Origin of the sequence: Sulfitobacter sp. G21635-S1 (assembly GCF_027213915.1) — a bacterium.
Taxonomy (GTDB): Bacteria; Pseudomonadota; Alphaproteobacteria; order Rhodobacterales; family Rhodobacteraceae; genus Sulfitobacter.
In genome coordinates this window covers 113,489-212,139 of sequence record NZ_JAPWGV010000005.1, presented here as the reverse complement: position 1 = coordinate 212,139, position 98,651 = coordinate 113,489, and the positions used below count along the sequence as shown (strand labels likewise).

92 protein-coding genes, 2 tRNA genes and 2 riboswitches (1 of these 96 cut by a window edge) are annotated in these 98,651 nt (G+C 61.9%); of the genes, 48 read left to right on the top strand and 46 right to left on the bottom strand.

The annotated features are described in order from the left end of the window. Positions 1 to 82: 82 nt before the first annotated feature. A complete protein-coding gene (locus O4H53_RS07865) occupies positions 83 to 649 on the bottom strand; it encodes a hypothetical protein (protein ID WP_269362715.1) in 567 nt (188 codons plus the stop codon). A gap of 227 nt (positions 650 to 876) precedes the next feature. Here O4H53_RS07865 and O4H53_RS07860 point away from each other — a divergent pair, with 227 nt between their 5' ends. The 3 genes from O4H53_RS07860 to O4H53_RS07850 all read left to right on the top strand — a co-directional run bounded on the left by O4H53_RS07860 (position 877) and on the right by O4H53_RS07850 (position 2,196). After that, positions 877 to 1,158, top strand: a complete 282-nt coding sequence (locus O4H53_RS07860; protein WP_269362713.1) for a type II toxin-antitoxin system RelE/ParE family toxin — start codon at positions 877 to 879, stop codon at positions 1,156 to 1,158. Between the two features lie 12 nt (positions 1,159 to 1,170). Beyond that, the gene (locus O4H53_RS07855) at positions 1,171 to 1,461 is read left to right on the top strand and encodes a HigA family addiction module antitoxin (RefSeq protein WP_269362711.1); all 291 of its coding nucleotides are present in this window, start codon (positions 1,171 to 1,173) and stop codon (positions 1,459 to 1,461) included. Between the two features lie 93 nt (positions 1,462 to 1,554). Next, positions 1,555 to 2,196 carry a hypothetical protein gene (locus O4H53_RS07850; RefSeq protein WP_269362710.1) on the top strand — a complete coding sequence of 214 codons (642 nt, stop codon included), beginning with the start codon at positions 1,555 to 1,557 and terminating at the stop codon, positions 2,194 to 2,196. 34 nt (positions 2,197 to 2,230) lie between these two features. Here O4H53_RS07850 and O4H53_RS07845 read toward each other — a convergent pair whose 3' ends face one another. The 4 genes from O4H53_RS07845 to O4H53_RS07830 all read right to left on the bottom strand — a co-directional run bounded on the left by O4H53_RS07845 (position 2,231) and on the right by O4H53_RS07830 (position 5,301). Beyond that, entirely contained in the window at positions 2,231 to 3,751 is a 1,521-nt protein-coding gene (locus tag O4H53_RS07845) for a relaxase/mobilization nuclease domain-containing protein (RefSeq protein WP_269362709.1), read from the bottom strand. Next, positions 3,745 to 4,173 carry a plasmid mobilization protein gene (locus O4H53_RS07840; RefSeq protein ID WP_269362707.1) on the bottom strand — a complete coding sequence of 143 codons (429 nt, stop codon included), beginning with the start codon at positions 4,171 to 4,173 and terminating at the stop codon, positions 3,745 to 3,747. The genes O4H53_RS07845 and O4H53_RS07840 overlap by 7 nt, the downstream gene beginning before the upstream one ends. 41 nt (positions 4,174 to 4,214) lie before the next feature. Next, positions 4,215 to 5,069 (bottom strand): hypothetical protein, encoded by an 855-nt coding sequence (locus O4H53_RS07835; protein ID WP_269362706.1) that lies wholly within the window; start codon positions 5,067 to 5,069, stop codon positions 4,215 to 4,217. Positions 5,070 to 5,224: 155 nt separating this feature from the next. Then, positions 5,225 to 5,301, bottom strand: a tRNA-Arg gene (locus O4H53_RS07830). 122 nt (positions 5,302 to 5,423) lie between these two features. Here O4H53_RS07830 and O4H53_RS07825 point away from each other — a divergent pair. Both O4H53_RS07825 and O4H53_RS07820 read left to right on the top strand, forming a co-directional pair. Continuing rightward, complete coding sequence (locus O4H53_RS07825) at positions 5,424 to 6,458, top strand: LacI family DNA-binding transcriptional regulator (RefSeq protein ID WP_114273807.1); 1,035 nt, start codon at positions 5,424 to 5,426, stop codon at positions 6,456 to 6,458. Next, a complete protein-coding gene (locus O4H53_RS07820) occupies positions 6,455 to 7,681 on the top strand; it encodes a winged helix-turn-helix domain-containing protein (protein ID WP_269362726.1) in 1,227 nt (408 codons plus the stop codon). Before O4H53_RS07825 ends, O4H53_RS07820 begins: the two co-directional genes overlap by 4 nt. Here the strand turns inward: O4H53_RS07820 and O4H53_RS07815 are convergent. The 4 genes from O4H53_RS07815 to O4H53_RS07800 form a co-directional block, all read right to left on the bottom strand. Continuing rightward, positions 7,661 to 8,434, bottom strand: coding sequence for an IclR family transcriptional regulator (locus O4H53_RS07815; RefSeq protein WP_269362703.1), 774 nt, complete (start codon positions 8,432 to 8,434; stop codon positions 7,661 to 7,663). The two genes, O4H53_RS07820 and O4H53_RS07815, sit on opposite strands and share 21 nt — an antisense overlap. Before the next feature lie 35 nt (positions 8,435 to 8,469). Beyond that, positions 8,470 to 9,879 carry a TRAP transporter large permease gene (locus O4H53_RS07810; protein ID WP_269362701.1) on the bottom strand — a complete coding sequence of 470 codons (1,410 nt, stop codon included), beginning with the start codon at positions 9,877 to 9,879 and terminating at the stop codon, positions 8,470 to 8,472. Continuing rightward, a complete protein-coding gene (locus O4H53_RS07805) occupies positions 9,879 to 10,577 on the bottom strand; it encodes a TRAP transporter small permease (protein ID WP_269362699.1) in 699 nt (232 codons plus the stop codon). The genes O4H53_RS07810 and O4H53_RS07805 overlap by 1 nt, the downstream gene beginning before the upstream one ends. A gap of 104 nt (positions 10,578 to 10,681) precedes the next feature. Beyond that, positions 10,682 to 11,914 (bottom strand): TRAP transporter substrate-binding protein, encoded by a 1,233-nt coding sequence (locus tag O4H53_RS07800; protein ID WP_269362697.1) that lies wholly within the window; start codon positions 11,912 to 11,914, stop codon positions 10,682 to 10,684. Between the two features lie 118 nt (positions 11,915 to 12,032). On the opposite strand from O4H53_RS07800, the gene O4H53_RS07795 reads away from it, so the two are divergent. From O4H53_RS07795 to O4H53_RS07755, 9 genes are all read left to right on the top strand, one after another. Continuing rightward, a complete protein-coding gene (locus tag O4H53_RS07795) occupies positions 12,033 to 13,634 on the top strand; it encodes a GMC family oxidoreductase (protein ID WP_269362695.1) in 1,602 nt (533 codons plus the stop codon). Between the two features lie 172 nt (positions 13,635 to 13,806). Beyond that, positions 13,807 to 15,045 (top strand): NAD(P)/FAD-dependent oxidoreductase, encoded by a 1,239-nt coding sequence (locus tag O4H53_RS07790; RefSeq protein ID WP_269362693.1) that lies wholly within the window; start codon positions 13,807 to 13,809, stop codon positions 15,043 to 15,045. A gap of 31 nt (positions 15,046 to 15,076) precedes the next feature. Then, positions 15,077 to 16,066, top strand: coding sequence for a TRAP transporter substrate-binding protein (locus O4H53_RS07785; protein ID WP_269362692.1), 990 nt, complete (start codon positions 15,077 to 15,079; stop codon positions 16,064 to 16,066). A gap of 64 nt (positions 16,067 to 16,130) precedes the next feature. Then, the gene (locus O4H53_RS07780) at positions 16,131 to 16,655 is read left to right on the top strand and encodes a TRAP transporter small permease (protein ID WP_269362691.1); all 525 of its coding nucleotides are present in this window, start codon (positions 16,131 to 16,133) and stop codon (positions 16,653 to 16,655) included. A gap of 4 nt (positions 16,656 to 16,659) precedes the next feature. After that, complete coding sequence (locus tag O4H53_RS07775) at positions 16,660 to 17,970, top strand: TRAP transporter large permease (protein WP_269362689.1); 1,311 nt, start codon at positions 16,660 to 16,662, stop codon at positions 17,968 to 17,970. 9 nt (positions 17,971 to 17,979) lie between these two features. Next, the gene (locus O4H53_RS07770) at positions 17,980 to 18,915 is read left to right on the top strand and encodes a hypothetical protein (RefSeq protein WP_269362688.1); all 936 of its coding nucleotides are present in this window, start codon (positions 17,980 to 17,982) and stop codon (positions 18,913 to 18,915) included. Continuing rightward, a complete protein-coding gene (locus tag O4H53_RS07765) occupies positions 18,908 to 19,645 on the top strand; it encodes a 5-oxoprolinase subunit B family protein (RefSeq protein WP_269362686.1) in 738 nt (245 codons plus the stop codon). Before O4H53_RS07770 ends, O4H53_RS07765 begins: the two co-directional genes overlap by 8 nt. After that, positions 19,642 to 20,667: a biotin-dependent carboxyltransferase family protein gene (locus O4H53_RS07760; protein ID WP_269362684.1), complete on the top strand. Its 1,026-nt coding sequence runs from the start codon at positions 19,642 to 19,644 to the stop codon at positions 20,665 to 20,667. Before O4H53_RS07765 ends, O4H53_RS07760 begins: the two co-directional genes overlap by 4 nt. 1 nt (position 20,668) lies before the next feature. After that, a complete protein-coding gene (locus O4H53_RS07755; protein ID WP_269362683.1) occupies positions 20,669 to 21,439 on the top strand; it encodes a LamB/YcsF family protein in 771 nt (256 codons plus the stop codon). Here O4H53_RS07755 and O4H53_RS07750 read toward each other — a convergent pair. From O4H53_RS07750 to O4H53_RS07720, 7 genes are all read right to left on the bottom strand, one after another. Beyond that, positions 21,436 to 24,534 carry an FG-GAP-like repeat-containing protein gene (locus O4H53_RS07750; RefSeq protein ID WP_269362682.1) on the bottom strand — a complete coding sequence of 1,033 codons (3,099 nt, stop codon included), beginning with the start codon at positions 24,532 to 24,534 and terminating at the stop codon, positions 21,436 to 21,438. The genes O4H53_RS07755 and O4H53_RS07750 overlap by 4 nt on opposite strands. 43 nt (positions 24,535 to 24,577) lie before the next feature. Further along, positions 24,578 to 25,447, bottom strand: a complete 870-nt coding sequence (locus O4H53_RS07745) for a sulfotransferase (RefSeq protein WP_269362680.1) — start codon at positions 25,445 to 25,447, stop codon at positions 24,578 to 24,580. Next, the gene (locus tag O4H53_RS07740) at positions 25,444 to 26,334 is read right to left on the bottom strand and encodes a glycosyltransferase family A protein (RefSeq protein ID WP_269362678.1); all 891 of its coding nucleotides are present in this window, start codon (positions 26,332 to 26,334) and stop codon (positions 25,444 to 25,446) included. Before O4H53_RS07740 ends, O4H53_RS07745 begins: the two co-directional genes overlap by 4 nt. A 193-nt stretch (positions 26,335 to 26,527) precedes the next feature. Beyond that, a complete protein-coding gene (locus O4H53_RS07735; protein WP_269362676.1) occupies positions 26,528 to 27,718 on the bottom strand; it encodes a hypothetical protein in 1,191 nt (396 codons plus the stop codon). A gap of 306 nt (positions 27,719 to 28,024) precedes the next feature. Beyond that, the gene (locus O4H53_RS07730) at positions 28,025 to 29,134 is read right to left on the bottom strand and encodes an SEL1-like repeat protein (RefSeq protein WP_269362675.1); all 1,110 of its coding nucleotides are present in this window, start codon (positions 29,132 to 29,134) and stop codon (positions 28,025 to 28,027) included. Between the two features lie 77 nt (positions 29,135 to 29,211). Beyond that, positions 29,212 to 30,804 (bottom strand): SEL1-like repeat protein, encoded by a 1,593-nt coding sequence (locus tag O4H53_RS07725; RefSeq protein ID WP_269362673.1) that lies wholly within the window; start codon positions 30,802 to 30,804, stop codon positions 29,212 to 29,214. Between the two features lie 138 nt (positions 30,805 to 30,942). Further along, positions 30,943 to 31,713 carry a prepilin peptidase gene (locus tag O4H53_RS07720; protein WP_269362672.1) on the bottom strand — a complete coding sequence of 257 codons (771 nt, stop codon included), beginning with the start codon at positions 31,711 to 31,713 and terminating at the stop codon, positions 30,943 to 30,945. A 92-nt stretch (positions 31,714 to 31,805) separates the two neighbouring features. Here O4H53_RS07720 and gspG point away from each other — a divergent pair, with 92 nt between their 5' ends. From gspG to gspM, 7 genes are all read left to right on the top strand, one after another. Continuing rightward, complete coding sequence (gspG, locus tag O4H53_RS07715; protein WP_269362670.1) at positions 31,806 to 32,279, top strand: type II secretion system major pseudopilin GspG; 474 nt, start codon at positions 31,806 to 31,808, stop codon at positions 32,277 to 32,279. Next, complete coding sequence (locus O4H53_RS07710; RefSeq protein WP_269362668.1) at positions 32,264 to 32,737, top strand: type II secretion system protein; 474 nt, start codon at positions 32,264 to 32,266, stop codon at positions 32,735 to 32,737. The genes gspG and O4H53_RS07710 overlap by 16 nt, the downstream gene beginning before the upstream one ends. Continuing rightward, positions 32,722 to 33,093, top strand: a complete 372-nt coding sequence (locus O4H53_RS07705) for a type IV pilus modification PilV family protein (protein ID WP_269362666.1) — start codon at positions 32,722 to 32,724, stop codon at positions 33,091 to 33,093. Before O4H53_RS07710 ends, O4H53_RS07705 begins: the two co-directional genes overlap by 16 nt. Continuing rightward, on the top strand, positions 33,090 to 33,761 hold the full coding sequence (locus tag O4H53_RS07700; protein WP_269362664.1) for a type II secretion system protein GspJ: 672 nt from the start codon (positions 33,090 to 33,092) through the stop codon (positions 33,759 to 33,761). Before O4H53_RS07705 ends, O4H53_RS07700 begins: the two co-directional genes overlap by 4 nt. After that, the gene (gspK, locus tag O4H53_RS07695) at positions 33,758 to 34,672 is read left to right on the top strand and encodes a type II secretion system minor pseudopilin GspK (protein ID WP_269362662.1); all 915 of its coding nucleotides are present in this window, start codon (positions 33,758 to 33,760) and stop codon (positions 34,670 to 34,672) included. The genes O4H53_RS07700 and gspK overlap by 4 nt, the downstream gene beginning before the upstream one ends. Before the next feature lie 84 nt (positions 34,673 to 34,756). Continuing rightward, positions 34,757 to 35,938 (top strand): type II secretion system protein GspL, encoded by a 1,182-nt coding sequence (gspL, locus tag O4H53_RS07690; RefSeq protein ID WP_269362661.1) that lies wholly within the window; start codon positions 34,757 to 34,759, stop codon positions 35,936 to 35,938. Then, the gene (gspM, locus tag O4H53_RS07685; RefSeq protein WP_269362658.1) at positions 35,935 to 36,426 is read left to right on the top strand and encodes a type II secretion system protein GspM; all 492 of its coding nucleotides are present in this window, start codon (positions 35,935 to 35,937) and stop codon (positions 36,424 to 36,426) included. Before gspL ends, gspM begins: the two co-directional genes overlap by 4 nt. 3 nt (positions 36,427 to 36,429) lie before the next feature. Here gspM and O4H53_RS07680 read toward each other — a convergent pair whose 3' ends face one another. Continuing rightward, the gene (locus O4H53_RS07680; RefSeq protein ID WP_269362656.1) at positions 36,430 to 36,948 is read right to left on the bottom strand and encodes a hypothetical protein; all 519 of its coding nucleotides are present in this window, start codon (positions 36,946 to 36,948) and stop codon (positions 36,430 to 36,432) included. A 121-nt stretch (positions 36,949 to 37,069) separates the two neighbouring features. On the opposite strand from O4H53_RS07680, the gene O4H53_RS07675 reads away from it, so the two are divergent. From O4H53_RS07675 to O4H53_RS07650, 6 genes are all read left to right on the top strand, one after another. Beyond that, positions 37,070 to 37,546: a type II secretion system protein N gene (locus tag O4H53_RS07675; protein ID WP_269362654.1), complete on the top strand. Its 477-nt coding sequence runs from the start codon at positions 37,070 to 37,072 to the stop codon at positions 37,544 to 37,546. Positions 37,547 to 37,699: 153 nt separating this feature from the next. Further along, positions 37,700 to 39,679: a secretin N-terminal domain-containing protein gene (locus O4H53_RS07670; protein ID WP_269362652.1), complete on the top strand. Its 1,980-nt coding sequence runs from the start codon at positions 37,700 to 37,702 to the stop codon at positions 39,677 to 39,679. Beyond that, a complete protein-coding gene (locus O4H53_RS07665) occupies positions 39,672 to 41,156 on the top strand; it encodes a GspE/PulE family protein (protein WP_269362650.1) in 1,485 nt (494 codons plus the stop codon). Before O4H53_RS07670 ends, O4H53_RS07665 begins: the two co-directional genes overlap by 8 nt. Beyond that, positions 41,153 to 42,367 (top strand): type II secretion system F family protein, encoded by a 1,215-nt coding sequence (locus O4H53_RS07660; RefSeq protein ID WP_269362648.1) that lies wholly within the window; start codon positions 41,153 to 41,155, stop codon positions 42,365 to 42,367. The genes O4H53_RS07665 and O4H53_RS07660 overlap by 4 nt, the downstream gene beginning before the upstream one ends. A gap of 163 nt (positions 42,368 to 42,530) precedes the next feature. Further along, positions 42,531 to 43,241, top strand: coding sequence for a hypothetical protein (locus tag O4H53_RS07655; RefSeq protein WP_269362646.1), 711 nt, complete (start codon positions 42,531 to 42,533; stop codon positions 43,239 to 43,241). Then, entirely contained in the window at positions 43,238 to 44,485 is a 1,248-nt protein-coding gene (locus O4H53_RS07650; protein WP_269362644.1) for a glycosyltransferase family 4 protein, read from the top strand. Before O4H53_RS07655 ends, O4H53_RS07650 begins: the two co-directional genes overlap by 4 nt. 177 nt (positions 44,486 to 44,662) lie before the next feature. On the opposite strand, the gene O4H53_RS07645 is transcribed toward O4H53_RS07650, so the two are convergent. From O4H53_RS07645 to O4H53_RS07620, 6 genes are all read right to left on the bottom strand, one after another. Then, a complete protein-coding gene (locus O4H53_RS07645) occupies positions 44,663 to 45,580 on the bottom strand; it encodes a LysR family transcriptional regulator (RefSeq protein WP_269362642.1) in 918 nt (305 codons plus the stop codon). Between the two features lie 191 nt (positions 45,581 to 45,771). Further along, the gene (locus tag O4H53_RS07640; protein WP_269362641.1) at positions 45,772 to 48,237 is read right to left on the bottom strand and encodes a beta-glucosidase; all 2,466 of its coding nucleotides are present in this window, start codon (positions 48,235 to 48,237) and stop codon (positions 45,772 to 45,774) included. 29 nt (positions 48,238 to 48,266) lie between these two features. Continuing rightward, positions 48,267 to 49,358 (bottom strand): ABC transporter ATP-binding protein, encoded by a 1,092-nt coding sequence (locus tag O4H53_RS07635; protein ID WP_269362640.1) that lies wholly within the window; start codon positions 49,356 to 49,358, stop codon positions 48,267 to 48,269. A gap of 3 nt (positions 49,359 to 49,361) precedes the next feature. Then, entirely contained in the window at positions 49,362 to 50,225 is an 864-nt protein-coding gene (locus O4H53_RS07630) for a carbohydrate ABC transporter permease (RefSeq protein WP_269362638.1), read from the bottom strand. Between the two features lie 2 nt (positions 50,226 to 50,227). Next, on the bottom strand, positions 50,228 to 51,112 hold the full coding sequence (locus tag O4H53_RS07625; RefSeq protein WP_269362636.1) for a carbohydrate ABC transporter permease: 885 nt from the start codon (positions 51,110 to 51,112) through the stop codon (positions 50,228 to 50,230). 78 nt (positions 51,113 to 51,190) lie between these two features. Further along, a complete protein-coding gene (locus tag O4H53_RS07620; protein WP_269362635.1) occupies positions 51,191 to 52,408 on the bottom strand; it encodes an ABC transporter substrate-binding protein in 1,218 nt (405 codons plus the stop codon). Between the two features lie 356 nt (positions 52,409 to 52,764). Here O4H53_RS07620 and O4H53_RS07615 point away from each other — a divergent pair, with 356 nt between their 5' ends. Genes O4H53_RS07615 through O4H53_RS07605 form a run of 3 tightly spaced genes read left to right on the top strand, consistent with a single transcriptional unit; the run spans position 52,765 to position 58,098 of the window. Beyond that, complete coding sequence (locus O4H53_RS07615) at positions 52,765 to 53,343, top strand: ImuA family protein (protein ID WP_269362724.1); 579 nt, start codon at positions 52,765 to 52,767, stop codon at positions 53,341 to 53,343. Beyond that, positions 53,258 to 54,736 carry a Y-family DNA polymerase gene (locus O4H53_RS07610; RefSeq protein ID WP_269362633.1) on the top strand — a complete coding sequence of 493 codons (1,479 nt, stop codon included), beginning with the start codon at positions 53,258 to 53,260 and terminating at the stop codon, positions 54,734 to 54,736. Before O4H53_RS07615 ends, O4H53_RS07610 begins: the two co-directional genes overlap by 86 nt. Before the next feature lie 26 nt (positions 54,737 to 54,762). Continuing rightward, on the top strand, positions 54,763 to 58,098 hold the full coding sequence (locus O4H53_RS07605) for an error-prone DNA polymerase (RefSeq protein WP_269362722.1): 3,336 nt from the start codon (positions 54,763 to 54,765) through the stop codon (positions 58,096 to 58,098). A 199-nt stretch (positions 58,099 to 58,297) separates the two neighbouring features. Here O4H53_RS07605 and O4H53_RS07600 read toward each other — a convergent pair whose 3' ends face one another. Then, a complete protein-coding gene (locus O4H53_RS07600) occupies positions 58,298 to 59,311 on the bottom strand; it encodes an AraC family transcriptional regulator (RefSeq protein ID WP_269362631.1) in 1,014 nt (337 codons plus the stop codon). 113 nt (positions 59,312 to 59,424) lie between these two features. On the opposite strand from O4H53_RS07600, the gene O4H53_RS07595 reads away from it, so the two are divergent. From O4H53_RS07595 to O4H53_RS07585, 3 genes are read left to right on the top strand one after another with little or no spacing between them, the layout of a single operon-like run. Then, positions 59,425 to 61,188 (top strand): acyl-CoA dehydrogenase, encoded by a 1,764-nt coding sequence (locus O4H53_RS07595; protein ID WP_269362630.1) that lies wholly within the window; start codon positions 59,425 to 59,427, stop codon positions 61,186 to 61,188. Positions 61,189 to 61,209: 21 nt separating this feature from the next. Continuing rightward, complete coding sequence (gene dmdD / locus O4H53_RS07590) at positions 61,210 to 62,019, top strand: methylthioacryloyl-CoA hydratase (protein ID WP_114273841.1); 810 nt, start codon at positions 61,210 to 61,212, stop codon at positions 62,017 to 62,019. A 46-nt stretch (positions 62,020 to 62,065) separates the two neighbouring features. Continuing rightward, positions 62,066 to 62,188 carry a hypothetical protein gene (locus O4H53_RS07585; protein ID WP_269362629.1) on the top strand — a complete coding sequence of 41 codons (123 nt, stop codon included), beginning with the start codon at positions 62,066 to 62,068 and terminating at the stop codon, positions 62,186 to 62,188. A 4-nt stretch (positions 62,189 to 62,192) separates the two neighbouring features. Here O4H53_RS07585 and O4H53_RS07580 read toward each other — a convergent pair. Next, positions 62,193 to 62,268: transfer RNA gene (locus O4H53_RS07580), tRNA-Lys, on the bottom strand. Between the two features lie 106 nt (positions 62,269 to 62,374). Here O4H53_RS07580 and dapF point away from each other — a divergent pair. The 3 genes from dapF to O4H53_RS07565 all read left to right on the top strand — a co-directional run bounded on the left by dapF (position 62,375) and on the right by O4H53_RS07565 (position 65,211). Further along, positions 62,375 to 63,208: a diaminopimelate epimerase gene (gene dapF / locus O4H53_RS07575; RefSeq protein WP_269362627.1), complete on the top strand. Its 834-nt coding sequence runs from the start codon at positions 62,375 to 62,377 to the stop codon at positions 63,206 to 63,208. Further along, a complete protein-coding gene (mtaB, locus tag O4H53_RS07570; RefSeq protein ID WP_269362625.1) occupies positions 63,205 to 64,458 on the top strand; it encodes a tRNA (N(6)-L-threonylcarbamoyladenosine(37)-C(2))-methylthiotransferase MtaB in 1,254 nt (417 codons plus the stop codon). Before dapF ends, mtaB begins: the two co-directional genes overlap by 4 nt. A 78-nt stretch (positions 64,459 to 64,536) precedes the next feature. Further along, positions 64,537 to 65,211 (top strand): Crp/Fnr family transcriptional regulator, encoded by a 675-nt coding sequence (locus O4H53_RS07565; protein WP_269362622.1) that lies wholly within the window; start codon positions 64,537 to 64,539, stop codon positions 65,209 to 65,211. A 337-nt stretch (positions 65,212 to 65,548) separates the two neighbouring features. Here the strand turns inward: O4H53_RS07565 and O4H53_RS07560 are convergent, their stop codons facing one another. The 5 genes from O4H53_RS07560 to O4H53_RS07540 form a co-directional block, all read right to left on the bottom strand. Beyond that, positions 65,549 to 66,400, bottom strand: coding sequence for a cytochrome c1 (locus O4H53_RS07560; RefSeq protein ID WP_114274420.1), 852 nt, complete (start codon positions 66,398 to 66,400; stop codon positions 65,549 to 65,551). 5 nt (positions 66,401 to 66,405) lie between these two features. After that, positions 66,406 to 67,749 (bottom strand): cytochrome b, encoded by a 1,344-nt coding sequence (gene petB / locus O4H53_RS07555; RefSeq protein ID WP_269362621.1) that lies wholly within the window; start codon positions 67,747 to 67,749, stop codon positions 66,406 to 66,408. An 11-nt stretch (positions 67,750 to 67,760) separates the two neighbouring features. Continuing rightward, positions 67,761 to 68,321, bottom strand: a complete 561-nt coding sequence (gene petA / locus O4H53_RS07550) for a ubiquinol-cytochrome c reductase iron-sulfur subunit (protein WP_269362619.1) — start codon at positions 68,319 to 68,321, stop codon at positions 67,761 to 67,763. 162 nt (positions 68,322 to 68,483) lie between these two features. After that, on the bottom strand, positions 68,484 to 69,095 hold the full coding sequence (locus O4H53_RS07545) for a glutathione S-transferase (protein ID WP_269362618.1): 612 nt from the start codon (positions 69,093 to 69,095) through the stop codon (positions 68,484 to 68,486). 68 nt (positions 69,096 to 69,163) lie between these two features. Beyond that, the gene (locus O4H53_RS07540; protein ID WP_269362720.1) at positions 69,164 to 69,787 is read right to left on the bottom strand and encodes an FMN-binding negative transcriptional regulator; all 624 of its coding nucleotides are present in this window, start codon (positions 69,785 to 69,787) and stop codon (positions 69,164 to 69,166) included. Positions 69,788 to 69,850: 63 nt separating this feature from the next. After that, positions 69,851 to 70,003, top strand: a riboswitch (FMN riboswitch). A 78-nt stretch (positions 70,004 to 70,081) separates the two neighbouring features. Between O4H53_RS07540 and O4H53_RS07535 the strand changes: the two genes are divergently transcribed. Further along, positions 70,082 to 70,531, top strand: coding sequence for a 6,7-dimethyl-8-ribityllumazine synthase (locus tag O4H53_RS07535; protein WP_269362616.1), 450 nt, complete (start codon positions 70,082 to 70,084; stop codon positions 70,529 to 70,531). Between the two features lie 51 nt (positions 70,532 to 70,582). On the opposite strand, the gene O4H53_RS07530 is transcribed toward O4H53_RS07535, so the two are convergent. The 3 genes from O4H53_RS07530 to O4H53_RS07520 are packed head-to-tail and all read right to left on the bottom strand — an operon-like array spanning position 70,583 to position 73,774. Then, positions 70,583 to 71,275: a thiamine ABC transporter ATP-binding protein gene (locus O4H53_RS07530; protein ID WP_269362615.1), complete on the bottom strand. Its 693-nt coding sequence runs from the start codon at positions 71,273 to 71,275 to the stop codon at positions 70,583 to 70,585. Next, positions 71,262 to 72,815, bottom strand: coding sequence for a thiamine/thiamine pyrophosphate ABC transporter permease ThiP (locus O4H53_RS07525; RefSeq protein ID WP_269362614.1), 1,554 nt, complete (start codon positions 72,813 to 72,815; stop codon positions 71,262 to 71,264). Before O4H53_RS07525 ends, O4H53_RS07530 begins: the two co-directional genes overlap by 14 nt. Further along, positions 72,791 to 73,774 (bottom strand): thiamine ABC transporter substrate-binding protein, encoded by a 984-nt coding sequence (locus tag O4H53_RS07520; RefSeq protein ID WP_269362612.1) that lies wholly within the window; start codon positions 73,772 to 73,774, stop codon positions 72,791 to 72,793. The genes O4H53_RS07525 and O4H53_RS07520 overlap by 25 nt, the downstream gene beginning before the upstream one ends. 34 nt (positions 73,775 to 73,808) lie before the next feature. Beyond that, positions 73,809 to 73,908: riboswitch (TPP riboswitch) on the bottom strand. A gap of 91 nt (positions 73,909 to 73,999) precedes the next feature. On the opposite strand from O4H53_RS07520, the gene aroC reads away from it, so the two are divergent. From aroC to O4H53_RS07500, 4 genes are read left to right on the top strand one after another with little or no spacing between them, the layout of a single operon-like run. Beyond that, positions 74,000 to 75,331 carry a chorismate synthase gene (gene aroC, locus O4H53_RS07515; RefSeq protein ID WP_269362611.1) on the top strand — a complete coding sequence of 444 codons (1,332 nt, stop codon included), beginning with the start codon at positions 74,000 to 74,002 and terminating at the stop codon, positions 75,329 to 75,331. A 7-nt stretch (positions 75,332 to 75,338) separates the two neighbouring features. Further along, positions 75,339 to 76,274, top strand: a complete 936-nt coding sequence (locus O4H53_RS07510; RefSeq protein ID WP_269362610.1) for a DMT family transporter — start codon at positions 75,339 to 75,341, stop codon at positions 76,272 to 76,274. Between the two features lie 20 nt (positions 76,275 to 76,294). Next, positions 76,295 to 76,891 carry a cob(I)yrinic acid a,c-diamide adenosyltransferase gene (gene cobO, locus O4H53_RS07505; RefSeq protein ID WP_269362608.1) on the top strand — a complete coding sequence of 199 codons (597 nt, stop codon included), beginning with the start codon at positions 76,295 to 76,297 and terminating at the stop codon, positions 76,889 to 76,891. Next, positions 76,891 to 77,664 carry an SDR family NAD(P)-dependent oxidoreductase gene (locus O4H53_RS07500; protein WP_269362607.1) on the top strand — a complete coding sequence of 258 codons (774 nt, stop codon included), beginning with the start codon at positions 76,891 to 76,893 and terminating at the stop codon, positions 77,662 to 77,664. The genes cobO and O4H53_RS07500 overlap by 1 nt, the downstream gene beginning before the upstream one ends. Before the next feature lie 46 nt (positions 77,665 to 77,710). Here O4H53_RS07500 and O4H53_RS07495 read toward each other — a convergent pair whose 3' ends face one another. Further along, entirely contained in the window at positions 77,711 to 79,264 is a 1,554-nt protein-coding gene (locus O4H53_RS07495) for an alkaline phosphatase D family protein (protein ID WP_269362606.1), read from the bottom strand. Positions 79,265 to 79,538: 274 nt separating this feature from the next. Between O4H53_RS07495 and O4H53_RS07490 the strand changes: the two genes are divergently transcribed. Beyond that, the gene (locus O4H53_RS07490) at positions 79,539 to 80,483 is read left to right on the top strand and encodes a cyclase family protein (RefSeq protein WP_269362605.1); all 945 of its coding nucleotides are present in this window, start codon (positions 79,539 to 79,541) and stop codon (positions 80,481 to 80,483) included. A 45-nt stretch (positions 80,484 to 80,528) separates the two neighbouring features. Here O4H53_RS07490 and O4H53_RS07485 read toward each other — a convergent pair whose 3' ends face one another. Continuing rightward, positions 80,529 to 81,398 (bottom strand): branched-chain amino acid aminotransferase, encoded by an 870-nt coding sequence (locus tag O4H53_RS07485; protein WP_114273857.1) that lies wholly within the window; start codon positions 81,396 to 81,398, stop codon positions 80,529 to 80,531. A gap of 147 nt (positions 81,399 to 81,545) precedes the next feature. Between O4H53_RS07485 and O4H53_RS07480 the strand changes: the two genes are divergently transcribed. The 5 genes from O4H53_RS07480 to dxs all read left to right on the top strand — a co-directional run bounded on the left by O4H53_RS07480 (position 81,546) and on the right by dxs (position 85,941). Then, on the top strand, positions 81,546 to 82,058 hold the full coding sequence (locus tag O4H53_RS07480; protein ID WP_114273858.1) for a MarR family winged helix-turn-helix transcriptional regulator: 513 nt from the start codon (positions 81,546 to 81,548) through the stop codon (positions 82,056 to 82,058). After that, positions 82,055 to 82,756, top strand: coding sequence for a response regulator (locus O4H53_RS07475; RefSeq protein WP_269362602.1), 702 nt, complete (start codon positions 82,055 to 82,057; stop codon positions 82,754 to 82,756). Before O4H53_RS07480 ends, O4H53_RS07475 begins: the two co-directional genes overlap by 4 nt. A 127-nt stretch (positions 82,757 to 82,883) precedes the next feature. Continuing rightward, on the top strand, positions 82,884 to 83,126 hold the full coding sequence (locus O4H53_RS07470) for an exodeoxyribonuclease VII small subunit (protein ID WP_269362601.1): 243 nt from the start codon (positions 82,884 to 82,886) through the stop codon (positions 83,124 to 83,126). A 5-nt stretch (positions 83,127 to 83,131) separates the two neighbouring features. Next, positions 83,132 to 83,998: a polyprenyl synthetase family protein gene (locus O4H53_RS07465; RefSeq protein WP_269362600.1), complete on the top strand. Its 867-nt coding sequence runs from the start codon at positions 83,132 to 83,134 to the stop codon at positions 83,996 to 83,998. Between the two features lie 14 nt (positions 83,999 to 84,012). Beyond that, positions 84,013 to 85,941 (top strand): 1-deoxy-D-xylulose-5-phosphate synthase, encoded by a 1,929-nt coding sequence (gene dxs, locus O4H53_RS07460; protein ID WP_269362598.1) that lies wholly within the window; start codon positions 84,013 to 84,015, stop codon positions 85,939 to 85,941. A 13-nt stretch (positions 85,942 to 85,954) separates the two neighbouring features. Here dxs and O4H53_RS07455 read toward each other — a convergent pair whose 3' ends face one another. The 8 genes from O4H53_RS07455 to O4H53_RS07420 all read right to left on the bottom strand — a co-directional run bounded on the left by O4H53_RS07455 (position 85,955) and on the right by O4H53_RS07420 (position 94,897). Next, positions 85,955 to 86,734, bottom strand: a complete 780-nt coding sequence (locus tag O4H53_RS07455) for an ion transporter (RefSeq protein WP_269362596.1) — start codon at positions 86,732 to 86,734, stop codon at positions 85,955 to 85,957. Positions 86,735 to 86,804: 70 nt separating this feature from the next. After that, the gene (locus O4H53_RS07450) at positions 86,805 to 87,413 is read right to left on the bottom strand and encodes an exopolysaccharide biosynthesis protein (RefSeq protein WP_269362594.1); all 609 of its coding nucleotides are present in this window, start codon (positions 87,411 to 87,413) and stop codon (positions 86,805 to 86,807) included. Further along, on the bottom strand, positions 87,403 to 88,257 hold the full coding sequence (locus O4H53_RS07445) for an SDR family oxidoreductase (protein ID WP_269362593.1): 855 nt from the start codon (positions 88,255 to 88,257) through the stop codon (positions 87,403 to 87,405). Before O4H53_RS07445 ends, O4H53_RS07450 begins: the two co-directional genes overlap by 11 nt. Before the next feature lie 39 nt (positions 88,258 to 88,296). After that, complete coding sequence (locus O4H53_RS07440; RefSeq protein WP_269362591.1) at positions 88,297 to 88,998, bottom strand: YjbF family lipoprotein; 702 nt, start codon at positions 88,996 to 88,998, stop codon at positions 88,297 to 88,299. Beyond that, positions 88,995 to 91,193 (bottom strand): YjbH domain-containing protein, encoded by a 2,199-nt coding sequence (locus O4H53_RS07435; protein ID WP_269362589.1) that lies wholly within the window; start codon positions 91,191 to 91,193, stop codon positions 88,995 to 88,997. Before O4H53_RS07435 ends, O4H53_RS07440 begins: the two co-directional genes overlap by 4 nt. A 118-nt stretch (positions 91,194 to 91,311) precedes the next feature. Further along, the gene (locus O4H53_RS07430) at positions 91,312 to 93,198 is read right to left on the bottom strand and encodes a polysaccharide biosynthesis protein (protein WP_269362587.1); all 1,887 of its coding nucleotides are present in this window, start codon (positions 93,196 to 93,198) and stop codon (positions 91,312 to 91,314) included. A 198-nt stretch (positions 93,199 to 93,396) separates the two neighbouring features. Continuing rightward, positions 93,397 to 94,032 carry a sugar transferase gene (locus O4H53_RS07425; protein ID WP_269362585.1) on the bottom strand — a complete coding sequence of 212 codons (636 nt, stop codon included), beginning with the start codon at positions 94,030 to 94,032 and terminating at the stop codon, positions 93,397 to 93,399. Positions 94,033 to 94,042: 10 nt separating this feature from the next. Beyond that, positions 94,043 to 94,897 (bottom strand): NAD-dependent epimerase/dehydratase family protein, encoded by an 855-nt coding sequence (locus tag O4H53_RS07420; protein ID WP_331284226.1) that lies wholly within the window; start codon positions 94,895 to 94,897, stop codon positions 94,043 to 94,045. 176 nt (positions 94,898 to 95,073) lie between these two features. On the opposite strand from O4H53_RS07420, the gene O4H53_RS07415 reads away from it, so the two are divergent. After that, positions 95,074 to 96,189 (top strand): polysaccharide biosynthesis/export family protein, encoded by a 1,116-nt coding sequence (locus O4H53_RS07415; RefSeq protein ID WP_269362583.1) that lies wholly within the window; start codon positions 95,074 to 95,076, stop codon positions 96,187 to 96,189. Between the two features lie 10 nt (positions 96,190 to 96,199). Here O4H53_RS07415 and O4H53_RS07410 read toward each other — a convergent pair whose 3' ends face one another. The 3 genes from O4H53_RS07410 to O4H53_RS07400 all read right to left on the bottom strand — a co-directional run. Continuing rightward, entirely contained in the window at positions 96,200 to 97,195 is a 996-nt protein-coding gene (locus O4H53_RS07410; protein WP_269362581.1) for a GlxA family transcriptional regulator, read from the bottom strand. A gap of 70 nt (positions 97,196 to 97,265) precedes the next feature. Beyond that, positions 97,266 to 98,135, bottom strand: coding sequence for a DMT family transporter (locus O4H53_RS07405; RefSeq protein WP_114273869.1), 870 nt, complete (start codon positions 98,133 to 98,135; stop codon positions 97,266 to 97,268). 101 nt (positions 98,136 to 98,236) lie between these two features. Next, positions 98,237 to 98,651: the 3' portion of a MarR family winged helix-turn-helix transcriptional regulator gene (locus O4H53_RS07400; protein WP_269362580.1), read on the bottom strand. It continues 23 nt past the right edge of the window; 415 of the gene's 438 nt are visible here — the last part of the coding sequence; the start codon falls outside the window, past its right edge; its stop codon occupies positions 98,237 to 98,239.

Sequence of the window (98,651 nt, the reverse complement as noted above, 5' to 3'; positions counted from 1 at the left end):
TAGATCAGACATGTTCACCGCTCGTTTTTGAACCGTGAATCATGCCGCTATGCAGAAATCAATGGGTCCAGAGCCTAGGACATTAATCTGAATTCTGTACGTTCGAGCTGCTTCCTACAACTAGTAATCCTTTGTAACGACCAATTCTAACATTGGGCTTAGAATAGCGTGGTGATGAGTAGTGCCTCCTAGCGCCGCTGAATTTGTCGTAACCAAATACGTGAAGCTGGAGCGTAACCTCTGGACATATGTCAAAAATGCCTTCCAAACTCGAACAGTTGACCAATTTTTGCCTCAAGCCAGAGGGTGGTTGGTCCACAAAATCAAGCCCATCCCTCCTGTCAAACACGCGCACTAAAGCTCGCCTTTTCGGATCAAGAACAGGGATCTGATTAGCATTGGTTTTGATGCTGAAGAAAATCCAGCCCCTTGCACCGTTGAAGTTCTTAACCCCTATTCGGGTCAAGACTGATACGTCCAAGACATCTCGCTTGCCTGAGTTTTCAAACGCAGAAAGATAAATATTGTTTTCGTTATCAATCTCAAGTCGGGCCAATTCATCCGCAAATGTTATTTTTGGGATCCACTTATGGTTTAGAAGCCACCAAAAGAAAAATGATGTGGCAAAACCAATAAAAAAAGACAGCACATGTGTGGTAACAGAATTTTCTAGAAACTGGTCTATTTTTGATCTTCCCCTGTTGTTTCAGACGCAAAGATGTGTCTGCGTGATCGGCTGTGATACATGGTAATGTATAAGCACAGCGCGTGCCACTTCAGAATATGATGCCAGATGTTTGGACCAGTTGGGGTTTGTTGAACGCAGTGGCTGGTATCACACCTTGACACATGTATCTTGTATTGATACATACGCGTATGATCCAAAGCACCAAAGGTAAGCTCGCTGCAAGTGCCGTAAAAGGCAAGTACGGCAAAGGCTTCCCCGGTGACTTGGTGAAGCGCACGCGGGCGATGCTTTCGGCGCTGGATGCTGCGGTTGTTGTGGAAGATTTGCGGTTCCCGCCCGGCAACCACCTGGAAGAACTGAAAGGTGATCGAGCGGGGCAACACTCGGTGCGGATCAACGGGCAATGGCGCATCTGCTTTGTCTGGACGCCGAACGGCCCCGCCGATGTCGAGATTGTCGATTACCATTGAGAGGATACGCTGATGAGCCTGCTTGAAGAACCAATGCACCCCGGTGAAGTCCTGAAAGAGCTTTACCTTGATCCCCTGGACATGGGGGCAATCGCGTTTGCGCGGCGTCTGGGCGTGCCTCGGACGCGGATTGAGCGGTTGATCAAGGGCACGACCGGGATCACGCCTGACACGGCGCTGCGGCTTGCTCGCGTGTTCAATACGACCCCGGCTTACTGGGTGAACCTGCAGACGAATTACGACATGGCCGTAGCTGCAAGAGAAATCGATGTCTCTAACATTGAGCCATTAGTCGCGGCTTAATACGTCAGCCTTAACTCGATCTCTCGTTCCAGCGCTGTTCGGGAGGCCAGCCTACCGTCTGCGGTAGTTATCCTTTCAATTTTGGAGCCAAATATGCTGTTGGACAAAGAGTTTGTTGCGATTGACCGGTTCTTGAGGCGCGTTTTGACCGGACTTCCCGAAACGGTACCAGACACCGCATCAGAACAACAAAAGGCAAAGTACAAGGCACGGGAGAAGATAATCCGCGACGAAGTCCAACCACATTTTGATGCTAGAGGATCATCTGTCACCGAAGCTTCATTTCAGATTTTTGCAGTCCTTGATGGGAAAGCAAGCGCGCTGCTAACTCATATCTCTGTCATGATTGCAGCTAACGCTCTGCTTTTGGGGACAAAGTCCTCATCGACCCTAGACTGGTTGTCTGTTGGTTTGCTTTTCCTGTTTGTGGTATTGGCACTACTCGCGTTACGACTTCTGCGTTTTTGGGCTGACAACTTTCCGACGGTTGGAGAGAAGTTCAAGACAGGAAATCAGCTGGCTCAAGAGGTTGAAAGAAGTTTTAGAAAAGAAGTGTTTTTTCGAACAAAGCTGTACAGACTGACTTTGAATTTCACATCAGTATTTACATTTCTAAGCGCAATCCTGATTATTTGGTATGGAGCTGAGTTGGCGACTGGAGTTGACGCAGACCCACATGATTGCGTCGAACAAACTGAAAAATGTTCGCAGGGAGCGATAACTCAAAAACAATGAGTTTTTTTAAGATCCTTAGCTGAGGATGATCACATCAATGCGTCAGCCCCCGATCCATCTCGACCTCCCGCGTCTCTAGCTCTGTCTCAACCTCTCTTCGGCGGCTTTCACTAATTTCAAGCTGGTCTCGAGTTGCGTGCGCAGCTTCCCGTAGTTCGAGCCCTCGTTCAGCAAGCCGTGCAACGCAGCCACGGACGCCGTTTGCGATTGAATGAGCACCAACACACAGGCGGCCAATCCATCCATCTGGCTCTGCATCCTGGTCGTCGAGCGCTCCTCTAACCCGCTCAATTCCTTTGCTGAGACCTCGCAGGCCGTCACCAGCCGCTCGACGCAGGCGAGCAAGTCGCGTTCCAAGGCTGTCAGGGGTGTCATCTAATTCTCCTCGATCTTGATGCAGGTCACTGATCTGCCGCCCAGCGTGCAGGTCCTCAGGCGTGTCTTGGTCGGATCCAGCACCAGCCAGGTCCCGTCCTCCCTGTCGATCCGCGTCAGGCCCAAGTCCGTCAGTTCCGAGCTGGCTAGCATCAGCGTCCAAAGCAAGCTCGCGGCCATCATCGAGACAATCCCCGCCAAGAACGTCCCCGTGATCAGCCAGGGCGAGATCGTCAGCCAGCTCTTGTTCTGCCTCAGAAAGGTGCGGGTATCGATCTCGATTGTATGCTGCGCGTTGGTCGCAATGCTGTTCAAATCGGTCCTGAAGCTCTCCAATTGCGATGCCATCGAGGCGGCGTAGTCCTGCCTGATCGTCTCCAGCTCCGCGTTCAGCTTCTCGCTCAGCCGGGTCGGCTTGCCAGTCTTCATGGAAGATCTCTCCTTTCAAACGCCAGCGCTCGCCGGTGTCAGGGTCTTGGGCGGTCAGGTAGGCTTTGCCTGCGCGGGGCAGGTCGAAGCCTGCGTCGGCGAGGGCATCGAGCATGCTTGCGCGGTCCGATATCAGGCCGACGCTGATCTGGTCTTGAAGCCACGCATGCAGCTCGTCGCGGCCCTGAGCGCGCGTTGACGTCTCAATGGTGTCGCGGACCTCTTGGACCCGCTCTAGCTCCATCGGATCGGCCCAGTCGTGGCGCTGGTTCATGACATCGCGCAGGCTGTCGAAGGCTTTCTCATAGCCCGGCGGCGCAATGTTTAGGCTGCGGCCCGAGGTCAGCTCCAAACGCGGCGTGCAAAAATGAAGCTCGACGCGGTCTTCGTGGGTATGTCGGACCCAGAGCACGTCATATTGCGTCGGGTCCAGCCCCGCGAAGGCCAGCCGCTCGAAGTGGTCCATGACCTCGGCCTGCTGTTCTTCGGTCGGAGCATCCTCGGCGGCAAAGCTGATCACGCCTGCCCGGTAGGTCCATTGGTGGCGGTTGGCGTCGATCAGGGCTTCGGTGCGGTCAGGATTGCCGCGCAGGACCTCGGGCAAGGGTTCGCGGGTGACAGTGACAGGCTGGCCGTCTGCACCGCGGATCAAGTCGCGGTTGTCGTCGTAGGCCAGCACTTTGTCCGCGACGAGGTAGCCGACCGGACCAGCGCCCGCGCCTTTGCCGTTGCGGAAGAACTTGATCAGCATCTGCGTGCGGCCTCGACGATCTGGGCAAGCTGGCGCTCGATGGTCAGCAAGCGGCGGGCAACGGTGAGCGCATCGAGATCGACACGGCCCACCAGCATCGCGCGATTCAGCCAGCGGGCGATCTGGTTGAGGTTGCCGCCTATGCGGCCAACCGCCAGCACCAACGCCGGATCGACGCGGGGGATGGGCTTGCGACGGCGGGCTTCGGTGAGGCCAAGCGCCTCCCGCAGAAGGGTCGCGGCGGGCAGACCAGCCGCCTCGGCCTTTGCGCGCAACTGGGCCTTCTCTGCGGCGGTGCACCGAAAGACGAAGGTCTCGGTCAGCGGCTCTTTGGTGCGGGGTTTGCCCGCGCCGGTGGGGTTCGAAGGGGAGGCGTGCCGCCCCTCGCAAGGTCCCGTGTCAGCAGCGCCAGCGTATGACATGGGTCGCCTTGCTGTTTGCTCTTCGGTGGGATCGGTGGCGGTCATGCTCTGAGGCCTGCGGCTTGGATTTGGGCCTGTGTCACCAATTTTGAGGCAAGCAAAGCCGTCACTTGGGTGTCCGTGATGTGTTTGCACATCGGGCTGCGATCACTGATCCAGCAGGCCAGCCGCTCATGGTGGTCGGCCTGCAATGCTGCCGCCTTTTCTCGGTCTTCGGCTTGCCTCTCGACATAGGCCTGCCAGCGCCGCGACTGGAACCAGTTGTCGGAAAAGCAGACCTTGGAGCGGGTGAAACCTGTGCTGTCGGTGGCATAGGCTTGGACGGCCTGCCGCAAGTCTTCCGGTGCAATCCCTTCCTTCATGGCCTCTTCGATCTGGGCAAGACAGGCCGCTTTGCCTCGAAGGCGATCCGCTGGATACGCCGCCAAGATCTTCTCAGCTTCTTCATCCGCCACTGCCTCGCGCTTGCGCGTAGGTGGTTTATGGATGGTTTTAGGATGGTTTGGGGGCCGTGGTGGCCCCGGTACCCCGGCCACAGTGGCCCCCGTACCGGGGCCAGACTGGACGGGGGCCATTGTGGACCCCGTCTCAATCTCGGGCTCTGCGGTCGGTTCCAGCGCCTCGACCTTGGCCAGATCGATCCGGTAAACGACGGTGAATCCGTTCTTGCAGGTGCGCGAACCGGTCTCGACCAGGATGCCTTCCTTCAAAAACGCGCGCATGGCTCGCTTGACTGTGGTCTCGCCAAGCTCGGTGTGTCGCTGAATCGTACCCTTCGAACACCAAATGCCGGAACCATCATCGCTAGCCTTGTCCGCCAGAAACATGATGATCTGCTTGCGCGTTGCGCTACCGAACTTCCGTTCCGCGCATGTGTTTGCAACTCGCCAGCTCATTGGAAAGCCCCAAAGTGCGCAAAGACGTGCGAATTTTGTACAGGTTTTGTACGAGAATTCCGCCGTTTCAGCAGAATTCGGCCCGAAAGCTCACGGGACTTTCTGCACGCTCTTGCACAAAGCCCTGTAAATAAGCCATATTTTTCAGGTGTTTTTGGTGACCCCGGCAGGATTCGAACCTGCAACCTGCCCCTTAGGAGGGGGCTGCTCTATCCAGTTGAGCCACGGGACCGCCGGGGAAGGGTCTAGCGCAGTGCGGCGGGCTTGTCATCGGCAGAAACGAAAACAAAGCCTGCGCTTGATCGTTGCCCATGCTTCGCGCTAACTGGTTGTTGAGTAATCAGGAATGAAAATTTGACCACATCTTCCAAACGGCCGCTTACCCTCCGCGATGTATCCGAGGCCTGTGGCGTCTCGGAAATGACCGTGAGCAGAGTTCTGCGCAAGAGGGGGGATGTATCGGAAGCCACACGCAACCGGGTGCTGGCGGCGGCAAAGGAGCTGGGATACGTGCCAAATCAGATTGCTGGGTCGCTGGCCTCTCAACGGGTGAACCTGGTGGCGGTCATCATCCCGTCGCTGTCGAACATGGTTTTTCCCGAAGTTCTGAATGGCATCAATCAGGTCCTTGAGGACACGCCGCTGCAGCCCGTGGTCGGCGTAACGGACTACCTGCCCGAAAAAGAGGAGCGGGTGCTTTACGAAATGCTGTCGTGGCGGCCGTCGGGGGTGATCATCGCCGGGCTGGAACATTCTGACGCGACCCGCGCCATGCTCAAGAACGCTGGCATTCCCGTGGTTGAGATCATGGACACTGACGGCCGGCCCGTTGACGCGATGGTGGGTATCTCGCATCGCCGGGCGGGGCGCGAGATGGCCAATGCGATCCTCAAGGAAGGATATGAGCATATCGGCTTCATGGGGACCAAGATGCCGCTGGACCACCGCGCGCGCAAACGGTTCGAAGGCTTCACGGAAGCACTGGCCAAGGCGGGTGTGGAGATCGAGGATCGCGCGTTCTATTCCGGGGGGTCCGCGCTGGCCAAGGGGCGGGAAATGACGCAGGAGATGCTGGAACGCTCTCCGGATCTGGATTTCCTGTATTACTCCAACGACATGATCGGCGCAGGCGGCCTGTTGTATCTGATTGACCAGAAAATCGACATCCCGGGCCAGATCGGCCTGGCCGGTTTCAACGGGGTCGAGCTGTTGCAGGGGCTGCCACGGCAACTGGCGACGATGGACGCTTGCCGGAGCGAGATTGGCCAGGCTGCGGCAAAGATCGTTCTGAACTACACCTCCGAGACTCCGGACCCGGATGTGCCGACGCAGGTGACCATGACGCCGACCCTGTCCTACGGGGACACCCTGCGCCGCCATCGCCGCTGACCATGCTGACCCTGGGCAACGGCCAGGCGCGGCGGATATTCCTTGACCGGCACTGCCTGTCCGCCCCCCCTGTCGGCGAAGCAAGGGGTGCGGCACTGCACGGGCTGATCCATGACCTTGGCTTTGTGCAGCTGGACAGCATCAACACCGTGGCCCGCGCGCATGACCTGATCCTGTTTTCGCGCAGGCAACGATACCGGCCGAAGGCGCTCAAGAACCTGTACGAACGTGACAGGGCGCTGTTCGAACACTGGACACATGATGCGGCTGTCATTCCGATGGATTTTTATCCGCAGTGGAATCTCAGGCGCCAGCGCGACGCCGAAAAACTGCGCGCGCGGTGGCGCAACTGGCGGCGTGACGGGTTTGAGAAACGGTTTCAGAACGTGTTGGACCAGATCGCAGCCGAGGGGCCGCTGTGTTCATCCGATGTCGGAAAGGATGAAATACGCGGGTCCGGCGGCTGGTGGGACTGGCACCCTTCCAAGACTGCGCTGGAGTATCTGTGGCGCTCTGGCGCGCTTTGTGTGGTCGGGCGCGACGGGTTCAAGAAACGCTATGACCTGACGGAGCGGGTGATCGAGCAGCATCTGCACGACCCCGCGAATTGCCCCGATGTCGCGGCCACGATCGACTGGTGCTGCGATCAGGCGCTGGCACGGCTGGGGTTTGCCACCCATACCGAGATCGCCGCCTTCTGGGATCATGTCACCCCGGCAGAGGCCCGCGACTGGTGCGCAGAGGCGCTGGCGGCAGGCGCGCTGGAACAGGTGCAGGTCACCGGTGCGGACGGGTCCGTCAAACTTGCCTATGCGCGGCCAGGCCTTGATCAGGATCCGGCAGGCGACAAGGAGCCCACCAGCCGTTTGCGGGTGCTCAGCCCCTTTGATCCGGCCCTGCGGGACCGCAATCGTGCAGAACGGCTGTTCGGGTTCAACTACCGGATCGAGGTTTTTGTGCCGGAAGCGAAGCGCACCTTTGGCTACTATGTCTTTCCCATTCTCGAAGGCGACCGCATCGTTGGCCGTGTCGACATGAAGGCCTTTCGCGACGAGGATGTCTTGCGCGTCCGCGCGCTGTGGCCAGAGGGCAGGACACGCTGGGGCAGCGGACGGCAACGCGCCTTCGAGGCTGAACTGGAGAAACTGTGCAAGCTTGCCGGTGTCAGCGAGGTCGCTTTTGAGGACGGCTGGCTGCGCCCTTCAGCGCAGAACTATCTCTGACAGATCGGCGGCAGCGGATCTGAGCCGGTCCAGATGCGCCTCCAGGTCGCCGATGCTGACACGCTGCGTCGGGGCGTGGATGGAAAGTGTGGACATCAGCCGCCGCTGATCGTCCCAGATCGGAACGGCGACAGCGACCATGCCTTCCATGAACTCCTCGTCATCGGTGGAATAGTCACGTTTGCGCACCTCTTCGATGGCGCGATGCAGGGCGTCGGGATCGGTGAGTGTTCTTGATGTCTGCGGTTCCAGCGCTGCTGACGACAGGTATTTGCCCAACATCCGCGGCGGCAGGGTAGACAGGTACATCTTGCCGCTGGCGGTACAATGAAAGGGAACCGTTGTGCCGACAGGCAGTTGGATGCGCAGCGGCCATTTCGTCTCGACCCGGTCGAGATAGACCATCCCGTCCCGGTCCGGCATCGCGACGTTGCAGGTTTCGCCAACGTCTTCGGTCAGCGCGTTCAGCACCGCCAGCCGCACGGTCCGCAACCGGCTGGAGGACAGGACATTGACCGAAAGCTTGCGCAGCCGCTGCCCCGCGGAATAGGACCGCCCGTCAATGTCGCGCTGAAGGAACCCCTCCTGTTCAAGCCTGTGGAACAGCCGGTGCACCGTGGGTTTCGGCAATCCCAGAACTTCGTTCGCGGCGGTCGGCGTCATCGGTGCCCCGACACGCGCGATCTCTTCCAGCAAGAGCAGCAGGCGCAAATTGGTCGGTATCGCCTTTTCGCGTTCGCCGACATCATCCATTGCGCTTCATCCGTCCGGGTTATGCCGCACACCGATCAGTTCCAGAAGGTAAGAGCCCCGAACCAGATCGGAAAATGCTCGTACAGGTAACCGCCGGACAGCAGCGTTTTCGATAGAGAGGGGAAATACGCGACTGCGATCCACACTGCAACAAGCGATCCAAGATACATCGTCGCGTAACGCAGCAAGCGGAAATAAGGCACACCTGTCACACCGGAAGCGACGTAGAGGTTCAACCCGTAGGGTGGCGTGATAAACCCGATGGAGGCACCAACAAGGAAGATCACCGCAAACTGGATCGGATCGACACCCACGGAATGGGCGATGGGTGCGAGAATAGGCGCAAGAATGATCGTCACCGGCAGGGATTCCAGGATCATGCCCGCGACAAAGACGATGGCCATCGCCGTGAACAGCACGGGGTAATAGCCTCCCATGCCCGTCACGAAGCCCGAGATCACCGATTGCGCGCCCAGCAGCGACAGGATCTGCTGCATTACCACACTGACGGCGATCAACGGTGCAAGGATGCCGGTGATCTGTGCCGACCGCACCACGATGGCGGGGATATCAAGCGGCGTGAACCCTTCGACAACCACCATGGAGGCGAGCGATTTCGCCTCCACCGGGGTGTCGGGCTTGCTGCCCATCAGCTTGTTCAGGGGCCAGGACAGCACCCCGACGATGATGCAGAAACCCACCGTGACCCCTGCCGCCTCGGTCGGAGAGAACTTGCCGGTGTAGATGCCCCAAAGCACCAGACCGATGGCAAAGAAGCCCAGCCAGGCACCAACGGCAGTCTTGAAGACGCGCCACGGGCTCAGCGCGATCAGAAACCCCCATTTGTTCACGGTGCATATGATGAAACATGCCGCCATCATTGCCAGGACCATCAGGGTGCCGGGCACAATGCCTGCGATGAACAGATCAGAAATCGGCAGGTTCATCAGGAATCCGTAGACGATAAAGATGATCGACGGCGGGATGATGATGCCGACCGTGCCGCCTGCCGCCGCTGTCGCTGCGGAAAACCGTTCGTCATAGCCGCCCTTGACCATCTCGGGATGCAGCATGGACCCGATTGTCGCCGTGGTGGCGGAGTTCGACCCGGAAATCGCGGCGAAAAGCCCGCAGGCCCCGATGGAGGCCATGGCAAGCCCGCCGCGCATCCAGCCCAGACAGGCATAGGCGAAATCCGACAACCGCCGGGCAATCCCCGATTTGTTGATCAGGTCCCCCGTCAGGATGAACAGCGGCATCGCCAACAGGGCAAAGCCCTTGTTGAAGACGTTCAGCAGTTCCGCACCGGTGTTATCCAGCGTCAGCCCCATGACAAAGGAACAGCCGACAACCCAGTAGAAGATGACCAGCAACACCGGCGTGCCCAGCATGAACAACAGCGTGACACCCAGCGAAATCAGTGTGATCCAGGTTCCGTCGGTCATCAGACATCCCCCCCGATGACAGCTAGCTGAATCAGCGGCCGACCCTCTCGATAATTGCGCAGATCCTCCAGCAGGTTCTCGATCACCCGGCCGGCCATCAGGATAAAGGCCATGGGCACAGTGATCAGGAACATCCATTGCATCAGGTTGTCGGTCCCCAGCACGATCTGGAAGTTGTTATAGCTGTTGACGGTGACCCGCGCGGTCGTGGTGACGACGATGATGCAAAAGCCCATCCACAACACCGCATCCAGGATCAGCGTCAGGATTTGCAGCTTTGGCGGCATGTTGGTGCGGAATTCGGCAAAGCTGAGATGGGTCCGCAAGCGCACGTTGAACGCGCAGCCGAACCAGGCCATCACCATGAACAGCAGCGGCGGGACCGTGGTGGACCAGGCCACCTGCCCGTGCCAGGCCTGCGGGATCCACCAGATGTCCGCAGCAAAGCGCTGGATCACCCCGACAAAAATGATCAGGGCAATGACGATATAGGTCCAGATCACGATGGTCCGTTCCAGGTGCCGGTCAAGAAAGGGAACCGCCCGGTACATGTAATAGACCAGGATGCCACCCAGTACCGTCATGGTGCCGAACACCCACCAGGCCGCCTCCGACCGATAGGCCTGTACGCTCGAATAATCTATGTCGCCGCTCAGGGTTGAGGTGATGATCGTGGTTGCGTCCGCCCAGATGGACATCTGCCTTCCTCCCCGGAAAATATATTGCGCCATCCCTCCCGATGGCGTGGTGGTATCAAACCGGCCCCTGTGGGGCCGGTCCCTTCGTTACGTGTCGGCCGGGTTCAGGCCTTCCACCAGCGCCGCGGCTCCACGTTTTCAGGCAGTGTATCGACGGGGATCTGACGGGCAATGTCATAGATTTCCTGATAGGTATCCAGACCACCGGCCCAACCGTTCAGACGCTCCCGCCATTCTTCCCAAAGCTGTGGCTGATACTGGGGCGAACACATTTCCTCGGCCAACTTGATCTGATCGTCGGGCAGGAAGACGTTGCGCACGTTGTTCTCGGCAAAGATCGTGCCGGGCAGCTGCGGGTCAGAGAAACCGACGGTCTTGACCAGCGCGGCCTCGTTCGCGGCCTGCACGTGAACCTGCGTCAGATAGGCCGATTCCATCACCGCGTCCTGCAGCGCACCATCCAGGCTGTCGAAGGCCGCGACGGACATGGCGGTATGCTCCGTTCCGCAGAAAAACTTGAGGTCGACCGACTGCGACACCACGGGCGACATATTGGCATAGGCCACGGCCGAGGCCCATGTCTCCGCCCCGTCGATCAGCCCCTGCTTGAGACCGTCAAGTGTCTCTTCCCAGGCCACCGGCACCGGGTTGAGGTTCAGCGCCTGCATCGCGATGCGGCCCAGCTGGGTTCCGGTCACGCGGTTCTTGGTGCCGAACATTTCCTCCAGTTTGGTGATGGCGGGCTTGTCCTGCCAGCCCAGCCCCATCTGGATGCCGCGCAGCTCGCAATGGCTGAACAGGAACTTCAGCCCGTGACGCTTCTCATAGGGATCGCGCAGCAGCTTGACCGACTCCGGGCTATACAGGAAATGGTACTGCGCCGCGCGGGACGGGAACATATAGGCATAGTCCAGCACGTTGAGATAAGGCGCGCCACCGGCGGAGTTCTGTGTCGAGGCAGCGTAGATGTCCACGATGCCCTGCTGCGCCTTCTCCACACAGGAGGTCTGGCCGCAGATCTGGTTGTCACCGATGAATTCGACCCGGATCTCCCCATCCGTCCGGCTTTCCAGATCGCGGGCGAATTCCAGACAACCGGCACGTTCGATCAGCAGGTTGCGGGCGTTGAACCCGGAAGCACCGAACTTGAACGTGACCTTGGGCTCTTTCGCGAACCGCTTTTCATAGGTCGATTCGGCAGCTTTCGCGAGATTGCCGAGGCTCATCGCGCCGCCGAAAGTACCCGCCGCAAGCAGGGTCGACGACATGCCGTACTGCCCAGCCAACCTGAACAAATCACGACGGGAAATGCCTTTCAGTTTCTCCTGAACACTCATTTTGGTTCCTCCCATTCAAGTGCTATTGTCAATTATTGAGACTTTTTGTTTCAAAAAACACTAGTATGGAAACGCGCATCTGTATACAAATTTCTTCAACGTGCGGAGGAGCAGTGGCATGAAAGCGGACTATATTGTGATCGGGGCGGGTTCAGCCGGATGTGTGCTGGCCAATCGTCTTAGCGCGGACCCGAAGAACTCCGTGATCCTGCTCGAAGCGGGCGGGCGCGATCTCAATCCCTGGATCCACATCCCGGTCGGCTACTTCAAGACGATCCACAATCCCTCCGTTGACTGGTGTTACAAGACCGAACCCGATCCAGGCCTCAACGGGCGGTCCATCGAATGGCCGCGCGGCAAGGTGCTGGGCGGCTCTTCCTCGCTCAACGGATTGCTCTACGTCCGTGGACAGCCGCAGGACTATGACCGCTGGCGTCAGATGGGCAACACGGGCTGGGGGTGGGACGACGTTCTGCCGCTGTTCAAGCGGGCCGAGAACAATGAACGCGGTGCCGATGCCTTTCACGGGGACAAGGGGCCGCTGTCGGTCTCCAACATGCGCATCCAGCGCCCGATCACCGACGCCTGGGTCGCGGCGGCACAGGCGGCAGGCTATCCATTCAACCCCGACTACAACGGCGCGACCCAGGAGGGTGTCGGCTTTTTTCAACTGACATCACAGAACGGGCGGCGCTGTTCGAGCGCGGTGGCTTATCTGAACCCGGTCAAGAAGCGGCCGAACCTGCGGATTGTCACCCATGCGCAGGTGGACCGCATCCTGCTGGACGGACGCCGCGCCACCGCAGTGCGCTATACCGACCGCGCCGGCAGGCCTCAAACAGTAACCGCCGACCGCGAAATCGTGCTTTCGGGCGGGGCCATCAATTCACCCCAGCTGCTGATGCTCTCCGGTATCGGCGAGGCGGATCAGCTTTCCGAACACGGGCTCACGGTGGCCCATGACCTGCCCGGCGTGGGCAAGAACCTGCAGGATCACCTGCAGGCACGGCTGGTCTACAAATGTAATGAGCCGACCCTGAACGATGAGGTCAGCACATTGATGGGGCAGGCGCGCATCGGGTTGAAGTATCTGATGTTCCGGGCTGGGCCGATGACGATGGCAGCCAGCCTCGCGACCGGCTTTCTCAAGACCCGCGAAGATCTGGAAACCCCCGATATTCAATTCCACGTTCAGCCCCTGTCAGCAGAGAACCCCGGCAAGGGGGCCGACAGGTTCTCGGCCTTTACCATGTCGGTCTGCCAGCTGCGCCCTGAAAGCAGGGGCGAGATCAGGCTGAACTCCGCCAGACCACGTGACTATCCCCGGATCATTCCGAATTATCTGAGCACGGACACCGATTGCCGGACCGTCGTGGAAGGCGTCAACATCGCCAGGCGCATTGCACGCCATGCCCCCCTGACCAGCAAGATTTCACAGGAATACCGCCCCGACGCCAGCCTGCCGATGGACGATTACGATGCCACCCTCGACTGGGCACGCAGCAACAGCGCGTCGATCTATCACCCCACCGGCACCTGCAAGATGGGCGATGGCAAGGACGCGGTGGTCGACGCGCGCCTGCGGGTCCACGGCATCGCGGGGCTTCGCGTTGCGGATTGCTCCATCATGCCGGAAATCGTTTCCGGCAACACCAATGCACCTGCGATCATGATCGGTGAAAAGGCCAGCGACATGATCCTGCAAGACGCACGCGGCTGACCGTCAAAACCCTCCTTGCCCGCTCCGCAATCACATCGGATACCGACATGAGGATGCCCCGGCTGGTCCAACGATGACATTTTACAAACATTTTGTTGATGTTTTGTGAATTCGTGTAATGATGCTCCGAGAGAATCAAAGGCACGACATTCATGACCCGAAAGCCCGCCAAATGAGCCGCCAAATCGTCGTGATCGGCGCAGGCATTGTTGGTATATCGACCGCGATCTGGCTGCGCCGGGCGGGTGTTGAGGTGACGGTCATCGACCGGGGCCTGCCCGGCACCGGCACATCTCATGGCAACGCAGGGGTGCTGGCGTCATGCTCCATGGTGCCTGTCACCGCGCCCGGCCTGCTGCACAAGGCCCCGATGATGCTGCTCAACAACAATTTCCCGCTGTTCCTGCGGTGGTCATACCTGCCCCGGCTGCTGCCATGGCTGCGTCGCTACATGGCGAATGCCAACGATACCGACACCCGACGGATCGCCAAGGCACTGACCCCGATCGTCGGCGACAGCGTCGAACAGCACAAGAGCCTCTGTGGCGAACTGGGTCTTGGCGACTGGGTGACCGACAGTGACTACTGCTTTGCCTACAGCGACCGCGCCGCATTCGCGGCGGACAAATACGCATGGGAGCTGCGCAAAGAAGCCGGTTTCGTACCCGAATTGATCGAAGGGCCGGCGGTGCAGGAATATGACCCCGCCCTGGGCCCGGACATCACCTGTCTGGCGGTGATGAAAGACCACGGTTTCATCCGCAGCCCGGGCGGCTATGTACAGGCGCTGGCCAAAGCCCTTGCGGATCGTGGCGGCAAGATCATGCAAGCCGAGGTCACGGATTTTGACCTGACGGATGGGAAGATCACCGGCGTGCAAACCAGCACGGGCACCATCCCTTGCGACGCCGCTGTGCTGGCAACCGGCGTCTGGTCGAAACCGATGATGGCCAAGCTGGGGCTGAAAGTGCCCCTGGAAAGCGAACGCGGCTATCATGTGGTCTTTGAGGGCGCGACAGGCGGACCCCGTCAGCCTACGATGATTGCCAGCGGGAAATTCGTGGCGACCCCCATGGAACAAGGTCTGCGCTGCGCCGGTATCCTGGAATTTGGCGGGCTGGAGGCCGGACCTTCGCGCGCGCCGCTTGACCTACTGCGCCGCCAGGTCCAGCGCGCCTTTCCCGGGCTCAGCGCCACCGGTGAAATCGAATGGCTGGGGCACAGACCCGCCCCCAGCGACAGCCTGCCCCTGATCGGCGAGATTGGACAAAGCCGGGTCTTTACCGCCTTCGGGCATCATCACATCGGGTTGACGGGTGGTCCAAAAACGGGCCGACTGGTCGCCGGATTGATCGCAGGGCAACCGGTCAACACCGACCTTGCCCCCTACCATCCTCAGCGCTTCAAATAGCGCCATTAAAAACCAACCGGGAGACGAAAAAATGAAACGCACACAGAAACTGATGGCAACAGCGGCAACAGCCGCCCTGACACTTGGCACCGCCCTGCCCGCATTCGCAGCAGAGAAATGGGACATGCCGATGGCCTATTCGGCATCAAACTTCCACTCCGAAAACGGCGTCGAGTTCGCCAAATGCGTGACCGACGGCACAGGCGGCGAGATCGAAATCACCGTTCACCCCGGCGGTGCGCTCTTTGCCGGCGCCGACATCAAACGCGCGATCCAGACCGGCCAGGTCCAGATCGGCGAGCGGCTGCTGTCCGGCCACCAGAACGAAAACGCCCTGTTCGGCTTTGACAGCATCCCGTTCCTCGCCCCCTCTTTTGATGACAGTGGCAAACTGTGGGAGGCTGCCAAGCCCGGGATCGAAGCACTGCTGGAGGAGCAGGGACTGCACCTGCTCTACAACGTGCCGTGGCCGCCGCAGGGTCTTTACTTCAAGAAAGAAGTGAACAGCGTGGACGATATGGCGGGCGTGAAGTTCCGGTCCTACAACAACACCACCGCGCGTCTGGCTGAATTGACGGGCATGGCCCCCGTGACCATCGAAGCCGCCGAGGTCAGCCAGGCCTTTGCGACCGGCGTGGCGGAATCGATGATTTCCTCGGGCGCGACGGGCTATGACCAGAAGGTCTGGGAAAGCCTGACACACTTCTACGAAGTAGACGCCTGGCTGCCGCGCAACTACGTCATGGTGAACGCGGATGTCTGGTCGGGTGTTTCGGACGCCAACAAGGAAGTGATCAACAACTGCGCTTCCGAAGCCGAAGCGCGCGGCTTGCAGAAGTCCAAGGACTACACCCAGTTCACCTATGATGGTCTGAAAGAGGGCGGCATGATCGTGCAACCCGCCAGCGAAGAGCTGATGTCGGGCCTGCGCGAGATTGGTGAAACCATGACCAACGAATGGCTGGAAGCGGCCGGTGAAGACGGCAAGACGCTGGTCGATACCTACAAATCCATGAACTGATCACGACACCTCGGGCGGCCCTTCAACGGGCCGCCTTTCCTGTTCGCACAAGGAGGCGGGTCAGATGACAGCACTGCGCAGAACGCTGGATGGACTTTACGTTGCGGCGGGGGCTGTGGCTGCTCTTTGCCTTGTGGCAATTCTGCTGCTGATCGTGGCGCAGATGGTCGCGCGATGGACCGGTGCCGTCTTTCCGGGCGCCGCCAGCTATGCCGGATATGCGATGGCCGGTGCCAGTTTCCTTGCCTTCGCCAATGCGCTGAACCGCGGCGCGCACATTCGCGTTTCGATCCTGTTGAACACGCTTTCAAAAGGGCCGAAACGCCTGTTGGAAATCTGGTGCTTCGGCCTTGCGGCGGCAATTGCCTGGTATTTCACCTATTACGCCTATTGGTTCGTCTACTGGTCGTGGAAGTTCAAGGAGGTCAGCCAGGATCAGGACGCCACCCTGCTTTGGATGCCGCAGTCGGTCATGGTCATCGGTGGCGCGATCCTTGCCATCGCGCTGACCGACAACCTGCTGCATGTCGTCTTTCGGGGCAATCACCGCCTCAGCCGCGACCTTGTCGATCAAAGCTTCGGAGAATGATGCCATGACCGAAGTCTACGCCATCACGCTTTTCCTCTTTGTCCTGTTCTTCCTGCTGGGCACCGGCGTCTGGGTCGGTCTGGCCCTCATGGGTGTCGCCTGGGTCGGGATGGAGCTTTTCACCACGCGCCCCGTCGGCGACACGATGATCACCACGATCTGGGCCTCGTCCAGCTCCTGGACACTGACCGCCCTGCCCCTGTTCATCTGGATGGGTGAAATCCTGTACCGAACGCGCCTGTCCGAGGACATGTTCAAGGGTCTCGCCCCCTGGCTCGCACGCCTGCCCGGCGGACTGGTCCATACCAATATTGTCGGCTGTACCGTCTTTGCCGCCGTTTCGGGGTCATCGGCCGCGACGCTGACGACCGTGGGCAAGATGTCGATCCCCGAGTTGCGCAGCCGGAATTATCCCGAAAAGATGATCATCGGCACGCTGGCCGGTGCGGCCACGCTGGGCCTGATGATCCCGCCGTCTCTCGCCCTGATCGTCTACGGGGTGACGGTGAACGAAAGCATCACCAAGCTGTTCTTCGCCGGCGTCTTTCCCGGCCTCATCCTCGCCCTGATGTTCATGGCCTATGTCGCTTTCACTGCGCTGACGTCAAAGGACTGGAAACCCAACGCCGAACCCTCCATGACCTTCGCGCAGAAGCTGGCCAATTCGCGGTTCCTGCTGCCGGTCTTTGCGCTGATCACCGTCGTGATCGGGTCGATGTACCTCGGCTTTGCCACCGCGACCGAGGCTGCGGCAATCGGGGTCATCGGTGCCCTGGTGCTGGCGCTGTTCCAGGGGTCGCTCAACTGGGACAGCTTCCGCGAAAGCCTGATGGGGGCGATGCGCACCTCTGCCATGATCGCGCTGATCCTCGCGGGGGCGGCCTTTCTGAAGCTGTCGATGGGCTTTACCGGCCTGCCCCGCGCCCTGGCCGACGGCATCGCGGCGATGGAGTTGACGCGGTTCCAGCTGCTGATGGCGCTGCTGGTGTTCTACATCGTGCTGGGCATGTTCCTTGACGGGATCTCTTCGGTCGTGCTCACCATGGCGGTGGTGGAGCCGATGGTGCGCGGCGCGGGCATCGACCTGATCTGGTTCGGCATCTTCGTCGTGGTCGTGGTCGAGATGGCACAGATCACACCGCCCATCGGGTTCAACCTGTTCGTCCTGCAAGGCATGACCGATCACGAAATGGGATACATTACCAGGGCCGCCCTGCCGATGTTCGCGATCATGGTGGTGATGGTCTTTGTCCTCATCTTCTTCCCCGACATCGCCACCTGGCTGCCTGACAACCTGCGCCAGGGGCCGTCATGAGGACTTGCCTTGATCCGGTTTCTTCATCTGGTGGCAACCCATGCCCGCGCCTGCCTGATCGCCGGGCTTGCGGCGGGGCTGCTGCTGCCGGGGCTCGCCCGCGCGCTTTATCCCTGGCTGGCCGAGATGGTGGCGCTGCTCCTTCTGCTGACCGCGCTGCGCATCGGACGGCGCGCGGCCCTGGGCGCGGTGCGGGACCTGCGCTGGGGGCTGGGCGCGATTGCCCTGCTGCAATTGGCCCTGCCGCTGGCGCTTTACGCCTGTCTCGTTCCCTTCGGATTGCACAATACACCCGGCGCGCTTGCGCTGGTGCTGACCTGCGCGGCTCCTGCCATATCGGGGTCACCGAACCTGGCCTTGATGATGAAACAGGACGCCGGGCGGACGATGCAGATCCTCGTCCTGGGCACGGCAGCCTTTCCGCTGACCGTGCTGCCCATCCTCGCGCTGATACCGCAGCTCGGCCCGGCACAGGCCGTCCTCGCCTCGTCATTTCGGTTGCTCCTGGTGATCATCGTCTCAACCGGTCTGGGCTTCGCGCTCAGACATTGGCTGCTCCGCGCGCCGACACCCTCCCAGATCAAGGCGATGGATGGCGCATCCACCCTGGCGTTTTCGATCATCGTCATCGGGCTGATGGCCGCGCTCAACCCGGCGCTGCGCACGACACCGGGGCTGGTCGCCCTGTGGATGCTGCTGGCCTTCGCAATCAGCTATGGCTTGCAGATCGCGGTGCTGCTGACCCTGCGACACACCCGCCTGCGACCCGTCGCAGGGCCGTTGGCCATTGGCGCAGGCACCCGCAACATCGCGCTGTTCCTCGTGGCGCTCCCGGCCGATGTGCTGGCACCGCTGCTGGTCTTCGTCGGTTGCTGGCAGGTGCCGATGTATCTCACGCCGATCCTGTTGCCCCGCCTCTACCGAAAGATGCTCTGCGATGACTGACTGGCCGCAAATCCGCCGCGTCGGGCTGTCCGGGATCCTTGTCACCTTCGCCGAAGCGATGACCGAACCCGCCAACCGCGCCGCACTCGCCCTGCGCGCGGCAATCGAGGACGCGGATTGGCCGGAGGTGACCGAGACAAGCACCTCCCTTGTCTCCACCTTTCTGCAGGTCAACCTTGCCGTGACCCCGGCAGAGGAAATGACGGAACGCCTGCGCGACCTGCTGACCAGCCGCGACTGGTACAAGGCCGACCTGCCACCGGGGCGGACCCTTTGGCACATTCCTACCGTCTACGGCACCGATCTTGCGCCGCAGCTTGAAGAGGCCGCCGAAGTCGCCGGTGTCGACCCGGACGAGGCGATCCGCCAGATCTCGGGCGCGCGTGTGCGGGTGCTGACCATCGGTTTCGCCCCCGGCCAGCCCTACCTGGGCGAACTGAGCGAGACCTGGAACATCCCCCGCCAGCAGGCCCTGTCAAAGTCGGTCCCCGCCGGGGCGCTGATCATCGCGATCCGGCAGCTGGTCCTGTTCACCAATGCCTCCCCCACCGGATGGCGCCATATCGGACAGACCGCGTTCCGCACCTTCCGCCCAGAAAGCGAGGATGCCTTTGCCCTCTCACCGGGGGACGAATTGTGTTTTCCCGCGATTGAGCCCGCCGAGCTGGAGAAGATCCGCAGCAAGGACCAATCCGGCGATGGCGGCGCAAGCAGGGAGGTCCTGGCATGAGCGCGACACTGACCGTTGTGCAGGCCGGTCCGGCGCTGAGCATTCAGGATTTCGGTCGCACGGGATACCGCGCGCAGGGGCTGACCAGGGGCGGCGCCGCCGACCCCATCGCCCTGCACGAAGGGGCTGCCCTGCTCCGCCAGTCGGCGGGGGCCGCGATCGAGATGATCGGCGCAGGCGGCACGTTCACCAGCGACACCGACCTGCGCATCGCGCTGACCGGGGCGGCGATGACCGCCAATATCGACGGGGCCGCGATTGTCTGGAATGCCAGCCACCTTTTGCCCGCCGGTGCCAAGCTGACCATCGGCGGGGCGACGGGCGGCACCTATGGTTACCTGCATATCGGCGGCGGGCTTGCCACGCCGGAACTGATGGGGTCGCGGTCCAGCCACCTGAGCGCCGGTCTGGGGGCGGCACTGAAATCCGGCGACACGCTGGCCATCGGGCCTGACAAGGGGTCGGAGACCGGCATGGCGCTGCCACGCGACAACCGCTTCGACGGCGGTACGGTACATGTGGTGGAAAGCATGCAGACCGTTCATTTCAACGCCGATACCCGCGCGCGTTTCACCCGGACGACGTTTAGACGCGATCCGCGCGCAAACCGGCAGGGTGTCCGGATGGACAGCGACGGTGAGGGGTTCTTTTCTGACGGTCAGCTCAGCATCGTCTCGGAAGTGATCGTGCAGGGGGATATCCAGATCACCGGTGACGGTGCGCCCTTCGTGCTGATGTGCGAAAGCCAGACAACCGGAGGCTATCCGCGCATTGCCACCGTGCTGCCAGCCGATCTGCCCCGCATCGCCCAGGCCCCGGCAGGTGCCGCAATCCGGTTCGCCTTCGTGTCGCTGGAAGAAGCCATCGCCATCGAAAAGCGTGCCGCCGCCGAGCTGACTGCCCTGCCCGGCAAACGCTATCCATTGGTCCGCAATCCTGCTGAAATGCGCGATCTGCTGTCCTATCAACTGATTGGCGGCGCCGTATCTGCCAATGCAAACCCATTTGAAGAGGGAACATGACATGCCATCCGTCGATCTGAACGCCGACATGGGCGAAAGCTATGGTGCCTGGAAGATGGGTGACGATGCGGCCCTGCTGGATATCGTCACCTCTGCCAATATCGCCTGTGGCGGTCATGCCGGGGATGCCGATGTGATGGCCGCGACCATGCGCATTGCCCATGACAACGGGGTCGGCATCGGCGCGCATCCCGGCTTTATGGACATCGCCGGGTTTGGCCGCAACCGCATGTCGGTGCCGCGCGCCACCTTGCAGAACCAGATCCGCTACCAGGTTGGCGCAAGTGTCGGCATGGCCCGCAGCCTGGGCGCTGAGGTTCGCCATCTCAAGTTGCATGGCGCCCTGGCCAACATGGCCTCGGAAGATGAAGGTCTCGCCCGCGATCTTTACGAAGCCGCGCTGAGCGTGGCCCCCGACCTCATCGTCATGGTGCTCTCTGCCACGGCGCAACAGAGCGCGGCAGAGGCGCTTGGCTGCGCCTGGGCCGGAGAGATCTTCGCGGATCGCGCCTACAACGACAACGCCACTCTGGTGGATCGTTCCCTGCCCGGTGCCGTGATCCACGATGCGGCCCTCGCAGGCAAACGGATGGTCGAGATGGTGCGCGCAGGGGCGATCATCACGGAAAGCGGCAAGCATATCCCGACGCGGATCGACACGATCTGCCTGCATGGTGATACCGCAGAGGCGGTTCAGATCGCTGCCGCTGTCCGGTCAGAGCTGGAAGCCGCAGGCATATCACTGGCGCAGTTCAAGGGGCACAGAGCCTAACCGTTGCCGGCGGTGCGGCTGATCCGGTAGATATTGCCTGCGTCAAGCTGGCCTTCGATGGTGGTTTCAGTGCCATCTGCCCAGCGCAGCGACAGCTTTGTCGCGCGGCCAGTTTCACCCAACCCGAAATGCACGCGCGGCGCATCGAAAGACATGAACCCGCCGCCCATCTGCACCTCGCGCATCTGGGTCAGCCCGTTTGCATCCGTCAGGCGCAGTACGGCACCGATGCCGTCACGGTTGCCCGCCATATCCGCCAGTTCGAACACGATGCCCCGGGTCTGGCTGTTGTTACGGAATACGACCAGCGGGCCGTTGACGGGGTGGGTCAGCAGGTCAAGATCGCCGTCATTGTCCATGTCGAACTGGGTCGCGGCGGCTGTCATCAGGTAATCTTCCAGCCCGAAGGGCCCTGAGGCTTCCTTGAAGGTGCCGTTCCCCTGATTGTGGAAAAACAAGTTGGACGGTGACACTTCGTTGGGCACCCAGGTGCCGTTCACGATGTATACGTCCTGCCAGCCGTCATTGTCGAAATCAAAGATCTTGGTGTCCCAGCTCCAGCCGCCGACATCAAGGCCAACCTCTGCAGCCTGATCGGAATAAGCATTTTCCCCCCAGGACAGCAGCACGTTGGACCGCAGGATTTGCGGGTGGGTCAGGGCGATTTCCTCCGGCTTTGGCTGACGCACCGGCATGAAATGAGCATCGCAATAGGCGCGGGGAATGGTCTGCCCCACGGGGATCAGCGTGCAAATACCGGGGTCTTCCTTCTGGATCGCAAGGTCCTTGACCAGCATGGCGCGGCATTCGTCCTTGTAACGTCCTTCCAGTTCCTGGCACCGGCTGGCGTAGGTCGGGTCAAAGTTGTTGCCGGACTTGTACCAGGTCTTGATCTCCATGTTCCTGGCGCAGGTGGCCTTGGCCTGGGGATCGGCGATGCCGTCGCAATATTGGTCCAGCGACTGCATCTTCAGCTTTCGGGACACGCCCGACGACCGGCCCGCGATCTGCGCAAGGTAGATCTCCGGTGTGCCGTCGTTGGACAGGTCCGCCGTCTTTACCGCCATGGTTGTGGTGGTTGTATGCGGGATCAGCCCCGAGGCGTGGTCGATCATCGACAGCCCGCCAGCGCCGTCACCACGATAGAAATAATCCGGGATGTCGAAATCGTTGCCGACCACCAGATCGGTGGCCCCGTCACTGTCAAGATCGGTCCACAGGATGCTCAGCGTCTCGCCCGGCAATCCCGGAAGATCGGTAAATTGCTTTCCCGAAAGCGCGCCGTCATCGTTCCAGATCACCCGGTTGCGCGATTCCTCACCCGGAATGCGGCGATACCAGCCAGCGGCCCAGTTCCCCAGTGCAACATCAAGATCGCCATCGCGGTCCGCATCGGCAAAGCTGAGCGAGAGAGCCAGTATATCCGTGTCCCGGCCCTGCACCGGGCGCAGGCTGTCCGCGCTGAACTGCCCATCTGCATTCCGCCAGATGTAATTGCCCTGACGATAGGTGCCGAGGAAGAGATCAAGCCAGCCATCATTATCGATATCCACCAGAGCCGACTGAAACACAGCCATATCGGCCAGCGGCCCCATGTCGATCTTCTGCCGCGTGAACTGCCCTTTCCCGTCATTCAGGTAAAGGTACAGGCCCACCTCGGTGGAGGCGATGGCGAGGTCAAGGTCGCCGTCACGGTCAATATCCCCCGAAGAAACCGACCGGCCTTCCCAGAACGGCGGCCACATGTCGCGAAAGGAAAACTCGACAGGTTTGTCGATGCCAATCGTGCTCGCCTCCATCCGGGTGAAACCTGTCTCGGCGGAGTCCGAAAGCGGTGCCAGCGGCTGGGAAGCCAAGGTGATCCGGTCCGCGTCCTCGCTGGTGACCTGCCAGGGATCGGTCCCCGCTGCCTCCGCAGCCATAAAGAGCGGCGCGTTGACCGGGGCGGCATTGCCCTGCAACAGAATGTCCAGGGCCCGTTCCGATTGCTTGTCATAATAGATTTGCGCGCCAAGCCCGGCGATGATCCCCAGCACGCCGACCGCGGCGGCCAGCATGCCAGCCGCCCGCAACCCGATGGCCTGCCAGACGATAAAGAAGGAATAGACCGAAAAGGTGCCCAGCGTGAACAGCAGCCCCATCACGTATCCATGTGACAGCCCCGCGCTCAGCAATGCCCCCGTGACCACCACGTCAAAGGCGATCGGCACCGGCAGGAACAACCCGACCAGCGCAATGGCGATCAGGGCGAGAAACGAGAACGACAGGCCGGTAATCATGTCCTGCGGCAGCAACACGGCGACCACCGTTCCCAGGAAACCGGCCAGCAGCATCAGGGGAACCGTCAGCTTGAGGATGTACCACAGGTTCTGCAGATACTCTTTGGCCACGTTCACCACAGCCCCCACCGGGCTGTTGCCCAGCCGCTTTCCCGCCATCAGTCCACCACCTGGGCTCATCGCGCAAACGACCTCGTCCTGCGGCAGTTCATTCCGTGCCAGAGTGCGGCAGATCAACGGCACGATGACCAGGATCACCAGCAGGCTCAAAGCGATCTTTGTCACCGCCATGAAGAACGGCAGGATCGAAAACGCCATCGTCAGCACCACAATGTTGAGCGTCGGTGATGCGATCATCGCAGAGAGGGTCGTTTCCGCCCGCAGACCCGCAGAATACATGCCCTTTGCAATCGGGGCGGCACAGTTCACACAAACGCCCAATGGCGCGCCGATCACCATGCCCAGAAATGAATTGGCAAACCCGCCCTTGAAGCTGCGCCGTCGCAGATAGGGGATCATCGTCAGGAAGGCGGCGGCAAACAGGACGCCAAAGGTCATGCCCTTCTTGTTGGTATTGATCCAGTTCAGCGTGGACCAGAAAATCCGTTGGGGCAGAGTCATATCCGCCGTGATCGGGAACTTGGCCTCGAAACTCAGTGAATCTTCAAGCTGGATTGCACCCGACATCATCGCCTTTTCGTCCAGCGCCGGATAGCGCGATCCGGTCCAGAACAGATAGGCAAGAACGGCAACAATCAGAACACTCAGGACAAGTCGTAGCGTGTGGGGGCCTGTCGGCGCGGATGTATCTGTCATTGTGAAACTCAATTTTCAAAAAATCCAATGTGCGCAAGATACCTCAATCTCGCGCATTCGCCAAATCCAATTGAAAGTCCGCTACCTCCCGCCGCAGATCGGTGGGAATGACCGACAGATCGTTTGTGCCAGCACGTCCGATGGTGGTCGGACGCACCAGATCCGGGGGCGGCATCGAATCCGCATTGCCGCCGGACAACGCCTTGATCAGATGCCAATAGCGCATCGGGTCGGTGCAGAAATCCTCGTATCGGATGACCATGAAGCGGCCCTGCATCCGTGTCTGGCCATAGGTCAGCGCGCGCCGGTTCGCGGCCAGCCAGTAGCGCAGCTGATGTACGGGCAGCGGCACATCGGGTTCAGGCGAAAGGCCAAGGATATGACCCCAGTTCTGCGCCTGCCAGGTGTTGCCGCTGAAAGCCATATCCAGCCCGTCCCGGACAATGTGGATGTAGCGAAAGTCCGGCAGCAGCTGATCCAGATATGGCAGAAAGACATGGGTGTTCGGTTCTTTCCATCCCCATGGCCCGCCCATGGCGACCGGCGATGCATCGCTTTGCAGCAGGTTCCGCGCCTGCGCGATCTTGGCCCCGCTGTCCCATGTCCCGTCTGGCAGCAGGTCCCGTTGCAGCGTCTCGATCAGCGCCTGATCCGGTCCCGACAACCCTGCAGCAAGGCCGAATGTCATCGCCTGCCGGAACAGCCTGATCGCAGTCACGATCTGCGACGCGGGCGGCGGCTTGTCCGTCCAGTTGCGACGTTTGAAAAGGACAGTGAACCACAGATTGTCCAACGGACCGTTCAGATCCTCGCCGATAAACACACCTGCCTGCCGCAACATTGCGGCGACGACCCGGGTGCCACTGCCACCCAGCCCCCCGATCGCCGTGATGGGTGCGGTCGGGACGTTCATTTAAGAAACGGCAACGCTGCGGCGGGCATACCCCCGACATAGATCGGGTTTGGAACCGGCACGGGGACAAAGCGTGCGCCGCGCAATTCTGTGTATTCCTCGTGAAAGGCCTGCAACGGACGTTGCCTGGGCGGTGCATTGGTTGCGATCCCGCCGTGCACCTGATGAAAGACGCCTTCCCCAAGCAGTTTGACCGGCACGACTCCGGGCTGTTGCAGCACCCGGTTGCGGAAGTCATGGTTACAGAACCCGCCCCCCGGTGACTGGAACGCCGGATCGAAGCCGCCCAAGTCGAGGAACCTGTCCCGGGAAAGGGCGATCCAGCTGCATTCCACCGGGAAATCGCCAAAGAAACCGGTGCCGGACGAGGGCGCTATCGTGGATATGTCAAACAGGCGATACCCGTCCCCGCGCCAGGCTGCCTGTTCCAGCAAGGCGTCTTCGACCGTTTGATTGTACCCCTCCTGCGTCGATTTGGGTTGCACATCCGGCCCCAGATGCCACGACAGCGCACAGACAACCGCCTCGGGATATGCGGTGAAAGCCGACAGGGTGTGATGCAAAATGCCGGGTGTTGCCATGCGTGCGCCATCCACGATCAGTGCCAGCACCTCGCCCTTGGCCATCTGCGCACCCAGGTTGATCGCGTCAACGGGGGACTTGCTGGCTGTTTTGTGGAAATGGTATTGAAACTGCGGCCCGAAGCGGGTCACGTCGGCCTTGTCCAGCGGCGCGGAAGAGCCATTGTCAATCACGATCACTTCGTAGTCGTCGGGCTTCACCCCGATCTGATGTGCAAGACTAAGGGAATACAGCGTGCGCGCCGCCTCCCGCCGCATGTTGTGCATGATCACGACAATGGACAGTTTCATGGGGGAAAGGTTCATGTGTGCCCTGTATCTCTTGTGGTCAAACGACAGTCGGCGGTGAAAGGTGAAAACCTGGGTTGAACTGCGTTCTGGTCTGCCCGAACAGAGCTACCCCATTGAGATATCGACCTCAATGCGCACCAGCAGAAACGCAAACCGCCACCCCGTTACCGGAGCGGCGGCTTGTCTTTATCTTCGCGGTTCGCCCTGATCAGTTGGCGCTTTTCAGCGTTTCGACTTCCGCTTTCAGCTCTGAAATCAGCGCCTGCTGCTCAAGCGTGTAGAGGGTCAGTTCTTCGACCTTCTCCAGCAACTTCAGCTGCATGTCCACGACGTTGAAACGCAGTTCTGAATTGATCTTGTGCGCCGAAGGAACCCCCGGCAGGTGACCGTTTGCTTCGATGAACGCCTCGACTTCTGCCAGCGGCAAGAGCTTGTAATCGGGTTCGAAGACGTAATCCGGCACGTTCAGCGGTGTGCCGTTGACGATGATCTGACCTGTGACGATGACAGCGTCGGAATTGGCATTGTCACCGATCTTCAGCAGGTTGTTGTCCGCGCCTTCGTCCACCTTGATCGGTGTGTTGCCACCGACCACACCGATGTTCAGACGCCCGGAATCCGCCTGCGCGCGGAATTCCCATGTCCCCGCGACCGCACCAGCGGTTTCCAGTGCAAAGGACGCGTCATTGCCCGCGCCGTTGGCCTCGATCAAAAGGTTCGCAGGACCGCTGGACCGTTTCACATGCAAAGATGCTTCGGGGCTTGTGCCGGCGCTCATACCTACGTTTTCGTTGCCGGCAATATGGATGGACGATGTTGCAGCGCCGGGCGCGATGCGGAATGGCAATGTGCTCCCGTTGGAAACGTCACGAATGAAAAAGTTCGTCTCATTGCCGGCCACGTCCCAAGTTTGCGCCGCAAACCCGCTGGATGTGTCCTGCTCAAGACGCAGAGTCGGCGTGTTGCCACTCCTGGAATGCAGATCGACAACGGGCGTCGCAGTTCCGAAGCCCACCTTCCCCGAGCCGTTCACAAAGATCGAGTTCGAACGCGCACCGGACAGAATGGTGAACGGCGTTCTGCCACTGTCGATTTCATCGACGGAAAACTTGTTGGCGCCCCCGTTCGTGGAATCGTTGAAAGTCAGTTGCCAGTCCACGCTCGGGAAAGCGCCAACGGACGTATCCATCGCCTTGATCCGCAGATTGTTTTCCTTGAGCCGGATCGTGTCGGAACCGAAGGCCTCACCGTTGGCACAATCGAACCCCACGCAAAGCGACCGCGTAATGATCACGTCGTCGGCTTGAACGATATCCGCCATCGCCATGCCGGATGTCAGCAACAGGGCACCCGCGGCCAGCGCGGTGCTACCCCTTATTCTGGATACAGTAATAGACATGTTAATTTCCCTTCATAATATGCGGTCAATGCCGCGAAATCATTTGTCAGCAATGGTCGGCTGTCAGTTTCGGCCGCTTTGCGCATTGTTCGCATCGACCGTTTAAAAGAAAGAAATACAACTTCGCTAAATCGCACCGACCGCAGCTGCCTAGTTTAATAAAATATCAAACAAGGCCCGCCGCAGGCAAACATTATCTCAAAATCGTCTTGTTTCGAAGCATTTTGTTATGCTTTCAACCAATTGTCACTGATCCCCGAACAGTGGCGAAGTCAATCTTCTACTTAAGGTAGAAACTCGCGCAGGTCAGGGAATCACTTTGGCGCGTGCCTGAGCCTCGTTTATCTGCGCCGCTGTCATCTGCTTGATGTAGCCATCGCTCATGTTTTTTGCCTCTTCCACACCCCCCGCCGCCGCCCGCAGGATCCACATCTGTCCTAGCACGAAGTCCTGCGGCACCCCTTTCCCCTGAAAATAAAGGCTGCCGAGATTGGCCATGGCTGGCGCATATCCGGCTTCGGCGGCCGCACGGAACAGGGCGGCGGCCTGGAATTGATTTTGAAACGGCGCATCGGGCGATTGCAGCAAGACCCAACCCAGTTGGAACATCGCAACCGGGTCCCCGCCGGAGGCCCGGGATTGCACATCTTTCAGCACCTGCTCGGACAGATCCAGCGGTTTGAGCCGCGCATCATAGATCAAGGCAGATTGCTGTTCTGCGTCGGGTTCAGTCTGCCTTCCCCCGGCGCGGTACAGCGCCTTCGCCCGCTCTTCATCAAGCTCGACCCCATAACCATTCTCGTAAAGCACGCCCAGATTGGTCATCGCGGTTGGCAGCCCCAATTCGACTGCAGCGGTAAAATACTCTGCCGCGCGCGCATAATCCTGCGGCACGCCGGTGCCCCGCACGTAAAGAAGCCCCAGATTGTTCAACGCACGCCCGTTGCCCTGCGCCGCAGGACCCTCGTAAAGCTCAAGCGCACGAAGATAATCCTGCTCGACCCCACGCCCTTCCTGGTAGAGAACACCAAGGCTGACAGCGGCATCATCCAGGCCGGCGTCGGTGGCCTGCTGATAAAGCTGTGCCACCCGGCCCATATCGTCTCCGACCACTTCCAAGGCGCGCGCCAGATCATAGACATGATGCGGATCACCAGATGCCGCAGCGCTCTCGAAAAGGCGCAAGGCCTCTTCGACATCCTTGTCGCCGCCCAGCCCCTCGAAGCGGTAGCGCGCCAATTGGTTGCTGGCACCCGGATGCCCCTGCGCCGCAGCAAGCGCGAACCACCGCGCCGCCGCTGCATAATCCTCCGATGCGCCATCGCCCCTGTGGTAACGCATGCCCAGCGCGAATTGCGCTTCGGCCTGCCCGGCCTCTGCCGCCACTTCCAACTCGGCCAACGGTAGTTTGTCCATGGTCTGCGCCCAGACCGACCCGCCCGAACAAACCAGTGCCAAGGCAAGGATCGCGTGAAGTACCGGACGGAACGCCATCAGTCGCGCGCTGTCGGTTCGGAGGCACCGGGATCAGAGGTCCGGACCACCTGATCCGTCTGCGGGGCGCGCGCCCGCGCCGTGTCGAAATACGCGCGGGCCTCGGCCTGTGCCTCGGCGATCTGATCCGGCGTCATCAGGTCACCGACAACCGCCCTTGTCTCTGCCGCTTCCGGGTGTCCACTGGCGGCCGCGATGTTCAGCCACTTGTGCGCCGCGACATAATCCAGATCGACCCCGTCACCGGTTACATACAGGTTGCCCAACTGAAACTGGGCCGGAACGCTTCCCGCCATGGCGGCGCGCTGGATCAGGTCGACGCCTTCAGCCTTCTTGCCTTCCTTTTGCAGATAGAATTCTCCCAGGTTGACCTGCGCGATCCGCACCCCGGCATCCGCCTGGCCCAAGAGCCATGCCTCAGCCTCTGCATCGGCATTCTGGATCAGATCGGTCATGACCCAGGGGACCGCCTGATGCGGCGACATCAGACCGTCAAGCAGCCCGGCCTTGGCCATCTGCGAAATTGCCAGCGCGCCATTCAACTCGCCCTGCTGTGCCGCCTTGTCATAAAGCGCCACGGCCTTGGCCAGGTCCTGTTCCGTTCCTGTACCGTTTGCATAAAGCTGCCCGAGCGCAAAGGTGGATCGGCCCAGGTTCAGGTCCGACGCCTGTTCGAACCACCTGAGCGCCTTGTTGTAATCCTGCGGCAACAAACCACCGCTGACATAACCGATGCCAAGGTTGTGCATGGCCGACCGGTCGCCCGCCTCTGCCGCGGCACCAAGCCAGCGCAGGGCCTCTGCCGCGTCTGGTGTCACACCATCTGCGCCGACAAGATACTTGGTACCCAGTTCGCGCTGCGCCTGCGGCTGTCCATTCTCGGCGGCCCGACGAAACCAGTCCAGCGCCGCTTGTTTGTCCACGGGCACCCCGCCGCCATTGTCCAGCGCATTGGCCAGAAAATACTGTGCTTCAGGCAAACCGGCCCCGGCAGCTTCTTCCAGCCAGCGCAGCGCCTCCTGCGGGTTTGCTTGGGTGCCCTGCCCCCGGGAATAGGCTTTGCTCAGCTCGAATTGCGCGTGCATGTTGCCGCCCTCGCTTGCCGCGAGAAACCAGTCAAAGGCACGCCCGACATCCTGTTCCACCCCTTTGCCGGACAGCAAAAGCAACCCAAGGTAATATTGCGCCTCGGCATCGCCGCGTGTCGCGGCGTTCGACAACAGCTCCGCAGCGCGCTCCGCGTTCCCTTCGCCCTTGCTGCTGAGCAAGACACGCGCCAGCAGCGTGGCGGCATCCGCATTGTTCTGCGCGACCGCTTTCTCAAGCCAGCCGACGGCGCCCTGCACGTCTCTCGGCCCGCCTGTGCCCTCCAGCAGAACCCGCCCATAGCGATATTGCGCGAGGGCTGTGCCCTCCTGCTCGGCCAGGGTCTTGAGCCCCCTGCGGACAAAGACGAAATCGCCGCGTTGCCACGCCTGTTCGACCTCTGTCATGGTCGCGGGCGCGGCTGCTTCATCTGTCGCGCTGTCGGATGTGGCGCTGCTGTCCTGCGCAGCCAATGGTACAGCCAGTCCCGCAAGCAAAAGGGTCACCGAAAGAAGGCGGGTTGCGGAATTCTGAAATGAAATCATATGCTCGCTCGGATAAGGGGACAGGTGCCGCAGCAATGGTCCTGCAGGCGAAATTTCTAAATGCACCGCGACCATACCCGGCGCGAACGTGAAGTCAATTCACCAGACCATGGGCGCCAGCTGCGGTCCGGTCAGCCAGAGCAACGCCGCAGCGGCACAGAGGGCAGCGCCAAATGGCAGGGGGCGGTCGGCAGCAAGCGACTGTCTGTTCACCAACCTCTGTCCCAGCGCGACCACCAGGGCCGTGACCGCCGCAAGCAGAACCAGAAGCGGCAGGTCGTATGGCCCGCTAAAAGCCCCGAGCCCCACCATCAGCTTTACATCCCCCAGCCCCAGCCCTTCGCGCCGCCGCAACAGCCAATAGCCCCAGCGCAGGGCGGCGAAACTGCCCGCGCCCAGCGCCGCGCCCAGAGCGGCCTGTTCCAGACCCACACCCTGCGGTGCCAGCGCCATGGCAAAGGCCACCAGCGCCAGCGCTGCCGTCAGCGGATCGAACAGCCGAAACCACATCAGGTCTGCTGTTGCCAGCGCCGCAAGAAGCCACAGGAAAGCCGCCGACAAGACAACCTCCGTCGCGCCACCGCCGCGCAGGACAGCCAGAATACCAAAGCCAAGGCATATCAGTTCAAGATAGAGCAGCCAGGACGGTATCGCGGCACCACAGTTTTTGCACCGCCCGCGCTGAATCAGAAACGACAGGATCGGGACCATCTGCCAAGCCTTGAGCGCCGCACCGCAGCTGCGACACCCCGAGGCGCGCAGGACGGTATCCTCTCCGCGCGGCAGCCTGTCCACAAGCACGGCGAGGAAAGACCCGATTGCCGGGCCGAGCAGGATCAGCAGCAATAGCAACGGCTGCGCCCCTGTCATCCGACCGGCCGTCCCTTCAAATTTTGCAACATCGCATAGACAATCATATCGCCCCCCTCCTATCATGCGCTGAATTGAAAAGGACATATTTGATGAAACGTGCTGCTTCGCGCAGAAACATTGACCGGGCAGGAACACCATCCAGACGCGACGCAGGTTTTTCGCTGCTGGAACTGATGGTTGTGGTCGTCATCCTGTCAATTCTTGCTCTGGTGATTGTTCCCCGTGTCATTGACCGCCCCGATCAGGCCCGTGCCGCGCGTGCACAATCCGATATCGCTGCAATTTCCGGTGCGGTGAACCTCTACCGTCTGGACAATTTTCGCTATCCGACCACCGAACAGGGATTGGCCGCTCTGGTGAACCCGCCAACCACCGATCCGCAGCCGCCGAACTGGGCAACAAACGGCTACATGGAGCGGCTGCCCATCGACCCATGGGGCCAGCCCTATCAATACCTGCAACCGGGGGTCCACGGGGATTTCGACGTGTTCTCCTATGGTGCGGACGGGGTGTCAGGCGGCACCGGTCCGGATTCCGACATCGGATCATGGAACCAGAACTGAATTCCAATCCTGCGCCCGACCGGGGCTTTACCCTGATCGAATTGCTTGTTGTCATCTCGGTGCTTGCGGTGCTTTCGGTGGGGGCAACGCTGGCAGTATCCGGCCTCGGTACGGACAGCGCCGCATCGGATCGCGCCTGGTTCGAGACACAGTTTCGCGCCCTTCAGGACCTCGCGATGCAGGGACGCAACAGCAAGGGTCTGAACATCACGCCTGAAGGCCTCGGCTTTGCCCGCAGAACCGACCAGGGCTGGGACATCGGCGACCCGGTCCGCCGCTGGCAAAGTGATGTGACCATCGCCAATCTTCAGCCGCGGCCGGGGCTGGATGAACCCCAGATCATCCTGCTGGCGAACGGGCAGACAACCGCCTTCAACATCCTGTTTTCAGGGAGCCGTGGCGCATCGCGAAGCTGCCGGAGCGACGGATGGACGGGGCTGAAATGCGGCGGCGATTGAAGGGTGACAGGGGCCTGACCCTGATCGAACTGGCTGTCGCCGTGCTGGTCCTGGCAATCGGAAGCATCGCCGCCCTGCGCGCCGCCGATCAATCACGGCTGGCCATCGGCGGTGCCGCGGACCGGCTGCTGGCGCAGATCGTGGCCCGGAACCGGGCCGAGGAACTGCGCCTGCTCCCGCCCGAGGAGCGCGCCGCCCTGCCAACAGAAATCACCATGGGCGGCCAGACGATCAGCCTGGCCACAACCACCAAGACGACCGCCGCCGGACTGACCGAGACAACGGTGACGGCCCGGGCACAGCGCGGCGGCGGCGCGATTTTCGTGATCTACCTTCCGGTGGAGCCCGCATCATGACCAATCGGCGCCGTGATACCGGGATGACCCTGATCGAACTTGTGGTGGCCATGGCGATCTTTGCACTGGTTGCCGTCATGGGGCTTCAGGGGCTGTCCGGCATGCTGCACATCCGGGACCGGTTGACAGAACTGGATGACAGCACCTCGGAGCTGTCACGCGCAGTCGCCCTGATGCGCAACGATCTGACAGCGATCATGCCGATGCGATTCTTTCCCCCGGACAGCCCGTCGGCAGAAGCAGTCGGGCAAAGCACCGATGGGCGCGTTTTTTCCCTTTCGGTATCGGGGCAACCTGCCCTGGGCGCGCCGGCGTTGTCCGATCACCTGCAGCGCGTGGAATGGCGGCTGGCGCCCGAGGACGGCAGGCTTTTCCGGCGCGTCTGGACAACGCTCATCCCGGCAGACACCCAGGCCCTGCAGCCTGAAATCACGGTAATGGCCGGTGTCGAAGACCTGCGCATCCGCAGCTACTGGAGCGGCCTGGGCTGGGTCGAAGGGCCAACCAACCCGATGCTGCAGAACCGACCGGCCCCAAGCGCCGAAGAAGACGACGACCGGGTAGGTCCGGCTGCGGAAAACTACTCCGACTTCGTCCCGCTGGCGATCGAGGTTACACTGGTCACCACAACTTGGGGCGAGATCACCTTGATCGAGACACTGAAATGACCCGCCAGGCCGGTTTCGTGCTCGTGAATGCGCTGGTGATTGTTGCGGCCCTTGCCGGGGCGGCGGTGTTCCTGCTGACCCGGGCCGAAGGTGGTCGCGCGCGTTTGCAGGCCAGCCAGACCGCCGGACAACTCAGCTATTATCTGGATGCCTTCGATGCGCTGGCGATCACCATGCTGAATGCCGACCTGATGACCAGCAATCATGATGATGCCAATGAAGCCTGGGCAAAAACCGACATCGCCGTTCCGTTGGACCGGGGCCGCGTGGCCGGCCGGATTCTGGATCAGCAGGCATTGTTCAACCTCAACTGGCTGAATGACCCAACCCATGACGCGGCGCAGAGCGCTTTTGACAAGCTCCTGCAACGGGCCAGCCTGTCGCCCCGCGTCGGCGATCTGATCAGGGATTTCATTCAACCGGGCGGACCGGACAACAAACGCGCCTATGCCGCGCTGACCCCGGCCCGCGCCCCGATTGGCGGTGCCCTGCTGATGTTTGACCAGATCAGCGAGATTCCCGGTCTCAGACCACAGGAAACAGACCGCCTGCGCACCGTTGCGACCGCTCTGCCCGGCGGGCTTCCGGTGAACATCAACACCGCCTCCGTCGAGATGCTCGTGGACCTCATGCCGACACTGCCGCCCAGCACGTTGTACCAGATACTGAACACCCGCGACCGGACGCCTTTTCTGTCTGTAGATGGTTTCATCGACGCGCTGGAAGATCGTCTGGGCGAGCAGTTGCCGGAAGAATTTTCACCAGCACGCCTCACGGTGTCCTCGGAATGGTTCCGCACAGACATCGCTGCCGAACTGGATGGGCAACATGCAAGACGCATGACATTGCTTTACCGTCTCAACCGCCAGAGCGGGACACATGTGCGCCTCCGGGTCAGCCAATATGACTGACTTGGATGCCTGCCCATTGATCAATCCTCGCGGAGCCTGCATCGTGGCACCGCAGAAACGGGCGGGATACGACAGGTGACCGAAGTGGCCACATATGACGCGGGCAAGGACTTTGTCGCGCTGACCGGCGACGGCACTGCCCCCGGTGCCCAGCAGGTTGCGGTTGTCTGCGGCGCGGATGTTCCGGTCATCACTCTGGAACTCCCCCCTGGCCTGCGCGGGCAGGCCCGCGAGCAGGTCGCCCGCCGCCAATTGCAGGACCGCGCAGGGCTGACGGCGGAAACCACCGAGATCAGGCCCATCTACCCTCCGAAGCAGAGCGAGAAATGGTCGAAGGTCCTGATCGCGGACGCCGCCCTGTTGGCAGAGTGGAAGGCCATCGCCGGCCCACATTGCCGCGCTGTATTGCCCGACTACCTGTCCTTGCCGACCGCCTCCGGCATCTGGTCCATGGCGATGCGGAACGACATGCTGATGGTGCGCCTTGGACCTGACGAAGGATTCACCGCGCAACCTGATCTGGCAATGGTGATGCTGGAAATGCAGCTTGATCAGGCCAGGGACATCCTCCCCGGTGCCATATTGTGCCTTGGCACCGCACCGGACGGGCTGAAAGCACTTGCTGACAGCCACGACGTCCCACTCATCGCCTCCCCCGCAGAGGCCAAGGGCCTGGGGCTGGAAGTGCCTGCCGTTCTTACCCATGGCGAGATTGAATTCGATCTGCGGCGCGATCCGCAGATGGCGCGGACCAAATTACGTAAACAGGTCCTGCCCTGGCGCTGGCCGCTGCTTTTCGCGCTGATTGCCGCAGGCCTGTGGTCTGCCTCCCAGATCATCGAGACACGGCGGATCGAAACCCGAACCGCCCAACTGAACACCCAGACCCGTGAATTGGTACGCGACAAGTTCATCCCGACGGGGCCGCTGCTGGACATGCGCATTCAGGTTAGCCAGGTGCTGGCCGAGCGTCAGCTGCGCGCAGCGGGCTGGCAGGACAAGATAACGGCGCTGGACCTTTTTGCCACAGCCGCCGGCGTTCTCAGCACCCGTGGCGTGGAAACAGATCAGGTCAGCACCGTATCCGCAACAGAGGTTGCTCTGGATGTGACAATGCCCGATTTCGCCAGCGTCGACCAGCTTGCCAGCGACCTGCGCGCGGCCGGGCTGACGGTAACTGTCGTGCAATCGCGTGTCAGCGAAGGCTCTGCCGCCGTGCGCAGCGAAATCCGCCTGCGACCCCCCGGGACGGAGGCGGCAAAATGAGCGGACGGTTGATTGATTTTCTGCTTCAGCGGTCCGGGCGCGAAAGGATGTTGCTGGCCCTGCTCTTTGCTGTCGGCCTGCCCCTGCTTGTGATTTTTGCGGTTCTGCTGCCATTGAAGGACGGCAGGGATGCTGCGCTCGCGGAAAATGCCGAGGCCGTTGCGCTGAACATCTGGGTCCGGGACCGCGCTGCCGAACTGGACCAGATCGCCCAGGGCCCGGAACAGGCAGCGACCGCACCGATCGGATCAAGCGCCATAGAGGAAAGCCTGATCGCTGCCGGTCTGCGGCCCTTTGTCAGCGAGTTGGCGGTGGCGGACCAGGGCGTCGTCGAATTGCGGTTCGATCAGGTCAAATTCACCGCCTTGGCAGACTGGATGTCCGCCAACAGCCGCAGTTGGGGCTATGACATCTCGTCCTTCCGCTTCGAAACAACAGAGGAATCCGGCAAGGTCAGCGCCAGGCTGGCCCTGACCCCGGCCTCCTGAACCTTACCTCATCCCGCTGAGACGCGACTGGATGCTGGCCTTGCGGCCCGCCAGGCTGCCCAGGGGGTCCAGATCAGGGTTGGTCGCCAGCACTTCGGTCAGCGCCGCCGCTGCCTGCTCAAGGTAGGATTTTCCGGTCTCCCTGTCGCCTTTTGCCAGCGCCCTGAGGCCAAGTTCATGTATCGCGGTGGCCTGCACAGACAGGGCTGCCGCACGTCCGTCGCCATTTTGCGACTGCGCCAGCTTGCCCGCTTCCTGCGCGGCGGCATCGAAATCACCCGCGCGGAGATAGCCATGGGAAAGCTCCAGACGGATACGCGACTCGAACCCGCCTGCATCGGGAACAAGACGTTTGTAGACGCGGTTCGCCTTGGCAAAATCGCCGCCTTCCAAGGCGTTTCGCGCAGTAGAATACTCTGTTTCAAAGGACTTTTGACCAAGGCTGCCGTTCTCGGCACAGCTTGAGATCAGAAGGGCGCACAGAACAATCGTCCCGGCCCGGGCGTGTGTGTATACCTGCATTTGCCTGCTCTTTATTTATTGGTTTATTAAGTTTACCTTTACCACAGGACGGGATTTGCGTCTACAAATCCCGACCCGAACGCGCAGGAGCGGTGCAACAATGCGACTGATAGCTGCGATAATGACACTGATTGCCCTCGCCGCCTCGGGGCTGGCGGGTCAAAAGCTTCATGAAACGCTGAACACCCCTGGCGACGAAGTCACAGGCATCCGTGTCACGGATGGCGAGGTTGCCGAACCGCAACCACCGGCCCAGCCGCCAAGGCCAAGGCGCTGGCCCGCCGTGTTCGGAGAGCTTCAGCCCCCCAAACCGCCACCCGCTGCCGAACCGCAGCCACCCGCCCCGACGCCCGAACCTCAGCCGCCACGCCCCCCGCTGGACAGTCTCGGCTATGCCCTGAAAGGGGTTGTGCGCGTGGATCAGAAGATCTGGGCGATGGTGTCGCATCCCACCGGCGATCAACTGATGCGGGTGGGCGACACGCTCAGCAACGGGGCGACCGTCAAGCGCATCGACGAGCAGGGTGTGTGGGTCGACAACGGGGGTGATGATCTGGCGCTCCTCGGATTTGTCGAGGAAAAGCAACCGCCCGGCTGACATTGCCGCGCGACCGATTGGCCACATCCCGCGGGATTGCGCATGAAAGACGTGCATCGCTGTCGATTATGCGCTAGGATTCAAGCCAATACATGGCAAATCCCCGAATGCGGTCATCAAGAACCTGCACCGGGCTTGAGGCAGAGAGCGGTCATGAAACGTATTTTATCCCTGAGGGCGGCAATGCTGGCCCTTTCTATGGCATGTTGTCAGGCTCTCGCCTGGGTTGTGGTCACGGCCCCCCCGGCTGCTGCCCAGATTGAACTGGACCTGCGCGATGCGGATCTGCGCAGCTTTGTCGAGATCGTGTCAGAGGCAACCAACCGCAGCTTTGTGCTGGACCCCAATGTGCGCGGCACTGTCACGGTGCTGGCCCCCGATACGCTGACCCCGGCGGAACTCTACGACGTCTTCCTGAACGTTCTTGAACTGAACCGGCTGACCATCGTGCAGGGATCCAGCGTCGACCGGATCGTCCCGATGAACGTTGCGCGCGAATTGTCCTCCGGCCCGGCACGGACCGCACCCAAAGGCTTCGAGACCCGGGTGATCGAGGTCAACAATGTACCCCTGACAGAGATCATCGAAGTGATCCGCCCCCTGCTCCCCGCGGAGGCCGTGCTGTCCCCCGTTCCGGGGTCCAACCTGCTGATCCTGTCGGACAGGGGCCAGAACCACGCCCGGATCGAAGCCTTGATCCGCCGTCTGGACACCCCGCGCGAACGGCCCATCGAAATGGTACGCCTGCGCAATGCCGATGCCGCCGAGGTGCTGCAGGTGATCCAGTCCATGCAGATCGTTCCCGACGATGCGGCGGTCTCCATCGACCGGCGTTCCAATGCGCTGATCGTCTCCGGCTCTGACAGCCTGGTGCAGCAGGTCCGCACGCTTGCCTCGCGGCTGGACACGCAGAACGCCAATGTCGCCTCCCGCGCGGTCGAATTGAACTATGCCGATGCCACCCGTCTTGCGGATGTGGTGACCCGCGCCATCACCAACGAACAACGCGTCGAAACCGATGCGGCTGTCCGGATCATTGCGGAGACACAGACAAATACCCTGCTGATCACCGCCCCGCCCGAACAGATGGGCGACATCATCGAAATGGTACATTTCCTTGATCGCCGCCCCACCCAGGTGCTGGTCGAAGCGGTCATCTTTGAAATGTCGGTCATTGGCTTTGCCGACCTGTCCGCGCAATTCGGCGCAATCCTCAACGACGCGATCATCGGCGGCGTGGAGTTCACTCTGGACGGGCGTCCCAGCCTGACCAGCCTTGTGTCCTCCGTTCTGAACAACACCACAAACACCGTGCCGACCCCGGGCAACGGCGGCTACTTCGGCGTCGGCGCGCGCAATTCCAGCGGTGAGGGCATCGTCGGGCTGCTCGGCGCCATCGCCTCCACGAATTCGACCCGCCTTTTGTCCACCCCCTCGATCATGACCCTGAACAACCAGGAAGCCGAGATCGTGGTGGCGCAGAATGTACCGTTCGTGACCGGTTCCTTCGCCCAGGTTGGCGAAACCGCCCAGCCGGACAACCCGTTCCAGACCATCGAACGCCAGGATGTGGGCCTGACCCTCAAGGTGACACCGCAGATCAACGCGGACCGCACCGTGCGGATGGAGATCGAACAGGAAGTATCGAACCTGACCAACAGCAAGTCCTCAGCGGGGGGAGAGATCACGGCACGCCGGGCCCTGTCCACAACCGTTCTGGTGCGCGACGGCAATGTGATCATGTTGGGCGGGCTGCTGGAAAATGGCTCCGGGTCCGTGTCGCAACGGGTTCCAGGGCTCAGCAAATTGCCACTTGTCGGTGGTCTGTTCCGGGGCAAGAACGCCAACAAGAACCAGCGCGTGCTGCTGGTCATGTTGCGCCCGCGGGTGGTCAAGGATGACCATGAAGCCCGCAAGATCACCACAGCGATTGCCCGTGAGGCGAAAAACGCGACCCTTGCGCTGCAACCCCCCGATGATGGACAGTACCCGAAGACGCCCAGTGGCACCCTGCCCTTCGATGGCGTGGATTTGAACCAACCCTTTGACGCCGGATTTGTCGATGACTTTGCGCAAAACCGAAACTATCCCCCCCTCCCGACCCGGCTTCGGTTCAAAGGAGGACGTGACTGATCCGGCCCCGGCAGAGCGGCGTTTGCCGTTCGTCTTTGCCCGCGATCAGCAGGTGATACTGGATGGTTCGGATATCATCCTGGGACCGGCCGCCACCCAGACAGGCCTGCGCGAGGCGCAGCGGCGCGCGGCAAGGCAGGGGCCGCTGACCCTTGTCACCCAGGATGCAGCAGGTTTCGAAACAACGCTGGCACGGGTCTATCAATCCAAGGACGACAGCACCGACACGCAGAACACGTTGTCCTTTGACCTGGAAGACACCGGCGGCGGTGGTCAGGGCCCGGCCCGCCAGCGCGATCTTCTGGAAGATTCCGGCGATGCTCCGGTCATTCAACTGGTGAATCAACTGCTGCGCCGCGCCGTGACGGCGGGTGCGTCGGACCTGCACATCGAGCCCTATGAAGGCGGCCTGCGGGCGCGGATGCGCGTTGATGGCTTTCTCAAGACGGTGATGGACCGCTCTGACGTGCCCGTAAAGCGGGTGGTGTCGCGGCTCAAGGTCATGGCCGGTCTCGACATCGCGGAAACGCGGCTGCCGCAGGACGGGCGCATCCCCCTGTCCTTGGGCGGGCGGCAGATCGACACACGCGTCAGCTCGCTTCCCGGCAACTACGGCGAACGGATCGTTCTGCGGATTCTGGACCGCTCTGCCGGGCTCATGGAATTGTCCGACCTGGGTCTCAGCAAGGATCAGGTCACGCTGCTGCACCGGCTGGCGGCGCTGCCGAACGGCGTGATCCTCGCCACCGGGCCGACAGGTGCGGGCAAGACGACCACACTCTACTCCCTGCTGAAGCTGGCCAACCGGGACGAGCGCAATATCGTCACTGTCGAGGATCCCATCGAATACGATCTTCCCGGCATCTCCCAGTCCCAGATCAACGCCGAGATCGGGATGACCTTTGCCAACGGGCTGCGCGCCACCCTGCGGCAGGATCCGGATGTGATCCTCGTGGGGGAGATCCGCGACGGCGAAACCTCCAGCGTGGCCGCACAGGCCGCACTGACCGGGCACCTCGTGTTTTCCTCCCTGCACGCCAACGGATCGGTGGGCGCGGTGGTGCGCCTGCGCGACCTGGGGCTGGACGACTTCCTGATCGCGGCCACGCTGCGCGGCGTGATTGCCCAGCGGCTGCTGCGCCGCCTGTGCAGCGCCTGCCGCCGCCCCCATGCACCAAGCGAGGCCGAGGCCGAACATTTCAACCGACATGGCCTGCGGGTTCCCGAAACCATTTACGCCGCAGAAGGCTGCACAGCCTGCGGCAATTCCGGTTATGCGGGCCGGGTCGGTATCTTCGAGATGATCGAAGTGGGTGAAGCCCTGCGTGCGGCCATTGATGCCGGCGCCAGCGAAGCCGAGATGCGCAGGCTGGCACTGACCGGGCGGGAAACCTTGATCGGACAGGGCCTGATCGAAGTCGCGGCGGGACGGACCAGCATCGCCGAGACCCTCCGCGTGGTCGGGGACGTCGCGTGAGAGCTTACGCCTATGTTGCGTACACCAAAGCGGGAAAGCGCAAATCCGGCACGGTGATCGCCGATACCGAAGCCCATGCCGCTGCCCAGCTTGCCGAGAAGGGACTTTTCGTCTCTGAGCTGAATGAACGGCGCAACAGGACGACATCGGGGCTTTTTTCCGGCCAGAGACGCACCACCCTGAGCCCTGACCTTCAAGCGGTGTTCACCCGGCAAATGGCTGTGCTGCTGGGTGCCGAACTGCCGGTGGACGAAGCATTGGAAGCGGTCCGGCAAGGCGGACACCCCAGCCTTGATGCGGTGGCCGCGCGGGCGCGCGCGGATCTGATGGATGGCTCTACCCTGTCGGATGCATTGCGACGGACGCAGGCGGGCTTTGCCCCCTATTATGTCGCATCCGTCCGGGCCGGTGAGACGGCCGGCAACCTCGCCGGTGTGTTCAACGAACTTGCCGATCACCTTGAAAACCAGGGGGTGGACAAGGCACAGATCTCGACCGCGCTGATCTATCCTGCATTTGTCGCCGCTGTCGCCCTGCTGGTCTGTGCGATCCTCATGGTCAACGTCGCACCTGAAATCGTGGCGATGTACGAGCTGTCCGACCAGCCGCTGCCCTCCATCACGCAGGTGGTGCTGGGCATCAGCAACTGGATACAGGCCAATTTCACCATTCTGCTGATCGGCCTGGCCTGCCTTGTCGCTTTCGGCTTTGCCTCCGGGCGTGTGCCTGCCATCCGTGCCCAGCGCGACAAGCTGTTCTTGCGCCTGCCATTGGTGGGCCGTTTCATGCGCCTGTCCGCCGCCGTGCAATATCTGCGCACGCTGGCGCTGGTTCTCAGCAGCAGGAACACCGTGCCTGTCGCCATCCAGAACGCTTCCGAAGTCTTGGATGTGGCCCGGTTCCAGCAGGAAGCCGCGCAGGTTTCGCTGGCGATCTCGCGGGGCGAGACGATGTCGCAGGCGCTGCGCGCGCTGACGATCATCCCGCCCGTCGCAAGACAACTCATCCAGGCGGGGGAGGCCTCTGTCAGGCTGGCCAGCATGACAGAACGCAGCGCGGTGCTGGTCGAGAACGGCCTTTCCACCGAACGCAAACGCATTGCCGCATTGCTTGAACCGGCCTTGATGATGCTGGTGGGCGCAATGGTGCTGGTCATTGTCCTTGCCGTGCTGCTGCCGATCTTCGACCTGCAGGCCGTTGTGGCGGGCTGAGCCCCGGTTCCGGCGCGGGTCCTGCACTTGCGGTAACGCCCGCCCAGCTGATCGAATGCCCATGCGTGAAACACGCGCGGCAAAAGAATTTCACTGAATTGCCGATTCGACTGTATAATCTTCTGGTTTGATCCACTTGATTTCCACGTCGGAGCTTTTCTGAATGCGCCAAGCAACTGGCAAATCTGCACCAATTTGCAATTTCCCTGCTGCCGACCCGTCAGATGCACCCGATTGGCTGCCCCTGCCTCCGCCGCCCTCGCACCGTTGGCCGGAGACGCAATTCAACCAGGCTTATCAGGACTTCCTGGATGCACATGTCGCCTACTGGGGCAGCGAGGAATGCGTTGTTCTGCCCAAATTCGCGGGAAATGCCCTGCGGACCGTGGCCAACTGGCGACGCGGCTGCCGCGCCGTCGATGTGATCATGCCCATGGGCACCCCGGTTGCCAGTTTCATGGACCGGCGCGGACGGCCCAGTGATCGCTGGGATGGCGGCGAAGGTCTGGGGATCACCGGCAATCACACCACCCATTCCGGTGTGCTGGCGGGCTACCTCCTGGACGCCTACGGATCGGTCATCGGTCTGAAGCTTTGGGAAATCTACCCCGGCGCCGGTCGGGTGCGTCGGCGGATCTATCCGGTGGACGACAGCCGCTTTGGCACTGCGAATGCGCGGGCCTACCATGCGGTATTCGATATCGACCAGGCACCGCTTGGCGGCCCGGATAATCCGTATTATCGCCTTTGGCTGGCAAAACGTCAGACGCCTCCGGTCCGGTCAGGCTGGGCCGCACACACGCCAGCCGCAGCCGGGCGTTGCGCAACGCCCCTGCTGCGTGTCCAACCCTTGCGTCTGGGCCCCAAGGCGTGACCGGCAGCCCCAGCTTCCTGCGCCGCCTGCTGCGACGGTCCGCCAGTGCTTTGGATAGTCCCGATACCGTTCAGCCAGCCCCGCAACGCATTCTGATCACGCAGCGGGAGCTGAAGAACTACGGCGGCTCGGAGTTCTTCGCCATCGAGGTCGCGCGCGCCCTCAAGAACCGGGGGCGCGAGGTTGCCATCTATTGCCCTGCCCCCGGAAAACTGGCCAATATCGTCACGCCCAGCGGTATCCCGGTGTGCGAAACACCTGCTGAGGTGCCCTTCACACCTGATGTGATCCACGGTCAGCATCATTTGCCAACCATGGCGGCGCTCGCGCATTTCCCGGACACGCCCGCGATTTACTGCTGGCACGGCACAAGGCCCTGGGTCGAACGCCCCCCCGTCCATCCCCGCATCCGCTTTCATGTGGTCACATCGGAGCGGATGGCGCCCCGGCTGGCCACCGAAACCACCATCCCCGAAGACCGTATCATCACGATCCCCAATTTCGTCGATCTGGAGCGTTTCTCCCGGGTGCGCAAGACCATCGCCAGACCGGCACGCGCTGTTCTTTATGGCCAGTCAGGGTTCTACCCCGCAGAGCTGGAGCTGCTTGAAACGGCCTGCGCGGATCATGGCATCGCGCTGGACAAGGTTGGCTATGCATATGGCAACCCCCGCCCCCGCCCGGAGTATTTCCTGCCCGACTACGACATCGCATTTGCCATCGGACGCTCGGCCATTGAAGCGGCGGCCAGCGGATGCGCGGTGATCCCGGTTGTGCCGCAACTTGCCGGGGCAATTGTGGTTCCGGACACGCTCGACGATTGGGCCGCTTCCAATTTCAGCCCGCGTTACTTTACCTCGGCCAGCGTCATGGACAGCGATTGGCTGGGCCGGCAACTGGCGGACTTCGACCAGGAAAAGGTACGCCAGGTCACCCATGCGATCCGCGATCGCTTCTCCATTGGTCCCGCAATCACTGCATTCGAAAGCCTGTATCTGCGGGCGGGTTCAACCGGCCCGGCACAGGGAAGCGGGTCTGAATTCGGGCTCTACCTGACCACCATGGCCCATGAAATAGATGCCATGTGGGGCGATCTGGAGTGCCGCAAGGTAGATGAGCCCACAATCCAGGCCCGCATTGCCGCACTGGAAGCGGCGCTGGCCGACGCAGAGAACCGCACGCGCGCCCTGACGGACAAATTGCTCGAACAGGCGCCGGCACCATCCGGTTCGGAAAATTCATGAGATGCCCGCCTGACGAGGTTTCCCGCTGTTCGCCGCAGGCTGCACCGGGTTCGCAGTGTCGGTTCGCCTGCACGCCAAAGCCGTTGGTCTTTGACACGCGCTGCCAGCTTCCCGCGTTCACCGGTGATCATCTGGATGCCAAAAGGTATCTGGTCACGCCATCCCAGGCTTATGCGCTCACACTTGGCCGGGATCAGTCGGCCCGGACCCAAGAACGTCCTTGATAAAGGTCGTCATCCAGTCATAGGCGGTCCGGCGCTGGCCTGTGCCCTTGTGCGCCAGGAGTCTGACAGTGAACCGCGGCAGAGGAATCGGGATATCGAGCACCTGCAGGTTCCAGGTCTCCGAAAAGGCGACGGCGCTGCGGTGCGGCACCACGCCGATCAGGTTGCTTTCCCTGATCGTGGCGGGCAACACGTTGAACTGCGCCAGGGTCAGGCGCACATCAAAGGCGGGTTCGTCAGCGTGGACAACATGGCTCACGGCCTGCCAGTGCCCTGCGGCATCGGAAACAACCGCATGGGCCGCGTTTCGGAATGTCTCTTCGTCCAACGCGCCCTGAATCGTCGGGTGATCGCGACGGACGATGGCCGCATAGTGTTGGTCGATAAGGTCTATCTGAGACAATGCAGGGTCCTGAGTTTCCAGTTTGCCGATTGCAAAGTCGAGACGACCGGACCTCAGCAGAGAATCCACCTGGGTAATCTCCAGTGGCGTCGCCTCGATCCGTATGCCAGGTGCCCGTTTCTGCAGAGCGCCGACAAGTGGCGGCAGGAATGTCAGCGCCCCGATATCCGAAAACGCGATGGTGAACCGGTCCCTTGTGGTTTTGGGGTCAAAGGGTTCGTCCGCACGAAACGTGCCTTCCAGCTGGTTCAGTGGACTGCGGCATTCGAGATAGAGCTGGGTGGCAAGTGACGTCGGGGTCATGGACCGCGACCCCCGGATGAACATCTGGTCGCCGGTGATGTCACGCAACCGCCCCAAGCCTTGCGATATCGAGGGCTGAGAGACATTCAGGCGCTCTGCGGCCCCCGTTGTCGAGCCGCATTCGTGCACCGCAACCAGTATCCGAAGGAGGCCGAGATCGTTCACCTGTTTTCCTGCCGTATATTACTGGACAGGAGTTATTTAATGTATGCACCAAGTTCAGTCTAGCGCTAACATGAGCCTGCTTTGTAACCCGCCACATCCCTATCCATTGGCCCGGCGCCGGGTCTGAACCCCGAGACGACAGGGCGCAGCGGGGCCGGTCAGACCAGCAGGTCCCGCGGCACCCTCACGCCTCAGGCATCGGGGGCCGCGGTCTTGCACGCCTTGGTCCAATCTTCTGTCAGGCGCAGGGTCACCTTGCCGCCAAGGTCCGCCGCCGAGGTTCCAACCCACAGCGCATAATCCCCTGCCGGCGCTTTCCACGCATTGCTCTCCACATCGAAATAGGCCAGATCGCGCATGTCCAGCGCGATCCGCGCCTCGGAGGCAGCGCCCGGGTCCAGCGTCAACGCCTTGAACCCGCGCAGCTCCTTGACCGGTCTTCCCCGCCCTTCCGGCGGCGCGACATAAAGCTGTACGACAGCCTTGCCACGACGTTGCCCGGTGTTCATAACCGGAACAGTGACCGTCACGCTGCCGCCCGCGTCGATCTCGGAGGCCGAAGCCACCGGCGCGCCGATCTCAAAGTCGGTGTAGGACAGGCCGAAACCGAACGGATACAAGACACCCGCCCCGCCCTTTGCGTCGTAATGCCGATACCCGATGAAAACGCCCTCGCCATAGCTGACGTAACCGTTCTCGCCCGGGTAGTTGCCGGTAGTCGGATTGGCGTCGAGCGCATCCGGGAAGGTCTGGGGCAAGCGCCCGCCCGGCTCCGCATCGCCCATCAGGACATCGGCAACGCCGTGCCCAAGCTCTTGCCCCGGATACCAGGCCTGAAGGATCGCGGCCACGTCGTCTTTCCACGGCATGACCACCGGTCCGCCGGTCTGAAGCACGACCACCGTGTTGGGGTTGGCCGCGGCCACACGCGCAATCAATGCGTCCTGCTCGCGCGGCAGCGACAGGCCCGGCAGGTCCCGCCCCTCGCTGTCCCATTCCGGGGTGCGTCCCACAAAGAGCACAGCCACCTCGGCATCGCGCGCGATCTCTTCCGCGCGCCTCAGCCCGGCCTCGCCGAGCGGACGGTGAACGCCGACGCGGAAGGCCTGGATGCCGTCCATGACTCCGGTGGTGGACTGGTAATCGACCCGGAAGTGGTAGGTCTTTCCTGCTTCAAGGTCGATCTCCACGATCCGCTCATCACCACCAAAATCGTAATAGGTCGCCCCTGTCGGCTCCCAGCCGTCCCAGCCATCGACGACCAGCGCGTCATCGACATAGAGACGCGCAAGTCCCGCATTCGCCAGACCCAGCTCATGGCGGCCACTTTCGGTCGGCGTGAATTCGAACGTATTGCGGACCGAGAACACCTTGAGGTCCACGCCCGGCTCGTTTGAGCCGAACCATTTGGCATCGGATTGGTTGTACTGCTTCTCGTGGGCGACCGGGCCGGTGAAATCCGGACTGTTGTAAAAGGTCGAGGTCATCGGCCCCTGCACCACCGGCAACAGCAGATGGTTCGCGCAGCCGGTCTCGAAACGGATGTCCAGCTCGTCGCGGGCCTTGAGGCCTTCCAGCGGACTGATGCGATAATGCGCATTCACCCGTGCGCTGCCGCCGCCCATGATCCGCGCCACATCGGCATTCGGCCCGATGATGGCCACCTTGGCCTTCTGGCCGGATTGCAGCGGCAGGATGCCATTGTTCTTGAGCAGCACGGTCCCTTCGGCCACGGCCCGCCGGATCAGCGCGCGGTGATGTGGCGCATCGACCGATTGCTCCTCTTTCGGGTTTTCCCTGATGCGGACACCCGCGCGGTCGACCAGCCCCAGAATGCGCCGCGCCCCGTCGGTGACCATATCGACGTTCACCTCCCCGCGTTCGATCGCGTCGAGCAGCTTTTGCCCGCGATAAAGCGCTGGTCCGGGCATTTCGAGATCCAGACCCGCGTTCATGCTCTCCGCCGTGGTCTTGACGGCGGTCCAGTCAGAGACCACGACGCCGTCAAAGCCGTATTCGTCTTTCAGCAGGTCGGACAACAGCCACTTGTGCGCGCTGGTATAGGTGCCGTTGAGCTTGTTGTAGGAGCACATGACGGCCCAGACACCCGCCGCGACCGCCGCCTCGAAGGGAGGCAGGTAGATTTCCCGCAGCGCCCGGATGCCGATATCGCTCGACATGGTCATCCGCTGATATTCGCTCTCGTTGCCGATGAAATGCTTGATCGTGGCACCGATCCCGTTCGATTGCAGTCCGTCGATATAGGCCAGCGCGATCTCGGTCGTCAGTTCGGGATCTTCGGAATAACATTCGAAGTTGCGGCCATTGAGCGGCCCGCGATGCATGTTGACCGTCGGTGCCAACAGGACGTTGGCGCCCTTGGTCCGGGTTTCCTCTGCCAGGGCCGCGGCAATCTCGCGGACAAGCTCCGGGTTCCAGCTTGACCCCAGCGCGATCCCCGCCGGGAAGACCGCCGCCGTCGGGCCGTTCTCGGTCACCCCGCCGCGCGCCCCGTTCGGGCCATCGGTGACCTTCGCCGCAGGCACACCAAGCCGTTCGATGGCGACTGTTTCCCAGAAGTTGGCACCCGCGAGGAGAGAGACCTTTTCCTCAAGCGTCAGTTTTTGCAGAGTGTCTTCAACCCAGGCAGTATCCATCATCATTCCTTCTAAATTTTTGGCTTCGATCAAAGCCGCACGCCGGATTCCGCATCAAAGAGCGAGAGGGTGCGGGACGAGAAACCAAGCTCCATTTCAGTGCCGCGCGGCGGATTGAGCTTCAGCTCGCTGCCAAAGCGGACCGACGCCTTCTGACCTGCCGTGGTGCCCCACAGCACGCTGTCGGCCCCCATCGACTCGGATACCTTGACGGTGAAAGGCAGGCGCAAAGGCAGGTCCCCGGCATCGACGAACAGATGCTCTGGCCGGATGCCCAGCACCGCAGTGACGGTCTTCCCGACCGGCGCGTCAAAGGCATAGTCGGATACGTCAATTTCCGGTCCGTCATTGATCACGAAGACGGTCTTGCCCGCCTCTGAGCGCAGGCTGCCGTCAAAGAAATTCATGCCGGGCGAACCGACAAACCCCGCCACGAAAAGGTTCGCAGGGCGTTCGTAGATATCCTCGGGCGAGGCAAGCTGCTGGATCACGCCGTTCTGCATGACGGCGATGCGGGTGGCCAGGGTCATGGCTTCGACCTGATCATGGGTCACATAGATCATGGTTTTGCCGATGGTCTGGTGCAATTCCTTCAGCTCGACCCGCAGTTCCGCGCGCAGCTTGGCGTCGAGGTTCGAAAGGGGTTCGTCGAAGAGATAGATATCGGCATCCCGCACCAGCGCCCGCCCGATGGCCACGCGCTGGCGCTGACCACCGGACAGGGCCGCCGGGCGCCGCTTCAGATAGGGTTCGATCTGGAGCATCTTTGACACCCGGTCGATACGCCGCGCGATCTCGTCCTTGGGCATCTTCGCCATGCGCAGGCCAAAGCTCAGGTTTCCCTCGACCGTGGTCTGCGGGTAAAGCGCGTAGGACTGGAAAACCATCCCGATGCCGCGATCCTTCGGTTCCGCGAGGGTCTTGTCCTCGCCACCGATGCGGACCTTGCCGCCGGTGACGTCGATGAGCCCCGCAATCGCGTTGAGCAAGGTCGACTTGCCACAGCCAGAGGAGCCGAGCAGTACGATAAACTCGCCTTCTGCAATCAACAGGTTGAGGTCTTTCAGTACGCTTACAGCACCAAATTGGACGTCGAGATTTTCGATTGAAACTTCAGCCATGTCTTATCCCTTCACGGCGCCGGCTGCGATACCGCGCACAAACCAGCGCCCGGAAGCCAGATAGATTATCAGGGGAACCGCAGCGGTAAGGATGGTTGCGGCCATGTTCACGTTGTAGGCTTTCTCGCCCTGCGTCGAATTGACGATGTTGTTCAGAAGGACCGTCATCGGCTGGTTGTCTGATCCGGCAAACACCAGGCCGAACAGGAAGTCGTTCCAGATGTGTGTGCTTTGCAGGATGACCGCGACGATCAGGATCGGCGGCGAGAGCGGCAGGATCAGCCGGATGAAGATGACCCAGAAGCCACCGCCATCGACCCGGGCCGCGCTGAACAGATCACGGGGCAGCCCGGCATAATAGTTGCGGAACAGGAGCACCATGATCGGCATGCCAAAGATCACGTGAATGGCGACGATCCCGGCAAGGCTGTTGTAAAGCCCCACCTGGCTCAGCATCCGCACCAGCGGGTAGATGAAGACCTGATAGGGAATGAAGGCCGCAACAAGCAGGATGCCAAAGATCAGCTCGGTGCCTTTCGGACGCCAGAACGACAGGGCATAGCCCGTCACCGCCCCCAGCAGGATCGACAGCACCGTCGCGGGCACCATGATCATGACCGAGTTGAAGAATCCGACCGACAGGCCATTGCAGTTCAGGCCCGTGCAGGCGGAGTTCCAGGCCGTGATCCAGGCCTCCAGCGTCGGGGCGTCCGGCAGGGCAAAGATCGAAGTGACGCGGATTTCATCCATCGTCTTCAGCGAGGTCACGACCATCACGTAGAAGGGCATCAGGAAGAAGGCCGCCGAGATCACCAGAAAGGCATAGACGCCGGTGCGGGCCAATGTCTTTTCAGAATTCGCACGCATGATCATGCCTCCGCTTTCTGCGCCATGTAGCGGCGCGCGTAATACATCGGAACCAGGATCGCGATGACGGCGACAAGCATCATGATCGCGCCCGCATTCGCCAGGGCGACGTTCTGGCGGGCAAACAGGTTCTCCATCACGAACTTGGCAGGCACTTCGGTGGCATTCCCCGGGCCGCCGCCGGTCAGGGCCACGACGAGGTCATAGGCCTTGACCACCGAGACAGCGAGCAGCACGGTGGCCGTTGCCGCCATCGGCGCGATGATCGGCAGAACAATGGACGTATAGACACGCCATTTCGCGATGCCGTCGATCCGCGTGGCTTTCCACAGGTCCTCGTCGACGCCCCGCAGGCCCGCCAGCAGGATGGCCATGACCAGCCCGCTGCCCTGCCACACGGCGGCAAGGACAAGGATATAGATCGCCCGGTCGGGCTGCACGATCCAGTCGAAGGTGAAGCTCTCGAACCCAAGGCCCCTGACCGCGGCCTGAATGCCGAAACCGGGGTTCAGCACCCACTGCCAGACCAGGCCGGTGACCACGAAAGACATGGCGTAGGGATAAAGGAAAACCGTGCGAAAGAACGCCTCGCCCCGGATCCGCTGATCCATCATGATCGCCATGATAAAGCCGAAGACCAGGCAGATTGCGATGAAGAGCACGCCGAACACGATCAGATTGGTCACCGCCACCTGCCAGGCCGGCAGTTTCAACAGCAATTCGTACTGGTGGAAGAAATTGAATTTGTAGATGGGCAGAAGTTTGGAGTTGGTCAGGGAAATGACGAACGTCCAGACAGTCGAGCCGACAAGTGCAACAAGCACGATGATCCAGACCGGCAGCATCGCCAGATAGACATGCGCGCGCGTTCCCGAAAATTTAGCCATCGCCAGATCCTCCATTGACGCGTGGGTGGTGCGCGCCGCAGGCAGCCCTGCGATGCGCATTTCTGGTCGGACTCAGGATTAGTAGTTTTCCAGGATGCCCGCGACGGTTTCGACGTAGTCGTCGGCGGTCGCATCGGGGTTGACCCAAAGCACCTTCAGCTCGGACCCCAACGCCCCAAGCTTCTCGGGCGAGAAGTTGATGAAGAGCGCCATGACCGAATTGCCGTCCGAGATCGCCTTGGCCCCCGCCGCCGCACAGGCGTTGAACTTGGATGTGTCCACGCCTGAGCGTACCGGCAGCGACCCCATGGTCGCGGTGAACTCGGCCTGAACCTCGACAGAGGTGGTGACCTCGGCCAGTTTGGTCTGCGCTTCGGTCAGCCCATCGCCCTTGGCGGGCATCGCCCAGACATCCCCGGCCACAACCAGCGGGGCCTGGTTCGGACCGACACCGCAAAGCACTTCTTTGCCGGGGGTAAAGCCTGCGGCACCGATTTCGCCAATCGCCCAGCCGCCCATGATGAAGAAGCCCGCTTCGCCGTTCAGGATCATCTGATTGGTGATGTTCCACTGACGGCCCGAGACGCCGGAATCCGCATAGCTCGGCAGTTTCGCCATGATCTCTGCCACCGGGCGGAATGCGTCGGAACGGACGAACTCGGCGCCATCGGGTCCGGTGAACTTGCTCCACTCCTCGGTCCCGAGGACCGATGCAAGCACCGCCTGGAATGTGTTCATGAACCAGACGTCGCGGTCACCCGCCTGGGCAAAGGGCACAATGCCCGCTTCGCGCAGCTTGTCGCCGGTTTCAAAGAATTCGTCCCAGGTTTGCGGCATTCCGGCACCCACCTTGCCGAGCGCATCCGCAGAAGCGAAGAGGAAGTTGGTGCCCTGAAGCTGGATCGGCACGCCGTAGATGTGCCCGTCCCGGGTCACGGCATCCAGCACGGCCTGGGGCATGACGCTGGCCCAGTCATTCGCTTCGGCCACAGCATCAATCGGTGCCAGAACGGCGCTGTCGACAAGGTTGTCGATATCCGCGCCAAGGTTGAATTGCGCCGCGTCGGGCGGGTTGCCACCGACCATCCGGCTGATCGCGGATGTCTTCGCGGCGTCACTGCCGGCCACGGCCTGGTCGATCCATTCGCCGCCGGTGTCACCGTAGGCATCAGCAATCACGCCAACGCCCGCCGACTCCGCAGCGGATGTCCACCAATGAATGACCTCCGCAGATTGCGCGTTCGCAGTCACGGCCGTCGTCGCGGTCATGGCAAGAGCCAGAGCAAAATACTTCATTTATCCTCCCAATCGGCGACTGACCTATTCCTGGCGGTCGCCCCAAATCCGTTTGTGGTTTCGCATGCCTGACTTTACACCTCTCAAAGTCCATACGTGGCGGTTGGTATAGGCGCTAACATGATAGTCGAAAAATTATTTAACGCTCTTGAGTGTTATTGGAAAAATAATATCACTCGGGGAATGGGGTAAGTTTGCGGCGTGTCTGTCGCTACTTGTGGTTGCAGACCCAGCCTTCGGCCCGCAGACGGTCTTCGCCCCGGTTCATGATCTCGCGCAAGCAAAGCAGCCGTTGGTCCGGCCACCAAACGCTTTGATCTGGCTTAAACGGATCGCCACCCGTTATGATGCACCTCATGACCTCGACCACCGACATACCGCTTCCCTTGCGCAATGCCCGTGTTCACGAGGCGTTCGGACCGGGTGCGGTAAGTTTTGCGGCCGTTGCGGCGGCGCGGGCCGGAACTGTGCTGTGGATCCGGGAAGCCTGGCAGACAGAGGCCATCAATCCGATGGGACTGTCGGTCTTCTTCGACCCGTCGAAACTGCTGCTGGCCCAGACCAGGGACCAGACCGAATCGCTCGCCATCGCGGAAGAGGCGCTTAAGGACGGCGCGGTACCGCTGGTCATTATCGAGACCAGCCGCCCGCTTGATCTGCGCATGGGGCGACGGTTGCTGCTTGCCGCAAAGGCGGGCCAGGCCACCGGATTGTGCCTGATCCCCGAAGGCATGGGCGGCAACGCTGCCGAAACCCGGTGGCATTGCACCCCGGTTTTCGATGCCGATGACTCGACTCTGATGCGCTGGGAAACTATCAAGAACAAATCAGGAACATTGGGGGCCTGGCATGTTCGATGGCATACAACGGCGCGTCGTCTCGATGTGGTTTCCCCGGCTGGCAAGCGACCGGGTTCTGCGGACGTGCCCGGTTGAAGGTCCCTTCGCGCTGACACTCAAACAGGCAAATGCAGAACGGCTGCATTGCCTGAACATGGAGGCCGAGCGGCAGGGCCTGTACCGGGGGATGACCCTTGCCGATGCGCGCGCCTTTTGTCCCGGTCTGTTCAGCCGTCCGGCCGATCCTGTTGCGGACACGGGCTTCCTGCATGTGCTGCGCCGCTGGGCCACGCGCTATTGCCCATGGGTCGGGATCGAGGGCGATGATGGCCTGGTACTGGACATCACCGGCTCCGCGCATCTGTTCGGCAGCGAGGCGATGATGTTGGCCGATATGCGCCAGCGGTTGAGCCGTGCCGGGCTGACCGCGCGGATCGGGCTGGGCGATACGCGCGGCGCGGCCTGGGCACTGGCCCATCACGGCGAAGGCCGGACCGAAACCGGGGCGCCACTGGAGGCTTTGTCGGATTTGCCCGTTGCCGCGCTGCGGCTGGAAGAAGCCACCATTACGGGTCTGCAACGGCTGGGCCTGCGCAGGATCGGTGACCTGGAAAGCGCCGCCCGCGCCCCACTGGCCCGGCGCTTCGGCCCGGACCTGCTGCTGCGGCTGGATCAGGCGCTTGGCCGTCAGCCGGAACAGGTCACCCCGCTGTCCGAGCCGCCCCATTACGGGATCCGCTTGAGCCTGCCTGAGCCAATCGGCCTGTCGGATGACGTGATGGCGGCCACATCGCGCCTGCTGGACCAGCTTTGCGCCAAGCTGAAAGCGCAGGAAGCCGGGGCGCGGGTGCTCTGCCTGACGCTGCGCCGGGTCGATCAAGAGGCACAGGCGGTCGAATTACGCCTGGCCAGCCCGCTCCGTGACGCCGCGCGCATCCTGCCGCTGTTCGCGCGCGGTGTGGGTGAGGTCGATGCCGGTTATGGGATCGACCAGATACGATTGGAGGCGGTGCAGGTTGAGCCGCTGCCGGTGCATCAGGTCAGCCATGTGTCTACGGGACGGGCGGACCAGCTGGATGACCTGATCACCCGGATCGGCACCCGGATCGGGCTGGAGAATGTGCAGCGTTTCCTGCCCGCCGACAGCCATATCCCCGAGCGCAGTTTCCTGATCGCCGCCGCTGCCTGGTCCGAACCGGGCGGATCGTGGGTGGCCCCGCGCCCGCGCCCTGTGCGCCTGTTTCCGCCGGAATCGATTACCGGAACCGGGGCACGCCCACCCCGTCAGTTCCGTTGGCGGCGTATGTCACTGACCACGGCGCGGGCGACGGGGCCGGAACGGATCGCCCCGGAATGGTGGCTGCCCGATGACAACTGGCGCAGCGGAATACGAGACTACTGGCATGCGGAAACCCGGCAAGGGCGGCGGCTGTGGCTGTTCTACACGCCGCAAAACCCCGGCTGGTTCGTGCAGGGGGAATTCGCATGACAGCAATCCCGCGTAATGACCGCGCCATGAACCCACCGGGGGATTTTGGCCCGCGCAACACCTATGCCGAGCTCTGCGTGACCACCAATTTCACCTTCCTCACCGGCGCGTCCCATCCCGAAGAACTGGTCGTTCGGGCAGCGGAGCTTGGCCTGGCCGCCATCGCCATCACGGACCGCAATTCTCTGGCCGGGGTGGTGCGGGCCTACCGGGCGTTGAAAGAACTGCGGCGGGATATGGAAAACGACATCCGCATCCGTTCGCAGCACCAGATCGATCACTGCTCGCGTCAGGAGGTGGGGCAGCCCAGCCCGATCACGCGGCCGGATACCGTGCATTTGCCAAAGCTGATCGTCGGATGCCGCCTTGTCCTGCGGGACAGCGCGGTGGACTGGATCGCCCTGCCGCGCGACAAGGCGGCCTATCAGCGGCTGACGCGGCTTTTGACCCTGGGCAAGCGGCGGGCGGAAAAAGGCGGCTGCCATCTTGACCGGGCGGACCTGTATGAAGGTTGCGCGGGCATGATCCTGATCGCGCTGCCACAGGGCAGGCTGCACGCCGCCGCACCGCATATCCGGCAGATGCAGCGCCGCTTCCCCGGCCATGTCTTTCTGGGGGCGGCGCCGCGCTATGACGGCTCCGATCAGGCCTATCTGAGGGAATGCGCCCGGCTGGCACTTGGAACTTCGGCACCGATGGTGGCGGTAGGGGATGTGCTGATGCACCGGGCCAGCCGTCGGCAATTGGCCGATGTGCTGACCTGCATGCGGGAACATATCACGATTGACCGGATCGGCACCCGCGCCCTGGCCAACAGCGAACGCCGGTTGAAAGGGCACGCGGATATGGCGCGGGTGTTCCGCGACCATCCCGCCGCCCTGCGCCGCACGCTGGAGATCACCACCCGGTGCAGCTTTGACCTGGGCGAACTCAGTTATGAGTATCCCGATGAGATATCCCAAGGCGAAACCCCGCAGGCACGGCTTGAGCGACTGACACGCGACGGGCTGAAACGGCGCTATCCGGCAGGCGCGCCGCAGCGGGTCCATGACCTGATAGACAAGGAATTGAAACTGGTCGAGGAACTGGGCTTTCCGGCCTATTTCCTGACCGTTTACGATATTGTCCAGTTCGCCCGCGCGCAGGGCATCCTGTGTCAGGGGCGCGGCTCAGCGGCCAATTCGATCCTGTGCTACCTGCTGGGCATCACCGATGTCTCCCCCGATCAGATCGCCATGGTGTTCGAGCGTTTCATCTCCAAACACCGGGGCGAACCACCCGATATCGACGTGGATTTCGAACATGAACGCCGCGAGGAGGTGATCCAGTGGATCTACGAAAAATACGGCCGCCACCGCGCCGGGCTCTGCGCCACGGTGATCCATTTCCGCAGCCGCGCCGCGATCCGCGAAGTCGGCAAGGTGATGGGGCTGTCACAGGATGTGACGGCAAGCCTGTCCGGGCAAATCTGGGGCATGTCCGATGGTGGAGCCGACCCGGACAGGGTCAAGGAGCTTGGCCTTGATCCGACCGACCGACGCCTTGCCCAGACCATCCGCCTGATCAGAGAGATCATCGGCTTTCCCCGTCACCTGTCCCAGCATGTGGGCGGTTTCGTCATTACCAAGGGGCGGCTGGATGAGCTTGCCCCCATCGAAAACGCGGCGATGGAGGACCGCACCATCATCGAATGGGACAAGGACGATATCGACACGCTGAACATCCTCAAGGTCGATGTGCTGGGGCTGGGGATGCTGTCCTGCATCCGCAAGGCCTTCGACCTGATGCGCGACCACGAGGGGCATGACCTGAGCATCGCCGCTGTTCCGCAAGAGGATACCGCCACCTATGACATGCTTTGCCTGGCCGATGCGGTGGGGGTGTTTCAGGTGGAAAGCCGCGCCCAGATGAATTTCCTGCCCCGGATGCGGCCACGGACCTTTTATGATCTGGTGATCGAGGTCGCCATCGTCCGCCCGGGCCCCATCCAGGGCGGCATGGTGCAACCCTATATCAAACGGCGACAGGGGCTTGAAAAGGCCGAGCCTTTCGGCCCCGCGCTGGAGGCCGTGACGCGCCGCACCCTCGGCGTGCCGCTGTTTCAGGAGCAGGCATTGCAGATCGCCGTGGTCGGCGCGGGTTATAGCCCGGAAGAGGCCGACCATCTGCGCCGCTCGCTGGCCTCGTTCAAGCGGATGGGCACGATTGGCACACACCGGGATAAATTCATCAAGGGCATGCTGGCCAACGGCTACAGCCCCGAAATCGCCGAACGCTGTTTCGGCCAGATCGAGGGTTTTGCCGATTACGGTTTTCCCGAAAGCCACGCGGCGGCCTTTGCGATGCTCGCCTATGTCTCGGCCTGGCTGAAATGCCATTACCCGGCGATCTTTGCCTGTGCCTTGCTGAATTCACAGCCGATGGGCTTCTACGCACCTGCCCAGATCGTGCGCGACGTCCGCGAACACCGGGTCGAGGTCCGCCCGATCTGCGTCAATGCCAGTCATTGGGACAACAGGCTGGAACGCCGCGCCGACGGGGCACTGGCCCTGCGGCTGGGCTTTCGGCAGATCAAGGGCTTCAAAGAGGAGGATGCCGGCTGGATCGTGGCCGCCCGGGGCAATGGCTACCGCGATCCTGAATCGGTCTGGTTGCGCGCCGGAGTGGCCCCCGTGGTGTTGGAACGGCTGGCCGAGGCCGATGCCTTTACCGATATGGGACTGACCCGGCGCGATGCACTCTGGCAGGTGCGGGCCATTCGCGGGCAGGCCCCGTTGCCCTTGTTCAACGATCCCCTTGACGGCGAGAGCATTCACGAACCCACGATTGTGCTGCCGCAAATGCAGCTGGGTGAAGAGGTTGTCGAAGATTACGTCTCTATGCGTCTGACCTTGCGCGCCCATCCCATGGAATTGCTGCGCCCCACCATTCCCGGGCTGGTCACACATGACAGCCTGCATAACGTGCCGCTGGGGCGTTACAGCGTCTGCGGCCTTGTCATCACCCGTCAGCGCCCCGGCACGGCATCAGGCGTTATTTTCCTGACGCTCGAAGATGAAACCGGGGTCTCGAATGTGGTGGTCTGGCCAAAGGTCTATGAGCAGTTCCGCCGCATCGTCATGGGCGGGCGCCTGCTGCGCGTGACAGGCTACCTGCAACGCGAAGGCATCGTCGTACATCTGATCGCCCAGCAGATCGAAGACCTCTCGCCCCGCCTGTCCGATCTCGGCCACCCGATGGACAGCGCCATCGGCCAGACAACCTCCAAAACAGATACCGCCCCGCGCCCCCTGCCACCCCCACGTGCAACGCACCCGAGGGATCAGGCCAAGCGGCTGTTCCCGAGCCGGGACTTTCATTAACCGCGGAAGCATTCGACCCCATTGAAGAAACATCGGCATAGTGGCGTTCTTTATCAAGCGCGCGGTCTCGATATAGCGTCCGACCTTAAACCTGAGACACGAATACCCTGCCACGCCTGCGGCGTTCTCGGGACATTCGTGTCACGATGATTCAGATAAAAGATCGGGCGCTTTAGGCCTCCGCAAGATCGACCCGACCCTACAACCGGTATGATCCGGGCGTCCGGCTGGTCCATTTGCGAAAGGCGCGATGGAAATTCGCAGGGGCGGAAAAGCCGGTGTCAAAGGCGATTTGTTCGATGCTCTCCGTGCCTTGCTGAAGCGCGCGGATGGCGATGTCGCGGCGCAATGCGTCCTTTATATTCTGAAAGGATGTTCCTTCCTCTTTCAGGCGACGGTTCAGCGTCCGGGGCGTCATCTTCAGGGCCTGGGCCGCCTCCAGAAGCTGACAGCTCTGCCATGCCGCGCCGTAAAGGAAGGCGCGGACACGCAGGCTGTTCGTATGCGCGCGCGAGCCGGTGAAGATCCAGTCAAGCGGCGCACGTTCAAGAAACACGGATGCCTCGGCGGGACTGCGGGCGATCGGGCTCGCGAATTGGCGCGGATCGAACAGGATGCTGGTCTGCGCTGCCTCAAACGCGACCGGACAGGGGAAGACAACCGCGTAATCGGCGGCAAAATCCGGACGGGAAAAGGCAAATCGCACCACTTTCACACCCGTTTCCGACCCACTGAGCCAGGACAGGAGCCCATGCGCCAGTTTCAGGATCAGCATGTGACCAAATCGCTGCGGGGCAGTTTCACGCAGGTAAGGGACCAATGCCAGTTCCACCTCCTCCGGGTTGCTCCGCAATTCCAGGCGGAAATCATCCAAAAGCAGGTTCCAGAACGTCGTGAACCGAAACAGAGCCGAAACCAGGCTGCGCGCCTCACGCTGCACGGTCAACAGATGCTGCAGGGCGCGGGGGCGGATCGGACGGCTCCAGAGCCCCATCATTTCATCCCCGGTCTCCGGCGCGGCGAGCTGATAGAGCCGGGCGATTTCTTCCAGCGTAACGCGCTGCGCGGGCGCCATCGGGCCGGTTTGCAGCCCTGAACGCTGCAGAAGGGAGGTCATTGCGTCCGGCGTGCATCGGGCGTTCAGCGCATCGAGCCAGTCCTGGATGAAACCCGCTGAAACGGTCGTCAGAGAGATGGGGTCATGACTGCTCATCTAGAGGCCCTGTATGGCGTGATCGGATAAGAACTTGGCAAAAGATGAGCTTATTGGCAAGGAAAGCAGCGGTTAGATGACGGGAAACCATAGTCGCTGCCGGAGAGCCAGTCATGTCCTATCAGCCGCCCCTGCAGGATTTGATGTTTTGCATCGAACATCTGTCCCACTGGGAAAACCTGTCCGCACTGGATGTGTATTCCGATTGCGAACTGTCCGATATCGGCGCCGCGCTGGACGGCTATGCCCGGTTCTGCACCGAACAGGTCGCGCCCTTGTCCCAGGTCGGGGACAGGCTGGGCGCCCGGTTCGACAAGGGCCGTGTGACCATGCCCGAAGGCCACGCCCGGGCCTATGCGCAGTTTGTCGAGATGGGCTGGCAGGCGCTGATCCACCCGGTGGAACATGGCGGCGTCGGGCTGCCGCGCGTGGTTGGCGCGGCAGCGGTCGAGATGCTGAATGCCGCCGACATGAGCTTTGGCCTCTGCCCGCTGCTGACCGATGGGGCGATCGAGGCCCTGTTGCTGACCGGCTCGGACGAACAGAAAGCCACCTACCTCGGGCCGCTGATCGCAGGGCGCTGGTCCGGCACGATGAACCTGACCGAACCGCAGGCAGGCAGCGATCTGGGCCGGGTAACGACAAAGGCGGTACGGCGCGCAGATGGCAGCTTTGGCATCACCGGCACCAAGATTTTCATCACCTATGGCGCCCATGATCTGACCGAGAACATCATTCACCTCGTGCTGGCGCGCATACCGGATGCACCAGCCGGGCCCAAGGGGCTGAGCCTGTTCATCGTGCCGCAGAAACTGGTGGAAACGGACGGAACACCGGGGGCCGAGAACGCAGTCAGCTGTGTGAGCATCGAACATAAACTGGGCGTGCATGCCAGCCCGACAGCCGTGCTGGATTACGATGACGCTGCCGGGTTTCTGATCGGCCAAGAAAACTGCGGGCTGGAGCACATGTTCATCATGATGAACGCGGCGCGGTTTTCGGTGGGGGTGCAGGGCGTTGCGATTTCCGACCGGGCCTATCAGCGGGCGCTGGCCTATGCAGGGGGCCGCGTGCAAGGCCGCCCGGTGAACGGTCTGGGCAAAGACGCCGTCCCGATCATCGACCACCCGGACGTGCGCCGCATGCTCCTGCGGATGCGCAGCCTGACTGAAGGCGGACGGGCGATGGCAGCCGCGACTGCGGGGCTGCTGGATGTCGCGCATCATGGAGATGACCCCGAGGCACGCGCCCTGGCCGAATTCATGGTCCCGCTGGTCAAGGGCTTTTGTTCGGAACGCGCGGTCGAGGTCGCGTCCCTGGGTGTGCAAATCCACGGCGGCATGGGATTCATCGAGGAAACAGGGCCCGCGCAGCACTACCGCGACGCCCGCATTCTGCCGATTTACGAGGGCACCACGGCCATTCAGGCCAATGACCTTCTGGGGCGCAAGGTGATGCGGGACGGGGGGGCGACAGCCCGTCTTTTCGCCAGCCGGATTGCGCAAACCGAAGCGCAGCTTGCCAGCGGTGACGCCTCGGCTCGGGCGATCGGCACAAGCCTCGCACAGGCGCGCAGTGCATATGAAACCGCGTTGGACTGGATGCTGGAAAACAGCCGCAAGAACATCGACAGGGCCTTTGCCGGCTCTGTCCCCTTCCTGATGCTGTCGGGCACATTGGCGGCGGGCTGGATGCTTGGCAAGGGCGCCCTTGCGGCGCATGCCGCGCGCGCCGCCGGACAGGACAGCGCGTTCATGACCCGGAAGATCGCGACCGCCCTGTTCTTTGCCCGGCACATTCTGCCCGAATGCACCACCGAACAAACCCGCATCCTGCTGGGCGCGCCCAGCCTGCTGGACGCGACTTTCCCTGATTAATCCCACAAAAGGAACCAACCGATGAATGATGTCGTGAACCCCGATACCTACGAACGCCTCGCCATTTCCGCGCGTGACAACGGCTTGTATGTCGTGACGCTGAACCGCCCTTCCAAACGCAACGCTCTGGATGTGGCCACGATCGAGGAACTGATCCGCTTCTTCAGCGGCGCGCGGATGGCGGGTGTCAGGGCCGTATTGCTGGCCGGAGAGGGCGACCACTTCTGCGCCGGTCTCGATCTGGTCGAACATTGGAAGGCCGACCGCAGCCCCGATGACTTCATGCATGTCTGCCTGCGCTGGCACGAGGCCTTCAACAAGATGGAATATGGCGGCGTGCCGATCATCGCCGCGTTGCAGGGCGCGGTTGTCGGCGGCGGGCTGGAACTGGCCAGCGCCGCCCATGTGCGGGTGATCGACCCGGGCACCTATTTTGCCCTTCCCGAAGGCCAGCGCGGGATCTTTACCGGCGGCGGCGCAACGATCCGGGTGTCTGACATGATCGGCAAGTACCGGATGATCGACATGATCCTGACCGGGCGCGTCTACCAGGGGCAAGAGGCCGTCGATCTGGGTCTGGCGCAATATATCACCGAAGACGGGGGCAGCTTTGCCAAGGCGATGGAACTGGCGGAAAAGGTCGCGCAGAATCTGCCGCTGACGAACTTCGCGATCTGCTCGGCTGTCAGCCACATGAACAACATGTCCGGTCTGGACGCCGCCTTTGCCGAAGCCTTCGTGGGCGGAATCGTCAACACCCAGTCGGCCGCGCGCGCGCGCCTCGAAGCCTTCGCCAACAAGACCGCGGCCCGTGTACGGCCCAACAGCTAAGTCAGGCGTGATCAGCTTTGCCGCCGGGGAGGCTGGCCGGGAAGGCATGGCCGATTCCGCCGTCGCGAAACTGATCGCCTGCCCCAATGGCCCGCGCAATTTGGCGAACCTTCCGGAGAGGTTCGTCAAATCCGGCACCAAACCCAAACAGGGAAAGGATAATTTGTGAAAAGTGGTGAGCCGTGTTGGGTTCGAACCAACGACCTACTGATTAAAAGTCAGTTGCTCTACCAACTGAGCTAACGGCCCACTAGGACGCGTATCTAGAAAGGTGAGCGAGGGGGGTCAAGCCCTTAATCCACGATTCTTCAGCTGTCCGCTGGATTAGTCAGGCAGGCGGGGTTATATGCGCGAAATGAGCAGTGATACGACATCCGGTTTGCCCTTCATGAAAATGCACGGGCTTGGCAACGATTTCGTTGTTGTCGACGTGCGCACGCTGGCAACTCAGATCACGCCCGGCATGGCAAAAGCCATCGGAGATCGCCATTTCGGCGTCGGCTTTGACCAGCTTGCCGTGATTTCCAAAGGAACCGGCGACGCGCATCTGACCTTTTACAATGCCGACGGATCGCTATCGGCGGCCTGCGGCAACGCGACACGCTGCATCGCCCGCTATCTGATGGATGAAACGGGTGTGGCCCGCCTGCACCTGACAACCGACCGCGGCGATCTTTACGCCGAGGATCAGGGTGGCGGCATCACATCGGTCAACATGGGCCAGCCGCAACTGCTGTGGCACGAGGTGCCGCTGGCGCAGGAGATGGACACGCTGACCTTGCCCATAGACGGCGCGCCGACAGCGACCGGTATGGGCAACCCGCATTGCACCTTCTTTGTCGAGGATGCCGGCGCGGTTGAGCTTGAAACTTTCGGCCCGGCGATAGAACACCACCCGCTTTATCCGCAACGCACCAATGTGCAGGTCGCGCAGGTGGTGGGGCCGGACCACATCCGCATGCGGGTCTGGGAACGCGGTGTGGGGGTGACATGGGCCTCCGGCTCATCCTCCTGCGCCTGTGCGGTCGCCGCAGCGCGGCGCGGCCTGACGGGACGCAAGGTGCAGATCGACCTCGACGGTGGCACCCTGCACATAGACTGGCGCGAGGACGGCGTGTGGATGACCGGCCCGACCGTACATGTCTTTTCCGGCACCCTGACATCCGCATTCCTGGACAGCATCGCATGAACGCCCCGGTCTTTTCCAACCACGGCTGCCGCCTGAACGCCTATGAAGTTGAGGCGATGAAGGACCTTGCCGGACAGGCCGGTCTGGCCAATGCCGTTGTGGTCAACACCTGCGCTGTCACGGCAGAGGCTGTGCGCAAGGCGCGCCAGGACATCCGCAAGCTGCGCAAGGCCCATCCCGATGCCCGTCTGATCGTCACCGGATGCGCGGCCCAAACCGAACCCGATACCTTTGCCAGCATGGCCGAGGTTGATGCAGTGATCGGCAACACCGAAAAAATGCAGCCGGGCACCTGGCAGGGCCTCGCTGCGGACTTCATCGGAGAGACGGAATCGGTTCAGGTCGACGACATCATGTCCGTAACTGAAACTGCCGGGCACCTGATCGACGGATTCGGGACCCGCAGTCGCGCCTATGTGCAGGTGCAGAACGGCTGCGACCATCGCTGTACCTTTTGCATCATTCCCTATGGCCGGGGCAATTCACGTTCCGTCCCGGCAGGTGTCGTCGTGGATCAGATCAAGCGGCTGGTCGACAAGGGGTTCAACGAGGTGGTTCTGACCGGCGTCGACCTGACCTCATGGGGCGCGGACCTTCCGGCGGCACCGCGTCTGGGCGATCTGGTCATGCGCATCCTCAGGCTGGTCCCGGATCTGCCGCGCCTCAGGATCAGTTCCATCGATTCCATCGAGGTGGATGACAACCTGATGGCCGCCATCGCGACCGAACCCCGCCTGATGCCCCATCTGCACCTCAGCCTGCAGCATGGCGATGACATGATCCTGAAACGGATGAAGCGGCGGCACCTGCGCGATGACGCCATCGCTTTCTGCAACGAGGCGCGCAGGCTGCGCCCTGACATGACCTTTGGCGCAGATATCATCGCGGGCTTTCCGACCGAAACGGAAGCGATGTTCGACAATGCCCTGCGCATGGTTGATGAATGCGATCTGACATGGCTGCATGTCTTTCCCTATTCCGCCCGCCCCGGCACCCCGGCTGCGCGGATGCCGGCGGTCAACGGCCGCACGATCAAGGAGCGCGCCGCCCGCCTGCGTGCCGCTGGTGAGGCGCAGGTTCAGCGCCATTTGCAACAGCAAGTCGGCCAGACCCACCATATCCTGATGGAAAGCCCGACCATGGGCCGCACCGAACAATTCACCGAAGTCCATTTCGATACGCCGCAGGTCGAGGGCGCGATTGTCACGGCCAAAGTAACCGGAAAATCTCGGAACGCGCTGATCGCCTGAATTGGCAACCGCCCCGCGACTTTCAGTACAATTTCTGATTGAATTGCTGTAGTTTCCCCGCAAAGGCGGCGGGGGCATATGAAAGATCAACATCTATTTGATTGCGGTTTTCTGGCAGAGGCCTCCCCGGCACTCAGGGAGACGATGGCCGCGCTCGCGACGGAAACAACCCTGCGTGCCGGTGAGGTCCTGTTCGAGCATGGAGACCCCGGCGATACCCTCTATGCAATCCTTGAAGGCGCGCTGGAATTCAGCGTTATTTCGGTGGGGGGGCGCAAACTCTCGCTGGATGTGATGCACCCTGGCGCGGTCTTCGGAGAGATTGCCCTTTTCGACCCCGGCCCGCGCACGGCAACTGTCACCGCGCTGGAGCAATCCCGTGTTCTGGGCATCCGCAATGCCGATGCGATGTCGGCCTTGCAACGCTCTCCCGATTTCGGGATCGACATGCTGCGGCTTGCCGGAAAGCGGATGCGCTGGATGGGCTATCAGCTGTCAGAACAGGTCTTCCTGCCCCTGCCCGCCCGCCTGGCCAAGAAGGTCCTGCATCTGACCTCCCATATCTCTGATCCCGAACCATTGCTGATCCTGTCCCAGACAGAGCTGGCCGAATTCGCGGGCGCGAGCCGCGAAGCGGTTTCAAAGATCCTTTCGAGATGGGGACGCAGTGGCATTGTCAGCGCCTCCCGTGGCGGGCTGCGCCTGTTGAATCGCGACGCGCTGAGAGACCTCGCCGATATCAACGAAATCTAGAATCCAACTTTTTCAGCTTGTGTGACCCAGATCACAGACTGCCGTTACGTCAAGATTTAGCTTGGAACCATAGTGACGACGCTGCTCTGGTTCCTCGATCGCCTTATTCATCGGCGCATTGCAGGGCAAAGTTAGAAAAGTTCTGGATCAGGTTGCAGAGAGGGCGGCTAAGCCGTGCGTATCTGCCCAAGGGTGGTCTGTGCCACTGACCCGGCTCCGGTATTGTATCTGTCCCCGTTTTCCGGGCACCTCACCCATTATGAGGGCCCCCGGAAAGCAAAAGCCCTCCCGACCGCAACAGTCGGGAGGGCTTTTTAGCAAGTCGCCGCGCGCTGGATCAGTCTTCGCGCTTGTATTTGACCGAAGCCCAGAGACGCTTGTTCGTCAGGTACAGAAGAACCGCCAGCAGGGTCAGGAAGATCACACCCGCAAAACCGGCCTGTTTACGGGCCATCATCTTGGGTTCTGCCGTCCACATCAGGAAGGCCGCCACATCCATGGCTTCGTGATGGACGTCTGCTTCGTGACCGTCCGCGAACTCCACGTCATCACCCGCCAGCGGCGGTGCCATGGCAATCCAGCTGCCCGTGACGGTCGAATGACCTTCTTCATCACGGCAGGAATCGGGGATACCGCCCGCGGCGAACACCTTGTTGTAGGAACCGGGGAAATCCTCGGGTGCGCAATCCGGCGCTTCCTCGTATCCGGTCAGCAGGGAAGCGATGTACTCCGGCCCGCCAATCCCTTTGAAGAACTGGTTGATACCAAGACCGTAAGGACCATGGAAACCGGCGCGCTTCTTGGCCATCAGCGACAGGTCGGGCGCATTGTCCAAAGACGAGGCCGGGAAATGATCCACCGGAGTCGCTTCGCGGAAATCATCCAGTTCCGGGTCGAACACTTCGAACTGCTTGGCGTATTCGCGCACCTGATCTTCGGGCATGCTGGGTCCTCCGTCGTCCGCAAGTGTGCGGATCGGGACGAATTTCAGCCCGTGACAGGCCGAACAGATTTCCGTGTAGATCTGCAGACCGCGCTGCAACTGGTTCACGTCATAGGCGCCAAAAGGCCCTTCAAAGGAAAAGTCGAAATCCTCGACATGGGCTTCGCCACCGGCAGCCAGGGCACCGGTGGTGCCAAGGCCGAGTGCCACAAGGGCGGAGAGGGTCAGTTTCTTGATCATTGTCATCTCCGTCATTGCGCCGGTTTCGCAGCGGCTTTCGAGCCACCGGCCTTGGGCGCGTAATGGGCGTCGAAGTCTTCTTCGATCGTCGCCGGTTGCGGCAGCGGTTTCTCGATCACGCCAAGCAGCGGCAGGATCACCAGGAAGTACGCGAACCAATATGCCGATGCGATCAGCGAGAAGGACGCATAGGGTTCTTCCGCAGGCATCGCCCCCAGCCACATCAGGGCAAAGAAATCGATCACCAGCAGCGCGAACCACCACTTGAACATCGGACGATAGCGGCCGGAACGGACGCTGGATGTGTCCAGCCACGGCACCAGTGCCATCACCGCGATTGCACCGAACATCGCCAGCACGCCAAAGAACTTGGCGTCGATGATGCCACCGGTCACGAAGGACGCGATCTGCACAACCCAGACGTCAGAGGTAAAGGCCCGCAGGATCGCGTAGAACGGCAGGAAGTACCATTCAGGAACGATGTGCGCAGGCGTCGCCAGCGGGTTCGCCTCGATATAGTTATCGGGGTGGCCCAGGTAGTTGGGCATGAAGCCGACGATGGCAAAGAACACCGCCAGAATCACCGCAAGTGCGAAGAGGTCCTTGATCACGAAATAGGGCCAGAACGGCAGCGTGTCCTTCTGCGCCTCTTCCTTGGACCCGCGGCGCACTTCAACACCCGTGGGGTTGTTGTTGCCGGTGGAGTGGAAGGCCCAGATGTGCACGATCACGAGGCCCGCAATCACGAAGGGCAGCAGGTAGTGCAGCGAGAAGAAGCGGTTCAGCGTGGCATTATCCACGGCAGGTCCGCCCAGCAGGAAGGTCTGCAGCGACTCGCCCACAAAGGGAATCGCGCCGAACAGGCCGGTGATCACTGTCGCGCCCCAGAAGGACATCTGCCCCCAGGGCAGCACATAACCCATGAAGCCGGTGGCCATCATCAGCAGATAGATCAGCATGCCGATGATCCAGGTGATCTCGCGCGGGGCCTTGTAGGAGCCATAGTAGAGCCCCCGGAAAATATGCGCATAGACAGCTACAAAGAACAGCGAGGCGCCGTTCGCATGCAGGTAGCGCAGCATATAGCCGCCGTTCACGTCGCGCATGATGTGCTCGACCGAGCTGAACGCCAGATCGACATGCGGTGTATAGTGCATGACCAGCACGATGCCGGTGACAATCTGCAACGCCAGGCAGAAGGTCAGGACGATGCCCCAGATCCACATCCAGTTCAGGTTCTTGGGCGTGGGGATCATCAATGTGTCATAGAGCAGACCAACAACGGGCAGGCGGCGGGCAAGCCACTTTTCTGCGCCGGACTTCGGCTCGTAGTGGTCGTGAGGAATTCCAGACATCGAGTTCTCCCTTAACCCAGTTTGATCGTGGACGCGTCCACGAATTCGGCGACGGGCACCGGCAGGTTGCGCGGTGCGGGCCCTTTGCGGATGCGCCCGGCAGTGTCGTAATGCGATCCGTGGCACGGGCAGAACCAGCCGTCGAAATCACCGGCATTGCCCAGGGGCACGCAGCCAAGGTGCGTACAAACACCCATCATGACCAGCCATTCGCCGGTTTCGTCCAGCGCGCGGTTTTCGTCGGTTGCAGGCGCATTCGCCGCAATATTCGCGTTTTCGGCATTCTGATCCGGCAGGTCGCTGACATTGACGGCACGTGCCTCTTCAATCTCTTTCTCGGTGCGCCGACGGATGAACACGGGCTTGCCCAGCCATTTGACTGTCAGCTGCGTTCCTTCTGCGATCCCGCTCACATCAACGCGGATAGACGACAGCGCCAGAACATCGGCAGAGGGGTTCATCTGATTCACCAGCGGCCAGACAGCCGCGCCAACGGCGACGGCACCTGTGCCAGCGGTTGCGTAATACAGGAAATCCCTCCGGGTGCCTGCGTGATCTTCTGCGTTGGACACGGCTCTACTCCACTTCTTGGCACAGAGGCCATTGGACATACCGGGGGCGGTTCAGCCCCCTGACTTCATCGCGCTGTCTAGCGGGCTGGCGCGCGTCCGTCCAGATGGCAAAGGCGCGCAAACCGTCGCAGGCAGGGAATTATTCCTGCCAATGCCGCTGATTCAGGCCTCAGGCGGCCTGGTTGCCTGCATCGAAGGACGCGATTCGAACCCGTTGAACCACTCCGAAAGCGCATCCTTGCCGCGCCGCCAGCCGCGCGCAGCATGACGAAACTCCACATAACCCAAAGCGCAGGCTACCGCGATCTGGCCCATGTCCAGCGGGCCGCTCAGATGGCTCATCCAGCGGGCATTCAACGCGGTCAGCGCCCGGTCAACCTTGTTCCACTGCGCTTCGACCCACTCGGGCATCTGCGCGCTTTCCGGGCGAAGCCGGCCTTCATAGACCATCAAAAGCGCTGCATCCAGAATACCGTCCGCCGTTGCCTCAAGGGTCAAGGTATCCCAATGCCGCGATCCGGTGCCATAAAGCTTGCCGCCCGCGCGATCATCCAGATAAGCGCAGATCACCCGGCTGTCGTACAGCGTCGGCCCCTCCGGACGCTCCAGCGCAGGCACCTTCCCCAGCGGGTTCTGCGGCAAGAGCGCGCTGTCCGGCTCGACCGGCGTGGTGTGCATGGTTTCCAGCGTGACATCGTCAAGCTGACCGGTTTCATGCAGCAAAACCATAACCTTGCGGACATAGGGCGAAGTGGGTGAATAGGCGAGTTTCATGGCGGATCTCCTGTCGCTTTGGGGCAGTATCACAGGCGCTGTGGTGACAGGCAATGACCTGCGGCGCGCTATTTGTTGCGGTCTGCCCGCATCTGCGCGGCCAGCACCTCCACCTCACTGCCGAATCCATAGCCTGCCATATGCTCCGCCGCCGCCTCACGCACCGCATCGGGCTTGTTCTGGCTCAGTTTCCAGGTGCCGTCCACGCCGGTGATCCGCATCCGGCACGGCACGATCATCCGCATGAGCTTGTCCATGACCTCCGGCGTCATCTTGTCCGTTTTCCAGGGTGCCTTGGGAAGCAGACGCTCTTCATAGGCTGCCGACTGACGGTCCAGAAGATCGCGCAGCTCGCCGGCGGGCCGAACCTCCAGCGTTCCGGTCAGATGGACGGCGACGTAATTCCACGTCGGCACCTGATCGGGCACACCATACCAATCGGGCGAGACATATGAATCGCACCCGGAAACGGCGATTGTCACGTCAAGCGGGGTCTTGAGCGCGCGGGCAATCGGGTTCGAACGCACCAGATGCAGCTCAACCAGCGCGCCATCCTCGCTGATCAGAAAGGGCACGTGGCTGAGCATCGGGGCAGCTGCCCCCTGCGCCGCCAGAACACCAAATCCCCTGTCCCGCGCAAAGGCGATATTCCGGTCGGTATCGGCATCATGGAAAACCGGGTTCGGATGCATCGTATTCCCCTTCGTCACGCAACGATTCCTACTTGTAGACAATTCTGCGGCTTGGCAACATAAGCCTATTCTCAGGGCGGGGTGAAATTCCCCACCGGCGGTAGGGGAGCAATCCCGAGCCCGCGAGCGCCGGTGCCACCTTCGGGCGGCACCGGGTCAGCAGATCTGGTCAAAGTCCAGAGCCGACGGTCACAGTCCGGATGGAAGAGAATGCGAAGGCAAGGGGGGCCACCAGCCCCTGTTGTTGTCGTGATCGCCTTGGGTGGACGTGTCTGGACCAGAAGGAGATCACATATGACACTTGGCTATCAACGCCCCGCCCGCTTCGCCTTTGTCAAAGCTGCGTGGCACGCCGATATTGTGGACCGCGCGCTTGACGGCTTTACCGAAATCATTCCCGCCGACCGGGTCGATGTCTTCGACGTGCCCGGCGCGTTCGAAATGCCGCTCATGGCGCAGAAACTGGCCCGGCAGGACCGCTATGCCGCCATCGCCTGTGCCGCCTTCGTCGTGGATGGCGGCATCTACCGGCACGACTTTGTCGCCGCTGCGGTGGTTGACGGGCTGATGCGCGTGGGGCTTGAAACCGGTGTGCCCGTGCTGTCCGTGTCCCTGACTCCGCACCAGTATCAGGAAACCGCACATCACAATGCCATCTATCGGGACCACTTCGTGCTCAAGGGGAAAGAAGCCGCCAAAGCGGCACTGGGCATGCTTGAGGCCCTGGAACCGATCCCGGCGTAATCCGATCTTTTTGAAAAGATCGGACCGGAATTTTCGAAAATTCCGGCACCTTCAGCCCAGGTAATCCCTCAGTTCCGGCGGCGGGTTGTCCATCAACGCCGCCGCCGGTTGCGGTGCCTCCGCCACGCCGCCCGCGACAAAGATCACCTCATCCGCGATCCGGCGCACATCATCGGGCGCATGGGTCACCATGATCAGTGCCGCCCCCGTTTCCGCCACAAGGTCCTGCACCAGATCCAGCATCTCGTTGCGCAGCGCCGGTCCCAAGGCAGCAAAGGGTTCGTCCAGCAACAAAAGCGGCCGTGCCTGCACCAGCACGCGCGCCAGCGCCACACGGCCCTGCTGCCCGCCGGACAGCGCGCCGGGCCGCTTGTCCGCATATGCGCTCAGCCCCACCCGTTCCAGCGCCTGCGTCACCCGGCTGCGGTCCTCCGCGCTCAGCCGCATATCGGGGTTGATCCCCAATCCGACATTCTGCGTCACGCTCAGGTGCGGAAACAGGTTGTTGTCCTGAAACAACATCGTCATGGGCCGTGCGCCCGGGGCCGCTTGCGTGATGTCCTGCCCCTGCCAGATCAACCGCCCTGCCGTCAGCGGCACGAACCCGCCCAGCGCCCCCAGCAGCGTCGATTTTCCCGCGCCCGAAGGGCCGATCACCGCATATTTCCGACCCTGTTCAAGCGTCATGTCAGCGGACAACCGAAAACTGCCCAGCGTGATTTCCGCTTTCTCAATCCGCAGCATGCCAGCGCCCTCCCCTGTCGCAAATCCAGAACACGCCCAGCGCCATGACCAGCAGCAGCACCGCCGCGCCGGCAGCCGCCTGCATCTGGTAGGACCCCATCAGCCGGTACATCTGCAATGGCAAGGTGGCACGGTCCGGATCGGCAAAAAGCGCAATCACGCCCAGATCCCCGATCGACAGCGCCCCCGTCAGCCCCGCCGCAAAGCCGACCTGAGGCCGCAGGCGCGGCAGGATCACCCAACGCCAGAGCGACCAGCCACGCATCTGCAGCGAAGCACTCAACCGGCCGTATTCACGCAACGTGTCCCGCAGGCGCGGCACCAGGATCCGCAGCGCAAAGGGCAAGGCCATCAGTGCATTCACCAGCGCCGTCACCGGCAGCGCCAATGCCACCGGGTCCACCACCGGGTTAAGCAGGATGAACCACCCCGTCCCGATCATCAGCGGCGAGGCGGACAGGCCAAACAGGCCGATGGCTTCCACCCCACCCGACGCCCTGCCGGCGATCCAGCCCGCCATGGGCAGTGCCAGCGCCAGCAAAACCACGATGCTCAGCATGGCCACGCCCAGTGACGCCCCCGCCGCCTGCCAGACCGAAGCCGGCATCATCGGCAGCCCGGCAACGCCCCTCAGCACAACTGCCCCCAGTGGCAGCAGCAGAAAGGCCGCCCCCAGCAGGATCAATGCAACATCGCCCCAGCGCTGGATGCCGCCGCGCGCATCCCACCGGCGCGGTACCCGGTCCAGCCCGCCGCCAATGCCCACCGAAGGGATAAACCACAGCGCCACCATCGCCGCGCTGCCGGCAACAACCAGCTGAACCAGCGACAGCAACGCCGCGCGCGTCAGATCGAAATCGTAGCGAAAGGTCTGATAGATGGCGAGTTCGATGGTTGTGGACCTTGGCCCCCCGCCCAGGGTCAGCGCCACGGCAAAACTGGTCAGGCAGATGACAAAGATCAGCGCAAAGGCCCCCGGCACGACCTGGCGCAGCAGCGGCCGTTCCAGCGTTCGCGCCACGGCGCGGGGGCTCAGATCAAGCTGCGCCACCAGCCGGAATCGCTCTGCCGGGATGGATTGCCACCCCTGCAGCAGCAACCGCGTGGCGAGGGGCAGGTTGAAAAAGACATGCGCCAGCACCACACCGTGCAACCCATAGATCGACAGTTCCGGCAGGCCCATGGTGCCAAGCACGGTATTCAGCATGCCATTCCGGCCAAACACCGCCAGCAAGCCGATCACGGCGACAATCACCGGCAGGATAAAGGGCACCCCCAGCAGCATCACCAACAAGCCATGCCCGAAGAACTGCCGCCGCGCCAGTGCCCGCGCAAGCGGCACCGCCAGCACAACGGAAAACCCGGCCGACAGCAGCGCTTGCATGACCGTGAACCGGATCGCTGCACCGTCGCCGGGGCCAAATCCCCCCGGTTCGGCACGCGAGACAATCCCGACACAGGCCGCCAGCACAACCGCCACCGTCAAACCGGCGGCGGTCATGCCCGCAATGCGCGTTACTGGGTCAGCGCGCTGCGCCATGCCTCGATCGCTTTCTCCTGCACGGCGGCTGCTTCGGTCTCATCGTAGAACAGCACTTTTTCCGGCAGATCCAGCTTGGCCCAGCCGTCGGGCCACTGGCTCTGCGGCAGGGCCGAGGGCAGCGACCAGTTGGCGGCCGGGATCAGTTTCTGGAAGGTTTCGGACATCACGAAGCCCATGAACTGATCCGCCAGTTCCGGCACATCGGTATCTGCCACCTTGGCCAAGGTTTCGACCATGAAATAATGCCCCTCCGGAAAGAGCGCGGCATGTTTGGTAAAGTCTTCCTCGGCAAACATGTGATAAGCGGGCGAAGTGGTATAGCTCAGCACCATGTCCGCCTCACCATCGGTGAACATCCCGTAGGAGGTTGACCAATCCTTCGTCACCGTCAGGATTTTCGGTGCCAGCTTGCCCCAGGCTTCCTGCGCCTTGTCGCCAAAGACCGCCTCGACCCACAGCACCAGCGCGAGGCCGGAAATGGATGTGCGCGGGTCCTGGATCACGATCTTGACGTCATCAGGCATGTTCAGCAGATCGTCGAAGGTCGCGGGCGGGTTTTCCATCCGCGTGTCATCAAAGACAAAGGCGGTATGCCCGTAGTTGAAGGGCAGGAACACGTCATCCGTCCATTCGATCGGCAGCGTCAGCGCGCTGTTGTCCTGACCGTGCGGCGCAAAAAGCCCGGTTGCCCGCGCCTTGGCCGTCACGTCCGAGGTCAGGCCGATCACCACATCTGCCTTGGTCCGCTTGCCCTCCAGCAGCAGGCGCGGCAGCAGATCGCCGGTCGAGAATTGCAGATCGCAATCGCAGACCTTTTCAAATTCCGCCTCGATGACCGGGCCGGGGCCCCATTCGGATGTGAAATAATCGCCGGCATAGACTGTCAGCACAGGCGTCTCGGCCTGCGCGGCGGTTGCGGCAAGTGTCGCTAAAGCAGCAAAAGTGAGATGTCTCATGGCATCCTCCATCATGCGGCGTCAGAAAGCGTTGGATGGATGTCCAGACCTTCCCTCCGCCGGTGTTAACCGGTTCAGGTTCAACGGGTCAGCTTGCGCAATCTCAGCCCGATTGGGCCCCCCGAGGTGCATCAAGAGCTAGGACGCTCTTACCCGACTTGCAAGGCGAAATCCCTTGAGGCCCCTTTGCACGCCCGGTAACAGGGTCAGCAAAGGAGCGTCCCTATGTCGATCAACAGCTTTGGCCACCTTTTTCGTGTCACCACATGGGGCGAAAGCCACGGGCCCGCGCTTGGCGCCACGGTTGACGGCTGCCCCCCCGGCGTGCCGGTGGATGCGGCGATGATCCAGCACTGGCTGGACAAACGGAAACCGGGCCAGAACAAATACACCACCCAGCGCCGCGAGGCGGACGAGGTCCGCATCCTGTCCGGCGTGTTCGAAGGCGTCACGACCGGCACACCCGTGCAGCTGATGATCGAGAATACCGACCAGCGGTCAAAGGATTATGGCGACATCAAGGACAAGTTCCGCCCGGGCCATGCCGACATCACCTATTTCCAGAAATACGGCGTGCGCGACTATCGCGGCGGTGGCCGGTCCTCTGCCCGCGAAACCGCGAGCCGGGTTGCGGCGGGCGGGCTGGCCCGCGAGGCGATCAAGGCAATTGCGCCCCAGGTGCAAATCACCGGCTACATGGTGCAGATGGGCCCGCACAAGATCGACCGCGATGCCTTTGACTGGAACCAGATCGAACAAAACCCCTTCTGGGTGCCCGACGCCAGGGCCGCAACCGATTGGGCGGAATACCTCGACGGTCTGCGCAAATCGGGCAGCAGCGTCGGCGCGATAATAGAGGTCGTGGCGCGTGGCGTACCAGCGGGCCTTGGTGCGCCGGTCTATGGCAAGCTGGATACCGACCTGGCCGCCGCGATGATGAGCATCAACGCGGTCAAAGGCGTGGAGATCGGCGAGGGCATGTCGGCGGCGATGCTGACCGGCGAGCTGAACGCGGATGAGATATTTGCACCCCCTGCATCCGAAGACATCGTCGAGATCTTTTTCAAAGGTGCCAGACTGGACGCCACGGGAACATATATCATCCGACCTCAGAACGAGAACGACAAGGAACGCTGGTTCAAGGTGAAGGATCTGTTCCATTTCACCGAGGCCGAGGGCGGCATGACGCTTCAGGTCACGCGCAAGGCGCTGAACAAACGCATGATCGCAAATGGCGGCCTGCCGATCGTGAAACGGGCGGAGCCGAGATATTCTTCCAACCACGCGGGTGGCATCCTCGGCGGGATCAGCACCGGGCAGGACATCGTGGTGCGTTTCGCGGTGAAACCGACCTCCAGCATCCTGACGACGCGCAAGACCATCACCAAGACCGGCGAGGAAACCGAGATCATCACCAAGGGCCGCCACGACCCCTGTGTCGGCATCCGGGCGGTTCCGGTGGGCGAGGCGATGATGGCCTGTGTACTGCTTGACCACATGCTGCTGCACCGGGGACAGGTGGGCGAGAACCGCGGCACCATCGGCCCGGACGCATGAGCCATTCATGAAGGTAGAAGATTTTTCCGAAAGACCCGCGCTCGGGGTTGCACTCAAGATCACCGCAATCTTTCTGTTCACCTGCATGTCGGCGATCATCAAGTCCACCTCGGACGAGATCCCGCCGGGTGAGCAGGTCTTTTTCCGCTCGCTCTTTGCGATCCCGATCATACTGATCTGGCTGGCCCAACGCGGACAGTTGAAGATCGGGCTCAAGGCCAGGAACCCCATGGGCCACGTCTGGCGCGGGCTGTTCGGGACCACCGCAATGGGCCTGACCTTTGCCGGGCTCGGCCTGCTGCCCCTGCCCGAAGTCACCGCCATCGGTTTCGCCACGCCGATCTTCACCGTGGTGCTGGCCGCCGTGATGCTGGGCGAACGCATTCGCCTGCTGCGCATCAGCGCCGTGGCGGTGGGATTGATTGGGGTGGTCATCATCCTGTGGCCCCGCTTTGGCAGTTCACAGCTCGACCATATGGCCACCATCGGCGCCATGCTGATCCTCGGTGCCACGATGATGCGCAGCCTCGTACAGGTGCATCTGCGCCAGCTGGTGCAGAACGAACATACCGCTGCCATCGTCTTCTACTTTTCCGCCACCGCAACCGTGCTGTCGCTGCTCACCATGCCCTTTGGCTGGGTGGTCCCGACCGGCCAGACTGCAGCGCTGCTGGTGATGGCAGGGCTGGTGGGCGGTGTTGCCCAGATCCTCGTCACCTCGTCCTACCGCTTTGGATCGGTGTCGATGCTGGCACCCTATGATTATACCTCGATGCTTTTCGCAATTGTTCTGGGCTATGTCATCTTTGGCGAACTGCCCACGATCATGATGCTGGCGGGGGCCGCGCTGGTGATCTGCGCCGGTGTCCTCGTCATCTGGCGCGAACACCAGCTCGGCATGGACCGCAGCAAGGTGCGCGCCGTGTCCGACCCCAAGTCCTGACCCCGTAAAAGGAGAGTGCCATGACCGACCAGTCCCACAAGGAAAAGATGCAGGAGCGTCAGACCGAACAGCGCAAGAAGGTGGCCGAGCTGCAGGACCCGGAAATGGGTCTGGTGCTGGTCCATACCGGCGCGGGCAAGGGCAAGTCGTCTTCCGCCTTCGGCGTGGTCCTGCGGGCGCTGGGCTGGAAACAGCGCGTTGGTGTTGTCCAGTTCATCAAGGGCAAGTGGAAAACCGGCGAGCGGCTGTTCTTTGACCGTTTGGGCGGCGTCGACTGGCACACCATGGGCGAAGGCTTCACCTGGGATACGCAGGACAAGGAACGCGACATCGCCGCCGCTCAGGCCGCCTTTGCCAAGGCGCGCGAGATGATGGAAAGCGGCGATTACGATCTGGTTGTGCTGGACGAGATCAACATCGCCATGCGTTATGATTACCTGTCGGTCGAACAGGTCATCGCAGGGCTGGAGGCGCGCGACAAGCGCACCGGCGTGATCCTGACCGGGCGCGACGCCAAGCCGGAGCTGTGCGAATATGCCGATCTGGTCACCGAAATGACCGAGGTGAAACACCCCTTCAAGGCTGGGATCAAGGCGCAGAAGGGCGTCGATTTCTGATGCCCGCAAAGCAGAGCAAGGCCCAGAAGGTTGCGCTGGTTACCGGCGCTGCACGGGGAATCGGGCTGGCCACCGCAAGGCTCTTCATCGAAGAGGGCTGGCTGGTCGCGGCATTGGACCGCGATGCGGACGCATTGCAAAAGGCAGCCGCCGACCTTGGACAGGCGGCCAGCGCCTTTGTCTGCGACGTGTCGGACCCTGGCGCCGTGGACCGGACCGTCGCGGATGTGCTGTCGCGTTTCGGGCGGATCGACGCGCTGGTGAACAACGCGGGCGTGGCCGATTTCGGCCCGATCGAACAGACCGATTTCGCCCGGTGGCGCCGGGTGATGGAAACCAATCTAGACGGTGTTTTCCTGATGTCGCAGGCGGTCGCCCCGGCGCTGAAGGAGACAAAGGGCGCCCTGGTCAACATCGCGTCGATCTCGGGGTTGCGCGCCTCTACCCTTCGGGTCGCCTATGGCACCTCCAAGGCCGCGGTGATCCAGCTGACCAAACAGCAGGCGGCGGAACTGGGTGAATACGGCATCCGCGCCAATTGCGTCTGTCCGGGCCCGGTGCGCACCAAACTGGCGATGGCCGTGCATACCCAGGACATCATCGACGCCTACCATGACGCGATTCCGCTGAACCGCTACGGCACGGAGCGCGAGATCGCCGAAGTCATCGTATTCCTGTGCTCGGAGAAGGCCAGCTATGTCACCGGGCAGGTCATCGCCTCTGACGGCGGTTTCGAAAGCACGGGCGTCGGCCTGCCTGCGCTGCGCAAATAGGGCAGGCCAAACCGGCCCGCCCCATCTGGTATCTCGGATCGAATACTCAGATCGACGCGCCCTTGGGGTCGAGCGTGACCGAGTAAAGCTCGGTGTCTGCGCGGTCCATCAGACGCACCGTCATCTGCTGGGTCTGCGCGTCAATGTCCACGAGGCCAAAGAACTGCAAGCCGGCGCTGGGCGGCAGGTTCACCTGACCCTCTGCGGGGGCTTTCACGAACTTCAGCTCCGGCCCGAAGGTCGCGTCCAGCGCATTCGGCCCGAACGTGCCCGCATGCAGCGGCCCCGAGACGAATTCCCAGAACGGTTCAAAGTCCTGGAACTGTGCTTTGTCGGGGTTGTAGTAATGCGCCGCAGTGTAATGCACGTCAGCGGTGAACCAGACGGTGTTCTGCACCCGCGCGTTCTTGATGAAGCGCAGCAGTTCCGCGATTTCCAGCTCGCGACCGCCCGGTGCGCCGTCGTTCTTGTTGGCCACGCCTTCGATCTTTTCGCCATCGGGTACAACCAGACCAATCGGCATGTCGCAGGCGATCACCTTCCAGGTGGCGGTGGAATTGGTCAGTTCCCGCTTGAGCCATGCCATCTGTTCGGAACCCAGGATCGTGCTGTCCGCGTTGATCTCGCTTTCCTGCGATGCGCCGTTCGGGCCACGGTAGCTGCGCAGGTCCAGAAAGAACACGTCGAGCATCGGACCATAGTTGATCTTGCGGTAAACGCGGTTCGGCTCTGCCGGGGTGATCCGCAGCGGCGTCATCTCGTGGAACGCCTGGGCGGCACGGGCGGCCAGGACATGCACGGATTTCTCGGTATAGCGGTCATCGGCGGTCAGGTCCTTGGACGCCGACCAGTTGTTGACGACCTCATGGTCGTCCCACTGCATGAAGGTCGGCACCTGCGCGTTCAGTGCGCGCACATGTTCGTCCAGCATGTTGTATTTCCACTGGCCGCGATATTCGTCCAGCGTTTCGGCAACCTTGCGCTTTTCATCGGGCAGAACCACGTTCTTCCACTTACCACCGTCAGGCAGGTCGACCTCGTCCTGCATCGGGCCATCGGCATAGATCGTGTCGCCGGAATGCAGGAAGAAATCAGGCGTATGGCGCGCCATCGTCGCATAGGTGCGCATGCCATCCGCGTCGATGCCCCAGCCCTGACCGGCCGTGTCGCCCGACCAGGCAAAACGCACATCACGGCGTGCGGTCGGCGCGGTGCGGAACCGCCCCACCAGGGGTTCGGAGGTCACGTTGAGGTCGGTCAGATCGGCGGCGGTGAACCGGTAAAAGATATCCTGGTCGCTCGGCAAGTCCTGCAGCAACCGCTTGACCGCCATGTCATGCCCCGGCACCGCGTCCATGCTGGGCAGCTGACGTGCATTGGCAAAGCTCTCCGTGGTCGAAACCTCGACCATCACCCGCGAGGGGCGGTCGGTGCGGGTCCAGATCATGCCGGAATTCGTGTCCACATCCCCTGACTGAACGCCATGGGTGAATACGGGCCGGGAGGACGCGCGGCTGATTGCGGGCATTGCAAGCGTTGCGGCAAAGGCGGCGGACCCCGCCAGCACGGAGCGGCGGGTGGGGCGCAGGAGTCTGGTCATGGATGGGTTTTCCCTGTCTGGATGAATTCTGCGCCACTCAAACCGCAGTCGCGTAACGGTCTGCCGACAGTTTCGTGACAAGTTTTTCAAGGTTTCATGACAGCAACCGACACATCCGTTCCCACCGGAGTCCCTGCGGGTAACCGCCCTGCACCTGCCAGTTTCAGCCCGGGCCAATTCGCCGGGGATTCCCGTGATTGGGGAAATTTCGTGTAACCTTTGCACAGGGCCCGGGCGAATCTCGCCAAAGGCCCCTAATCCTAGGGAGGAAACCATGACAAGAATGATGACCGTGACACTGGCCGCGCTGGTGCTGGGGGCGACTGCGAGTTTCGCGCAGGATTGCGCGCCTTCGAAATGGGGTGCGGATGACACGATCGGTTCCGCCAACCTGGTGACGCCGGAACGCACGCTGGAGGCGGCCAAACTGATCAAACAGGGCAAATCCATGCCGCTGGGCATCACCATCGGCCCGGACACGCCGGCCTTTCCGCCCCGGTCGCTGAACCTGCAGGTGGTGCAACCCAACCAGCAGGGCGGGCAGAAGCTGACCAGCTTCGGCTACGAGGGCAACTACAACGACGATATCCTGCAAACCTGGATCGGCATCGGCTCGCAACTGGACGGGCTGGGGCATCTGGGCGAAGGCGGGCATTACTACAACTGCCTCGACGAAAAGGAGATTTCCGCCATCACCGGCCTGACCAAACTGGGCACCCATGACGTGCCGCCACTGGTCGGGCGGGCCGTGATCATCGACATGGCGAAACACCTCGGCAAGGAGGTCATGGAAGCCGGGGAACACTTCGGATCGACAGAAATCAAGGCCGCCGCCGAGGCACAGGGTGTCACCATGGGTGAGGGTGACATCATCCTGTTTCACACCGGCTGGACCGAAGGGATGCTGGAAAGCGACCCGATGCTATGGGGCAGCGCCGAACCCGGCCTGACCAACGAAGGCGCGGTCTATCTCGCCTCGCTCAACCTGATGGCGGTGGGCGCGGACACCTGGGGGCTGGACGCGATCCCCGCCGCAGAAGGAGACAAGGTGTTCTACGGCCATGTCACCCTGCTCAAGGACAACGGGATCTATATTCTGGAAACCATGAATGTCGGCCCGCTGCTGCGTGATGGGGTGAACGAGTTCATGTTTGTGCTGGGCCAGCCCCGGATCAAGGGAACGGTGCAGGCAATGGTCAATCCTGTCGCGCTGTACTGAACCTCTGGGCGGGACCCCGGGGTCCCGCCTCTGCTTTGGGCTATCTCAGCTGCGGACCAGCTTTTCGTAGCTTTCCGCGATATCGCGGGTCATCGCGCCGACCTCAAAGGTATAATCGCCAATCTGGCCTACCGGGGTCACTTCGGCTGCCGTGCCGGTCAGCCAGCATTGTTCGAAGCCTTCCAGCTCTTCCGGCATGATATGGCGCTCATGCACCGCAATGCCCTTGTCCTTGAGCATTCCGATCACCGTCTGGCGCGTGATCCCGTTAAGGAAGCAATCCGCATCAGGCGTATGCACCTCGCCGTCCTTGACGAAAAAGATGTTGGCACCTGTCGCCTCGGCCACGTAGCCCCGATAATCCATGAACAAGGCGTCGGAGCATCCTTTGGCCTCAGCCGCGTGTTTGGACATGGTGCAGATCATGTAAAGGCCCGCCGCCTTGGCATGGACGGGGATCGTCTCGGGGCTGGGGCGTTTCCATTTGGAGATATCGAGCTTTGCGCCCTTCATCTTGGCGTCGCCGTAATAGGCGCCCCATTCCCAGGCAGCAATCGCCAGCCGGACAGGGTTGCGGGCCGAAGCGACCCCCATGTCGTCGCCCGCGCCGCGCCAGGCCACCGCACGGACATAGGCATCCGTCAGACCGGATACTTTCAGAACCTCGGCCTTGGCGGCCTCGATCTCGTCCACGGAGTACGGGATTTCGAAATCAATCATCTCGGCAGAGCGTTTCAAACGCTCCGAATGGGCGCGGCTCTTGAAGATCTTGCCGCCATAAGCACGCTCCCCCTCGAAGACGGAAGAGGCATAATGCATCGCATGGGTCAGGATATGCACATTGGCCTGGCGCCAATCGACCATCTTGCCATCCATCCAGATGTGACCATCCCGGTCATCATAGGCACCTACCATTTTTTCACCCCTTGATTGAATAATGTTGCGCGACAAGGCCCGCGTCGGACACTTTATGTCGTGAAAGTTGTGGATGACTATCGTTTCGCTCTTGGAGTGTCAACAAGGCTGACGTAATATGCCCCCTCAAAGGCAAAGAGGTACATCATGGCGGACGGACGCGCCCCAACAGGGATCGGTGGCGAGAACCTGCTGTTTCTGACGGACGAACAACTGCGCCAGGGGAGCGAGGCGATGTTCTTCGCCTATCGCGGCTTTACCGCCGATCCCGACCGAATTCTGATGGATCTGGCCTATGGCCGGGCGCATCACCGGGCGATCCACTTCATCAACCGGGCGCCGGGCACCACGGTGAACAACCTGCTGAACATCCTTGGCGTTACGAAACAGTCACTGAACCGTGTGTTGCGGACCCTGATCGCGGATGGTCTGGTGGAAAGCAAGGTAGGACGGAACGATAAACGTGAACGCCATCTGCACCTGACCGACGCAGGCAAGGCCCTGGAACGGCAGTTGTCCGATGCGCAGCGCGCCCGGTTGCGGGCTGCCTTCAGGGAAGCGGGGCCAGAAGCGGTCGCAGGGTTCCGCAAGGTGTTGGAGGCGATGATGGACCCAGAGATGCGTGCAAGCTATGCGCGGCTGCGCGAGACCGGGGGATGACCGCCATGGACGCCCATCTGCTGATCGTCGATGACGATGAACGCATTCGCACCCTGCTGAAGAAATTCCTGATGCGGCACGGATTCCTGGTGACCGCCGCACGGGACGCCGCCCATGCGCGGCGCATCCTGTCGGGGCTGGATTTCGACCTGATCGTGCTGGACGTGATGATGCCCGGCGAAGACGGTCTGACCCTGACCGCCTCGCTGCGCGAAACCCGGCAGACCCCGATCTTGCTGCTGACGGCCAAGGGCGAGACCGGGAACCGGATCGAAGGGCTGGAGGCGGGGGCGGATGATTACCTCGCCAAGCCGTTCGAGCCGAAGGAACTGCTGCTGCGGATCAACGCGATCCTGCGCCGGATGCCCGAGACCCGGCCGGAGGATACCGCGCCCAAGGTTCTGTCGCTGGGCCACAACCGCTACGACATGGAGCGCGGCGAGCTGTGGCAGGGCGACGAGCTGGTCCGGCTGACGGCGACCGAGGTGCAGCTGATGCGGATATTTGCCGCTCAGCCCGGCGAACCGATGAGCCGTGCACGCCTGGTCGAGGAACTGGGCCGTGACCGGGGTCAGGCCCAGGAACGCGCGGTGGATGTGCAGATCACCCGGCTGCGGCGCAAGATCGAGGTGAACCCCAAGCAGCCGCAATACCTGCAGACAGTGCGCGGCGCGGGCTACATGCTGGCCCCTGACTGACGCACTTGTTGCAACCGCCGGGGCTGTGTGCCCCCGGAATATTTTTGCCAAAAAGAAGCGGGGGCATGGCTGGCAGCCATCGGCGATCATCGCTATTGTGCCGCAACCTATGATCAGTGAGGCTCCGATGTCCGACACACCCGTTGAAGAAATGAGTTTTGAAACCGCCATGGCGGAGTTGGAGAAGGTCCTGGGCCAACTGGAGCGTGGCGATGTCGCGCTGGACGAGAGTATCGCGCTCTATGAGCGCGGCGCCGCCCTGAAAGCCCGCTGCGAGGCAAAGCTGAAAGAAGCCGAGGAAAAGGTTGCCGCAATCACGCTGGATGGCGATGGCAACCCCACCGGTGTCAAGGCGGTCGAAGGCCTGTAGCAGCGGTGTTCCAAAGCAGGCTCTCCGAGGCGGCGGATGCCGTGGCACAGCACTTTGAGCGGGTGTTGGGGTCATTTGACGATCTGCCTTTTGTCCAGGCGATGGGTCATGCCACCCGTGGCGGCAAATGCTTGCGCGGATTTCTGGTGCTGGAATCGGCCCGGCTGCACGGGATCCCCCCCGAGCAAGCAATCTGGCCTGCCACTGCGATCGAAGCGCTGCATGCCTATAGTCTGGTACATGACGATCTGCCCTGCATGGATGACGATGATCTGCGGCGCGGCGCGCCGACGGTGCATGTCGCCTGGAATGAGGCGACAGCCGTTCTGGCCGGTGATGCGCTGCAATCCCTGGCCTTCGAACTGGTCACCCATCCCGATGCGGGCAATGACAGCGCCCGCATGACACTGGCGCGCACCCTCGCCCAGGCTGCCGGCGCGCGGGGCATGGTGCTGGGCCAGGCACTGGATATCGCGGCGGAAACAGCCCTGTCTCCGCTCACGCTTGATCAGATCACCGCCTTGCAGCAGGGCAAGACCGGCGCGCTGTTCGGCTGGTCCGCAATGGCCGGGCCGCGGATGGCGGGCGCAGATGCCGCACCGCTGGCGGCCTATTCCGGTGCGCTTGGCCTTGCCTTTCAGATCGCAGATGACATTCTGGACATCGAGGGCGATGCCGCTACCGTCGGCAAGGCCACCGGCAAGGATGCCAGGGCAGGCAAGGCCACATTCGTGTCCCTGCTGGGCCTTGAAGAAGCCAGACAGCGTGCCCAGGATCTGGTGCAATCAGCCTGTGATGCGCTTGACGTTTATGGCAAAGACGCCGAGACGCTGCGGGACGCCGCGCGTTTTGCCGTCACCCGCAGGAATTGACAGAGGGGGCAGACATGCCTGACCAACCCGCCACACCGCTGCTGGACAAGATCAAGCGCCCGGCTGACATGCACGGGCTGACCGATACCCAGCTCATTCAGCTTGCCCGCGAGGTCCGGGCCGAGACCGTCTCTGCCGTCTCCGAAACGGGCGGACACCTGGGCGCCGGGCTGGGCGTGGTTGAACTGACGGTCGCTTTGCACGCGGTCTTTGACACCCCCCGTGACAAGATCATCTGGGACGTGGGCCACCAGTGCTATCCGCACAAGATCCTGACGGAGCGGCGCGACCGCATCCGCACCCTGCGGCAAAAGGACGGGCTGAGCGGGTTCACCAAGCGCAGCGAATCTCCCTATGACCCCTTTGGCGCGGCGCATAGTTCGACCTCGATCAGCGCGGCGCTCGGCTTTGCCGTGGCGCGTGATCTGGGCGGTGTGGTGCCCGAAGGTCTGGGCGATGCGATTGCGGTAATCGGCGACGGGGCGATGTCGGCCGGCATGGCCTATGAGGCGATGAACAACGCAGGTCACCTGAAAAAGCGCCTGATCGTGATCCTCAACGACAACGAGATGTCCATCGCCCCGCCGGTGGGCGCGATGTCCAGCTATCTCAGCCGCCTTTATGCCGAAGAACCGTTCCAGGATTTCAAGGCGGCGGCCAAGGGCGCGGTTAGCCTGCTGCCCTATCCGTTCCGTGAGGGCGCGAGACGCGCCAAGGACATGCTCAAGGGCATGGCTGTGGGCGGCACCCTGTTCGAACAGCTGGGCTTTTCCTATCTCGGCCCCATCGACGGGCATGACATGAACCAGTTGCTGCCGGTGCTGCGCACGGTCAGGGCACGGGCGACGGGGCCGATCCTGATCCATGTGCTGACCAAGAAGGGCAAGGGATACGCCCCTGCGGAAAACGCGCGGGACAAGGGGCACGGCGTGTCCAGGTTCAATGTCGTCACCGGCGAACAGAAAAAGGCACCTTCCAACGCGCCCTCCTATACCTCGGTCTTTGCCAAGACCCTGTTGGAGGAAGCGGCAGAGGACGACAAGATCTGCGCCGTGACCGCTGCGATGCCGGATGGCACCGGGCTGAACCTTTTCGCCGAACGCTATCCGTCGCGCTGCTTTGACGTGGGCATCGCCGAACAGCATGGGGTAACCTTTTCTGCCGCGCTTGCTGCCGGCGGGATGCGGCCCTTCTGCACGATGTATTCGACCTTCCTGCAACGCGGGTACGATCAGGTGGTGCATGACGTGGCGATCCAGCGCCTGCCGGTCCGCTTTGCCATCGACCGCGCGGGTCTGGTGGGGGCGGACGGGGCGACTCATGCGGGCGCATTCGATGTGGCCTACCTTGCCAACCTGCCCGGCTTTGTCGTCATGGCCGCCGCGGACGAGGCGGAGCTGAAACACATGGTCGCCACGGCGGCTGCCCATGACGATGGGCCCATCGCCTTTCGTTTTCCCCGTGGCGAAGGCAACGGCGTGGACATGCCGGAGCGCGGCAAACCGCTTGAGATCGGCAAGGGCCGGATGATCCGGCAGGGCAACCGCGTGGCGCTGCTGTCCTTCGGCACCCGGCTGGCCGAGGTCGAAAAAGCCGCCGAGGCGCTGGCGGCCAAGGGGATCACCCCCACCATCGCCGACGCACGTTTCGCCAAACCGCTGGACCGCGACCTGATCCTGTCCCTGGCGGCGGATCACGAAGCGCTGATCACCATCGAGGAAGGTGCCGTGGGTGGTTTCGGCAGCCATGTGGCGCAATTGCTGGCGGAGGAAGGTGTCTTTGACAAGGGGCTGAAATACCGCTCCATGGTCTTGCCCGACATCTTCATCGACCAGGCCTCACCGGCAGACATGTATGCGGTTGCGGGCATGAACGCCGAACAGATCGAGGCCAAGGTGCTGGATGTTCTGGGCGTGACCCGGATCGGGGTGCAGCGGGCCTGAGGCCGCGCAGCAGCTACTTGGCCTTCTGCTGCTCCAGCAACCGGTCAAGGCGTTCCTCGATCGCGATCAGGCGCTCGTTTACGCTGTCCCGGTAGGCACCGGTTTCGGCATTCTCTTCCTCGTGGTGGGCGTCCTGCATGGAGTTCACGATCAGACCGACCAGCAGGTTCACCACCGCGAATGTCGTCACCATGATGAAGGGGATGAAGAACAGCCATGCCAGCGGATAGACCTCCATCACCGGGCGGACGATGCCCATGGACCAGCTTTCCAGGGTCATGATCTGGAACAGGGAATAACCGGATCGGCCCAGGGTGCCGAACCATTCGGGAAAGCTGTAGGCAAAGAGCTTGGTCGCGATGACCGCACCGATGTAAAAGATCAGCGCCATCAGGGAAAAGACGGATGCCATGCCCGGCAGGGCGGTGATGAACCCCTCGACCACCCGGCGCAGGCGCGGCGCGGCAGAGACCAGCCGCAGCACCCGCAGGATACGCAGGGCCCGCAGCGCGCTGAAACCCTGCGCCGCCGGAACCAGCGAGACACCGACAATCACGAAATCGAAGATGTTCCAGCCATCACGGAAAAACCGGAAGCGGTGAACGACGAGTTTCAGCAGCAGTTCGACGACGAAGACCGCCAGGCAGAGCTTGTCCAGCAACACGATCAGCCCGCCTGCATGGGCCATCGCAACCTGTGAGGTTTCCAACCCCAGCAGGATCGCGTTGAAGATGATGACCCCCATGATGAAACTGCTGAAACGCGGTGCTTCGACAAAGGATTTCAAGTTCATTTTCTGCGGCCTGCCTCAATCTTTGGACCCTATATGGAGCCTGGTCACGATGCGAACAAGGGACGAAGCGTCACGGCCAGAACGACAGGATGGCACCCGCCGATATGGCGATCATGATGTAGCCCAAAAGCACGTAAACACCGTCTTTGGTGTACAGGCCATAGGCCAGCAGGGCGACGGTTCCGCCGCCGATGGAGGACACCATGGGCAGCACCTCAAGCGGCGGCCAGCCCAGCGGGATCACGGCGCAGGCCGCCAGAGTGACCCAGCGCATCGGCCCCCGGGTCAGGAACATCAGGCGCTGGTGGGAATGCCTGTCCAGAAAGGCACAGGGTTTGCGCATCCAGGAAACGGCCTTGCGCAGCTTGCCGCTCGCGATGGTGCGGCGCAGCAGGAAATCGGGCAGCCACAGGCGGCGGCGTCCGGACAAGGCCTGCACCGCCATGATCACGATGATCGACGCGGCAATGGTGGGCATGCCGGGAATGCCGGAGATCGGGGACACCAGCAGAACCCCGATCAGCAGGATGAAGGGCGTGATGGTGCGGTCGCCGAATTCGGTCAGCACATCCTGCACCGACACGGTATCGCGGCGCGCAGCATGATCCATGCCGTCCAGAAGATGACTTAGCGTTTGGTTCTTGTCGTCTGTATCGGCGGTTTCAGGATCAGATGTCATTCTTGAGCATTGCAGCGAGTCCGGTGCGGTAGTTCGGGAATTGGGGGTCCCAGCCTAACGCCTGCTTTGCGTGATCGTTCCGCACCTTCTTGCTCTCGGCGTAGAAACTGCGCGCCATGGGCGTCATTTCCGCCGTCTCGAAATCCTCTGCCGGGGGCAGCGGCAGGCCCAGAAGCTCTGCTGCATGGCCGATCACGTCCTGCGGCGGGGCCGGGTCGTCGTCGCACAGGTTATAGACCGCGCCCGGATCGGGCCGGGCGATTGACAGGACCAGCGCCTGCGCGATGTCTTCCACATGGATACGCGAAAACACCTGCCCCTTTTTGATGATACGCCGGGCGGTGCCACGGCGCACCTTGGCAAAGGGCCCCCTGCCCGGTCCATAGATCCCCGCCAGCCGGAAAATGTGCAGCGGCAGGTCAGGGATCGCCTGCCAGGCAGCTTCGGCCTCTACCCGTGCCTGACCGCGCTTTGTGGCGGGGGTCAGGGGTGTCTGCTCGTCCACCCAAGCGCCCTTGTGATCGCCGTAAACGCCGGTGGTCGACAGATACCCCAGCCAGCGCAGGCGTGGCGCAATTGCCGCGATGTCAGGGCCAAGTGCTGCCAGCACCGGGTCACCGTCGGGCCCCGGCCCCGCCGACACCAGGACATGCCGGACCTCTTGCAGAAGCGGGCGCAGATCGGTGCCCGGCCACAACAGCGGTTCCACACCGGTGCGGGCAATTTCATCCTGTTTCTCCGCACTGCGGGTCGTGCCGATGACCCGCCAGCCCTGCGGGATCAGGCGCGCCGCCAGCGCCCGCGCGGAATAGCCGTGACCAAGTGAAAGAAGGGTGTTGTCCATCTGCGCAACCTGCACCCGAACCCGCGTCAGAACAAGGGCTCAGCCCTGAAGGCGCAGGAAGTCGATATAGCCAAAGGTCGGCCCGGCCCATTGCCGGGACTTGCGCATCCGGCCGCTGCCGGTTTCCACCCAGTACTCATTGGTGAAACTGGCCTGACCATTGGAACAATCTTCGCGCATCCGGTAGGTAGAGATCCGCTGATCCACGATCTGGATGGTTTCGCGCCCCAATTGGATCATGTCGCAGGAGAAAGCGACCGTCTGCGCTGTCCCGTTCGTGCGGTCGATGGTGATCAGGCGCTGACCGCCCCCACCCTGCCCGTCAAACCCGGCAAAGGCTGCCTCCGCCTCGGCAGAGCGTATGTCGCCGCCCAGCCCCTTGGTGCCCACCAGAACGCCGTTGCGCAGGATCACCTGCGCATCGTCCGACGATTGCCAGACCTCGATTGTGCCGGGATTGCTGTCGTCGCGGCGGGCAATCAAGCGCAGGAAATCCTGCGCCTGCGTATTGTCGGGGATCACCTGCATCACCGGACCGGGGGTCTGGTTCAACTGCTTGCGGGTCACGTCGATACGAATGGGCGGGCCAGCGGGGGCACCGGCGCCTGCAGCCCTGGACTTGATCGAATCGAACAATGCCCGGGACGCGGCAAGGGCAGGATCACCGCCGTTGGGGTTGCTGCTGCACCCCGCAAGGGCAAGGGCAGAGACCATCACCATCAAAGAGATCGCACGCATCATTCCCAAACCCTCGACCATTCGCTCTCGATTGCATCGCGATGGCCCGACCGGACCTGTTCATAGAGCCTTCCCGGAACGTTCAGACGCGCGCCACCGTCCCGCTGGATCGGCCGGATGGTGGTATTGACCGTCCGCGTGCCGGGGGTGCCCAGGAACCAGCTGACCGGGATGGTCAGGTTGATGCCCTTGTCGAATGACCCTTCGCCAAACTCGGCCGAGGAGACGTTTGTAAGGGTAAAGAACCCGCCGATGCGCCAGCCGTTCGAGAATTCGCGGGTCACGGTCACCGTGCCACCGACATCACCTGCCAGGTAACGACCCACATCGACCTGCCCCAGGTAACCACCGCCAAAATCATAATAGGCCGAGGCATGACCGGTGGCGACGCCGTAGCTTTGGAAACCCAGGCCGCCGTAATCGCGCTGCTTGACGTAATTTGCCTCGACCCCCAGCGCCAGACGGCTTGCCACCGGCTTCCAAAGGACCTCGGCGGAGATCCCGCCGAACATCCGTTCGAGGTAACCAGCGGTCACCCGGGCATAGACATCGTTGCCGGGTTTCCACCGGCGCAGGACATAGAGGTTCTCAAGGCTGGTGTCACCGGCCCGCGCGTAAAGGATGCCGTCGGTCCGTACCCGCGCCAGCTGCGAGTTGCTGAGCCTTGCGCTGTCACCGACGTTGCCGAACAGGCGGTGTTTGACCAGACCGCCGATTTCCCAGCCCGGTGCCGGGCGGTACTTGAAATCCGCCCTCAGGCCGGCATCGACGCGCACCGGATTGTCGGGGTCGAAATAACTCGGATCGGCATAGGGGCCGAACGACCAGGAGAAGTCGGGATAAAGATCGGCATTGACCGCCGCACCCGGCAGATCGGGCGTCGCGGCACCGAATCCGGTCACCGCCAGCAGGGCATCTGCGGCCTGCGGGTCAAATTCAAGCGCTTCCAGATCGGACCGGCGCATGATCACCGCCGATTGCGCCAGCCCCTCCTGCATCGGCACGATGCGGAACGTCTCGACAGAGGCGGGCAGGACCTGCGCCATCGCCCGCGCAGCGCGCCCGATTGCAACGGACATGGCACGATAGGTCCCGTTGCGCATCCGCAGTTCCGCGCTCGACGCCGAGACCTTCAGCGATACAAGGGTCAGCCCGTAATCTTCCAGAACCGGCTTCAGCCTGTCACGCATGGTCTGCGCCGCATTCTGGTTTTGCGACCAGGCGGTGTCATAGGCCTGCGGCTGCGCTGCCCGGCTTGGACGTGGCTCGATCGGAGCGGTCGGCAGCACCCGTGTCGGGGTTGGCGGTTGTTTCGGGTTGAACTGCAACTGCGCGTTGAAGCCGAATTCCGAACCGTAAAGATAATAAGCCCCGAACCGCAACCGGTCCGAATACTGGTATTCTGCGCCAAAGTTGAAACGGGACTTGCGGGTAAAGACACTGCGCGTGACCGTTTCGGCCTCATAGGCATCGGAACTGTATTCCGCCTTCAGCCCCCAACGGTCGTTGATCTGCCATTCAACCCCGGCAAAGGGGGCGGCATCGCCACGGAACCACTGATCGAAAGACGGGCTGCCCCCGCGGCTTTGGGCGTCGAATGCGGGGCGCGGCCCACCAAAGGGCGCACCGATGGCGCCTGAGCTGCCCAACCGGCCCCAGCCCAGACCTGCCGTCACCTTGAAGGCGCCCGGAATGCTGCCGATATTGTCAAAGGTCTTGGTCGCCACGACATATTCGCCGGCATAGATACCGGTGCCCGCGAAATCCTGCAGGCCGACCGTGATGGCGGGCCAGATCCGGCCTTCCTTGCGCACCTGGTAGCGCAGGTCGAAACTGCGGTCGCGATAGGTTTCAAAGCCGTCGGTGTTCCAGTCCTGGATGCCGACGTACCGGAAACTGGCCGAAAGGCGCGGTGTGGCCTGGAAGGTCAGCGTGGTACGGGTGATTCCGCCAAAGTTGGAGACGCCGACCGTGATCTGCCCGTCGGGCAGGACCTCGCCAGTCGGCATGTCGATCAGACCGGGAGAGCCGTAAAAATTCAGCGTCGGCCGATCCGGGACAGCGAAGATATCATAGGTGTCATCGGCAAGGACCGGCTGCGCCAGCATTCCGGCCGAGATGGAGAGCGCAAGGCAGGTTCCCCTGACCGGCGCAGACCGCCAGGCCCCTGTAGTGGCTTTCCCGTTTACCTGCGACACGCTGTTGTCCTCTTTCTGAGACACCTTAGCTGGTTCTGCCAACCACACTCCCAGAAATCAACCATTCCCCCGCAGGCTGGGACAGCCACAAGGGGATAGAGACATTACTGCGACATATTCAGGAGGTTTTCCGCTCGCGCGCATGTTTGGCATAGCCTTCGACCCAGCGCATCACGACCCCCCGGGCCATGTCCTCGTTCGATGCAACGAAAGCTTCGCGCAGGCGCCGGGTCGCCGATGCGATCTCGATCTCCGAAAGCCCCTCTTCTCGGGTTGCAAAAATCTTGGGATGCTGGGTCGGGAACCGCTCTCCGGACAGGGTCAGCTCCTCGACCATTTTCTCACCGGCGCGCAGGCCCGTGAACTCGATCTCGATGTCACCATCCGGGTTGTCTTCGTCACGCAGGGTATAGCCCGCGCTTTCGATGACCTGGCGGGCAAGCTGAAAGATGGAAACAGGCTTGCCCATGTCCAGCACGAATACTTCTCCGCCCTGTGCCATGGCACCTGCCTGCAGAACCAGCCTCACCGCCTCCTGAACGGTCATGAAATACCGTTCCACCAGCTTGTCGGTCACCGTCAGCGGACCGCCCCGGCTCAACTGATCCTGAAACAGCGGCACAACGGAACCGGAGGAGCCCAGCACGTTGCCAAAGCGTACCATCGAAAAGATCGTTCCGCCCGACTTGGCCGCAGACCGGCGCGCCATGTCCTGTATCACCAGTTCGGCCAGCCGCTTGGAAGCCCCCATGATGTTGGTGGGCCGCACCGCCTTGTCACTGGAAATCAGGATGAACCGTTCCACCCCGGCCTTCGCCGCCTGTTCGGCCAGTGTCTGGGTCCCGAAGACATTGTTGACCAGACCGGAAAGCGGATTGGCCTCGACCAGCGGAACATGTTTGTAGGCTGCCGCATGAAGGACCACCTGAACATTGTGCTCCGTCATGACCTTGCGGACCTGCCGCGCATCGGTGATGGAGCCAAGAACCGGCACGATCTCGATCGCGCGGCCTTCTGACAATTGGCGCAGTTCCATGTCCGCGTTGTAAAGCGCGAATTCGCTCAGTTCGAAAAGAACCAGCTTTGTCGGGCGACGGTCCAGCGCCTGACGGCACAGTTCTGCGCCGATGGACCCGCCGGCACCGGATACAAGGATCACCTTCTGCGTATAGCAGGCGGTGGTTTCGCTGATCGTGTCATCCACTTCATCCCGGTTCAGGAAGCGGTGCGCCGACAGCGGTGTCAGCTTGTCCACCAGCGCCTCTTCTCCGATAAGCTGGGCAAAGGATGGCAGGGTCTGCACCTCCAGCCCCATCTTTTCGAGCCGGCGGGCAATCTGCGCCTGCTTTGGCAGGCTCAGCGAGGGAACCGCCAGAAGCACCCGGTCGATTTTCTTTTCCCGCGCGACCTCGGCAATCCGCAGGGGATTGTACACCGGCAGCTGCGCCACGCTGAGGCCCTGAATGGCCGCGTTGTCATCCACAAAAGCAACCGGCTCGATGTTCTCATGCCCGCGCAGCGCCGACACCAGCTGCGTTCCGGTGGTGCCCGCGCCGTAGATCAGAACCCGGCACCGCGAAGTGGAGCGGCGGTAAATCGCCAGCACCAGCTGCAACAAGACCGCCCGGCTGATCACCACGGAAGAAAAGAACGCCGCACCAAACACCAGATGGACACCCAGCGGCATGCCAAGACCCAGAATGTTCGACACGATAATCGACGTGATGGCGAGGAACATCGCGAACACGCCGGTCATCCCGATTGCCGCGGTTTCATAGGAGTTCAACTGGATCGCACAGACACCCAGCCACATGGAAACGCCGATGCCGACCAGCAGCACATAGGGCAGGACCGGAATATAGGCGATCATGTTCGCCACAAGCCCGCCCGGCAGCGCCTGCGCCACGATGGCAAACATGATGGAAAATACGACCAGAATGGAATCGAGGGTCAGCAAAATGCCGCGCTTCTGGCGCTTGGAAAAGGATTTGATCAGGTTCAGCATAGAGTTAAAGTCGCCCTCACCCAGGTGGAAATATATCAGATACACATGGGTTACAGCGCGCGACCGTCATTGGCAGCGTGGTGATCCCCCGGCAAATTTTTGTTCAAAAACAGGAGTTTTATTACACGATCTCCGCCAACAATCACAGTCCGGTTTCCAACAGGTTGCCGTCAAATGCACCTATAAAGGCAAAATGCCTTATTTATTGGCGGTTTTTGGCCTACCTTTGCGCCTGAATAAGTTACCGATGGTCTGGAATACCAGGTCAAAATCATAACACGTCGACTGATTCTCCCGGTAAATGAGGTCCAGCCGCGCCTTTCTGGGGACACAGATTCGGCAGTAGACATCATCGGTTTCCGCAGCGGTCTCACAGCGAGCAAGCAGACGCTCCTCGTGCTTGTGGAACCGGATCGTGGCCAGGCCGGTCACGCCGGGCCGCGATTTCAGTACCTCGCCATAAATCTCGGGAAAGCGCTCGACATATTCCCGAAGTGGCGGGCGCGGCCCGACAAAGCTCAGGTCCCCCCTGAGGATATTCCAAAGCTGCGGGAACTCATCCAGCCGCTTGGCCCGCAACCAGGCACCCGTTTCCGTGATCCGGGATGATTTATTGCCCCCGGACACGCCCTGATCGCTGTCGACCACCGTCATCGTCCTCAGCTTCCAAAGATTGAACGGTTCATCCAGCCCCTTCATCCGCTCCGCCACAAAGAACAGCGGGCGGCCTTCCTTGATCAGCAGATAGATCAGCAGCCAGATCAGGACCGGACCAAGGATCACCACCAGCAAAGAGGCAAAGAACAGATCGAAAATACGTTTGCGCCAGGTCATTCGATCGCCTTCACTGAGAACTGTCGGGTTGCGCCAGGTAGGCCCGCCATTCCGCGACAAGGCCCTGCGCCTGTCCCGCGTTAGGCGCGAATTCGACAAGCTTTTCAAGTCGCTTCGTTTCCAGCTCCACCCGCGCGATTGCCGCAGGTCCGGCTTCGCGGGGAGTCCAGGCCCGACCGGCGGCATCCAGCAGCGCACCCATATGGACCACGCCGGGTGCCGCGACATTCACAATGCCGGGCAGGTCGTCCGCGGTGCACAGACGATGTATCGCACGGGAAAGGCTTGCCGGCCCGATATAGCTGCGCGCGGGTGTCGTCCCGTCAGGCAGAACATCAAGCTGCATGCCCTCCCTCCAGCCGCCAAGGATCGCATCGGCCCCGGCGACATTGCCGATACGCAACATCGTCACCGCCTGACCGCAGTCTCTGGCAGTGGCAAAGGCATCCCTTTCCATCTCCAGCTTTGCCTGTCCGTATTCCGAAGCCGGTTCACAGATTATGTCTTCGCTCAGTGGACCCCGGGCGGCGCCGTAAACAGCTGCGGAAGAGGCCAGCAGAAGCCGTGGCACCCCCGCCCGGCCCGCCGCGCGGACGGCGGCAAGCGCCAATGCCGCATTGAGAGAGAGCGGATTTCCGCTGGCGGCTGCATGTGCCGGTGTGATCCCCGAAAGGCACAACACCGCACGCCGCCCTTCCATCGCTGCGCAAAGCGCCTCGGCATCCGAAAGCGGGTCGAAACTGACATATCCCGGTCGCACAGTCCTGCTGTGACATATCAGGTCCGTCTCTGCCGGCCAGAAGGCCTGCACCATTCTGCCAAGACGCCCGGATGCCCCAAGCAGCAATACCCCGCTATTTCGCATCGTCCCGCCCGAAATCGTTGACCTGTACCTTACAGCCGGTATCTTGCCCGAAACAGATATCCAATCGCGACCCTTTTTTATACCGCCGTGCTTTTCAACAGCCGCGTCATTGCGTATGGGAACATTGAGCCCCGGTCTGCGGGATCACAAGAAGTGAGCAGAGTAGAATAATGCGCATGACTGTAAAACGGTGTTTTGGCGTCTTCCTCGCAGTGGCACTTTCCGCCTGCTCCCAACTTCCGCGCGGCGCTGCCGTACAGAACGAAATCACCCGCAATGCGGATTCGCCAACTTCTGACATCGCGGTCTATCCGGTGACCCGCGCCTTTCTGCCCAGCGTGCAGCACTGGCCCAGCGTTGGTGAAAAGAGACATGCCTGGATCGGAAACAGCCGCGGCTCTAACGCGCAGATCATCCGCCCCGGAGATGAGCTTGCCATCCTGGTCTGGGACAGCGGCGACAATTCCCTGCTGACCTCGAACGAACAACGGGTTGCAACACTGCCGAACATCCGCGTGTCCGAGAGCGGCTCCGTCTTCGTGCCTTACATCGGCAAGGTGCAGGTATCGGGACGGACCCCCGACAGCGCCCGGCAGCTGATCCAGCGACAGCTTGAGGCGATTGTCCCCTCGGCGCAGGTGCAGCTTTCGATGGCCGAAGGTCGCGGCAACTCCATCGACCTTGTCGGGGGCGTGAGCAAGCCGGGCAATATCCTGTTGCCGGACCAGAATTTCACCGTTCTGGCCGCAATTTCGGCCGGGGGCGGTGTCAGCGCGGCGCTGGATAACCCTCAGGTGAAGCTGGTACGCGGCAGCAATATCTATGCGACATCGGTCAGCACGCTTTACGAAAACCCCCATCTCGACACCCGTCTGCAAGGCGGTGACAAGGTGATCGTCGAGGCTGACAGGCGTTACTTCCTGTCGCTGGGTGCCGCCGGGCGCGAGGCGCAGCACGACTTCAACCGCGACCAGGTGTCCGCGCTGGATGCCCTGGCCATCATCGGCGGCGTCAACGATGCCCGCGCCGACCCGCGCGGCATTCTTGTCTTGCGGGAGTATCCCGCTTCGGCCGTCAGTGCCGGCGTGCGGGGGCCGCGCAAGCAGCGGGTGGTCTTCACCATCGACCTGACCTCCTCTGACGGTCTTTTCTCGGCGCGGAACTTCATGATCCAGTCCGGCGATCTGGTTCTGGCAACCGAATCGAACCTGACCGATACACGTACCGTTCTTGGGCTGGTCGGATCGGTCTTTGGTGTGGTGAACACGGCCAGCAACCTTTCTTCGAACTGATCAGACCGGCTCAGGTCTGACCGGAGGGCTGCCAGAACGCCTTGCCGTCCACCGACTGCGCGCCGGGCGGGATGCCAAATGTGGCCCGGTAGCTTTTGGAGAAATGCGAAAGCGACCGGAAACCGCAGGCCACGCAGACTTCCGTCACGCTCAGCCCCGTTTGCCGCAAGAGATGGCGTGCCTTCTCCAGCCGCAGCTGCAGGTAATAGCGCTTGGGCGACGTGTTCAGATACCGCGCGAACAGCCGCTCCAGCTGGCGGCTCGACAGTTTGACCAGTTCGGCGATCTCGTCCGGGCGTAGCGGCTCTTCGAGATTTGCCTGCATCAACTGCAAGGCCAGCAGCAACTTTGGATTTCGCACATCTGCACGGGGTTGCAGCGACCTGCGCTGCGCGTGGTTTTCCGGGCGCGGCAGGGAATATACCATTTGGTCAGCCACCCATGCGGCCAGGTCCTCTCCATAGTCTGCCTGGACCCGGTGCAGCATCATGTCCATCGACGCCGCCCCGCCTGCCGAGGTAAAGATCCGGCCATCCACGGAATAGAGCGTGTCCTGCATGATGACATCGGGCAGCATCTCCGTCAGGGCGGTCTTGTACTCCCAATGGGTCGTCACACGCTTGCCGCCAATCAGCCCCGCCAGCGCCAGCGTATAGGTGCCGGAGGACAGGGCCCCGAAATCCATACCCTTGCGCGTTTGGCGCCGCAGCCAGTCCAGCACGGCCCGCGAACTGCCCGCCCCTGCATTTTCGCCCGCGCAAACGATCAGCGTCTCACGCCGGTCCAGTTCGACCAGCCCCGCATCCACATTCACCTGCACCCCGTTATAGGCCGCGACGGGCTGCCCCTTTTCGGACAACAGACGCCATGAATAGAACCGCCTGCCCGAAGGGTGATGATTGGCAAGTGACAGGCAATCCAAGGCACAGGCAAAGCCAAGCGTTGAAAAGCCGGGTATCAACAAGAACGCATAGGAACGCGGCAATGGATCAGGTTCAACCGACATGGCCTCATCTTGGGCCCGGCCCTGAGCGCGGCGCGATAATATCTGCGACAGCAGATGCCGCTTACGACACTTATTGCTTTTTTTGGCGCGAAATCTGCACCGCCAGAATGCCCAGCGCCACGATCAGGACACCCAGGATGTCACTGGCGCCCAGCGGCTCGGACAGCAGCAGCGCCGCAATGGCGACCCCGAAGAACGGGTTGAGGAAATGAAACGTCGCCGCCCGTGTTGCCCCCAGTCGATTGACCAGCCAGAACCAGATCATCGTCGCGGCCAACCCCGGTACGAAACAGGTATAGACGAAGGCAAAGAACAGCGGCCAGCTGGGGTCCAGACGCGGCGTCTCGAACAGCAGCGCCGCCAGCGCCAGCGCAACACAGCCCGCCAGCATCTGCAGGCCCACGATCATCAGGAAATTCCCGCCCGAGGTCGCGCCGCGCACCAGCAGCGTTGCTGCCGTCAGCGCCATCACACCCAGGCCGCAAAGCAGGACGCCGGTCAGGTCCACGCCGCCGCTCAGCCGGGCGCTCATGATGATGAACACGCCGACCACCCCGGCCAGCAGCCCCGCCACCCCCAGCGGCCGCAACCGTTCGCCCAGAAAGGCCCAGGCGGCAAAGCCGACCAACAGGGGCATGGTTGAGGCAATGATCGCGGCCAGAGACGCTTCGACGGTCTGCATGGCGACAAAGTTCAGGCCAAGGTAGGTCGCGTTCTGCAAGACACCGAAAACAATCGTCGCCCGCCATTGCGCCGGGGTCAGCCGCCAGCTTTGGCCCAGCGCAAGCGCGATCCCCACGCCAATCAGGCCGGAAATCAGATAGCGCACCGAAAGCGCCCAGAGCGGCGATGCATATTCGACGATGATCCGGGCAGAGGAAAAGGCCGAGGACCACATCACGACAAAGACCAGACCCGCCAGAATTGCGCGAATATCCATGTTCTGCCTTTACGTAACTGCCTCGGATCACTTCAGGGAAGGGCAACCGTGTGCCTGCGCCTGTGCATCCTGTAACAATCAGGCAAGGCAATGGCCAGAAATCAATCGGACCCTTTGCGCAAGGTCTGGATCATGCGCGCTGCAAGGGAAAGAAAATGCGGCACCTCCTTGTCATCCAGATCTGCCAGCGCGCGGTCGTTTACCCCGGCCGCCAGGGCGAGTGCGCGCTCTTCCAACGCCTTTGCATGGGGTGTCAGGTAGATCAGTCGCGAGCGGGAATCATCGGGGTTCGGCTTGCGCCGGATCAACCCGTCCCGCTCCATCCGTTTGAGTGTCAGCGCCAGCGTCGCCTGTTCCACGTCCACCTCCCGGACCAGTTCAGCCTGTGTCCGCCCGTCCCGTTCCCAGAGGGCGAGAAGGGTGGGAAACTGCCCCGGCGACAGGCCCAGAGGGCTGATCGCTTCGGCCAGCGCCTGCTCCATGAGGCGGGCAAGATGATTGACCAGATAACCGGCC

Coding starts and splice junctions, on each gene's coding strand:
- O4H53_RS07860 (WP_269362713.1), top strand. CDS start 877: ATGATCCAAAGCACCAAAGGTAAGCTCGCTGCAAGTGCCGTAAAAGGC.
- O4H53_RS07855 (WP_269362711.1), top strand. CDS start 1,171: ATGAGCCTGCTTGAAGAACCAATGCACCCCGGTGAAGTCCTGAAAGAG.
- O4H53_RS07850 (WP_269362710.1), top strand. CDS start 1,555: ATGCTGTTGGACAAAGAGTTTGTTGCGATTGACCGGTTCTTGAGGCGC.
- O4H53_RS07845 (WP_269362709.1), bottom strand. CDS start 3,751: ATGCTGATCAAGTTCTTCCGCAACGGCAAAGGCGCGGGCGCTGGTCCG.
- O4H53_RS07840 (WP_269362707.1), bottom strand. CDS start 4,173: ATGTCATACGCTGGCGCTGCTGACACGGGACCTTGCGAGGGGCGGCAC.
- O4H53_RS07835 (WP_269362706.1), bottom strand. CDS start 5,069: ATGAGCTGGCGAGTTGCAAACACATGCGCGGAACGGAAGTTCGGTAGC.
- O4H53_RS07815 (WP_269362703.1), bottom strand. CDS start 8,434: ATGGATGATGTCGGCGAACGCGAAAAGGCGATACCGACCAATTTGCGC.
- O4H53_RS07810 (WP_269362701.1), bottom strand. CDS start 9,879: ATGACCGACGGAACCTGGATCACACTGATTTCGCTGGGTGTCACGCTG.
- O4H53_RS07805 (WP_269362699.1), bottom strand. CDS start 10,577: ATGTCCATCTGGGCGGACGCAACCACGATCATCACCTCAACCCTGAGC.
- O4H53_RS07800 (WP_269362697.1), bottom strand. CDS start 11,914: ATGAGTGTTCAGGAGAAACTGAAAGGCATTTCCCGTCGTGATTTGTTC.
- O4H53_RS07795 (WP_269362695.1), top strand. CDS start 12,033: ATGAAAGCGGACTATATTGTGATCGGGGCGGGTTCAGCCGGATGTGTG.
- O4H53_RS07790 (WP_269362693.1), top strand. CDS start 13,807: ATGAGCCGCCAAATCGTCGTGATCGGCGCAGGCATTGTTGGTATATCG.
- O4H53_RS07785 (WP_269362692.1), top strand. CDS start 15,077: ATGAAACGCACACAGAAACTGATGGCAACAGCGGCAACAGCCGCCCTG.
- O4H53_RS07780 (WP_269362691.1), top strand. CDS start 16,131: ATGACAGCACTGCGCAGAACGCTGGATGGACTTTACGTTGCGGCGGGG.
- O4H53_RS07775 (WP_269362689.1), top strand. CDS start 16,660: ATGACCGAAGTCTACGCCATCACGCTTTTCCTCTTTGTCCTGTTCTTC.
- O4H53_RS07765 (WP_269362686.1), top strand. CDS start 18,908: ATGACTGACTGGCCGCAAATCCGCCGCGTCGGGCTGTCCGGGATCCTT.
- O4H53_RS07760 (WP_269362684.1), top strand. CDS start 19,642: ATGAGCGCGACACTGACCGTTGTGCAGGCCGGTCCGGCGCTGAGCATT.
- O4H53_RS07755 (WP_269362683.1), top strand. CDS start 20,669: ATGCCATCCGTCGATCTGAACGCCGACATGGGCGAAAGCTATGGTGCC.
- O4H53_RS07750 (WP_269362682.1), bottom strand. CDS start 24,534: ATGACAGATACATCCGCGCCGACAGGCCCCCACACGCTACGACTTGTC.
- O4H53_RS07745 (WP_269362680.1), bottom strand. CDS start 25,447: ATGAACGTCCCGACCGCACCCATCACGGCGATCGGGGGGCTGGGTGGC.
- O4H53_RS07740 (WP_269362678.1), bottom strand. CDS start 26,334: ATGAACCTTTCCCCCATGAAACTGTCCATTGTCGTGATCATGCACAAC.
- O4H53_RS07735 (WP_269362676.1), bottom strand. CDS start 27,718: ATGTCTATTACTGTATCCAGAATAAGGGGTAGCACCGCGCTGGCCGCG.
- O4H53_RS07730 (WP_269362675.1), bottom strand. CDS start 29,134: ATGGACAAACTACCGTTGGCCGAGTTGGAAGTGGCGGCAGAGGCCGGG.
- O4H53_RS07720 (WP_269362672.1), bottom strand. CDS start 31,713: ATGACAGGGGCGCAGCCGTTGCTATTGCTGCTGATCCTGCTCGGCCCG.
- gspG (WP_269362670.1), top strand. CDS start 31,806: ATGAAACGTGCTGCTTCGCGCAGAAACATTGACCGGGCAGGAACACCA.
- O4H53_RS07710 (WP_269362668.1), top strand. CDS start 32,264: ATGGAACCAGAACTGAATTCCAATCCTGCGCCCGACCGGGGCTTTACC.
- O4H53_RS07705 (WP_269362666.1), top strand. CDS start 32,722: ATGCGGCGGCGATTGAAGGGTGACAGGGGCCTGACCCTGATCGAACTG.
- O4H53_RS07700 (WP_269362664.1), top strand. CDS start 33,090: ATGACCAATCGGCGCCGTGATACCGGGATGACCCTGATCGAACTTGTG.
- gspK (WP_269362662.1), top strand. CDS start 33,758: ATGACCCGCCAGGCCGGTTTCGTGCTCGTGAATGCGCTGGTGATTGTT.
- gspM (WP_269362658.1), top strand. CDS start 35,935: ATGAGCGGACGGTTGATTGATTTTCTGCTTCAGCGGTCCGGGCGCGAA.
- O4H53_RS07680 (WP_269362656.1), bottom strand. CDS start 36,948: ATGCAGGTATACACACACGCCCGGGCCGGGACGATTGTTCTGTGCGCC.
- O4H53_RS07675 (WP_269362654.1), top strand. CDS start 37,070: ATGACACTGATTGCCCTCGCCGCCTCGGGGCTGGCGGGTCAAAAGCTT.
- O4H53_RS07670 (WP_269362652.1), top strand. CDS start 37,700: ATGAAACGTATTTTATCCCTGAGGGCGGCAATGCTGGCCCTTTCTATG.
- O4H53_RS07655 (WP_269362646.1), top strand. CDS start 42,531: ATGCGCCAAGCAACTGGCAAATCTGCACCAATTTGCAATTTCCCTGCT.
- O4H53_RS07640 (WP_269362641.1), bottom strand. CDS start 48,237: ATGGATACTGCCTGGGTTGAAGACACTCTGCAAAAACTGACGCTTGAG.
- O4H53_RS07635 (WP_269362640.1), bottom strand. CDS start 49,358: ATGGCTGAAGTTTCAATCGAAAATCTCGACGTCCAATTTGGTGCTGTA.
- O4H53_RS07630 (WP_269362638.1), bottom strand. CDS start 50,225: ATGCGTGCGAATTCTGAAAAGACATTGGCCCGCACCGGCGTCTATGCC.
- O4H53_RS07625 (WP_269362636.1), bottom strand. CDS start 51,112: ATGGCTAAATTTTCGGGAACGCGCGCGCATGTCTATCTGGCGATGCTG.
- O4H53_RS07620 (WP_269362635.1), bottom strand. CDS start 52,408: ATGAAGTATTTTGCTCTGGCTCTTGCCATGACCGCGACGACGGCCGTG.
- O4H53_RS07615 (WP_269362724.1), top strand. CDS start 52,765: ATGACCTCGACCACCGACATACCGCTTCCCTTGCGCAATGCCCGTGTT.
- O4H53_RS07610 (WP_269362633.1), top strand. CDS start 53,258: ATGTTCGATGGCATACAACGGCGCGTCGTCTCGATGTGGTTTCCCCGG.
- O4H53_RS07605 (WP_269362722.1), top strand. CDS start 54,763: ATGAACCCACCGGGGGATTTTGGCCCGCGCAACACCTATGCCGAGCTC.
- O4H53_RS07600 (WP_269362631.1), bottom strand. CDS start 59,311: ATGAGCAGTCATGACCCCATCTCTCTGACGACCGTTTCAGCGGGTTTC.
- O4H53_RS07595 (WP_269362630.1), top strand. CDS start 59,425: ATGTCCTATCAGCCGCCCCTGCAGGATTTGATGTTTTGCATCGAACAT.
- dmdD (WP_114273841.1), top strand. CDS start 61,210: ATGAATGATGTCGTGAACCCCGATACCTACGAACGCCTCGCCATTTCC.
- O4H53_RS07585 (WP_269362629.1), top strand. CDS start 62,066: ATGGCCGATTCCGCCGTCGCGAAACTGATCGCCTGCCCCAATGGCCCG.
- dapF (WP_269362627.1), top strand. CDS start 62,375: ATGAGCAGTGATACGACATCCGGTTTGCCCTTCATGAAAATGCACGGG.
- mtaB (WP_269362625.1), top strand. CDS start 63,205: ATGAACGCCCCGGTCTTTTCCAACCACGGCTGCCGCCTGAACGCCTAT.
- O4H53_RS07565 (WP_269362622.1), top strand. CDS start 64,537: ATGAAAGATCAACATCTATTTGATTGCGGTTTTCTGGCAGAGGCCTCC.
- O4H53_RS07560 (WP_114274420.1), bottom strand. CDS start 66,400: ATGACAATGATCAAGAAACTGACCCTCTCCGCCCTTGTGGCACTCGGC.
- petB (WP_269362621.1), bottom strand. CDS start 67,749: ATGTCTGGAATTCCTCACGACCACTACGAGCCGAAGTCCGGCGCAGAA.
- O4H53_RS07545 (WP_269362618.1), bottom strand. CDS start 69,095: ATGAAACTCGCCTATTCACCCACTTCGCCCTATGTCCGCAAGGTTATG.
- O4H53_RS07540 (WP_269362720.1), bottom strand. CDS start 69,787: ATGCATCCGAACCCGGTTTTCCATGATGCCGATACCGACCGGAATATC.
- O4H53_RS07535 (WP_269362616.1), top strand. CDS start 70,082: ATGACACTTGGCTATCAACGCCCCGCCCGCTTCGCCTTTGTCAAAGCT.
- O4H53_RS07530 (WP_269362615.1), bottom strand. CDS start 71,275: ATGCTGCGGATTGAGAAAGCGGAAATCACGCTGGGCAGTTTTCGGTTG.
- O4H53_RS07525 (WP_269362614.1), bottom strand. CDS start 72,815: ATGGCGCAGCGCGCTGACCCAGTAACGCGCATTGCGGGCATGACCGCC.
- O4H53_RS07520 (WP_269362612.1), bottom strand. CDS start 73,774: ATGAGACATCTCACTTTTGCTGCTTTAGCGACACTTGCCGCAACCGCC.
- aroC (WP_269362611.1), top strand. CDS start 74,000: ATGTCGATCAACAGCTTTGGCCACCTTTTTCGTGTCACCACATGGGGC.
- O4H53_RS07510 (WP_269362610.1), top strand. CDS start 75,339: ATGAAGGTAGAAGATTTTTCCGAAAGACCCGCGCTCGGGGTTGCACTC.
- cobO (WP_269362608.1), top strand. CDS start 76,295: ATGACCGACCAGTCCCACAAGGAAAAGATGCAGGAGCGTCAGACCGAA.
- O4H53_RS07500 (WP_269362607.1), top strand. CDS start 76,891: ATGCCCGCAAAGCAGAGCAAGGCCCAGAAGGTTGCGCTGGTTACCGGC.
- O4H53_RS07495 (WP_269362606.1), bottom strand. CDS start 79,264: ATGACCAGACTCCTGCGCCCCACCCGCCGCTCCGTGCTGGCGGGGTCC.
- O4H53_RS07490 (WP_269362605.1), top strand. CDS start 79,539: ATGACAAGAATGATGACCGTGACACTGGCCGCGCTGGTGCTGGGGGCG.
- O4H53_RS07485 (WP_114273857.1), bottom strand. CDS start 81,398: ATGGTAGGTGCCTATGATGACCGGGATGGTCACATCTGGATGGATGGC.
- O4H53_RS07480 (WP_114273858.1), top strand. CDS start 81,546: ATGGCGGACGGACGCGCCCCAACAGGGATCGGTGGCGAGAACCTGCTG.
- O4H53_RS07475 (WP_269362602.1), top strand. CDS start 82,055: ATGACCGCCATGGACGCCCATCTGCTGATCGTCGATGACGATGAACGC.
- O4H53_RS07470 (WP_269362601.1), top strand. CDS start 82,884: ATGTCCGACACACCCGTTGAAGAAATGAGTTTTGAAACCGCCATGGCG.
- dxs (WP_269362598.1), top strand. CDS start 84,013: ATGCCTGACCAACCCGCCACACCGCTGCTGGACAAGATCAAGCGCCCG.
- O4H53_RS07455 (WP_269362596.1), bottom strand. CDS start 86,734: ATGAACTTGAAATCCTTTGTCGAAGCACCGCGTTTCAGCAGTTTCATC.
- O4H53_RS07450 (WP_269362594.1), bottom strand. CDS start 87,413: ATGACATCTGATCCTGAAACCGCCGATACAGACGACAAGAACCAAACG.
- O4H53_RS07445 (WP_269362593.1), bottom strand. CDS start 88,257: ATGGACAACACCCTTCTTTCACTTGGTCACGGCTATTCCGCGCGGGCG.
- O4H53_RS07440 (WP_269362591.1), bottom strand. CDS start 88,998: ATGATGCGTGCGATCTCTTTGATGGTGATGGTCTCTGCCCTTGCCCTT.
- O4H53_RS07430 (WP_269362587.1), bottom strand. CDS start 93,198: ATGCTGAACCTGATCAAATCCTTTTCCAAGCGCCAGAAGCGCGGCATT.
- O4H53_RS07425 (WP_269362585.1), bottom strand. CDS start 94,032: ATGACCTGGCGCAAACGTATTTTCGATCTGTTCTTTGCCTCTTTGCTG.
- O4H53_RS07420 (WP_331284226.1), bottom strand. CDS start 94,897: ATGCGAAATAGCGGGGTATTGCTGCTTGGGGCATCCGGGCGTCTTGGC.
- O4H53_RS07415 (WP_269362583.1), top strand. CDS start 95,074: ATGACTGTAAAACGGTGTTTTGGCGTCTTCCTCGCAGTGGCACTTTCC.
- O4H53_RS07410 (WP_269362581.1), bottom strand. CDS start 97,195: ATGTCGGTTGAACCTGATCCATTGCCGCGTTCCTATGCGTTCTTGTTG.
- O4H53_RS07405 (WP_114273869.1), bottom strand. CDS start 98,135: ATGGATATTCGCGCAATTCTGGCGGGTCTGGTCTTTGTCGTGATGTGG.